123 protein-coding genes, 1 tRNA gene, 1 pseudogene and 1 other annotated feature (2 of these 126 running past the window's edge) are annotated in these 115343 nt (G+C 48.6%); of the genes and pseudogenes, 114 read left to right on the forward strand and 11 right to left on the reverse strand.

Going from position 1 to position 115343, the window contains the following annotated elements; genetic code table 11:
- The 13 genes from JZI27_RS02405 to JZI27_RS02465 all read left to right on the forward strand — a co-directional run.
- Positions 1-75, forward strand: partial view of a site-2 protease family protein gene (locus JZI27_RS02405; protein ID WP_251242883.1) — the end only. Its footprint begins 594 nt before the window's first position; only the last 75 of its 669 coding nucleotides appear in the window; its start codon lies off the left edge, out of view; the stop codon is at positions 73-75.
- Positions 76-94: 19 nt separating this feature from the next.
- Entirely contained in the window at positions 95-865 is a 771-nt protein-coding gene (locus JZI27_RS02410; protein ID WP_251242882.1) for a segregation and condensation protein A, read from the forward strand.
- Positions 855-1439 carry an SMC-Scp complex subunit ScpB gene (gene scpB, locus JZI27_RS02415; protein WP_122908364.1) on the forward strand — a complete coding sequence of 195 codons (585 nt, stop codon included), beginning with the start codon at positions 855-857 and terminating at the stop codon, positions 1437-1439. The genes JZI27_RS02410 and scpB overlap by 11 nt, the downstream gene beginning before the upstream one ends.
- Positions 1440-1535: 96 nt before the next feature.
- Entirely contained in the window at positions 1536-2711 is a 1176-nt protein-coding gene (locus JZI27_RS02420) for a D-alanyl-D-alanine carboxypeptidase family protein (protein ID WP_251242881.1), read from the forward strand.
- A complete protein-coding gene (locus JZI27_RS02425; RefSeq protein ID WP_122908362.1) occupies positions 2704-3294 on the forward strand; it encodes a nucleoside recognition domain-containing protein in 591 nt (196 codons plus the stop codon). The genes JZI27_RS02420 and JZI27_RS02425 overlap by 8 nt, the downstream gene beginning before the upstream one ends.
- 12 nt (positions 3295-3306) lie before the next feature.
- Complete coding sequence (locus JZI27_RS02430) at positions 3307-3840, forward strand: spore maturation protein (RefSeq protein ID WP_251242880.1); 534 nt, start codon at positions 3307-3309, stop codon at positions 3838-3840.
- Between the two features lie 107 nt (positions 3841-3947).
- Positions 3948-4691 (forward strand): pseudouridine synthase, encoded by a 744-nt coding sequence (locus tag JZI27_RS02435; RefSeq protein WP_251242879.1) that lies wholly within the window; start codon positions 3948-3950, stop codon positions 4689-4691.
- Between the two features lie 113 nt (positions 4692-4804).
- Entirely contained in the window at positions 4805-5329 is a 525-nt protein-coding gene (gene resA / locus JZI27_RS02440) for a thiol-disulfide oxidoreductase ResA (RefSeq protein ID WP_251242878.1), read from the forward strand.
- Positions 5330-5341: 12 nt separating this feature from the next.
- Positions 5342-6970 carry a cytochrome c biogenesis protein ResB gene (gene resB, locus JZI27_RS02445; protein ID WP_251242877.1) on the forward strand — a complete coding sequence of 543 codons (1629 nt, stop codon included), beginning with the start codon at positions 5342-5344 and terminating at the stop codon, positions 6968-6970.
- Between the two features lie 23 nt (positions 6971-6993).
- Positions 6994-8223 (forward strand): cytochrome c biogenesis protein CcsA, encoded by a 1230-nt coding sequence (gene ccsA, locus JZI27_RS02450; protein ID WP_280206642.1) that lies wholly within the window; start codon positions 6994-6996, stop codon positions 8221-8223.
- Positions 8224-8310: 87 nt separating this feature from the next.
- Entirely contained in the window at positions 8311-9027 is a 717-nt protein-coding gene (locus JZI27_RS02455; RefSeq protein WP_122908356.1) for a response regulator transcription factor, read from the forward strand.
- Between the two features lies 1 nt (position 9028).
- The gene (locus JZI27_RS02460; RefSeq protein WP_280206645.1) at positions 9029-10828 is read left to right on the forward strand and encodes an ATP-binding protein; all 1800 of its coding nucleotides are present in this window, start codon (positions 9029-9031) and stop codon (positions 10826-10828) included.
- Positions 10829-10843: 15 nt separating this feature from the next.
- Entirely contained in the window at positions 10844-11977 is a 1134-nt protein-coding gene (locus JZI27_RS02465) for an HAD family hydrolase (RefSeq protein WP_280206647.1), read from the forward strand.
- Here JZI27_RS02465 and JZI27_RS02470 read toward each other — a convergent pair.
- From JZI27_RS02470 to JZI27_RS02495, 6 genes are all read right to left on the reverse strand, one after another.
- Positions 11963-12298: a DUF3626 domain-containing protein gene (locus JZI27_RS02470; protein WP_122908353.1), complete on the reverse strand. Its 336-nt coding sequence runs from the start codon at positions 12296-12298 to the stop codon at positions 11963-11965. The two genes, JZI27_RS02465 and JZI27_RS02470, sit on opposite strands and share 15 nt — an antisense overlap.
- A gap of 34 nt (positions 12299-12332) precedes the next feature.
- The gene (locus JZI27_RS02475) at positions 12333-12749 is read right to left on the reverse strand and encodes a hypothetical protein (protein WP_280206649.1); all 417 of its coding nucleotides are present in this window, start codon (positions 12747-12749) and stop codon (positions 12333-12335) included.
- 30 nt (positions 12750-12779) lie between these two features.
- On the reverse strand, positions 12780-13115 hold the full coding sequence (locus tag JZI27_RS02480) for a GNAT family N-acetyltransferase (RefSeq protein ID WP_280206651.1): 336 nt from the start codon (positions 13113-13115) through the stop codon (positions 12780-12782).
- Positions 13116-13350: 235 nt separating this feature from the next.
- Complete coding sequence (gene serA, locus JZI27_RS02485; protein WP_122908351.1) at positions 13351-14934, reverse strand: phosphoglycerate dehydrogenase; 1584 nt, start codon at positions 14932-14934, stop codon at positions 13351-13353.
- Positions 14935-15267: 333 nt separating this feature from the next.
- Positions 15268-15511, reverse strand: a binding site (T-box leader).
- Positions 15512-15831: 320 nt separating this feature from the next.
- Positions 15832-16038 (reverse strand): ferredoxin, encoded by a 207-nt coding sequence (locus tag JZI27_RS02490; RefSeq protein ID WP_031305339.1) that lies wholly within the window; start codon positions 16036-16038, stop codon positions 15832-15834.
- A gap of 99 nt (positions 16039-16137) precedes the next feature.
- Positions 16138-17055, reverse strand: coding sequence for a hypothetical protein (locus JZI27_RS02495; protein WP_251242870.1), 918 nt, complete (start codon positions 17053-17055; stop codon positions 16138-16140).
- A 113-nt stretch (positions 17056-17168) separates the two neighbouring features.
- Here JZI27_RS02495 and JZI27_RS02500 point away from each other — a divergent pair, with 113 nt between their 5' ends.
- From JZI27_RS02500 to JZI27_RS02525, 6 genes are all read left to right on the forward strand, one after another.
- The gene (locus JZI27_RS02500) at positions 17169-18293 is read left to right on the forward strand and encodes a YpbB family protein (protein WP_280206660.1); all 1125 of its coding nucleotides are present in this window, start codon (positions 17169-17171) and stop codon (positions 18291-18293) included.
- Positions 18290-19813: a RecQ family ATP-dependent DNA helicase gene (locus JZI27_RS02505; RefSeq protein WP_280206662.1), complete on the forward strand. Its 1524-nt coding sequence runs from the start codon at positions 18290-18292 to the stop codon at positions 19811-19813. The genes JZI27_RS02500 and JZI27_RS02505 overlap by 4 nt, the downstream gene beginning before the upstream one ends.
- A 16-nt stretch (positions 19814-19829) precedes the next feature.
- Complete coding sequence (locus tag JZI27_RS02510; RefSeq protein ID WP_251242868.1) at positions 19830-20411, forward strand: CPBP family intramembrane glutamic endopeptidase; 582 nt, start codon at positions 19830-19832, stop codon at positions 20409-20411.
- Complete coding sequence (locus tag JZI27_RS02515) at positions 20408-21031, forward strand: LysM peptidoglycan-binding domain-containing protein (protein WP_183184889.1); 624 nt, start codon at positions 20408-20410, stop codon at positions 21029-21031. Before JZI27_RS02510 ends, JZI27_RS02515 begins: the two co-directional genes overlap by 4 nt.
- A 109-nt stretch (positions 21032-21140) precedes the next feature.
- Positions 21141-21464 (forward strand): FAD-dependent oxidoreductase, encoded by a 324-nt coding sequence (locus tag JZI27_RS02520; protein ID WP_280206780.1) that lies wholly within the window; start codon positions 21141-21143, stop codon positions 21462-21464.
- Between the two features lie 280 nt (positions 21465-21744).
- Positions 21745-22347: a genetic competence negative regulator gene (locus tag JZI27_RS02525; RefSeq protein ID WP_280206667.1), complete on the forward strand. Its 603-nt coding sequence runs from the start codon at positions 21745-21747 to the stop codon at positions 22345-22347.
- A 68-nt stretch (positions 22348-22415) separates the two neighbouring features.
- On the opposite strand, the gene JZI27_RS02530 is transcribed toward JZI27_RS02525, so the two are convergent.
- Positions 22416-23168, reverse strand: coding sequence for a PIG-L deacetylase family protein (locus JZI27_RS02530; protein ID WP_122908344.1), 753 nt, complete (start codon positions 23166-23168; stop codon positions 22416-22418).
- A 308-nt stretch (positions 23169-23476) separates the two neighbouring features.
- Between JZI27_RS02530 and JZI27_RS02535 the strand changes: the two genes are divergently transcribed.
- Positions 23477-24763 carry a Glu/Leu/Phe/Val family dehydrogenase gene (locus tag JZI27_RS02535; RefSeq protein ID WP_122908343.1) on the forward strand — a complete coding sequence of 429 codons (1287 nt, stop codon included), beginning with the start codon at positions 23477-23479 and terminating at the stop codon, positions 24761-24763.
- A 51-nt stretch (positions 24764-24814) separates the two neighbouring features.
- On the opposite strand, the gene JZI27_RS02540 is transcribed toward JZI27_RS02535, so the two are convergent.
- Positions 24815-25786, reverse strand: a complete 972-nt coding sequence (locus JZI27_RS02540; protein ID WP_122908342.1) for an asparaginase — start codon at positions 25784-25786, stop codon at positions 24815-24817.
- 83 nt (positions 25787-25869) lie between these two features.
- On the opposite strand from JZI27_RS02540, the gene prsW reads away from it, so the two are divergent.
- The 17 genes and pseudogenes from prsW (at position 25870) to JZI27_RS02625 (ending at position 39095) form a co-directional block, all read left to right on the forward strand.
- On the forward strand, positions 25870-26544 hold the full coding sequence (gene prsW / locus JZI27_RS02545) for a glutamic-type intramembrane protease PrsW (RefSeq protein ID WP_280206670.1): 675 nt from the start codon (positions 25870-25872) through the stop codon (positions 26542-26544).
- A gap of 20 nt (positions 26545-26564) precedes the next feature.
- Positions 26565-26723, forward strand: coding sequence for a hypothetical protein (locus tag JZI27_RS02550; protein ID WP_183184887.1), 159 nt, complete (start codon positions 26565-26567; stop codon positions 26721-26723).
- 84 nt (positions 26724-26807) lie between these two features.
- A pseudogene (locus tag JZI27_RS24905) lies at positions 26808-27401 on the forward strand (cell wall hydrolase).
- A 33-nt stretch (positions 27402-27434) separates the two neighbouring features.
- Positions 27435-28805 carry a germination protein YpeB gene (gene ypeB / locus JZI27_RS02560; protein WP_122908339.1) on the forward strand — a complete coding sequence of 457 codons (1371 nt, stop codon included), beginning with the start codon at positions 27435-27437 and terminating at the stop codon, positions 28803-28805.
- Between the two features lie 115 nt (positions 28806-28920).
- The gene (locus tag JZI27_RS02565; RefSeq protein ID WP_122908338.1) at positions 28921-29601 is read left to right on the forward strand and encodes a flagellar brake protein; all 681 of its coding nucleotides are present in this window, start codon (positions 28921-28923) and stop codon (positions 29599-29601) included.
- 21 nt (positions 29602-29622) lie between these two features.
- Entirely contained in the window at positions 29623-29805 is a 183-nt protein-coding gene (locus JZI27_RS02570) for a hypothetical protein (protein ID WP_122908337.1), read from the forward strand.
- A 240-nt stretch (positions 29806-30045) separates the two neighbouring features.
- A complete protein-coding gene (gene cmk, locus JZI27_RS02575; protein WP_122908336.1) occupies positions 30046-30717 on the forward strand; it encodes a (d)CMP kinase in 672 nt (223 codons plus the stop codon).
- On the forward strand, positions 30714-31319 hold the full coding sequence (locus JZI27_RS02580; RefSeq protein ID WP_122908335.1) for a lysophospholipid acyltransferase family protein: 606 nt from the start codon (positions 30714-30716) through the stop codon (positions 31317-31319). Before cmk ends, JZI27_RS02580 begins: the two co-directional genes overlap by 4 nt.
- A gap of 179 nt (positions 31320-31498) precedes the next feature.
- Positions 31499-32668: a 30S ribosomal protein S1 gene (gene rpsA / locus JZI27_RS02585; RefSeq protein WP_251242864.1), complete on the forward strand. Its 1170-nt coding sequence runs from the start codon at positions 31499-31501 to the stop codon at positions 32666-32668.
- A 132-nt stretch (positions 32669-32800) separates the two neighbouring features.
- Positions 32801-33850, forward strand: coding sequence for a type 2 isopentenyl-diphosphate Delta-isomerase (gene fni, locus JZI27_RS02590; protein ID WP_280206679.1), 1050 nt, complete (start codon positions 32801-32803; stop codon positions 33848-33850).
- 87 nt (positions 33851-33937) lie between these two features.
- Complete coding sequence (locus JZI27_RS02595) at positions 33938-34573, forward strand: YphA family membrane protein (RefSeq protein WP_122908332.1); 636 nt, start codon at positions 33938-33940, stop codon at positions 34571-34573.
- A gap of 8 nt (positions 34574-34581) precedes the next feature.
- Positions 34582-35487, forward strand: a complete 906-nt coding sequence (locus JZI27_RS02600) for a YIEGIA family protein (protein ID WP_280206781.1) — start codon at positions 34582-34584, stop codon at positions 35485-35487.
- A gap of 3 nt (positions 35488-35490) precedes the next feature.
- Positions 35491-35673 (forward strand): capping complex subunit for YIEGIA, encoded by a 183-nt coding sequence (locus JZI27_RS02605; protein WP_122908331.1) that lies wholly within the window; start codon positions 35491-35493, stop codon positions 35671-35673.
- A 54-nt stretch (positions 35674-35727) separates the two neighbouring features.
- Positions 35728-37041: a ribosome biogenesis GTPase Der gene (gene der / locus JZI27_RS02610; protein WP_280206683.1), complete on the forward strand. Its 1314-nt coding sequence runs from the start codon at positions 35728-35730 to the stop codon at positions 37039-37041.
- Between the two features lie 16 nt (positions 37042-37057).
- A complete protein-coding gene (gene plsY, locus JZI27_RS02615) occupies positions 37058-37663 on the forward strand; it encodes a glycerol-3-phosphate 1-O-acyltransferase PlsY (RefSeq protein WP_280206686.1) in 606 nt (201 codons plus the stop codon).
- A 35-nt stretch (positions 37664-37698) separates the two neighbouring features.
- Positions 37699-38754, forward strand: coding sequence for an NAD(P)H-dependent glycerol-3-phosphate dehydrogenase (locus JZI27_RS02620; RefSeq protein ID WP_481752785.1), 1056 nt, complete (start codon positions 37699-37701; stop codon positions 38752-38754).
- 71 nt (positions 38755-38825) lie between these two features.
- A complete protein-coding gene (locus tag JZI27_RS02625; RefSeq protein WP_122908327.1) occupies positions 38826-39095 on the forward strand; it encodes a stage VI sporulation protein F in 270 nt (89 codons plus the stop codon).
- 119 nt (positions 39096-39214) lie between these two features.
- Here the strand turns inward: JZI27_RS02625 and JZI27_RS02630 are convergent, their stop codons facing one another.
- Complete coding sequence (locus JZI27_RS02630) at positions 39215-39703, reverse strand: hypothetical protein (RefSeq protein ID WP_122908326.1); 489 nt, start codon at positions 39701-39703, stop codon at positions 39215-39217.
- A 158-nt stretch (positions 39704-39861) separates the two neighbouring features.
- Between JZI27_RS02630 and JZI27_RS02635 the strand changes: the two genes are divergently transcribed.
- The 44 genes from JZI27_RS02635 (at position 39862) to JZI27_RS02850 (ending at position 76730) form a co-directional block, all read left to right on the forward strand.
- The gene (locus JZI27_RS02635; RefSeq protein WP_276330094.1) at positions 39862-40026 is read left to right on the forward strand and encodes a DUF2768 family protein; all 165 of its coding nucleotides are present in this window, start codon (positions 39862-39864) and stop codon (positions 40024-40026) included.
- Between the two features lie 12 nt (positions 40027-40038).
- Positions 40039-40335 carry a 2Fe-2S iron-sulfur cluster-binding protein gene (locus JZI27_RS02640; protein WP_122908324.1) on the forward strand — a complete coding sequence of 99 codons (297 nt, stop codon included), beginning with the start codon at positions 40039-40041 and terminating at the stop codon, positions 40333-40335.
- 15 nt (positions 40336-40350) lie between these two features.
- Positions 40351-40692 carry a 2Fe-2S iron-sulfur cluster-binding protein gene (locus JZI27_RS02645; RefSeq protein ID WP_122908546.1) on the forward strand — a complete coding sequence of 114 codons (342 nt, stop codon included), beginning with the start codon at positions 40351-40353 and terminating at the stop codon, positions 40690-40692.
- 21 nt (positions 40693-40713) lie between these two features.
- The gene (locus tag JZI27_RS02650) at positions 40714-41445 is read left to right on the forward strand and encodes a hypothetical protein (protein WP_280206691.1); all 732 of its coding nucleotides are present in this window, start codon (positions 40714-40716) and stop codon (positions 41443-41445) included.
- A 178-nt stretch (positions 41446-41623) separates the two neighbouring features.
- The gene (gene spoIVA / locus JZI27_RS02655; protein WP_122908545.1) at positions 41624-43102 is read left to right on the forward strand and encodes a stage IV sporulation protein A; all 1479 of its coding nucleotides are present in this window, start codon (positions 41624-41626) and stop codon (positions 43100-43102) included.
- A 240-nt stretch (positions 43103-43342) separates the two neighbouring features.
- Positions 43343-43615 (forward strand): HU family DNA-binding protein, encoded by a 273-nt coding sequence (locus JZI27_RS02660; protein WP_005831316.1) that lies wholly within the window; start codon positions 43343-43345, stop codon positions 43613-43615.
- Between the two features lie 268 nt (positions 43616-43883).
- On the forward strand, positions 43884-44447 hold the full coding sequence (gene folE, locus JZI27_RS02665) for a GTP cyclohydrolase I FolE (RefSeq protein ID WP_122908322.1): 564 nt from the start codon (positions 43884-43886) through the stop codon (positions 44445-44447).
- Between the two features lie 147 nt (positions 44448-44594).
- Positions 44595-46115, forward strand: coding sequence for a hypothetical protein (locus tag JZI27_RS02670; RefSeq protein WP_280206694.1), 1521 nt, complete (start codon positions 44595-44597; stop codon positions 46113-46115).
- 146 nt (positions 46116-46261) lie between these two features.
- Positions 46262-46338: transfer RNA gene (locus JZI27_RS02675), tRNA-Pro, on the forward strand.
- 149 nt (positions 46339-46487) lie between these two features.
- On the forward strand, positions 46488-47159 hold the full coding sequence (locus JZI27_RS02680) for a lytic transglycosylase domain-containing protein (RefSeq protein WP_280206782.1): 672 nt from the start codon (positions 46488-46490) through the stop codon (positions 47157-47159).
- A 49-nt stretch (positions 47160-47208) separates the two neighbouring features.
- Positions 47209-47439, forward strand: a complete 231-nt coding sequence (gene mtrB / locus JZI27_RS02685; RefSeq protein WP_122908319.1) for a trp RNA-binding attenuation protein MtrB — start codon at positions 47209-47211, stop codon at positions 47437-47439.
- A 69-nt stretch (positions 47440-47508) separates the two neighbouring features.
- Positions 47509-48024, forward strand: coding sequence for a hypothetical protein (locus tag JZI27_RS02690; RefSeq protein WP_122908318.1), 516 nt, complete (start codon positions 47509-47511; stop codon positions 48022-48024).
- A 118-nt stretch (positions 48025-48142) separates the two neighbouring features.
- Entirely contained in the window at positions 48143-48979 is an 837-nt protein-coding gene (locus tag JZI27_RS02695; protein ID WP_280206697.1) for a heptaprenyl diphosphate synthase component 1, read from the forward strand.
- A gap of 5 nt (positions 48980-48984) precedes the next feature.
- Positions 48985-49707 carry a demethylmenaquinone methyltransferase gene (locus tag JZI27_RS02700; protein ID WP_122908316.1) on the forward strand — a complete coding sequence of 241 codons (723 nt, stop codon included), beginning with the start codon at positions 48985-48987 and terminating at the stop codon, positions 49705-49707.
- 45 nt (positions 49708-49752) lie between these two features.
- Positions 49753-50622, forward strand: coding sequence for a UbiA-like polyprenyltransferase (locus tag JZI27_RS02705; RefSeq protein WP_122908315.1), 870 nt, complete (start codon positions 49753-49755; stop codon positions 50620-50622).
- A complete protein-coding gene (locus JZI27_RS02710) occupies positions 50619-51227 on the forward strand; it encodes a UbiX family flavin prenyltransferase (protein WP_122908314.1) in 609 nt (202 codons plus the stop codon). The genes JZI27_RS02705 and JZI27_RS02710 overlap by 4 nt, the downstream gene beginning before the upstream one ends.
- A gap of 118 nt (positions 51228-51345) precedes the next feature.
- Positions 51346-52311: a heptaprenyl diphosphate synthase component II gene (gene hepT, locus JZI27_RS02715; RefSeq protein WP_280206703.1), complete on the forward strand. Its 966-nt coding sequence runs from the start codon at positions 51346-51348 to the stop codon at positions 52309-52311.
- Positions 52312-52417: 106 nt separating this feature from the next.
- Positions 52418-52861 carry a nucleoside-diphosphate kinase gene (ndk, locus tag JZI27_RS02720; protein ID WP_122908312.1) on the forward strand — a complete coding sequence of 148 codons (444 nt, stop codon included), beginning with the start codon at positions 52418-52420 and terminating at the stop codon, positions 52859-52861.
- A gap of 135 nt (positions 52862-52996) precedes the next feature.
- Positions 52997-53770: a CheR family methyltransferase gene (locus JZI27_RS02725; RefSeq protein WP_251242860.1), complete on the forward strand. Its 774-nt coding sequence runs from the start codon at positions 52997-52999 to the stop codon at positions 53768-53770.
- A 74-nt stretch (positions 53771-53844) separates the two neighbouring features.
- Entirely contained in the window at positions 53845-54012 is a 168-nt protein-coding gene (locus tag JZI27_RS02730) for a hypothetical protein (protein ID WP_183184885.1), read from the forward strand.
- Between the two features lie 194 nt (positions 54013-54206).
- On the forward strand, positions 54207-55367 hold the full coding sequence (aroC, locus tag JZI27_RS02735; RefSeq protein ID WP_122908310.1) for a chorismate synthase: 1161 nt from the start codon (positions 54207-54209) through the stop codon (positions 55365-55367).
- Positions 55367-56467 (forward strand): 3-dehydroquinate synthase, encoded by a 1101-nt coding sequence (gene aroB, locus JZI27_RS02740; RefSeq protein ID WP_280206707.1) that lies wholly within the window; start codon positions 55367-55369, stop codon positions 56465-56467. The genes aroC and aroB overlap by 1 nt, the downstream gene beginning before the upstream one ends.
- A 3-nt stretch (positions 56468-56470) precedes the next feature.
- A complete protein-coding gene (gene aroH, locus JZI27_RS02745) occupies positions 56471-56848 on the forward strand; it encodes a chorismate mutase (protein ID WP_251242857.1) in 378 nt (125 codons plus the stop codon).
- Positions 56849-57189: 341 nt separating this feature from the next.
- Positions 57190-58704 carry an anthranilate synthase component I gene (gene trpE, locus JZI27_RS02750; protein WP_280206710.1) on the forward strand — a complete coding sequence of 505 codons (1515 nt, stop codon included), beginning with the start codon at positions 57190-57192 and terminating at the stop codon, positions 58702-58704.
- Positions 58698-59723, forward strand: a complete 1026-nt coding sequence (gene trpD, locus JZI27_RS02755; protein WP_122908306.1) for an anthranilate phosphoribosyltransferase — start codon at positions 58698-58700, stop codon at positions 59721-59723. Before trpE ends, trpD begins: the two co-directional genes overlap by 7 nt.
- Entirely contained in the window at positions 59713-60522 is an 810-nt protein-coding gene (gene trpC, locus JZI27_RS02760) for an indole-3-glycerol phosphate synthase TrpC (protein WP_122908305.1), read from the forward strand. Before trpD ends, trpC begins: the two co-directional genes overlap by 11 nt.
- Entirely contained in the window at positions 60519-61157 is a 639-nt protein-coding gene (locus JZI27_RS02765) for a phosphoribosylanthranilate isomerase (protein ID WP_122908304.1), read from the forward strand. Before trpC ends, JZI27_RS02765 begins: the two co-directional genes overlap by 4 nt.
- A complete protein-coding gene (gene trpB / locus JZI27_RS02770) occupies positions 61150-62382 on the forward strand; it encodes a tryptophan synthase subunit beta (protein ID WP_251242855.1) in 1233 nt (410 codons plus the stop codon). The genes JZI27_RS02765 and trpB overlap by 8 nt, the downstream gene beginning before the upstream one ends.
- Positions 62379-63200 carry a tryptophan synthase subunit alpha gene (gene trpA / locus JZI27_RS02775; RefSeq protein ID WP_122908302.1) on the forward strand — a complete coding sequence of 274 codons (822 nt, stop codon included), beginning with the start codon at positions 62379-62381 and terminating at the stop codon, positions 63198-63200. Before trpB ends, trpA begins: the two co-directional genes overlap by 4 nt.
- 30 nt (positions 63201-63230) lie before the next feature.
- Positions 63231-64325 (forward strand): histidinol-phosphate transaminase, encoded by a 1095-nt coding sequence (gene hisC, locus JZI27_RS02780; protein WP_280206715.1) that lies wholly within the window; start codon positions 63231-63233, stop codon positions 64323-64325.
- Positions 64326-64391: 66 nt separating this feature from the next.
- Positions 64392-65495 (forward strand): prephenate dehydrogenase, encoded by a 1104-nt coding sequence (locus JZI27_RS02785; protein ID WP_280206716.1) that lies wholly within the window; start codon positions 64392-64394, stop codon positions 65493-65495.
- A gap of 168 nt (positions 65496-65663) precedes the next feature.
- Positions 65664-66944 (forward strand): 3-phosphoshikimate 1-carboxyvinyltransferase, encoded by a 1281-nt coding sequence (gene aroA / locus JZI27_RS02790; RefSeq protein ID WP_280206718.1) that lies wholly within the window; start codon positions 65664-65666, stop codon positions 66942-66944.
- Between the two features lie 374 nt (positions 66945-67318).
- Positions 67319-68440, forward strand: a complete 1122-nt coding sequence (locus JZI27_RS02795; protein WP_280206719.1) for an amidohydrolase family protein — start codon at positions 67319-67321, stop codon at positions 68438-68440.
- Positions 68441-68586: 146 nt separating this feature from the next.
- A complete protein-coding gene (locus tag JZI27_RS02800; protein ID WP_122908297.1) occupies positions 68587-69177 on the forward strand; it encodes an RNA polymerase sigma factor in 591 nt (196 codons plus the stop codon).
- Positions 69174-69824, forward strand: a complete 651-nt coding sequence (locus tag JZI27_RS02805; RefSeq protein ID WP_280206722.1) for a zf-HC2 domain-containing protein — start codon at positions 69174-69176, stop codon at positions 69822-69824. Before JZI27_RS02800 ends, JZI27_RS02805 begins: the two co-directional genes overlap by 4 nt.
- A 115-nt stretch (positions 69825-69939) precedes the next feature.
- Positions 69940-70884, forward strand: coding sequence for a tetratricopeptide repeat protein (locus JZI27_RS02810; protein WP_122908295.1), 945 nt, complete (start codon positions 69940-69942; stop codon positions 70882-70884).
- Positions 70885-70993: 109 nt separating this feature from the next.
- A complete protein-coding gene (locus JZI27_RS02815) occupies positions 70994-72127 on the forward strand; it encodes a hypothetical protein (protein WP_122908294.1) in 1134 nt (377 codons plus the stop codon).
- 114 nt (positions 72128-72241) lie between these two features.
- Positions 72242-72457 carry an IDEAL domain-containing protein gene (locus JZI27_RS02820; protein ID WP_122908293.1) on the forward strand — a complete coding sequence of 72 codons (216 nt, stop codon included), beginning with the start codon at positions 72242-72244 and terminating at the stop codon, positions 72455-72457.
- 93 nt (positions 72458-72550) lie between these two features.
- Entirely contained in the window at positions 72551-72973 is a 423-nt protein-coding gene (locus JZI27_RS02825) for a DUF2487 family protein (protein WP_122908292.1), read from the forward strand.
- 218 nt (positions 72974-73191) lie between these two features.
- A complete protein-coding gene (locus JZI27_RS02830) occupies positions 73192-73710 on the forward strand; it encodes a Rieske (2Fe-2S) protein (protein WP_122908291.1) in 519 nt (172 codons plus the stop codon).
- A 1-nt stretch (position 73711) separates the two neighbouring features.
- The gene (gene qcrB, locus JZI27_RS02835; protein WP_122908290.1) at positions 73712-74383 is read left to right on the forward strand and encodes a menaquinol-cytochrome c reductase cytochrome b subunit; all 672 of its coding nucleotides are present in this window, start codon (positions 73712-73714) and stop codon (positions 74381-74383) included.
- Between the two features lie 13 nt (positions 74384-74396).
- Positions 74397-75191, forward strand: a complete 795-nt coding sequence (locus JZI27_RS02840) for a menaquinol-cytochrome c reductase cytochrome b/c subunit (RefSeq protein WP_122908289.1) — start codon at positions 74397-74399, stop codon at positions 75189-75191.
- 74 nt (positions 75192-75265) lie between these two features.
- Entirely contained in the window at positions 75266-75865 is a 600-nt protein-coding gene (locus JZI27_RS02845) for a DUF1405 domain-containing protein (RefSeq protein ID WP_122908288.1), read from the forward strand.
- 49 nt (positions 75866-75914) lie between these two features.
- Positions 75915-76730 carry a sporulation protein YpjB gene (locus JZI27_RS02850; protein ID WP_122908287.1) on the forward strand — a complete coding sequence of 272 codons (816 nt, stop codon included), beginning with the start codon at positions 75915-75917 and terminating at the stop codon, positions 76728-76730.
- A gap of 60 nt (positions 76731-76790) precedes the next feature.
- Here JZI27_RS02850 and JZI27_RS02855 read toward each other — a convergent pair whose 3' ends face one another.
- On the reverse strand, positions 76791-77648 hold the full coding sequence (locus JZI27_RS02855; RefSeq protein WP_122908286.1) for a YitT family protein: 858 nt from the start codon (positions 77646-77648) through the stop codon (positions 76791-76793).
- Positions 77649-77712: 64 nt separating this feature from the next.
- On the opposite strand from JZI27_RS02855, the gene JZI27_RS02860 reads away from it, so the two are divergent.
- The 16 genes from JZI27_RS02860 (at position 77713) to JZI27_RS02935 (ending at position 93670) form a co-directional block, all read left to right on the forward strand.
- Positions 77713-77874: a hypothetical protein gene (locus JZI27_RS02860; protein ID WP_183184883.1), complete on the forward strand. Its 162-nt coding sequence runs from the start codon at positions 77713-77715 to the stop codon at positions 77872-77874.
- Between the two features lie 58 nt (positions 77875-77932).
- Positions 77933-78253, forward strand: a complete 321-nt coding sequence (locus JZI27_RS02865; protein WP_057134062.1) for a nucleotide pyrophosphohydrolase — start codon at positions 77933-77935, stop codon at positions 78251-78253.
- A complete protein-coding gene (gene dapB, locus JZI27_RS02870; RefSeq protein WP_251242850.1) occupies positions 78253-79005 on the forward strand; it encodes a 4-hydroxy-tetrahydrodipicolinate reductase in 753 nt (250 codons plus the stop codon). The genes JZI27_RS02865 and dapB overlap by 1 nt, the downstream gene beginning before the upstream one ends.
- A 182-nt stretch (positions 79006-79187) precedes the next feature.
- Positions 79188-79598 (forward strand): methylglyoxal synthase, encoded by a 411-nt coding sequence (locus JZI27_RS02875; protein ID WP_057134022.1) that lies wholly within the window; start codon positions 79188-79190, stop codon positions 79596-79598.
- Complete coding sequence (gene bshB1, locus JZI27_RS02880) at positions 79595-80290, forward strand: bacillithiol biosynthesis deacetylase BshB1 (protein WP_122908284.1); 696 nt, start codon at positions 79595-79597, stop codon at positions 80288-80290. Before JZI27_RS02875 ends, bshB1 begins: the two co-directional genes overlap by 4 nt.
- A gap of 19 nt (positions 80291-80309) precedes the next feature.
- The gene (gene bshA, locus JZI27_RS02885; RefSeq protein WP_057134028.1) at positions 80310-81443 is read left to right on the forward strand and encodes an N-acetyl-alpha-D-glucosaminyl L-malate synthase BshA; all 1134 of its coding nucleotides are present in this window, start codon (positions 80310-80312) and stop codon (positions 81441-81443) included.
- A gap of 129 nt (positions 81444-81572) precedes the next feature.
- Complete coding sequence (locus tag JZI27_RS02890) at positions 81573-82796, forward strand: CCA tRNA nucleotidyltransferase (protein WP_280206729.1); 1224 nt, start codon at positions 81573-81575, stop codon at positions 82794-82796.
- Complete coding sequence (locus tag JZI27_RS02895) at positions 82786-83769, forward strand: biotin--[acetyl-CoA-carboxylase] ligase (RefSeq protein WP_057134033.1); 984 nt, start codon at positions 82786-82788, stop codon at positions 83767-83769. Before JZI27_RS02890 ends, JZI27_RS02895 begins: the two co-directional genes overlap by 11 nt.
- A gap of 265 nt (positions 83770-84034) precedes the next feature.
- On the forward strand, positions 84035-84898 hold the full coding sequence (gene panB / locus JZI27_RS02900) for a 3-methyl-2-oxobutanoate hydroxymethyltransferase (protein ID WP_280206731.1): 864 nt from the start codon (positions 84035-84037) through the stop codon (positions 84896-84898).
- Entirely contained in the window at positions 84895-85755 is an 861-nt protein-coding gene (gene panC, locus JZI27_RS02905; protein ID WP_057134037.1) for a pantoate--beta-alanine ligase, read from the forward strand. Before panB ends, panC begins: the two co-directional genes overlap by 4 nt.
- Before the next feature lie 39 nt (positions 85756-85794).
- On the forward strand, positions 85795-86178 hold the full coding sequence (gene panD, locus JZI27_RS02910; RefSeq protein WP_057134039.1) for an aspartate 1-decarboxylase: 384 nt from the start codon (positions 85795-85797) through the stop codon (positions 86176-86178).
- A gap of 75 nt (positions 86179-86253) precedes the next feature.
- The gene (locus JZI27_RS02915) at positions 86254-87711 is read left to right on the forward strand and encodes a tetratricopeptide repeat protein (RefSeq protein ID WP_280206734.1); all 1458 of its coding nucleotides are present in this window, start codon (positions 86254-86256) and stop codon (positions 87709-87711) included.
- 91 nt (positions 87712-87802) lie between these two features.
- On the forward strand, positions 87803-90709 hold the full coding sequence (gene dinG / locus JZI27_RS02920; RefSeq protein WP_280206735.1) for an ATP-dependent DNA helicase DinG: 2907 nt from the start codon (positions 87803-87805) through the stop codon (positions 90707-90709).
- 93 nt (positions 90710-90802) lie between these two features.
- Positions 90803-91708, forward strand: a complete 906-nt coding sequence (locus JZI27_RS02925) for a ComEC/Rec2 family competence protein (RefSeq protein ID WP_251242848.1) — start codon at positions 90803-90805, stop codon at positions 91706-91708.
- 20 nt (positions 91709-91728) lie between these two features.
- Complete coding sequence (locus JZI27_RS02930) at positions 91729-92352, forward strand: redox-sensing transcriptional repressor Rex (protein WP_057134046.1); 624 nt, start codon at positions 91729-91731, stop codon at positions 92350-92352.
- 19 nt (positions 92353-92371) lie between these two features.
- Positions 92372-93670: an amidohydrolase gene (locus tag JZI27_RS02935; protein ID WP_280206739.1), complete on the forward strand. Its 1299-nt coding sequence runs from the start codon at positions 92372-92374 to the stop codon at positions 93668-93670.
- Between the two features lie 85 nt (positions 93671-93755).
- On the opposite strand, the gene JZI27_RS02940 is transcribed toward JZI27_RS02935, so the two are convergent.
- Positions 93756-93917 carry a hypothetical protein gene (locus JZI27_RS02940; RefSeq protein WP_183184881.1) on the reverse strand — a complete coding sequence of 54 codons (162 nt, stop codon included), beginning with the start codon at positions 93915-93917 and terminating at the stop codon, positions 93756-93758.
- Positions 93918-94052: 135 nt separating this feature from the next.
- On the opposite strand from JZI27_RS02940, the gene JZI27_RS02945 reads away from it, so the two are divergent.
- From JZI27_RS02945 to JZI27_RS03025, 17 genes are all read left to right on the forward strand, one after another.
- Positions 94053-94754: a hypothetical protein gene (locus tag JZI27_RS02945; protein WP_280206742.1), complete on the forward strand. Its 702-nt coding sequence runs from the start codon at positions 94053-94055 to the stop codon at positions 94752-94754.
- A gap of 34 nt (positions 94755-94788) precedes the next feature.
- Complete coding sequence (locus JZI27_RS02950; RefSeq protein ID WP_122908544.1) at positions 94789-95268, forward strand: cell wall elongation regulator TseB-like domain-containing protein; 480 nt, start codon at positions 94789-94791, stop codon at positions 95266-95268.
- A 142-nt stretch (positions 95269-95410) separates the two neighbouring features.
- Entirely contained in the window at positions 95411-95938 is a 528-nt protein-coding gene (locus tag JZI27_RS02955; RefSeq protein ID WP_057134052.1) for a hypothetical protein, read from the forward strand.
- Positions 95931-97457: an AAA family ATPase gene (locus tag JZI27_RS02960; RefSeq protein ID WP_280206744.1), complete on the forward strand. Its 1527-nt coding sequence runs from the start codon at positions 95931-95933 to the stop codon at positions 97455-97457. Before JZI27_RS02955 ends, JZI27_RS02960 begins: the two co-directional genes overlap by 8 nt.
- A 160-nt stretch (positions 97458-97617) precedes the next feature.
- Complete coding sequence (locus tag JZI27_RS02965; protein WP_280206746.1) at positions 97618-99858, forward strand: WIAG-tail domain; 2241 nt, start codon at positions 97618-97620, stop codon at positions 99856-99858.
- A 195-nt stretch (positions 99859-100053) separates the two neighbouring features.
- Positions 100054-101343 carry an asparagine--tRNA ligase gene (gene asnS, locus JZI27_RS02970; protein ID WP_251242843.1) on the forward strand — a complete coding sequence of 430 codons (1290 nt, stop codon included), beginning with the start codon at positions 100054-100056 and terminating at the stop codon, positions 101341-101343.
- A gap of 121 nt (positions 101344-101464) precedes the next feature.
- Positions 101465-102148 carry a DnaD domain-containing protein gene (locus JZI27_RS02975; RefSeq protein WP_057134088.1) on the forward strand — a complete coding sequence of 228 codons (684 nt, stop codon included), beginning with the start codon at positions 101465-101467 and terminating at the stop codon, positions 102146-102148.
- Positions 102149-102431: 283 nt separating this feature from the next.
- On the forward strand, positions 102432-102779 hold the full coding sequence (locus JZI27_RS02980) for a hypothetical protein (protein WP_251242842.1): 348 nt from the start codon (positions 102432-102434) through the stop codon (positions 102777-102779).
- A complete protein-coding gene (locus JZI27_RS02985) occupies positions 102760-103938 on the forward strand; it encodes a glycosyltransferase family 4 protein (RefSeq protein WP_122908269.1) in 1179 nt (392 codons plus the stop codon). The genes JZI27_RS02980 and JZI27_RS02985 overlap by 20 nt, the downstream gene beginning before the upstream one ends.
- Before the next feature lie 122 nt (positions 103939-104060).
- A complete protein-coding gene (locus JZI27_RS02990) occupies positions 104061-105107 on the forward strand; it encodes a glucose-1-phosphate thymidylyltransferase (RefSeq protein WP_280206748.1) in 1047 nt (348 codons plus the stop codon).
- Positions 105104-105913: a glycosyltransferase family 2 protein gene (locus JZI27_RS02995; protein ID WP_280206749.1), complete on the forward strand. Its 810-nt coding sequence runs from the start codon at positions 105104-105106 to the stop codon at positions 105911-105913. The genes JZI27_RS02990 and JZI27_RS02995 overlap by 4 nt, the downstream gene beginning before the upstream one ends.
- The gene (locus JZI27_RS03000; RefSeq protein ID WP_122908266.1) at positions 105910-106860 is read left to right on the forward strand and encodes an NAD-dependent epimerase/dehydratase family protein; all 951 of its coding nucleotides are present in this window, start codon (positions 105910-105912) and stop codon (positions 106858-106860) included. Before JZI27_RS02995 ends, JZI27_RS03000 begins: the two co-directional genes overlap by 4 nt.
- Positions 106861-106884: 24 nt before the next feature.
- Complete coding sequence (locus JZI27_RS03005) at positions 106885-107958, forward strand: glycosyltransferase (RefSeq protein ID WP_057134084.1); 1074 nt, start codon at positions 106885-106887, stop codon at positions 107956-107958.
- 12 nt (positions 107959-107970) lie between these two features.
- Positions 107971-109257, forward strand: a complete 1287-nt coding sequence (locus JZI27_RS03010) for a UDP-glucose dehydrogenase family protein (protein ID WP_280206750.1) — start codon at positions 107971-107973, stop codon at positions 109255-109257.
- Positions 109258-109383: 126 nt separating this feature from the next.
- Complete coding sequence (pepF, locus tag JZI27_RS03015; protein WP_280206751.1) at positions 109384-111195, forward strand: oligoendopeptidase F; 1812 nt, start codon at positions 109384-109386, stop codon at positions 111193-111195.
- 182 nt (positions 111196-111377) lie between these two features.
- Entirely contained in the window at positions 111378-112607 is a 1230-nt protein-coding gene (locus JZI27_RS03020; RefSeq protein ID WP_057133998.1) for an efflux RND transporter periplasmic adaptor subunit, read from the forward strand.
- A gap of 2 nt (positions 112608-112609) precedes the next feature.
- Positions 112610-115343 carry the 5' portion of an efflux RND transporter permease subunit gene (locus tag JZI27_RS03025; protein ID WP_057133997.1) on the forward strand. The gene runs 326 nt beyond the window's last position, so 2734 of the gene's 3060 nt are visible here — the first part of the coding sequence; it begins with the start codon at positions 112610-112612; its stop codon lies off the right edge, out of view.

The raw sequence follows: 115343 nt of genomic DNA on the forward strand, positions 1-115343 counted from the left end.
TTCGGAATTCCGATGTCACTCGTGATCAACTGGGTGCAAGAGATCGCGATTTCCATTCTCAGACCTTTCTTATAGCAGAAACGAGGGAGTAATCTTGGCATACAGTATCAAACTGGACTCCTTTGAGGGGCCGCTCGACCTGCTGCTCCATCTGATCGACAAGGCAGAAGTAGACATCTATGACATCCCCATTGCTGAAATCACGGAGCAATATCTGGCTACGATTGACACGATGCACCAGATGCAACTGGATGTAGCCAGCGAATTTGTAGTCATGGCGGCAACGCTATTGGCTATCAAAAGCAAGATGCTCCTGCCCAAAAAAGAGGAGCAGGTCTTTCAGCCTTACCTCGATATGGACGTGGAAGAGATCGATCCACGAGAAGAATTGGTCCAGCGTCTTCTGGAGTACAAGCGCTACAAAATGCTTGCTGAACAGCTAAGAGAGATGGAGAGTGGGCGTAGTCAGGTGTTTACACGTCCCGCAGAGAATCTGACGCCTTATATCCGCGAAGAGGAAAACACGATCAAGGATGTAACGCTCTACGATCTGATTCAAGCCTTGGAAAAGCTGGTAAAAAAGGTGAAGGATAAAGAACAGCCGCTCACAAAGGTATCCAGGGACGAGGTTTCGATCAAGGATCGAATGAAGGAAATTCGTCAGCTTGTACAGGTTGGTGGCGGTATGGTTCGCTTTTCTCAGCTGTTCTCCAAGGGAGTGACACGCTCAGAGATCGTTACGACCTTTCTCGCTTTGCTGGAGCTGATGAAGTCCAAGCAGGTCCAATGCATCCAAAATCAACTGTTTCAAGATATCATGATTTGTGAAAACGATACGAAAGGGGTCCCCACTGATGGACTATGACAAGCTGAAAGGCGTCATTGAGGGCTTGTTGTTCATCTCGGGCGACGAAGGCATCGATGCCAGGGAGATAAGTGATATCACCCAAGTATCTGAAGATGAAATCGTCGACCTGATCGAGGACATGAAAGCAGATTTTCGCCGAGCTGGCAGAGGGATTCAAATCGTGGAAGTGGCTAGAGCCTATCAGTTGACGACCCTCCCTGAACACGCCGAATACTTTGAGCGGCTTGCCAGTTCTCCCAGTCAATCCACCTTGTCCCAAGCAGCACTGGAAACACTCGCAATCATTGCCTACAAGCAGCCACTCACTCGCTCGGAGATTGAGGAAATTCGCGGTGTGAAATGCGAAAAGGCGCTCAACACCCTGTTGTCCAAGCAACTAATCAAGGAAGCGGGCAGAGCAGAGGGGATTGGACGCCCTATCCTCTATGCGACGACGAAGGACTTTCTCGAACATTTCGGCTTGCGGGAACTCACGGATTTGCCGCCACCGCCTGTCAATCTGGATATTGAAGAAGCGCGCCTGGAAGCATCCGCCTTGTTCGGAAAAGCAGAAGAAACCAAGAACGACTAGACGCTCGTGCACAGTTTTTCGTACTATCACACGACTCGTCCCCATATACATGGTACAAACCTTTGTTACCTGTACTTTTGGAATGGGAGGGTGTGGATGAGAGTGCGGAAAAGTTGGTGCGGCGTACTCGTCGTTTTTCTTTTTATACAGCTTGTTTGGATGCCGGTGCAGGACGCTGCAGCAAGTGCAGGGCCACCGGGCTTGTCAGCTGAAGGAGCTGCATTGATTGACGTCGCCAGTGGACGAATCCTCTACTCCAAGAACGGCTCCAAAAAAATGCGGATTGCCAGCTTGACCAAAACCATGACGGCGATTGTAGCGATTGAAAATGGACAACTCAAGGATCAAGTAACGGTTCCTCCTGAAGCCGTAGGTGTGGAAGGATCCTCAATCTATCTGAAAAAGAATGAGAAGCTTACCTTGGAGGAATTATTGTACGGCTTGATGCTTCGCTCTGGTAATGACGCTGCAGTGACGGTCGCCACTCATGTGGGAGGCTCGGTACCGGGCTTTGTCTATATGATGAACGAAAAAGCGGCCTTGATTGGAATGACACACACCAATTTTAACAACCCCCACGGATTGGATGACAGCAACATGCATTACTCTACAGCGGAAGACATGGCTAAGCTGTCTGCCTACGCATTGCGCAATCCGACATTTCGTCAGATCGTTTCCACCAAGGTAAAAGACATCTCCTGGGAGGGCGAGGAGTACGATAGACGCCTTCTCAACAAAAACAAAATGCTTCATCTGTACAATGGCGCAGATGGCGTAAAAACCGGGTACACAAAGCTGGCAAAGCGATGTCTGGCTGCTTCTGCTACTCGTGATGGCAGACAGTTGGCAACGATTACCTTAAATGCATCTGATGACTGGAATGACTCGGCAAAAATGCTGGATTGGGGCTTTCAGCATTTCTCCACGAAACAGCTCGTCAGCCTGGGACAAAGCATACAGCCTGAATCCTTCGTGAAGGTCGAAGAAGGTACCCATCTCGTCACCACCAATGCATTCACCTATCCCTTGCAGGCAGACGAGGAAGATGATGTGCAAAAACGAGTGGTGATGAGTGAGTCGGTCATCACGGATAAAATGAATGGTCAGCTGATCGGCTTTTTACAATTTCATTTGAAGGATCAAATGATTGGGCAAGTCCCGTTGAAAGTGCAAGTAGACACACCGACTTGGGTACATCAGCAAATGGCTGTAGCTCCGACCTTTTGGCAGCAGTTCTGGAATCTGGTAGCGGGGGGGCTGTTCCGTGCTTAACATTATCTGGCTTGCGCTCATTGTCAGCAGTATAGTCGTCGCAGCCATTACAGGACGGATGGAGGTCGTAAACCAGGCAGCGTTTGCTGGAGCAAAGACCGGAGTCACCGTATGCTTTGGACTTCTTAGTGTGCTGGCCTTTTGGATGGGGATCATGCGGATCGCGGAGAAAGCGGGGTTGATGGAGCTAGTTGCCCGCGCGCTGTCACCCGTGATCTCGCTTCTTTTTCCCGATATTCCGAAAGGGCACCCGGCTATGGCATACATTCTGTCCAACATGAGTGCGAATCTGCTGGGGCTAGGAAATGCAGCGACACCGATGGGACTGAAGGCAATGGAAGAGCTGCAAAAGCTCAATCCCAACAAACAGCAAGCCTCGCCCGCGATGTGCACGCTGCTCGCGATCAACACCGCAAGCATTACCCTGATTCCTACTACTATGATTGCAATCCGCATGCAGTACGGATCAGTCAATCCCGTTGACATCGTGGGAACGACACTGCTCTCATCCTTCGCTGCGACGATTGTGGCTATTCTGATCGACCGCTGGTATCGATATCGTGCGATCAGAAGCATCAGATAAGGAGGGAACCAGATGTATCAATGGGTATCCCTGCTCTCACTATGGGCCATTCCGGTGATGATTGCGTTTGTCCTGCTCTACGGGTGGAGAAAAAAGGTGCCTGTCTATGAAACCTTTGTAGAGGGGGCGAAAGGCGGCCTCGGTACGACGATACGCATCTTGCCTCATCTAATCGCGATGATGGTGGCAGTGTCGATGTTTCGCGAGTCGGGAGCACTGGATTTACTGCTGGGCTTGATCAAGCCAGCGTTGGACTTTTTGCATTTTCCAGAGGAGCTGGTGCCATTAGCACTCCTGCGACCATTGACTGGGACTGGCTCGTTAGCCATAGCGACAGACTTGATCGCCCAATACGGTCCAGATTCCTTTATAGGTAGGTTGGCAGCTACCATGCAAGGCAGTACGGATACGACCTTGTACGTGCTGACTGTCTACTTCGGAGCTGTCGGAATTCGCAATTCCTCGTATGCGCTAAAGGTAGGGCTGTGGTCGGATCTGGCCGGGGTCATTTTCTCACTGCTCGTCGTCTATCTGGTCTTCTCGTGAAGGGGAATGGAATACTCAGGGAAAAACTTCCGTGGAAGGGGAAGTTTTTCCCTTTTTGTTGTCCACACTGGTAAGAATGGGTATGATGTTGTAGAGGTGAACCAAGAATGGAACGTTTACAAAAAGTATTGGCACATGCCGGAGTCGCCTCTCGACGCCATTGTGAAGAATTAATCGTGCAAGGCAAAGTGCAGGTGAATGGCCAGGTGGTTCGTGAGCTGGGAACTCGGGTTGATCCCGGTCAAGACCGCATTGTTGTGAGTGGCCGACCTATTCGCTTGGAGCAGCATGTTTATCTGATGCTCAATAAGCCCACCGGGGTCATTACCAGTGTCTCGGATCCTCGTGGAAGACGTGTCGTGACAGACCTGCTGAAGGGACTAAAAGAGCGCGTGTACCCGGTTGGCAGGCTTGATTTCAATACTTCAGGCTTGCTGCTGCTCACAAATGATGGTGAGCTCGCGAACAAGCTAGCACATCCCAGCTATGAAATAGACAAGGTCTATCGGGCTTGGGTAAAAGGAGTTCCTGCCCCGGACAAGCTGGCCAAGCTGGCAAATGGGATCATGCTGGAAGATGGCATGACCGCCCCTGGAGAAGCGAGAATGGTGAAAAAATCGACAGGAAATGAAAAGGCGCTGCTCGAGATCATGATTCACGAAGGGCGAAACAGACAGGTAAGACGCATGTGCGCCGCGATCGGACATCCCGTTCTCGCATTAGAGCGGATACGATTGGGCTTTCTTACGTTGGAGGGCTTGTCCCAGGGCCAATTCCGTCCCTTGACGAGTGACGAGGTAGAGAGGCTGAAGAAGGGCTTGGTGCAAAATCGGAGGCCAAGGTCGCGTTAAGGTGGATTCGTTCAAAATCTGTTCATAAGTTATGCGCAGTACAAATACAAGCAACGCTATAATAGATAGGAAAGCGTTTTAATATTAAGATGTCGGAGATGGGAGTACGGGTAATGAACAAAAAAAATCGCATTTACGTCCGAGTTGCCATTTTGGGACTTTTACTGGTGGCGCTTGTTTTTGCGCTTTACTCCAGTTTTGTCAAGGACCCGAATGCCGTGAAAGTAGGAAGTACTGCTCCCAACTTTAGTCTGGAGCAGTTGCACGGATCGGAACTCGCTCTCGATGACTTGAAGGGCAAAGGCGTCGTGTTGAACTTCTGGGGCACCTGGTGTGAGCCCTGTAAAGCAGAAATGCCTGCTTTGCAAAAGAAATACGAAACGTACAAAGACAAAGGATTGGTTGTAGTTGGTGTAAATATCGGTGAATCACCCATTACAATCGAACCGTTCATCAATCAATTTGGGATCGACTTTCCCATCCTTTTGGACCGCAAATCGCAAATCACCAAGCTTTATCGCATCGGACCCATTCCAACGACCTTTTTCATCTCTCCAGAGGGAAAAGTAGAGGAAATTTTCATCGGTCAATTGAATGAAGCCATGATTGCATCCAAAGTAGAGAAAATCTTACCGTAAGTGAGGATCGATATGGATCAGCGAAAATGTGAATGTGGACATACCAATCCAGTAGGAACGCTGCTCTGCGAATCTTGCGGTAAACCGTTGGACATTGAATTGGTAGAGCAAAAAGAGTTCCCGGATATGCGCTACGAAGGAATGGCACGTCGTTCCCAGACGTACACGACCCGGATCGTAGACCGAGTATGGAACACTTTTTCTTCCGTAAAGATTGCGATTTGGATCATTGTCGTCATTCTGGTCGCATCAGGACTCGGAACGATTTTTCCGCAGCAACAATTCATACCTGTACCTGTGCCAACAGAGTTGGACGTAGAGCGGTTCTACACGGATACATACGGGGTTTTGGGAACCATCTACTACCAGCTGGGCATGCACAACATGTATTCCTCCTGGTGGTTCGTCACCCTGCTGGTGATGCTGGGAACATCTTTGATTATCTGTAGCTTGGACAGGGTCATTCCTTTGTACAAGGCACTGAATAAGCCGAGGCTGAACCAGCACAAATCCTTCCTGAAAGGTCAAAAGCTCTACGCTGAGGCACCAAAGCCTGCGGACCGGAGTGAACAGGAGCTTCTGGAACAAACGGCTCAAGCCTTGAAGAAAAAAGGCTACTATCTTTTCCAGACAGATCGCGCCTTGCTTGCCGAAAAAGGTCGATTCAGTCGCTGGGGACCATACATTAACCACATCGGGTTGATTCTCTTCCTGATCGGGGTGTTGATGCGCAGCCTGCCCGGCTTCCATTTGGACGAGTATGTATGGGTGCGCGAAGGAGAGACTGTACCGATTCCGGAAACCCCGTACTACGTGAAGAACGTTGCCTATAAGACGGAGTATTACACGGAAGAGGAAATGCCGCAGAAGCTGGATTTGAATGGCGGGGCGATTGCGAAAAGCTACCAGACAGATGCTATTCTGTACCTGAATCGCAACGCAGATATTCCGGGCGCAAAGCCTGACCTGGTCGAAGTAAAAAGCGGCCCGATCATCGTCAATCATCCGATGAAGCACGAGAGTATCTATCTCTACCAGTCTGGTTTTCAAGAAATGCAGCTGGGAGCACTCAACTTTACGTTGCTTGATGTGAAAAACGGCAACAAAGAGATCGGGCCAATCAAGCTGGATCTCTACAACCCGGAAAGAGACATACAAGTAGCGGAAGGCTATAAGGTTCGTGTTCTCGATTATTTCCCGGACTTTGCGATGGGAAAAGACGGGAAGCCGATTACGCAGACCAATTTGCCAAAGAACCCGATGTTTGCGATGGAAATTGTCTCTGAGCGGGATGCGATCAATGAGAAGGTCGTTTACCTCGAGGGATCGATCCTCACACAAAAGAACGATGCGCAATTTGGTCTGAAGATTAGCATGCCTGATCTGATTGATATTACGGGCTTGAATGTGCGCACAGACAAAGCTTTACCTTTGGTCTGGGTTGGGTCGTTTATCTTCATGATCGGAGTTGTGATGGGCTTCTTCTGGCAGCACCGCCGGATCTGGATTCAGTTCCAGGATGGCAATATGCTCATCGCTGGACATACCAATAAAAACTGGTTTGGACTGCGAAAAGAAGTAGAAGGAATGGTACAACAGACGAACCTGTCGGTGACTCTGGAAGATAAATCGAAGGTATAACGCTTCAAGGAGGGAGACCCAACGTGCCGCTTTACCAGGTTAGTGATTGGTTGTTAGACATTGCGTTTATTCTGTACGTGCTCTCGTCCGTAGTATTTATCGTCGCGATGACGGGAAAGAACTGGGCGGGGCGCGACCCCAAGCAACATGAAATGAAGTTTGGTCGAATTGCCTATTGGATGGCCGTTATTGGCTTTATCGCACAAACCGGTTATGTGATTACACGCTGGATCGCGGGGGGCCATAGTCCGACCAGCAACATGTTTGAGTTCATGGCATTCCTGGACTACTGTATTATCTTAGCGTATCTGATTATTTACCGGATTTACAAACTTACCGTGATCGGGGCGTTCGTGCTGCCGCTCGGTGTCATCATGCTAGCCTACTCCTATGTTTTTCCCAAAGAGATTACACCGCTAATTCCATCGCTCCAGAGCTATTGGTTGCATATCCATGTGACCACAGCGGCTTTGGGAGAAGGGATCTTGGCAGTAGGTTTTGCAGCTGGACTGATGTATCTGATATTGACGATTCCCCAAAAAGTAGCTACTAAAAGCACCAGATGGCTGGAAATCGTACTCGCTGTCGTCCTGATGCTCGTTGGATTTATCGCGATGGAATCGACGTTTGCAAGAATGGATCAAAAAACGGTTTTCGAAATGACTCAGCCAAGCACCACACCAACCGGACAGGCGAGTCCGCAAAAGGTCGAGTACACGTTGCCAGCGATTGTGGCACCGGCCAACTCTACCATCATGAAAGAGGGTCCGATGTCTCCTTGGTTTACAGCACCTGAGTGGATGGAAGGAAAAGATGCCGCCAGGAAGCTGAATACGATGATTTGGTCTGTCATTTCTGGTGTCGTCTTGTATGGAGGACTTCGTCTCATTTTCCGCAAGAGACTGGCGGCTGCGATCCAGCCATCACTCGATGGAATTGATCCGGATCTGGTAGATGAGATCAGCTACCGTGCCATCAGTATCGGGTATCCAGTCTTTACGCTGGGGGCGCTAATCTTCGCCATGATTTGGGCGCACGAGGCATGGGGCCGCTTCTGGGGCTGGGATCCGAAAGAAGTTTGGGCATTGATCGTCTGGCTCTTCTACAGTGCTTACCTGCACCTGCGTTTGTCACGGGGCTGGATCGGTGCAAAATCAGCATGGATGTCCGTGATCGGATTTGTTATCATTTTAATCACATTGGTTGTGGTTAACTTGGTCATCGCTGGTTTGCACTCTTATGCGGGAGTGTAATAGAAATGAAAAAAAGCTGGTCTTGCGCCAGCTTTTTGGGCTATTTATCGCCTTTCATAGAATGAAGAAAGACAAGAGGTGTTGATAATGGAAATGAAGGCACGTATTCTTGTTGTGGATGACGAGGAACGGATTCGTCGGTTGTTAAAGATGTATCTGGAAAGAGAAGATTTTCTGATCGATGAAGCCGACAATGGCGAACAAGCCGTTGAAATGGCAATCGGCAGCGACTATGACATCATTTTGCTTGACCTCATGCTTCCTGGCATGGATGGTATTGAAGTTTGCCAGCGCATTCGCGAATTTAAAGCTACACCAATCGTCATGCTGACAGCCAAGGGCGAGGAGACAAATCGCGTCCACGGTTTTGAAGCGGGAGTGGACGATTATGTCGTAAAACCATTCAGTCCACGAGAAGTGGTCTATCGCGTCAAAGCTATCTTACGCAGATCTTCTGCGACTGCATATCTGAAGACGGAAACCGTCAACAGCCATTCTATTCTCGTCTTTCCTGAACTGACGATTGACCACGATGCGCATAAGGTGATTGCCAGTGGTCAAGAGGTGAGTCTGACACCAAAGGAATACGAGCTTCTGCACTACCTCGCCCAATCGCCTGACAAGGTGTTTACGCGTGAGGAACTGTTGAAGGATGTATGGCACTATGAATTTTTCGGTGATTTGCGTACAGTGGATACACATATCAAACGCTTGCGTGAAAAATTAAATCGAGTCTCGCCGCAGGCAGCTGCCATGATTGCCACTGTTTGGGGTGTCGGTTATAAATTAGAGGTGCCGAAGTAAAGTGGACGTTATTTTTCGTAGTGTAGTCGGCAAATTGTGGATGACGATCATCGCCCTTTTTGCTTTGGTCTTAACGGTATTTAGTCTCTTGCTGGTCCAATCCTTTGATAATTTCTACCACAATCGGCAAACGGCAAACCTGCAAGAGCTGGCAGAAGGTTTGACTGAAGGATTGGCCCAAAGTGAGGACAAGCAGAGTGCATTGGAGCTAGCAGCCCGATTTGGATTAGTTCATCACACGGGGTTGGTTGTTGTGGATGAGAATCGGGCCGTAGTGGGTAAAAGTGAAGGCCGTTCCTTGCCGGAAATTCCGATCGATCAATTGCTGGCAGAAAAGAGTTTGAAGCTGACGGAAGCTCTGGAAGGAAAGCATCCGAAAGCGCAGCGCCTTCTTTTAAGCTTCGATGGTACGGAACAGGTGAATTCACCCTCGCGCAATGGATCTGTACCGATCCTGGCAATTGCAGTACCGCTGGAAATCTCGATTGGGCATAAAGGTGCCGTCGTGATGTATCAGACGATAGAAGATTTCGACGACACATTGACTGAGGTGAGACTCCTTATCTTGGTCGTGGGTGTAATCGCGTTTACGGCGACTACATTTTTTGCGTTCTTCTTATCATCGCGGATTACATCCCCACTTCGGCAAATGCAGGAGACAGCACATCGGATTGCGGAAGGGGATTTCCATGCCGAGATTCCGATTCGTACCACAGACGAGATTGGAGAATTGGCTGCTTCCTTGAACTCGATGGCCTCCAGACTCAATCAACTCGTTGACGCCTTGTCCAAGGAAAAAGAACAGCTGTCTAGTGTTCTGCGAAGCATGGTGGACGGGGTAGTCATGATTGATGCAGATGGAAAAATCGTAGTCACCAACCCACCTGCTGAACATTTCCTGCGCGATTGGAAATATGAGCATCCTGAAGAACCATTCCCGCTCAATGGCTACTTCCAGCAAGTGGTGCGTGGCGGATATGAGATGGCAGAAGATATCCCGGTGCAAGGGCGCATCTGGTCGCTCGTCATGGTTCCTTTGATGGATCGAGAACAGATTCGTGGAGCGGTTGTGGTCATTCGTGACATTACACACGAGAGAAAGCTGGACAAGATGCGCAACGATTTTGTAGCCAACGTCTCACACGAGCTGCGTACCCCTTTGTCCATGCTGCAGGGCTATAGCGAAGCGATCGTAGACGATATGGCGTCTACACCTGAAGAGCACAAAGAGCTTGCACAGATCATTTATGACGAATCGGTACGGATGACTAAGCTTGTTAACGAATTGCTCAGTCTGGCCCGCATGGAAGCAGGTCACGTAGAGCTGTTCAAGGAAAATGTGCAGCTCAAGCCGTATCTGGAGCGGATTCACCGCAAGTTTCTCAGCTTGGCCAGGGAGCAGGATATTCAACTCGATATGGATCTGTCTACCACAATCGAGCTGGCAGAAATAGATCCGGATCGGATGGAACAAGTATTGACCAACCTGATCGACAATGCTTTGCGCCATACACCGAGTCATGGCAGTGTATCCATCCGTGCGTATGGGGAGCATGCATTGTGCTTGGAAGTGAGCGACACAGGAAGCGGTATCCCGCAAGAGGACCTGCCATTCGTGTTTGAGCGCTTTTATAAAGCGGACAAAGCGCGTACACGTGGTCGTGCAGGGGGAACTGGCCTTGGACTCGCCATAGCGAAAAACATCATCGATGCGCATGGCGGTACGATCAGCGTGCAAAGCAGACTTGGAGAGGGAACGACGTTTACCATAACGATTCCGGTTGAGACGAAAAACGCCTAGGAGTGTAGAGAGAAAATGATCAAGACAATTCTTTTTGATGTGGATGGGGTAATGCTGAGCGAAGAGCGATATTTTGATGCTTCTGCATTGACGGTCTGGGAGTTGGTGCACAGTCCGCAATATCTGGGTCTGAAGGGGGATGCGTTCACGCCATCCCCGGGGGAGACACAGATCAGGGCGGTACGCGAGAGCGTTTTTGATCGCGATGTGGTGTTGGACCTGATCAAATCCCGTGGAATCAACTCCAACTGGGATATGGTATATCTCACCTTTTCCTACCAGATTATTCGCTTGGTTGAAGCATTGAAAGCAAAGCTGGGTGCTGAAGCGACTGATCTGTTGACCAACCAGATCAACCGCGTACAAGTAGATCAGTTGCGTGAGTGGGCTTGCGCAGAAGCTCCAGATTTTCAGGTAGACTATGCTGCATTCACAGCTGATTTCGCCAAAGGAACGGCGCAAAAAGCAGACATGCTCTTGTACCTGAACCAGATTGCATGGGAGCGCTGCGGTGTGAAGACCGAGATGTTTTCCCGAAGCAGCGAGCTGTGGGAGCTCTGCCAGGAAACATTCCAGGAGTGGTATTTGGGAGATGAACGCGTCCCGTCATCCATCGGCCGTAAGACCGCACAGACGGGGAAAAAAGGGTTCTTAACTGATGAAATTCCGATCGTCCCACCTGCAGAGATGATCGATCTCTTTAGGACCTTGAAGGAGAAGGGATACACCCTCGGTATCGGGACAGGACGGCCTTCCCTCGAAACTCGTGTGCCGCTCAGCGAACTCAATATTCTGGAATGGTTCGATCCTGACCGTATCGTGACAGCATCTCATGTGCTGGAGGTAGAAGAGGAGTTCCCGGAACTTGCGCCCATGTCGAAGCCACACCCCATCTCTTATGTAAAAGGATTGCTTGGCCTATCTACCCCGAATCGGGAAGCGGTCAACTTCTCCTTGCCTATTGCCAATGGCGACGAAGTCCTGATCGTCGGTGACTCGTTAGCAGATTTTCTGGCGGCAAAGTCGATTGGCTGCAAATTTGCTGCTACCTTGACGGGTTTGTCTGGCCAGGAGGCGCGCGCGAAATTTGAAGAAGTGAAGGCTGACTATATTTTTGATGATGTTCGCGGGATCTTAACGATTCTGTAATAAAAAACTCCGTCGTTCCGTGAAGGAAGGCGGAGTTTTTGGCATTCTTAACCTTTTACATCTCGAAGTGGTTTTCCATATCTCAAGGAGTGCTTCAGCGACGCATACCATATTTGGATCAGGTCGATCAGGGTGAAAATGCAGCGCGATTCTAGCATGCGACTTTACTTTGATTATTGCCACGTCATAGGTTTGGCGCGAAATATTCGACATTCCCAGGACATGACGAATAGTTTGCTGCGCCTCCTCTTTGTATTTTTTTGCGTAGTTTGTAATATGCTCCAATGCTAATAATTGAGACCTTGTTAATCTTGATGACATATGAAAGTCCTCCTTTTGTTTCAAAAGGGCATTTTCATTCAGTGTGAGTAAATATGGCATCAAGCGATGAAGGAATCTTGAACAAGACGAAGTCACGAGACCACATTTGCGAGGTGATCACGATTTTTTCTGAACCTTTCTGAAAGAAATAGCCTGCACCCTCCTGCTCGTGGAACGACCAGCCTGCATCCTTTAAAATGGATTTCAGCTGTTCCGCAGCGTTGCTTCCGGTCTTTGCGCCACCCCAGATATACTGCGAATTTTCATCTGGTCCTAGCATGATGAGCTGGTTATCTGCTTGTTTCAACTGAGAAACCACGACTTTCTTTTCTACTGTTTGAAATTGGAGGGGAGGGTACAAAAAGGCAGGACGGTCGTTGTACCACCATGCGCCAAGCAGGAATGCAAAACAGCAGAGGGTGATGAGTGCAAAGACAAGCTTTCGAAGCATGTGGTATTTTCCTCCTGCTTTTATGTAAGGCTACTTTTTCTCCAGTAAAGTGAGATACACGTCTGGTGCGATCTCGATGTCCTTTACTTCCTTAAATTCAAACTGCTTGTAGAGGCGTAATGCTGGCACATTCTTAGCGCCTGTACTAACCTGAATGTGCCTGTTTTGACCGACATGGTTCAGAAAATACTCAAGCAAGGCTTTGGCAATGCCTTTTCGAAAATGAATGGGGTGTACGACCAAGCGGCAAATCGAGTAAGTATGCTCCTCCAGCTCATAGGAGAGAAAGCCGGCTAATACTTCGTCGTGATAGTACCCCAAAAAAACCTCATTGGTCTGCTGTATGCTGTCTACCGTATCTTTCAAAGGCGGGATTCCATCAAAGTCAATCAAGGCTGCTTCGATTTGGTAAGCAGGGATTTGGATGCGGAGAATATCTTGAGAGCTGTTTCCGGGTTATGTGCGTCGATGATGCGTATCACATGAGTGACTTCCTTTTTTTCTCTTATTATATAAACACGCCATAGAGGAAGAATCAACCAATAAAAAAAGAGGACCCGGTAGAAGACCGGATCCTTGGAGTCATGCATGGCATTTATTTTTACAGTTCAATTTGCGTTACACTTTTTACTTCAGGCAATTCACCCATTGTATCCAAGAGCTCGGCGGTCAGAGGCTTATCTACAGACAGCATCATGATTGCGTCGCCCCCGATATCGCGTCGTCCTACCTGCATGGTCGCGATGTTGACATCGTTCGTTCCCAGGATAGAGCCTACACGGCCAATAACACCTGGACGATCGTTGTGGTGAACATAGAGGAGGTAGCCCTCTGGAGCCACGTCGATCGCGTAATCGTCAATCTTCACGATGCGAGCTCCATACCCATTCAAACGAGTTCCAGCGACCGTACGAGTTTCCTGGGAGGTTTTCAGCGACACGGTCAAGAGGTTGGTGAACCCGCGGTTTTGTGTAGCCTTGCGCTCGGTTACGGTGATGTCACGAGCTTTTGCCAGGATTGGTGCATTGACGTAGTTTACTTCTTCACCCAGACGGAAGGAGAGTACGCCTTTTAATACCGTACGAGTCAAAGGCGATGTATCGACATCAGTGAGCTCGCCGCTGTATTTGATCTCGATCTCGGAAATGGAACCAACCGTTACTTGAGCCAGGAAATGCCCAAGTTTTTCTCCTAGTGTGAAGTAAGGCTGTACTTTTTCCATCACGTCAGCCGGAATGGAAGGCAGGTTCACAGCATTTTTGAATGGTTGTCCACGCAGCACCTTCAGGATTTCTTCCGATACGTCAACAGCTACGTTTTCTTGCGCTTCTACAGTAGATGCACCCAGGTGAGGAGTGCTGATGACTTGTGGAAGGCCGATCAGCGGGTTGTCCACTGGTGGTTCTTCTTCATACACGTCAAGGGCCACACCTGCAACTTTGCCCGTCATGATCGCTTCATACAGGGCTTTCTCATCGATGATTCCGCCGCGCGCGCAGTTGATCAGGCGAACGCCATCTTTCATTTTGGCAAATTCACGAGAGCTGATGATATGGCGAGTTTCTTTGGTCAGCGGTGTATGAACGGTGATGAAGTCAGCTTGACGGCAAATATCATCTACGGATGCATTGGTAACACCCAGCTTTTGTGCGCGTTCTTCGGTCAGGAAAGGATCGTAGCCGAGTACGGTCATGCCGAAAGCTTTCGCACGTTTGGCTACTTCAGTACCGATACGGCCCATTCCGATAACACCCAATACTTTTTTGTTCAACTCAACACCTTGGAAGCTTTTGCGATCCCAATTGCCGTCTGTCAGTTTTTTGTGTGCTTGAGGAATGTTACGTGCCACAGCCATCAGCATCGCGAAGGAATGCTCAGCAGTGGAGATGGTGTTACCGTCCGGAGCATTGATGACAGGAACCCCAGCCTGGGTAGCAGCGTTAATGTCGATGTTGTCTACGCCAACTCCGGCGCGTCCAACGGCCTTCAGGTTTTTTCCAGCTGCGAATACGTCCGCTGTTACCTGAGTCTGGCTGCGAACCAGCAAGGCATCATAATCCCCGATAATGTCGAGAAGATCAGAAGGGGAGAGATTCGCTTTGCGTACGACTTCAACGTCAGAAGCATCTAGCAGCTGTTGGATACCAAATTCGCTAAGTGGATCAGTAATAAGAACTTTATACATGTGCGATGTGCACCTCCTGGTAATCTTGAACGCCTTTCCCTGATAGAGAGGAAAGACAGTGTACTTGATAAAGTTTAAAAGAATTTCGGGTGATTCTGGGATACCCATAAGACCGTTGCCGTTTGGAATCCATCAAATCGATGAGGCTTACAAAAGGCATTTGTGCGACCGTAAATGAGGACGACAGCTATTAGCGGCTGGGTAGATCATGCCCAGTTTTGGTGTTTGATAATCGGATGGTCTGATAACTGACTGTCTCTCCTTTCAGGTCATGGTCAAAGAGTATAAATATAAAAAAACCTCCCGTTCTCACACTGCTCCTATTACAGAACAGTGAGGGACGAGAGGCTTGCTTCGCGGTGCCACCCTCATTCGCCCTTCTTTTCTCAAAGAAGAGCCTTGCCAGGTACGTGACCTGTAGAGATAACGGATCTACCGTTCGCGCCTACTGGATTGAAAAATCGGTTCAGCGCAACAACTCTAAAGTGCTTATCTGTGTGTGGAACCGCCGATTCGCAGCTACCATCGGCTCTCTGAGGGTTTCCAAGACACAGCGTATCTTCGTCATCGTTGTTTGTTTATGGATGTTTCGTTTGATGTGACCTTACGATAACACGAGCCATCCAAGGACGTCAAGCATAAAAAAGCGAAAAAATGAACATTGTCAAAAAAAAGTAATCTATCGTTCGTGAATAGAGGGGTATTTTATATAGAGAGAATCCGAAAAAGCACTAAAACACGAACATTAAGAGATTGATCAACTAAAAAACGAAAAAAACGAAATAGAATGTTCGGTTTTTGCTTATTATACCTCTTTGAATTCGAATTGCAAGCAGGGGAGGGCAAAGGAAAACCTCTCAGGCGCAAAGGCTTGAGAGGCGTTGGGTAAGTTGACAACTATTCAACTTTGATGGAGTCAGTTGGGCATCCTTCAGCCGCGTCACGTACATCGTCTTGAAGAATATCCGGGATTTCAACGGAGTTCGCATTGTCATCCAGTTTGTTGAATGCCAGGCCCTCATCGTCGTAATCGAATACGTCAGGAGCCGTCGCGCCACAAGCGCCGCATGCAATACAAGTATCTTTATCAACCCATGTTGTCATCGTGGTTTCACCTCCCATACCAGTGGTACGTCCACTATCATTCACATTGTATGCTCTTGTTGGAAAGATTTCAAGATTGAATCAATCTAAAAATGTACTCTACTTAAAAAGAGGTACTTCAGGAGTTTTCAATTCCGTGTACATACGGGCTTGCAATTGTTTAAAATCCCCTGGATGGGTCGCATCGGTTGCGTACAACAACCGGACGGCACCGTTTACATCTTGAATTCCCAAGGAGGTGGTATCACCTGAAGAAAGCAAGCTATCGAGGCGAGCAGTCAAATCTTCAGGGTTGAACGCCTTCCATTGGTGTTCCTTGGACATCGTTACGGCTGTCACATAAGTCCTATAGTGAAAAGGATATGACTTCCACTGTTCTACCGTGATTTTTTCTGGTAAGGCCTGTGGCAGCGGCTGACGCAGGACGTAAGCAGACTCCCATGTAGCAAACGATTGGTAAACCAATTCCTGAGCCTTCAACCAGCTGTTGTGGAAAGGTGTCATACGAGCGGAAATATCTCCAGGCGTTAAGGCATTACTATTCTGATCAGATCTGACTTGCTCCATACTATCCAAATAAGCCCGCACACTGTCCTTGAACTGGCTTTGTGCTTCAAGCAGCAGAGGAGATCCAGGAATAGGCAAGCCTTTTTCTACGGCTTTTAATGTACCCTCTGCCGTCTTGCTCAACTGCTTGAGAGCTTGTTCTTGCGCTTTCTTCTCCAGCTGATCCCATTGCTCCATCGAGTCGAAATGCGCTTTTTTCAAATCCAGTACGGGAGCGTAAACGGCGTAGTAAAAACGGATGAAGTCCTGCTCGCTGTAAAGTTTTTGCTCCCGCAACAGACGTTCCTTTTCTGCCTCTTGTGCTTTAGCCTCCAGCTCGGCTACTTGTGCAGCTTCCATTTTTGACTTCATATAGTGGGCACCGAAAAAAAATCCACCAATGGTACATGCAAGTGTTATGATGATCATATACGCCATCATAAATTCTGTTTTTTTTAATCGTTTTGTCATAGAAATCCTCCAGCCACATTACAGCGAATAATTGTCGATCTTTGTCCATGCATGCTATCAAGAGTATAGCTAAGTAGGCGCTGATCGCATAGAGAAAAAATAAAGGAGTAACAATGAATAGTCGGAACAATGGAGCACAGGAACAGGATTTTCTTCTTGCTGTTGCGTTGAACGCCATGATTCCTCTCGCCAACGAGCGTACGCTGCAGGCAGCCTATTACATCCTGCGCGGTCGAAAAGCAAATCAAACCCTTCAGGATGTCCATTTGTACAGCCTTTATCCGTATTATCGGATGTTTCCGCAACTTTCAAAAGAGAATTGGGATAAAATTGTTTCGAATTTGTTGCAACGCAAGCTGATCGTGGAAATAGAGGGGGCAGGAGGGGGCAGGAAGCCTACCTTTGCGGTTACTGCTACTGGACTGCACTTTGCCCGTGAGCAGTTTGGCATGTATCAGATGCACCTCTGGTTAGCGCCGTTCAATCAGTCGTCTCTCACGTACAATACAGAGCTATTCTGGCAACGCCTTCATCTATTGGTACAGACGATTTCGCAAATGGCTGCTGCGAGTATGAATTTCATACCAGTTGTGTCGGACAGACGGATTCAGCAATGGGTCAAAATGCAGGTAGGGGATTCGCGTGTCAGATCAGGCTGGAAGAATCATTTAGCTGACGAGCTGTACGCTTTGTGGGCCCCTTTCCCTGCCCAGGTGCAAAGACTGATGGTCGCCCAGTTGTCCGGTGCTGCACAAACTGGTAAAACACTCGGACAGCTTGCCATGCAGCAAGGAGAGTCAAAGTTTTATCTACACGTGCTTTTCCGCTTTGGTTTGGTTTCCTCGATTCAGCGATTGCATCAAGAAAAGGAACAGTTTCCCTATCTACATGCATTGGTTCAGATCCATGACCCGGAAAATGGAGATCCAAGGTTGAGTGAAAGTGCCTCCAGGACCTATGCGCTGATTAAACGAGGGTATCAAAAAGACAAGATCGCCAAGTTGAGGGGAATCAAAGTGAGCACCGTTGAAGACCATCTCGTGGAAATGGCCCTTCGCTGCCGTGAATGGGATTGCTCCGATTACCTGCATGCTAATCAGGCAGCCGAGATCGTCAGTGCGAGCGAAAAGCTGGGGACAAGCAGACTGCGCATGATAAAGGATCATCTGGGAAAAGACGTTTCTTACTTACAAATCCGTCTGGCTTTGGCCCAAAGACAGGGGGAAAGTGCGCCGTGAAAGAAGGATTAGAAGAACAACTGCACAAGCATTTTGGCTACCCGTCATTTCGTCCAGGGCAGCTGGAAGTGATCCAATACGTGATGAGGGGCGAGAGTGTGCTAGGCATGCTTGCTACAGGGGGCGGGAAATCGATCACCTACCAATTGCCAGCCATGTTGTTGCCGGGCATTACAGTGGTGATTTCCCCGTTGATCTCTTTGATGATGGATCAGGTGCAGCAACTACGCGCCATACGACGGATACCGGCTACTTACTTGAACAGTACGCTGGACCAGCGTGATGCACGCGAAATTCTAAGAGAAATAGAACGTGGAACATACAAGCTGCTCTATATATCACCTGAGAAGCTGCAACAGCCTTATATCCAGACGGTCCTAAGACGTGTGGGTGTCGCGCTGATTGCCGTGGATGAAGCCCATTGCATCTCACAGTGGGGACATGACTTCCGAACCGATTACTTGAGGCTGCCTGAGGTGATTGAGAAGCTTGGGAAGCCACCTGTACTTGCGGTGACTGCCACCGCCACCTCGGCCGTACAGAAAGAAATATGCGAACTCCTTGGCATTAAGCCTGAACACATCGTTCAACAGCCTTTAAATCGGGACAATATTGCTATTGAACGCATAGCCGTCCCAGGAGAATCAGAACGGCGCCTACAGGTCCTGCAGCTGATGGATCGACTAACAGGCCCTGGAATCGTTTATTGCAGTACTAGACAAGCTGTAGACGTCCTGGTAGCCTCCTATCAGCTGGAGGGAAAACGTAGCGTTCACGGATACCACGGTGGAATGAACAGTATGGAACGTATGATGATTCAGGCGCAGTTTTTAGCAGGTGAACTGGAGATCATCGTCGCGACCAATGCATTCGGGATGGGGATCGACAAATCGGATATCCGCTTTGTGATTCACTACCAGATGCCCGCGAGTTTGGAAGCGTATGCCCAGGAAATTGGCCGGGTAGGCCGTGACGGAAAACCGGGATATGCGGCCCTTTTTTACGTTTGGGACGATGTCCAGATTCATCAGCACATGATGGAGAGGGAGTATCCGAACCGACAGCAGCTACAGCAGTTTACTGAACTGCTTTTGAAGGGGGAACCCTTTACGACTGAGATGCTTGCTTCCATTGACATGACCCAAGATATGGCGGAGCTTCTGCTTTTTTACGCGGAAAGAGTGGGCATCCCGTCAAGAAGTGAAGCAGCAGCTTCGATGGAACCTGATGCGCTCCGAGATTGTGGGGATGCCATAATGCGGGAGCTGGAGGTACGAAAACGCTTGAAACAGCAAAAGCTGGCAGAGATGCTTGACTACGTCCAGGAGCGGGAAGTGTGTTTGCGCAAACGCATCAATCACTATTTTGGGGACTCGGCGGCTGGCTTTACCCTGCAATGCTGCAGCAGTTGCGGATTGAATCGAAGGGTTTATGAGGCAGAAGAGGTCGCCTGGACGAAAGAATCCCAGGAAAAGAACTGGGATTTGTTGCAGGCGTTGTCCGTGCTTTTGCCGAAGTGAGTAAGGAGGTTTCACTTTGAAGGATCTCAGGCAAGAGATGGATTTAGCCACATTGCTGCTGAATCTCTGGCTGACACAAGGAGTCATCTTGGGGATTGCAGCGACATGCAGCCTTTTTTTACATGGCTGGGAATCCACCCTTGCAATGTTTTCATTGCCGAGTAAGTCAGGATTGGGATGGGCAGCGATTGTGGCAGCCCTTGTGATCGCCTTAAGTATCTTTATGGAACACTGTTTACCTAAGCGCTGGCAAGATGATGGAAACATCAATGAACAGCTGTTTGGTCAACTCTCATTCGTGATGACTGTACTTGTCTGTTTCGTGGTAGGCTTCAGCGAGGAATGGCTGTTTCGAGGTGTCATTCAGCCGTTTGCAGGAAATCTTTGGACGAGTGTCATATTTACAATGGTACACATCCGATATTTGCGTAAGCCACTATTGATAGCCAGTGTGTTTGCAACTAGCTGGCTTTTGGGTGAGCTATTCGATGCGGAAGGCACTCTTTGGCTACCGATTGCGGCACACATCATCATCGATATGACACTTGCCTTCTATCTACAATACATGTTGAGATGCGGAAAGGGGGAGGAAGAGTGAGAGAAGGACAGGATGGATTGCCACCGCGCCGCTCCCGAGCCATTCAGCGAAAAAAGCAGAAGGTTTCGTTGAAGCGGATCATTCAAGGCGGATTAATATTGTTTGGAACTCTTTTTTTCGGATTGATCGGATTGGAATTGTATCAAGCGAAGAATGCGAATCCAATACAATCGGTAGCCTCGAGCATACCGGACAGCTCAAGCGCGGAAACAACCCCAGGAAATCAAGGCCAGACACCCACGACATCTCCGCAACCATCTAATGAAGCACCTCCACCAACGAATGCGGAAAGTACGGAACCAAAGGCAGAAGCAAAACCTGCTGTACCCGTTGTAGCTCCTGCCCCGCAGCCATCTACGCCCGTACTAGCGGTACCAACACCACAGACAGCTACACAGGAGCCGGCAGCTCCGGCTCCGGTTGCATCAGAGACACAAACATCCAGTGAACAACCCAAAACAGTCAGACATGTGGTCGAAAAGGGGGACACGCTGTTCAAGCTGTCTCGGAAATACTACGGCAACAACTCTGGTGTATCCCGTATCGCCCGATATAATGGATTAGCCGCCGATGCCCAGCTTACAACGGGGAACGTCGTCATCATTCCACTGTCGAAGTAATGGATGTCGCCTGTCTCGGAGAAGCTATGGAGAAACCATGGCGACAGGGTGGCGATAAGGGCTCGAACCTGACACCTGCTCAGGTGGCTGAGCTCCCAATATTGCCTATCTGGATGACAGCGTCGAGCAGATGATTCATCAGAATGGCGAGCTGCAAGAGATCCTTCTCGCTTCTCATCGACGTATGCAAGTGAACAGAGCGTTTTTGGCTTTTCCGGGTGCGCAAGTCCAATCACAGCTGCTGCAAGGAACGCGCGTCCGTTTCACTGAAAAAGGTCATGTGCTGGTCAATCCCCGCACCAAAGAAACGGATCATCCACATATCTGGGCGGTGGGAGATCTGGTCAATCATTCGCAGCAAGTGAGCATTGCGATGGGAGATGGCGCACAGGCAGCGATCTGGATTCACAAGCGATTGAAAGAGATGAACTAAGAACTTTTCCTGGGAAAGCGCATAATTTGACAGTGAATAACATTCCTCTCCTTTTCTGTTCGGGAAATCGACAGGCTATGCGAATATGCACGAAGTGGCACGGAAGGTGTCGCTTGGCTATTTTCCGACTACCAAATGTGATATGATAGGACTACCTCTCCATTTTCTAAGCGGTAAAAAATGGGTACATGCCAGCAGGTACTCGTCGGAAAATGCGGAGAACTCTTACAGGCTTACCATCATATTTTGTAGTACGACTGGATGGCGAGGAGGGACAGTCATGCGTGTTGAACGCCTTGGTCAAGATAAGATACGGATCTTTTTAACATTTGACGATCTGTCAGAGCGCGGAATAGAGAAAGAAGACATGTGGCGTGACATTCCTAAAGTACATGAACTGTTCAACGACATGATGGAGCAGGCTTACCATGAATTAGGTTTTGAAGTGTCCGGACCTGTCGCCGTTGAAGTGTTCGCCTTGCCAGCTCAGGGAATGGTCGTAATCGTAACTAGAGGTAAAACAGGCTCAAAAGATGGAAAAGAAGAGGAAGATTTCGAGGATGAAGAAGTATACGAACTTGAGGTTACGCTGGAGGAGAGCGATCTCATCATCTACGCCTTCCGCGACTTTGAGCATCTTGTTGAAGCCTCTCATCGAATAAACGCTCTACTGACCAATGGGGGCACGGCCTACTTCTACAAGGAGAAATATCACCTTGTTTTGGAGGAAATCGATTTGGATCAGGAGCGGTATCATAAGTTGATTGCGATCCTTTCTGAGTACGGAGAAGCGACGCCAACCACGATTTATGTACTTGAGGAATACGGAAAGGTAGTCGTGGCTGACGACGCCGTCAAGGAGATATGCAGGCACTTTACCTAAAGAAGTCCATATCAGGAATGATAAAACAAGCACCTAGTAGACAAACTAGGTGCTTTTACTGTCCATGTTTAAGCTTGCGGGATGCCAGAAAAGAAATCGTGTTCTTTGCCTTCAAGCACATAACCAGTCAAGTTGTTCCATGCAAGAATATAATGATTTTGTACGGGAACTCTGGAAGTGTCGCCAAAAATAGCGCCGGGAAACACTCGATCTACAGACAGGTGCTGGGTACGATGTGCAGCCAAGGCATTAGCCACATTTGAAGCATATGACGGTCCTTCAATCACGGTTGTAATCGACTCGATTGGGTCGGAGTAAACAGGCTTAACAGCGCCAAGAGTGGTATGGGTGGCGCGAGTCGCGTAGTAGAGCTTCCGTACACTGCTGTCCTCGGGAAGCATATGAATTGCTTGCGTAGTGGCTTTGGAAATAGCAATATGATCAGGGTGACCGGAAATTCCATGTGGAGCAAATGTGATGATGATTTCAGGCTGATAGTGGGCGATGGCCTCAAGGATCTTGTCTACTAACTCTTGCAACGGGACTTCATTCAAATGCTTGTCTTCGTAATCCCAGAACTCTACCTGATGTAATCCGAGGATTTCGGCAGCCCTTCTCAGCTCCTTTTCGCGGAAAGAAGCAAGTTCATCGATGGCACAGAGTGGAGGGTCGCCGGCTTTTCCTGCCTGGCCCCTTGTCGCACAGATTAAAGTAAGCTGGTGCGTCGTTTCTGCGGAGTATTTAGATATCGCAATTCCGGAGGTAAAGCTTTCATCGTCCGGATGAGCAAAAATAAAAAGTGCGCTGTGGTTTTTTTTCATAAAAAAACCTCCTAGGATTAACTTCCATTCTACCGTACCATTATGACATAGATCCGAAGAATTGGTAATGAAACAAACAGCATAGGGAACGCTATTTGTATTATCCCCTAGAAGGATTCATGTACCACGGTGGAAGGTAACTGGAATAAAGGTCACAGGTTGTTTGACAAAAAATGGGTGATGGTGGTAGAAAAGGAAGTCTGTGTGTTAAAAAGTTCCCAAATGGAATTTTTGCATCTTCTCATACCTGATACAAGCGTGTATACTTAACGATGGATTTACCGACAACATTTCTGAGGTGGTAAGTAATGGGTAATCAAGAAGTGGTAACCGAAAGCACCCAAGGGAAAAAACCTGAAAGTACAAGTTTGCTCCAATCAACCCAAACGGTGATCAAAGAAGCACTGGAGAAACTAGGTTACCAAGATTCGATGTTCGAACTCTTGAAGGAGCCGCTACGCGTTTTGACTGTACGCATTCCGGTTCGCATGGATAATGGCGAGGTCAAGGTGTTTACAGGGTATCGTGCGCAGCATAACGATGCAGTTGGACCGACCAAGGGGGGCATTCGTTTCCACCCGGCAGTGACAGAGGATGAAGTGAAAGCGCTTTCTGTTTGGATGACGTTGAAGGCTGGTATCGTGGATTTGCCTTACGGTGGTGGTAAAGGCGGTATTATCTGCGATCCGCGTGAAATGTCTTTCCCTGAATTGGAGCGTCTCAGCCGTGGCTATGTGCGTGCGGTGAGCCAGCTCGTGGGACCTACAAAGGATATTCCGGCACCAGACGTATTTACGAACTCTCAAATTATGGCTTGGATGATGGATGAATACAGCATTATCCGCGAGTTCGATTCTCCTGGCTTCATTACAGGAAAACCGATTGCATTGGGTGGATCGCATGGTCGTGAAACAGCTACTGCAAAAGGTGTAACGATTTGCATTCGTGAAGCTGCAAAGCGTCGTGGGATTGACGTTAAAGGCGCTCGCGTTGTGGTACAAGGCTTTGGTAACGCGGGAAGCTACCTTGCGAAGTTCATGCATGACATGGGTGCCAAAGTAGTGGGCATTTCTGATGCATATGGAGCTTTGCACGATCCAGATGGTCTGGATATTGACTATTTGCTGGATCGCCGCGATTCTTTTGGTACTGTGACCAAATTGTTTAAGAACACCATTACCAACAAGGAACTGTTGGAGCTGGATTGCGATATACTTGTACCTGCTGCGATCGAAAATCAGATCACAGGAGAAAACGCAAACAATATCAAAGCGAAGATCGTGGTTGAAGCCGCTAATGGCCCGACGACGTTGGAAGCGACTAAAATTTTGACCGAGCGTGGTATCTTGCTGGTACCTGATGTGCTGGCAAGCGCTGGTGGCGTGACGGTTTCCTACTTTGAGTGGGTTCAAAACAACCAAGGCTACTACTGGACATTGGAAGAAGTGGAAGAGAAGCTGGAACAAGTCATGGTTCGCGCTTTTGAAAACATCTACTCCTTGTCACAATCCAGACGTGTCAACATGCGACTGGCTGCTTACATGGTCGGCGTACGCAAAACGGCAGAAGCATCCCGCTTCCGTGGGTGGGTCTAAGCTGAACAAAAAACCTCCTTAATGGAGGTTTTTTGTTTTTAAGGAATGTCTCTACTTATCAAACCATTTTTGCAGGGTTTTCGCATCGCGTGATTGCTGTAACGCTACGATCAGCTTGAGTCGTGCCTTTTGCCCATTCAGGCCATTGGAGAATACAATTCCCATTTCCTTCAGCTGACGACCGCCGCCTTCGTAATCATAGACATCCTGTACCTGACCGTTGTAGCAGCGGGAGACGAGCACGATGGGGATACCCTTGTTCAAAACCTGTTTGAGCGTCGGAATGATGGCAGGAGGGAGATTTCCCAAGCCAAAAGCTTCTACAACCAATCCATCGATCGGCTGTTCGATTAAAAAGCGAATCCAACTGGGATCCATACCCGCAACCGCCTTAATCAATGGAACATTAGCATCGGCATGCGAGATGGAATAGTGTTCCCGAACTAGTGGTGCGTGGTGATACTGAACATGTTTTTTCGAAACCGTTCCGATTGGGCCGTATTGTGGTGATTGAAACGTAGCGACATTGCTCGTATGTGTTTTGGTAACGTGACATGCTGCGTGAATCTCGTCATTGAAGACGACCAGAACGCCTTTATCTACACTTCCAGGATCGGCAGCTGTTCGGACAGAGGAGATCAAGTTGACTGGACCGTCAGCCCCTAGCTCATTGCTGCTTCGCATAGCTCCGGTCACTACGATAGGCACGGTGTGAGATAACGTCAGATCGAGGAAGTAAGCTGTCTCTTCCAGCGTGTCCGTTCCGTGCGTAATGACAACTCCGTCGCAGGAGTCATGAGCCAGCTCCGCTTCGATTTGCTGCCGCAAGAAATTCATCAACTCAGGAGTCATGTGCGGACTTGGTAAATGCAGGACGTTTTTCATGGTCACATCTGCATAGCGAGTCAGAAAGGGAAGGATCTTTCCCACAGCTTGATCATCAAGTGGCTTGACACCTTCCGAGTCATCCACGGACATCGCGATGGTACCGCCAGTATTTAACACCAGAATTTTTTTAGACATGATCTCTCTCCTGTAGCGGGTTTTCATTAACCATTATTCATGGTACGATGAATAACAGCCTTGTGTAAAGGAGTAATACACGGATGATCGCTTTGATCGGAGCTGCCATAGCCCCCGGTATTGCCATCTTGAGCTATTTTTATCTGCGTGACAGCTTTGAACCGGAACCGATTTCGATGGTGATTCGCTCCTTCATCTTCGGGGTGTTGTTAGTGATACCCATCATGGTGCTCCAATTCATCATGCAAACTGAATGGAACTGGCGGGATGGTATTGTTGCAGAGGTTATACAGTCGGCGGTAGTAGAAGAGTTTTTCAAATGGATGGTTATTTTTTTTACGGCATACAAGCATGTGGAATTCGACGAGCCCTATGACGGGATCGTATACGCGATGGCGGTTTCTCTCGGTTTTGCAACCTTAGAGAACCTGTTCTATCTGATCATTAACGGAACGAATGTTGCATTTTGGCGTGCTCTTTTGCCTGTTTCCAGCCATGCGCTGTTTGCTGTCTGGATGGGATACTATTTGGGTAAAGCAAAGTTTAGTAATCATCGGCAAAAAAAGCGCATTTTTCTATGGGCATCGATCCTTTTGCCAATCACCTTGCACGCTTTGTACAATGCCATTTTTCTGGCCATTCAGAATTGGCTTTTGGTCATTATCCCATTCATGGTCATTTTGTGGTGGCAAGGGATGAAAAAGGTACAGCGAGCACATGATTTTAGTTCTAAAAATCTTTCTTCCCGTCCACAATAGGGTGGAGGAGGAGACGATACGTGCTGAAAAATCAACGAGCAAAAGTGATTATTCGCTGCAATGTATGTGGAGAAACATTCACACTGCGAGGTCGTCGCGAACCTGGCGGGGAGGTCGAAACAGGCTTCAAGCAATGCTTGTGTGACAACGAACAGTTTTTTCTCATTCAGGAATTCTAAATGCGTTTATGACGCAGCAATGAAAAGGACCTGTACACGGACAAACGTGTATGGGTCCTTTTTCTTCGTTCAAGAAGGACATACATGCATAAACCCTCCATCCTCCACCAACACTATGCAAAGATTTCATTACGTGCCAAGGAGGGTACAACCATGCGAAATATTTGGTTCGCTGGTATTGCGTTGGTCTTAGCTATTGCAGGATTTTCAGGATACACCCTTCTGTCGTCTATAGAGAGCGCTGCTGCTACTCAGTAAGTGGAGCAAGCTGTGTCAGGAAACGCTAAGAACAACAGCAAAAAAACATTTCATGCTTCCAGTGTATCTGCAAATGACATCAAGCTGATGGCCAACGCTGTTTATGGAGAAGCCAGAGGCGAGCCTTATGAGGGACAGGTTGCAGTAGCTGCTGTCATCCTAAACCGAGTGAAGAGCTCCTCATTTCCTGATACTCCTTCGGCCGTCATATTTGAGCCACGTGCTTTTACCGCAGTAGCAGATGGACAAATCTGGTTGGAGCCAAACGAAAATGCTCGGAAGGCCGTGAAAAACGCATTGAGCGGGTGGGATCCTACTGGCGGGTGCACCTATTACTTCAATCCAGCAACGGCTACATCCCAATGGATATGGAGTCGACCACAGGTAAAAAAAATTGGAAAGCACATCTTCTGCCGTTAAATACCAGCAAGTGAAAAGGAGGAGTTGCAAGACATGGTGTACGGAGCTCTATCACGCGTTCTTTTTCCCGTCGCAGTAGTCGCACTCGTTGGTGCGGGTGTGTGGGGTTATCAGGAGCACAATGAAAAAAACTCAGTTTTAATCAAGGCAGAGAACTCCTATCAGCGAGCTTTTCACGATCTCACCTATCATGTGGACAAGCTCCATGACGAGCTGGGCAAGTCCTTGGTCGTGAATTCACGCAAGCAGATGACACCAACACTCACGAATGTGTGGCGCTTGGCGTACGCTGCTCAGTCGGATGTAGGACAATTGCCGCTTACGTTGATGCCGTTCAACAACACAGAGGAAATGCTAGCCCGTGTAGCGGACTTTTCCTATCGAGTGGCGGTTCGCGATCTGGACAAGCAGCCACTGACCGAAAAGGAATACCAGACCCTAAAAAGCCTGCACAAGCATGCAGCTGACATCCAAGATCAACTGCGGAATGTACAGAGCAATGTCATTGACAAGCAATTGCGCTGGATGGATGTAGAGACAGCACTCGCCTCAGATGACAAGAAATCAGATAATACGATCGTAGACGGGTTTAAGACGATCGAGAAAAAAGTACAGGAATACCCAGACTTAGACTGGGGCGTAGGCATTCAGAGCTTGGATAAAAAGAAGCAGCAGCGGATCAAAGGAATCGATGGAAAAAAGGTTAGCAAGGAAGATGCAAAACGAATCGCGCTTGATTTTGTAGGTATGAAGGAAGGCAATGTGAAGGTCGATGTAGACGAGAACGGGAAGGGGGAAACCTATTCGGCTTACAGTGTTAGAATTACTTCCCCAAAAGATGCTACAGCGATCAACATGGACGTTACCAAGCGAGGCGGCAAGGTCGTTTGGCTGATGGATGAAAGAAAGGTTGGCAAAGAGAAAATTTCAATTGAAAAAGCGCAAGAAAGCGGTCATAAATTCTTGCGTGCTCACGGTTATGACAATATGAAGGTAGCGGAAATCGATAGCTACGACGGTATGGCCGTATTCACCTTTGTTCCAGAGGTCGACGGAGTACGTTTCTATCCGGATGCTGTGGTATGTGAAGTGGCTCTGGATTCGGGACGCGTAACCGCCTTCAACTCGACAGAGTACCTGTTCAACAACAAGAAGCGGATGGTGCCAAAGCCGAAAGTAAGTAAAGAAGAAGCTAGAGGAAAAGTGAATCCAAGTGTAAAAGTGACAGACCAAAGACTCGCCATGATCGAAGGGAAAAATGATGGCAAAGAGGTTTTAGCCTGGGAGCTGACCGGTAGCTTTGAAGGGAATACCTATATGATCTACATCAATGCACAGACAGGAGAAGAAGAAGAAATCGTTCGGATGGAGACAGGTGGCAATCAACAACCGGGAGTGCAATAGCCTGAGCTTGATTTTCAGAGGGAAAGCCTGATTACAGGGGCTTTCCCTATTTGCTGATTTCAAACAATAGGGTATATAATGGAAGAATGAGAGGGAAAAGGAGGAACGTTGAAAGATGCTGCCGCGAATTGGCCAAACATTAAGACTGAACGTGAATAGTTCCTCTGAAGAAGCACGTGCTCACTCGTTTAAGAGCCGTGTGACAGATAGTAAGGACGGCATAGCCGTAATTGAATTGCCAACGAGTGAAAATACAGGCAGAACCGGCTTGCTAGATGTCGGTACACCCTGTTCCGTCTGGTATGTAGGGGAAGATGGATCACGCTATGAATTTCAATCTTCTATTGTAGGCAGACAGAGTGAACCATTGCCTGTCTTGTTTTTACAGCTGCCTGCCAAAGAGGAAATCGTGCGTACACAGCGCCGCAATTACTTGCGCATTGATTCCTCCTTGGATATTGCCGTAAAACTAATCGATCCGATTCGGAACTACCATTTTCTTACACGAACAGTAGATCTGAGCGGTGGAGGATTATCCTTTACCTGCAAGGATACGTATCACCTGCAGGAAAATGATACTGTGCAAGTGTGGATTGCGTTTCCGAGCAAAACCGGACAAATGCAGCATGCAAGCGCAGAGCTTCAGATCGTTAGAGTAAAACCAGCGGAAGAAAAAGGACTAAATCAGTGGGTTTCAGGGAAATTTATACAAATCAGCGAAGCAGATCGCGTTAAAGTAGTGAGAGCCTGCTATGAACGGCAATTGGATCTGCGTAGAAAAGGCGTTATCGAGTAGCGCCAGACAGGATGGGACCTCATGCGAAGCCATTACAACGAGAGATACCGCCGTTTTTCCATGCGAATAGAAAAAGCAATCATGATCGGAATCGCAGTGTGCATGATCGTGCTTGCGGCAGGTGAATTGTTGATTCAATACGACCCAGTGCGCTCTGTTTTGATCGAGACGGAGAGGCTGGAAGGGGTTTCGGGAGCTCCCTAAGGTTTGCGCATGTTTCCATCCTATGGTACTATGAAAAAGATATATCCGTGAGAGAAGGCTTCGAACGAAGCTTTTTTCCTGTATCAGAATGACGAGGCAACGGGGAACACTTCCTGATGCAGAGAAAAAGGTCTTCGGTTCATCCGAGGTCGTCGCTGCTCTCATTCTGAATGACCCTCGATGGAGGTTTTCTTATTTCTGTTCCCTTTTTGGACTACAGTACATAGCAGGTGAGAGATCATGAATATTGCGATTGATGGCCCAGCGGGAGCGGGAAAGAGCACGGTAGCTAAAAAGGTTGCCGGAGCGCTGGAGTACGTTTACATTGACACGGGCTCAATGTACCGGGCCTTGGCCTGGGCAGTACATCACCATGCTCTACCTATTGAGAATGAAGCAGCCGTATCCCAATTGTTGCAGGATAATGTGATACACCTGCGCCGCGTTCAAGGTGAGCAGCACGTGTATTGGAACGACACCGATGTGACAGCATGGATTCGCACGTCAGAAGTCAGTCAATTTGCGTCCATTGTGGCCAGTTATGGAGCTGTACGGGAGCAGATGCTGGTTCTGCAGCGGAATCTGGCAACACAAGGCAATGTCGTTATGGATGGTCGCGACATTGGCACCCATGTACTTCCTGATGCTGATGTGAAAATCTTCTTGACGGCATCCATCCGTGAACGCGCGGAAAGAAGATGGAAGGAATTGCGTGAAAAAGGTCTTGATCCTGATCTGTCTGAGATGGAAAAGGACATTGCCGAACGTGATCAACGGGATATGAATCGAGAAGTTGCTCCCTTACGTCAGGCAGAGGATGCCGTGCTGGTTGACACCACAGGGATGACGATCGATCAGGTTGTTGATCGAATTCTGGAAATTTGCGAGCGAACGGGAGAATCGAGACAGTGAGTTATTATCGTATATTCCGAGGCTTTTTCCGCACGATTTTTTCGCTTGTCTTTCGTTGGCAAGTGATCGGGCGAGATCATATACCTAAGGAAGGCCCAGTGATCCTTTGTGCCAATCACATTTCACTGTGGGACCCTCCGTTATTGGGCTCAGGGATTGAGCGTCAGGTTTTTTTCATGGCGAAGGAAGAATTATTTCGTATTCCCGTCATATCCTTTTTGATCACCAAGTTTGGTGCTTTTCCTGTCAAACGAGGAGCCGGCGACCGTGCCGCGATCCGTTCTACGCTAAAACTGCTGGAAGATGGGAAAATCTTTGGAATTTTTCCAGAAGGCACGAGAAGCAAGACAGGAGAAATTGGGGAGGGAATGACAGGCGTCGCCATGTTTGCGCTCAAATCACAAGCCGAAGTGATTCCGGTTGCGATTATTGGACCTTATCGTCCTTTTCGCCCGGTCACAATCGTTTACGGCAAGCCGATTGATCTCACGGCATTACGTCAGGCCAAATCCAGCTCCGACACTTTAAAGGAAGCAACGGATCTGATCATGGCCGAGATCAAAAAGCTTTATGATGAGCATCGCTCCAAGCAATCGGTATAGAAACCGTAAAGCGAAGAATACTAACTTTAACTGGAACTAAATGGCTTCGTCAGTTAACTGAATGTCTTTTTGGCATCAGTTAAAAATATACATGCTCCCGCTTCTAGCAAACTGGTTGGAGGAATCCACCACTTTACAGATAGGTTGGGACTGGATGGCATGAAGGAGGTCTTTTGAAGATGGAAGAAACAAACGTAAGCTTAACGGATGCAACTGTCATTTCCGTAGGGGATGTGGTAAAAGCGACCGTTACCAAAGTTGAAGACAAACAAGCACTCGTAGATGTAGGTTACAAATATGACGGATTGATCCCGATCAGCGAACTGTCCCCGCTTCACGTGGAAAAAGTTTCTGATGAAGTAGCTGTAGGCGACAGCTTTGATGTTCGCGTGATCAAGCTCAACGATGAAAAGGAAGAACTGGTCGTATCCAAAAAAGCGGTCGCGATGGAATCCGCATGGTCTGACCTGGAGCAAAAAATGGAGAGCGGCGAAATCATCACGGCAACCGTGAAAGAGATCGTTAAAGGCGGTCTTGTCGTTGACGTGGGCGTTCGTGGATTTATCCCTGCTTCCATGGTGGAGCGCCACTTCGTAGAAGACTTTGCTGACTACAAAGGCAAAGAGCTGACGCTGAAAGTGGTAGAGATGGATAAGGAAAAGAACAAAGTCATCCTCTCTCATAAAGCCGTTTTGGAAGATGAAGTGAAAGTGAAAAAACAATCGATCCTCGATACCATCAAACCTGGTCAGGTACTGGAAGGTACCGTTCAACGTATGACAGATTTTGGTGTATTCGTGGACATCGGTGGCGTGGATGGATTGGTTCACGTGTCCGAATTGGCTTGGAACCGTGTAGAGAAGCCTTCTGATGTTGTAAAGGAAGGCGACAAGGTACAAGTGAAGGTATTGAAAGTCGACAAAGAAAACGAGCGCATCGGCTTGAGCATCAAGGAAACGCAAGCCGGTCCTTGGGCGAATGTGGCAGAAGACTTCAAAGCTGGCTCCATCGTGAATGGTACCGTAAAACGTCTGGTTACCTTCGGTGCATTCGTAGAAGTGGCTCCAGGAATTGAAGGTCTGGTACACATCTCCCAAATCGCTAACCGCCGCGTCAATACACCAGGTGAAGTACTCAAGGAAGGCCAGGAAGTTCAAGTGAAGGTACTGGATGTTGTTCCACAAGAACAACGCATTAGCTTGAGCATTCGCGCTGTTGATGAAGATCGTGTGGAGCAGGCAGAGCGTGCAAGCAAAAAGGAACAACAACAGTTCCAACAAGAAAACAATCAGCCAATGGGCGTTACTTTGGGCGAGCTGTTCGGTGATCTGAAAGACAAGTTCAAGTAAGGTACAGGTGATGAGGGGATACGCTAAAGGCGTGTCCCTTTTTTCATTCAGAAGGTCTACCTTGTCAGAGCGAATCAGGTGCTAGATCAGTTTGCTCTGGCAAAGAGGTTACACAGAGAGGAATGTGAGCGGATGGATCGATCCCAGCGAAAAATGGATCACATTCAACATGCTTTGTCCACGAACGATTTGCAGAGAAACGGATTTGACGATGTACGATTTATCCCTAATAGTTTACCTAATATACATTATGGTAACACTTTGCTTGTTACAGATCTTGGTCCATTCCGATTAACTTCACCGATCTTCATAAATGCGATGACAGGTGGAGCTGCAGCTACCACTGAGATTAATCAAAAGCTCGCGATTATTGCCAAAGAACGAGGGCTGGCAATGGCAGTCGGATCACAAATGGCAGCCCTACGTGATCCAACCGCCCGAGAGAGCTACACGATTGTTCGCAAGGAGAACCCGCATGGAATTCTCTTTGCCAATATTGGAGCGGAAGCAACCGTCGAACAAGCGCAAGCAGCAGTAGAAATGATCGAAGCAAATGCGCTGCAAATTCATCTGAACGTGATGCAAGAGCTGTTGATGCCGGAAGGGGATCGGGATTTTTCCGGTTATCTGGAAAAAATTCAAAGGATCAAGAATAAGTTATCAGTCCCTGTGCTAGTGAAGGAAGTGGGCTTCGGGATGTCCGCTGATACCATACAAAAATTGGTAGACATTGGCATTCAGATGATTGATGTCGGGGGGCGAGGAGGCACTAATTTTGCGAAGGTGGAAAATCTGCGTCGCAGTCAGCCTTTGCCGATGTTTGATGATTGGGGGCTTTCTACGGTGGAAAGCTTGCTGGAGGCCAGTATTCTAGCAAATCGCCATTTGTCGGTGATGGCAACAGGTGGTGTTCGTCATGGATTGGATGTGGCAAAGGCCCTCTCCTTAGGGGCAGAGGCGGTAGGGATAGCAGGGGCTTTGCTGCGTCTAGTCAAAACAGGAACAATCGACGAATGCCTTCAGGCTGTGGATGCGTGGCACCATGAAATTCGCATCGCAATGACCTCGCTTGGAATAGCGAAAACCGATCGATTTCGCGGTCTTCCGTTGGTGATTATGGGACAAACTGCGGATTATGCCCGATTGCGCGGTATCGATCTGGTTGGATTGGCTCAGAGATAGTAGCCATCCCTTCCATCCTATTTGCTCATGAAAGGATGACAGTTGAGGCATACTTTGGGGAGACAACCACATCTTGAGGAGCTGAACATGAACGAAGGGACACTTGCCATTCTCATCCAATGGAGCCTGTTGTGCCTCGTCTGGATGGGAAGTCTGGATCTTCTCTTGCGTGAACTCAAAGTAACCAGAAAGCACTTGTTGGCTGCTCTTACTGTTTTTCTTATCTGTTCATTTGCTTTTTGGCCGCTGTCCTTTGCACCTGTGCAGGTAAGCCTGGCAGGGACGTTATTGCCATTGATCTTGTGTGGATGGTTGTATCGAAAAATGCCGAAGGATCGTCGCCGCATTCACTTGCTTGCCTCCGTGATGATTGCCTGGCTGCTCTTTTGGCTGCGTTGGATGTTCTTTACAGATCCCGTCCTCTTGTTTTGGGAGGAGCAATTGATTTTACCAGTCATTGGTCTGGTGGCTGTAGCGATTGTCAACAGAAAGGGCGTGGCCCAACTTTTTTCACTCCTTTTTTCCTTCATTCTGGCTGACGTCATTCACGCGCTCTATTTCTGGAGGCTGTCCGGAACTTGCTTGCTGGGCGATGAGTATGCCCAGGATCTCATGTGGAGCAGTCTTTCCCTTTGGTGTATTCTTCGTGTCATCTGGTTGTGGGTATGTCGCTTGATAGGTTGGAATCAAATAGAGCCTTCCAATTCCGATGCACGTAGGTGATGACGAGACTGATGAAAGAACTGCTTGCAAATGAATTTGTATTGCCGCTGACTATGGGGTTTGTTTTTGGGATTCTGTGCAGGATCCATCTTTTACGTACAGATTATCGCCAGTACCCGACATATCCGCACGGGAAAATCATTCAGGTTTCGCTTGGCGTGATCGCCGCAGCACTTGGTTCCGTAGCCATACCTGCTTTATTGAAGGAAAACTACACAGCGGTCACTTTTTTGACTGTCGCAGCTCAGCAATTTCGCGATGTACGCAACATGGAACGAACCACCTTGAGCGAGATTGACAAACAAGAGCTGGTACCCAGAGGTGGTCCTTACATCGAGGGCATTGCGATGGTGTTTGAAGGCAGGAATTACCTGGTCATTTTCTGTTCTCTGGTTACGACTTCTGCGGCCATTTTTTTCCACTGGTGGGGAGGGCTTATTGCGGGAATCATCACCTTGCTCCTTGCGCGAAAATGGATGTCCGGAAAGACACTCGCCTTGATTGTCGACATTAAGGAAGCGAGTGTTCGTGTAGAGGGAAAAGATTTGTACGTGGACGATATTTACATCATGAACGTCGGGCTAGAAGATTCCCAAACGCTGATACGTGAGCAAGGGATGGGCTACATTCTCACACCTAAGGATGCCAATGCCACGGTGACGATTGCGCATCCCGGGCAAAGGCAGGCGATTTTGCACGATGTCGCTACACAGCTTGGGGTCTATACGGACACAGGTGAACCGTCCTTGACCCCTTTGGTAAAGCGAGATCTGTCTACCGGGCGATTGGGGGTTTTTCTGCTTCCACAGGTCAAGGATGTCGAGCAGGCAATAGCAGTGATCGGAGCAGTCCCCATTCTGGAAAGCGTTTTTCGCATGCCGCAAAAATCAAAAGCTCCCAAGCAGGAGGTGTAGGGCATGCCTAGTGAAATTCTAGCTGTCATCACAATGGACAGAGAGCGAATAGCGGGTGGTGCCCCTATCTTTTTTTGTGCGGATCACCAAGAAATGCAGCAAATTGCGTTTACCCTGGAAAAGATATTAGATGGTATGGTGCATGAAGTGACGGCTGATTCCCTAATCATTGTTCGGCATAAGTAGTGTATGGTATGATTAGCTAGTCAAAAACAGAAATGAGAGAGAGTGTTGTAAACTATGGGATTGCCAGTGGTAGCCATTGTGGGGAGACCCAACGTGGGCAAGTCCACGATATTTAACAGATTGATTGGCGAGCGAATCGCGATCGTGGAAGATCAGCCGGGAGTAACCCGTGATCGTCTATATGGAAAAGGCGAATGGCTGACGCATAATTTCCACGTCATTGACACCGGCGGTATTGAATTTGGTGAGACCGACGAAATCCTCACGCAAATGCGTTACCAGGCTGAACTGGCTATCGACGAAGCGACTGTCATCGTAATGATTACGGATGGACGAACAGGCGTGACCGATGCGGATTTGGAGCTGGCACGCATGCTGAATCGGACTGGGAAACCAATCGTCCTTGCCGTTAACAAAGTAGATAATCCAGAAATGCGGGCAGATATTTACGATTTCTACACGCTAGGTTTGGGCGAGCCGTTTCCGATATCTGGTAGTCACGGTCTGGGACTCGGTGATATGCTGGAGGAGGTTGTCAAGAGCTTTCCGGCGCCAGACGAAGAGGACACAAGAGATGATATCATTCGCGTATCGATTATCGGTCGTCCCAATGTCGGCAAATCATCCTTGACCAACGCCATTCTGGGTGAAGAGCGTGTCATTGTCAGTGATGTAGCCGGAACAACTCGAGACGCGATTGATACACCTTTTGAACGCGACGGGCAAAATTACATACTGGTGGATACTGCAGGTATGCGCAAGCGTGGAAAGGTGTATGAGAACACCGAGAAGTACAGCGTGATGCGCGCCATGCGGGCCATCGAGGATTCAGATGTTGTGCTCGTTTTGATCAACGGAGAAGAAGGAATTATTGAGCAGGACAAGAAGATTGCCGGTTACGCCCATGAAGCAGGACGAGGTGTCATTATTATCGTCAACAAATGGGATACGGTAGAAAAAGACGATAAAACGATGCAACGTTTTACGGAACTGATCCGGGAAGAATTCAAGTACCTGGATTACGCACCGATCATGTACGTGTCGGCCAAATCCAAGCAGCGTGTACATACCATCCTGCCAAAAGTAAACGAGGTAGCGGAAGCGCACTCCATGCGAGTTCCAACCTCTGTTCTGAACGATCTGGTCACGGATGCCACGATTCGGACTCCACCACCATCTGATCGAGGAAAGCGTTTGAAAATCAACTATGCGACACAAGCAACAGTCAAGCCACCGACATTCATCTTGTTTGTGAATGATCCGGAGCTAATGCATTTCTCCTATGAGCGTTACATAGAGAATAAAATACGTGAGGCGTTTGTTTTCGAGGGGACGCCTGTGCGTATCTGGACGCGGAAAAAAACATAGGGAGAGGGAAAGGGTCATGGTCCTATTAGCCTGGGTGATCAGCTACTTCATTGGATCAATCAGTTTTAGCTATCTCATTACAAAAAAAATAGCGGGAATTGACATTCGTTCGCAGGGGAGTGGCAACATGGGGGCCACGAACACGCTACGCGTACTGGGCAAAGGACCTGGGATCGCCGTCCTGGTGCTGGACGCGACGAAAGGCCTGCTAGCGATGGGAACCACCCACCTGCTTACAGGGGGAGATCCGCTTGCATATGCAGTGTCAGGCTTGTTTGCAATTGCTGGTCACAATTGGCCCATCTTTTTTGGATTTCGCGGGGGAAAAGGTATTGCAACCACCTTGGGTGTGGCGCTTGGCTTTTCACCCCTCGCTTTTTTGATTGGTGGTATTGCCGCTGTGATCACAATCATGATCACCCGCTATGTATCGCTAGGTTCACTTATTCTGGTAACCATTCTTCCCATCGTGATATTTGTGCTGGACAAGCCGATTGCTTTTTGGTGGACCAGCCTGGTTCTCACGGTCTTTGCTTACATTCGCCATCATAACAATATCCGCAATCTTCTTGCAGGGACTGAGCGAAAACTGGGGGATAAAACCAATCGAAAACTAGGATAAACCGGCTAGCACAAGCAAGGTACAAATAAAATGAAATGTTGGAGGGAGCGCTCTTGATTCAAAAGGTAGCCGTTATCGGCGCTGGGAGTTGGGGTACAGCACTTGCTTCTGTTTTGGCGATGAACGGTCATCAGGTGACTTTATGGGTGCGTAACCCCCAAACAGCTGAGGAAATCAACAATACGCATCGGAATGAAAAATACCTTCCTGAAATCACGCTTCCCGAAAATATTGTCGCTACATCGGATATACAGGAAGCTGTTGCGGGGATGCGCATCGTGCTTCTAGCTGTTCCTTCACATTCGATGAGAGACATGTGCAAAAAGCTGGCAGCGCATCTTGAGCCTGATGTCCTGCTGCTGCATGCGACAAAAGGGTTCGAATTGGAGAGCTTAAAACGGATGTCAGAGGTGATTTCCGAGGAGGTTTCGCCGGGGATTGCCGCTCGATTGGCTGTTCTTACAGGTCCGAGTCATGCCGAGGAAGTCGTTCTTCAACAACCAACGACTGTAGTCGTCGCATCTGCCTCTGAAGAAAGCATGCTGAGGGCACAAGATTTGCTGATGAATCCCAATTTTCGCGTCTATACCAACCCCGATCTGGTCGGTGCCGAAATCGCTGGTGCACTCAAGAACATTATTGCACTCGGCGCAGGAATGTCAGATGGTTTAGGTTATGGCGATAATGCGAAGGCAGCACTTATGACGCGAGGGCTTGCTGAAATCAGCCGCTTGGGAAGCAAGCTGGGCGCGATGCCCCTGACTTTCTTGGGACTGGCAGGCGTTGGGGACATGATCGCCACCTGCACCAGCAAGCACAGTCGAAATTGGCGCGCTGGCTACATGCTCGGACAGGGGAACAAGCTGGAGGACGTGCTGGAGCAGATGGGAATGGTTGTCGAAGGAGTTCGGACCACGCACGCTACCCACGCTCTGGCTCAAAGAGAGCAGGTAGAGATGCCGATTACATCAGTCCTATACGGGATTCTGTTTGAAGGCAAAACAGCCAAACAAGGCGTCGAAGAGCTGATGGGTCGCGGAAAAACGTATGAGATGGGGCTGTTAAACCCGGATGCAGATCGTCCAGAGTGAGATCGCCTCACACATTTAGGCTCCTGCACATAAGATAGCGTGAAAGCCTAGATGGCAGGAGGAGGTTTCGCATGAACAGCAATTTCTCACGTCGTTTCATGGATAGTCTGAAGAGCAAAGCCGTAGAGCATGTGGATGAAAGCAAGCTTCGATCACTGGCTAGCACGGTTAAGAAAAGTGATTTTGAAGACGAAACCAAGCTGCGTCAAATGATCCAGTCGCTGGCCGCGATGAGTGGCAAGACGCTTACGCCAGAAAAAGAAGACAAGATCATTCAGATGTTCCGGGATAAAGAAATCAACCTGTCAGATCTCTCATCCTTAGGCAAGCTGCTCAAGTAAGAGAAATGGGCGATTATGACCGTTACATGCTGAGAAAACCGTCATACAGTAAGACTAGGAACAATCATGGCTCTACAGGGACATGGCTGACCTACAGAAACAAGAAAAAAAGAGGGAGATCATCCCTCTTTTTTTCTTTGTTTTCCGCTGTTTGTGACCGTCTGGGTCAGAAGATTTTGAACTAGAGGAGACTGTAACAACCCAAGCAACTGACCGATGTCGATATTGGCCAGTGGATTGCTGCTTGCACCGCCACTGCCAGCTTCCTGCTCGGAGGATTCACTGACTTTTTGGGCAGTCTCTGGTGCCGCCTTGCGCTTGTTGCTTGGTTTTTCGGCTGTCTCTGGCTTGTCGGCATTACGCTTGCCCAGGTTCTCAAAGATCTCCATCGCACCGTACAGGGTGTCCATCGTCTCTTCCACTTGTCGAATCGTTGTGCTTATGCCTTTAATATTATTGCGCATCTTGGACACGGAAGTGCGCAGGTCAGCTGTGGCGGGCACGACTTTTTTGGGTGTGACGGCAAGGGACACCTCGGTTGCCTGGTCGTTTAGTTTCTTGCTAGGAATGGGTGCATATGGATTTCGCCATTTACGATTGCTGCTCATCTGCCATCCCTCCAATGGGCGAATTCATCACGATAGTCTATGCGAACGTCTAGAAGGTGGTTCGCATCCGTCAGGTGCAGGATGGTGAAGTATGGTATAATAAAACCAAAAAAGCAAAGGATGCTGTAGTCTAGATGTATATTGATCCTATTACGAAGATGAACATCTCATTTGTCGCTATCGCATTGATGTTCGTCTGCAATTTCATGATGCTTTTTTCCAGGAAGACCCAAAATGCCTGGCTTCGTTTCGTACTCAGAACGGTGGGCTTTTTGATGTTGCTTGTCATTTTTGTGTTAATCTTAGTGGTTATGTTTGTATAAGGAGAGGGAGTTATGGCGCAGCTAACCTTGCAAAGCCGATCGGGTAGCCATACGTTGCCTGTAGAGACCAACAAGTCGATCGTTGAATTGGCCAAAAAGCATAAAGTCGTCTGGGGATATGCTTGCCAACGAGGCGTATGTGCACAATGTCGCACTTTGGTAATCGAAGGAGCAGAAGCACTGAATGAAGTGACGAAGGAAGAAAAGCTGCGTCTGCGCAAAGCAGAACGAGCTGAAGGATACAGGCTGGGGTGCCAGGTTCAGATCGTCAAGGATGGCGATGTGACGCTCGCTCATCGGCCATATTGATTGGGGCATTGGTTCATGAGTAAAGTAACGTTTTTACCATCAGGCAAAACCGTAAAGGCGAGACAGGGACAGACTCTTGTCAGCGTAGCTGGATCTGCTCGCGTGGTGATACCTCAACGATGCGGTGGACACGCTTCCTGTCTGATGTGCAAGGTCGTGCTGGAGCAGGGAGAATTATCCCCTCCAACCGCTCTGGAGGTACGTAAGCTGGCAGAGAACGATCTGGAACAGGGTATACGTCTAGGGTGTCAAGCCAAGGTCACACAAAAAGACTGTACGGTACGTATACCGGAGAGCCGTTTGAAGTCCGTCGTGCAAGCTGCTTTGCTGCGGCAGCAAGAAGAAAATGAAGATTGAAGCAAGAGGTGTATAGGGAAGATGGAGTATTCGTTGCGTAAATGGCATCCGTTGCTTGTTTGCTTGACGCTTTTGTCTGTGATGCTTTCAGGATGTTTGTATCCGGATGAAAGGCGAGCAGAGAACCAGATGCCGAGCGCATTTTTTCTGGAAGCAACGCAAAAAGCAATTGATCAATTCAGGCAGGATACATCGGTTCTGCCTATTGTCACAAAAGATTTAGACACACCGATCTTCGAAAAGTACGAGATCGATTTTCGCAAACTGATTCCGAAGTACATGCCGGATGTCCCTGGAAACTCCTTTGAAAAAGGCGGCGTATTCAAGTATGTGCTGATTGACGTAGAGACCAACCCGACTGTGAGATTAATTCAATTGAGCTCTATCAGTACGGTAGCCGATGTCCAACGAGCGGTTCATTCGTATCAATACAACAACGACAATGAGCTGCCGATCAAAGAAGACATCGGGGATGGATATTTCTCTATTGATTTTGGAAAAATTGGCATGAAAGAAACACAAGTACCAGGTACAGCAGGTACATACCTTTTACCACTCGTGATGAATGGAAAAGGAGATGTAGGAATTGATTACGCCATCGACATTGCTACCGTTCTGAGAGAGAGCAAGGCGACCGTGCAAGAAAGAACGGATCCGCGATATGTCATGGCGAGGGAATCCAACTTCGTTCCGGCTAAATCGTTCCCATATACGATGGTAGGCGATCAGCCAAAACTCCTGAAATTACATTGATCCGATCAAAACGACTCTAAAAAAGAGTCGTTTTTTTGTTCTAGTTCTCCCATACTCACATATATTTGTACTGTCCACGAAACTAGTACGAGGTTCCCGGGAAAATACTGGCGGTCAGGGATAATTCGGAAAAACGGTCATAGTGTAAAAATAGACAAATAGAAGGAGGTCATCGATGGTGGAACGAGTTGACATCTTTAAAGACATAGCCGAACGGACAGGCGGAGATATCTACCTAGGTGTTGTAGGGCCTGTGCGTACAGGGAAATCCACATTTATCAAGCGATTTATGGAGCAGGTCGTCATCCCCAATATTCAATCAGAGGCCGAACGGATTCGCGCTACGGACGAATTGCCGCAAAGTGCGTCCGGCCGAACAATCATGACGACAGAGCCGAAATTTGTTCCAAACCAGGCTGTCAATGTACACGTAACCGAAGGGCTCAGCATCAACGTCCGCCTCGTTGACTGCGTGGGATATACGGTTCAGGGTGCAAAAGGATTTGAGGATGACAACGGGCCGAGAATGGTGAACACACCTTGGTACGAAGAGCCTGTTCCATTCGAAGAAGCAGCAGAAGTAGGTACCCGCAAAGTCATCCAGGAACACTCCACGATTGGAATTGTGGTTACAACGGATGGCAGCATCGCGGAAATTCCCCGTGTAGGTTACATTGATGCGGAAGAGCGGGTTGTCAACGAGCTCAAGGAAGTTGGGAAGCCTTTTGTGATTGTCGTCAACTCGACGCGTCCACGATCTGATGAAGCCCAAAATCTGCGTGCTCAGCTGCAGGAAAAATACGATGTTCCGGTCGTCGCACTGTCAGTTGATCACATGACCGAACAAGAAATCCTGCTTCTCATGAGGGAAGTTCTGTTTGAATTCCCTGTACATGAAGTAAACGTCAATCTGCCCAGCTGGGTCATGGTGCTTGAGAATGGGCACTGGCTCCGTCAAAACTACGAAGAAGCCGTACGAGAGACTGTGCAGGATATACGCCGGTTACGCGATGTGGACCGTGTCGTCGGTTTCTTCAACGAGTATGACTTCGTGGAGCGAGCGTCCCTTGCAGGCATGCATATGGGCCAAGGGATAGCTGAAATCGATCTTTACGCACCGGATGAGCTCTATGATCGCATCTTGGTGGAGATCGTGGGTGTCGAGATCAGCGGCAAGGATCATTTGCTGAAAATCATGCAGGAATTCTCCCATGCCAAGCGGGAATACGATCAGGTAGCGGAAGCGCTGCATATGGTCCGGAGCACAGGCTATGGCATTGCGGCTCCGTCGTTGCATGAGATGACCTTGGACGAACCTGAACTCATCCGTCAAGGCCCTCGCTTTGGTGTCAGGCTGAAGGCAACCGCTCCATCCATTCATATGATCAGAGTAGATGTGGAATCGGAGTTTGCGCCAATCATCGGTACAGAAAAGCAAAGCGAAGAACTGGTTCGGTACCTGATGCAAGATTTCGACAAAGATCCGTTGTCGATTTGGAATTCCGATATTTTCGGCAGATCCCTGCACTCGATCGTCCGAGAAGGAATTCAAGGAAAAATCACCATGATGCCGGACAATGCGAGATACAAACTGCAGGAAACCTTGGGGCGTATCATCAATGAAGGCTCTGGCGGACTGATCGCGATCATACTGTAAAACGTAGGAAAATGGAACTAGATAACGCAGGAAAGAATGGGGCTCCCGTACTGATGGGGAGCCTTTTTTTCTTGTATTTCGTTCAATTTCGACAGGAGGTACTTGAATTTCAGAAATCTGTGTATTACTATAAGCTTGTCAGATCGGTAAAAACAACCAATCGTGTATAAAACAACGCATTTCGGTTAAGAAAAATAATAGCTAGGACTTGTGGAGTTCTTTGAGGGGAGGTGAACAAGAATGAACAAAACAGAACTGATTGCAAAAGTGGCTGAAACCACTGAACTCACCAAAAAAGATGCGACAAAAGCAGTTGATGCTGTACTGGATGCAATTGCTGACGCACTGAAAACGGGTGACAAAGTCCAACTGATCGGCTTCGGTAACTTCGAAGTTCGTGAGCGTGCGGCTCGTAAAGGTCGTAACCCACAAACAGGAGAAGAGATCGAAATCGCTTCCAGCAAAGTACCTGCGTTCAAACCAGGTAAACAACTCAAAGACTCCATCAAGTAATCGTTATGTATAATAACGAACCACTTACATAAAAAAACCCACATTCTTGTAATGTGGGTTTTTTTCTTATCCATGCAGTTATTTTCAGAATGTCGCTGAAAGTGCGACTTCCTGTACAAGTTGCACACGAGCATTTTGTTTTTTGCAGCGTATTATGGTAAGATTGGCTTGTTTGCTTTTGACAGATCCAACCACTCACACGAATGAAAATAGGGCTAGTGCCGGAACATAGATCGAGTAACTAGGGCCAGTAGGTAGGAGGTTTAATATGAACGTCGATTTGGAAAAAATTCAACAGGCTGTCCGTATGATTTTGGAGGCTGTAGGTGATAACCCGGATCGGGAAGGATTGCTGGATACGCCAAAACGGGTTGCGAAAATGTATGCAGAAGTATTTGAAGGAATGCACATTAACGAAGAGGTATACTTTGAGACTGTTTTTAGCGAGGACCATGAAGAGATGGTTCTCGTCAAGGATATTCCTTTTTATTCGATGTGTGAACATCACCTGGTGCCCTTCTTTGGAAAGGCACATGTGGCCTACATCCCGCGCGGTGGACGTGTCGTTGGCTTGAGTAAACTGGCACGCGCCGTGGATACGGTGGCCAAACGTCCCCAGCTCCAGGAGCGCATCACCGCGACTGTAGCAGACGCCATGATGCGCAAGCTTGACCCTCACGGCGTGGTTGTCGTCGTAGAGGCAGAGCATATGTGCATGACGATGCGAGGGATCAAGAAGCCCGGCTCCAAGACCATAACGTCCGCTGTACGGGGAATCTTTGAAAAAGACGCTGCTGCGAGGGCAGAAGTGTTCAGCCTTATTCGCGTGTAATTGCATAAAACACCAGACTGACATGCAAAAAAACACTTCTCAGGGACATTCGAGCCGTAATGAGAAGTGTTTTTTTGCAGATAAATTATGGTAAAATAAGGAATCTACAAAAGTATCTATTAAACCATTTTCAAAAGGGGGATAACGATGAGGTCATTTTCTACTTCTTGGGTGAAATGGGTCTGTGCCGGCATGCTTCTGGCAGCGCCTTTCACCACATTTTCCGTAGTGCAAGCTGAAAGCCCGCTTGCACCCAAACAGACTGTGATGGAGCAGATCAGCCAATTACCTCCAAAGGCGAAACAACTTGTAGAAGATGCAGTGGAATTTTTCTCGATGGAGGACATTCCGGTGAATGTACAGATCATGAGCGAAGGTGGTGACACCTGGCAGATCCATATTGATCTGAAGTCGGATGAATATTCGCGCAAGACGACCCCACAGACTATCTACCTGAATCTCTCAAAAGGAGGAAAGCTGGAGCAGCTTGACCTCGCATGGAAGGATGAGGGGAAGGACAGCACACCAGATAAAAATCAGGTACTCCGAGTTGCGGCTGATTTTGCCGAAGAAGTACTCGGAGGTACGATGGCTGCAGGAAAGGCCACAACTTCACATACAAGTCGTGTGGTTACAGTTCCCCTCTATTCCATCGTGAATGGAATCACTGTGGAAGACGAAGTAGGCTATGTCATGATCAATTCTTCAGGACAAATTCGCTCATTCCGCTGGGTGGATCACGCTATCAAAATTGACCGTCTGCCGTCCGCTTCAGGGATAATTGCTCTTGAGCAAGCCAAGCGAGCGTTTGCTGACCAGCTCGCATTGGAGCTGGTGCTAGATGACGAAAACGGCGTACTTCAGTATGCTGCATCTCCCTATCGTGGAATTGATGCGAAAACAGGAGAAGCCATAGCGTTGACGTATCACTATAGCGACGAATTGCTGACACTAAAAGAGGACAAAGAACCTAGCTCCTTGACTGTCGAGAAAGTGAAGAAGCTGTCCAGCACTTATGCTGGTCTTCAAGAGGCTGGTTTGAAAGTATCCACTTCACGGACTGTCCATCCGGATGAGGCAGCGAAAACATCTTATACGGCTACGGATGGAGCCAGCACAATCACTCTCTTTTTGGATGAAAAAACGGGCGAACTGCTATCCATTCAGACGGATGAGCGTGAAGAGCCTACCCTTCCGCGATTTACTACTACACGTACCGAGGCCAAAAAGCGAGCACTCCAGTTCCTGGAGGATTTTGTTCACATGAAGAAAGGGGAGTATTTGCTTCGCGAGCGCTATCTCAATGAGGACAACCGAAGATCAGATGACGCTGTAGGGTATCAACTGGATGTGTTTCCAATCCACAACGGGGTGCGCGCAGCAAAGCCAATCTTGAGCATGGAGTTCGAACGAGAAGACAATGTGCTCTCAAAGTTTACTACGCGTTCGTTTGAATGGCATCTCCCAGCTACAGCTGCTGTGGTCGCCAAGGAAGCGGCAAAAGAAAAGTGGCTGGAAGCGATGCCGATCGAATTGCACTATATTTTCCCGGAAGTCGATTCACCAAAAGCTGAGCAGGCAAAACTCGTCTTCGTCCCTGCTTTTCATGCGGAAAGCCGCTCTATGAATGCTGCATCGGGGGAATGGCTGGAAACCTCAGATTGGTAAACAATATCACGATCGTCCTGGTAGCTCATGGGTGATCGTGATTTCAATATGGTGAAAAAATACGCCATAATTTCACTCTTTGTCTTGCAGGGTGTGCTGCTCTACGGTATAATAATCCATGTAAGCTAAGTGATAGTAAGCAACTTCGGGATGTGGCGCAGCCCGGTAGCGCGCACCCTTGGGGTGGGTGAGGTCCAGGGTTCGAATCCCTGCATTCCGACCATAAGCATGAAGATCGAGAAGCCTGCTGTATTGCAGGCTTCTTTTCTTGCCACGACGGATCACAGTCATAAAAAAATACACTATTGGCTTCCTGAAATTTCTTTTTTATAATAGAAGGATGATACAAGTAGGAAGGGATTGTTTGTAGTGATGAAGATGCCGGTATCGTTGCAGCCATATTTGTACCAGCTACAAAATTTTGATTCTACCGCGTCCCAAGCCGACGCATCTACTTCCGATGATGTTTTGTTTGCCGATATCTTGCAAGCAGAAGTGGCAGCTGGACAGCGAGTGATTTCCGCCCAAGAAATCGAATTCAGGCTTGATGGTACGAATCAATGGTCCTTTTTGCAGGGTGATTCCGAATATGATACATATACTTCGTACCCGACATCTGCGGGGAAGGATCATGATATTCCCGTACAGACAATCCTTGAGAAAATCAGACGTATGGCAAGCTCTCATGGCGTGGATGAAGATTTGATTCGTGAAGTGGTTAGAGCGGAGTCGAATTTTAATCCCAATGCTGTTTCTGGTGCGGGAGCCAAAGGTTTGATGCAGCTCATGGACAGAACAGCACAAGCTATGCACGTCCGCAATGTATACGATCCTGATGAAAACCTTGCGGGCGGAACCAAGTATCTGAAATCACTCCTGGAGCGTTTTGATGGAAATGTTGGTGTCGCATTGGCAGCCTATAATGCTGGACCGACACGCGTGAGCAAATTGGGTATTACCAACGACGAAGAGTTGAGAGAGCATTATTCCCAGCTTCCACAGGAGACACAACGTTACGTAGACAAAATCTTGAACCGTCTATAGGTTTTCAGGACATCATAGAGACACATGGTATAAACAAGGAGGACAGGATATGTCGCAAACACCCAATCCTCATCAAGATTACGTCATCGTAAAGGCGAAAGAGAATGGCGTACATGTGATTGGCCTGACACGGGGTTCTGATACACGGTTCCATCACACTGAAAAGCTGGACAAAGGTGAAGTGATGATCTTTCAATTTACCGAGCATACCTCCGCGATCAAAGTGCGTGGTAAAGCAGTCATCTATTCAGAGCATGGTACGATTGACACAGCAGAATAACGGAAGAGTTGGGAAAGCAGGCATAGCCTGCTTTTTTTGTTTGTACAATGATGAAGAGGAGGGATGTCTATGCCACGCAGACTCTTGTTGGCTATCGCGGTATCTTCATTATTGGCCTTGTTGCTTTCGCTCGTCCCGGTTGATCGATGGAAACAGACCGACCTGGCTACATTCCAGCCTTCCCAACCGTTTCAAATGACAGAGCGAAATATGCTTGATTTATTTACAACGGTATCGACACATTATAATATTAAGCGTATCAAATGGGATCATGCCTCGATTTATGTAGATTTGGCCGTAAAGCCGGGACAAAATGTCCAGCTTCCTTTTGTTTATCAGGACTTTTACAATCTGGCACATGACTTGTTTTCCCTTACTTACAATGTAAATCAAGTCTACTTCCGCTTGTTAGAGGAAAGCGATTTATTGAACGGCAACCGGCTGCTGGTAGCAATCCAGACAGATCGACAGTCGCATGCAAAGCAAACGGAGGTATTGACTGAGGTGGATGAGATAGAAGGGTTTGTGAAAAATTCGTTTCCGATACGGATTGATCCTTATTTTTACGAGAGAATTAGTCCCTAAGGAACGAAGTGTGTTATGATGGTAAAGACGGCCTTTTTGACCGGGCAGCACGAAAAAACAGAAGTGTACGAAACAGGCGAAAGACATCAGGTTGTGTACAGCTAGTGGAGGAGGACGCATGAGCAAAGAACATACTCCAACTGTAGATGTAGTTCGTTCCATCATCGAACAGATCTACAAGCGAACCACCCAATCCTATGTAGAAAAATACGTTGACGTTCCCTCCATTTCGGAGAGTCGACTTGCCCTCTTGTATCTTTTCCTATTGGAGCAAGGGATGACCAAGGAACGCGCTTCGGTACTCTGCACAGCGACTGGGCTCGTCCAACTGGGATTGGACATGCATGAACAAGTAAAAAACACCTATGAACAAACAGAAGTGGCAGAACGGAATCGACAATTGACTGTACTCGCAGGGGATTATTACAGTGCTCGTTACTATCAATTGTTGGCGGAGTCAGGTGAGATCAAAGCCGTTGAGGTTTTGTCAGGAGCGGTTCAGCGAGTAAATGAAGCCAAGATGAAGCTTTATGTTGCTGGTCGAGATGGCAAGCTTTCATCAGATGAAGAGTATTGGGAACTGCGCAATACCATTGATACTGGCCTTTATGTGGCGATCGTGGAAGAGTACGCAGAGCGAGAAGAGATTCGTCGCTTTTGGATACATCTGTTGAAGGATACCGCTACGGTGGAGAGTGTCATTGGCGAGTGGGAGCACTTGAAATGGCAGGAACAAATTCCATTGGGGTTTTCGAAGTTTCTTCTGCAAAAGCCGGGGGCAACATTTGCCCAGGTGCTAAGCGGAGTCGAAACCAAAGCCATGGAAATGATCGGATTGTGTGAACAGATGGCTCGTAATCTGCATCCTGCTGAAGCGCAAAACATGCTTGCGGCCATTACCGCTCGTTATAGCCATCGGGTCAGCCGACTGAAACGAGTTATTGAGGAGATGTAGACCTAGTGAACCAGACCCAGATGAACGAGAAGGCGCAGTACGTTCACTCCGTGTTTGAAAGCATTGCGGAAGAATACGACAAGATGAACAACATCATTAGTTTCGGCAGCCATGTAGCTTGGCGAAACTATACGATGAAGCAAATGAATATTCAGCCTGGTCAATCAGCTTTGGATGTCGCTTGTGGAACTGCTGATTGGACGATTGCTTTGGCTCAAGCAGTGGGACCTACGGGAAGAGTAGAGGGCTTGGACTTCAGCCAGAACATGCTGGATGTGGGGGCTTATAAGGTCTCCAAATCGAATGTGGACAGCATGGTTAAGCTTGTAAACGGGGATGCCATGAATTTGCCCTACGAGGACAACACGTTTGACTATGCCACGATCGGCTTTGCATTGCGAAATGTACCTGATATCCAGACGGTATTGAATGAGATGACACGTGTGGTCAAGCCAGGCGGGAAAATTGTATCGCTGGAAGTGTCCAAGCCCCCCTTTATTCCGTATCGCAAGCTTTTTTATCTTTACTTTTACAACATTTTGCCGGTGATTGCGAAAATGGCGATCAATAAGTACGAGCAGTATGCATGGCTGCCTCAGTCATTGACCAACTTTCCTGACAGCAAAGAGCTGGCCGGAATGTTTCAGAAAGCTGGATTGGATCCAGTACAAGTCAAATTGTTTATGGGCGGAGTAGCTGCTTTGCATATGGGAACAAAGCCAAGCTAGTCTTCGTCATAAGGTATTTCTTTTTGGGGATAGGAAGTGTACGTCATGGGTTTTCGTAAATTGAAAATAATTATGGAAATGATAAAATTTGAGCACTCTATTTTTGCGCTGCCCTTTGCGTTTATGGGAGCTGTTTTGGGTAGTATTGTAGTAGAGGGCACTTGGCCTACCTGGATGGAGATTTTTTGGGTCACCGTAGCGATGGTAGGGGCAAGGAGCGCTGCCATGTCGCTCAATCGTCTGATTGACCGCTTCGTGGACGCCAAGAATCCCCGCACAGCCACGCGTGCGATACCGGCTGGATTGATTTCCGTACTCGAGGTACTGTTATTCATTGTTGTTTCTTTCATCGTCCTTTTTATTGCAGCCTTCCAATTGAATGATCTGGCAGTTAAACTTTTGCCATTGGCTGTTTTTGTACTCGTCTTGTATTCGTATACCAAGCGCTTTACCTGGCTCTGTCACTTTGTCTTGGGTGTGGCGATCGGCTTTGGTCCGCTGGGTGGCTGGGTCGCAACTACTGGACAAGTAGATGTAACCGGACTATTGCTGTTTGCTTCCGTTTTGTTCTGGACAGCGGGCTTTGACATTATCTATGCTTGTCAGGATGCAGATTTCGACCGCAAAGAAGGCTTGTTCTCCATGCCGAGCCGCTTTGGAATTGCCAATGCTTTGCTGGTAGCGAGAATTTGCCACGTCATTACGTTTGTTGGTTTGCTATCGCTCTACGCTTTAGCCGATTTGTCAATCTGGTTCTTGATCGGGGTACTGATTTCCGGCGCCATCCTCATTTATGAGCATAGTTTGGTGAAACCGACTGACCTCTCCAAGCTGGATGTGGCATTCTTCAATATGAACGGAGTGCTGAGTGTAGTAATGTTTACTTTTACTATGATTGATTTGGTGATCGCATGACGCAGCAAAAATGGGCTGTCGGGATAACAGGGGCGAGTGGCGCTATTTATGGCATTCGCCTGGTACAGGAATTGCTTCGAGCCGGCCATGTGGTTCATCTGATGATTACCGAGGCTGGCTGGCAAGTGTTTCGTGATGAATTGGACTTCGAGACGAGTGACCGGGAAGCCCTGCTGCGGGAACAACTGCAGCAGGATTTTCCGGGTGAGCTTCATTATTGGGGGATGCGGGATTTCAATTGTCCAGCTGCCAGCGGATCGTATCGCTGTGATGGAATGATTGTGGTGCCTTGCTCGATGGGCACGCTCTCCGGTATCGCGCACGGCGCTTCCGGCAACCTGCTGGAACGTGTGGCAGACGTGATGTTGAAGGAGGGGCGGCGACTCGTCCTGGTACCGCGTGAGACTCCGTTGAACGCCATACAGCTGGAAAACATGCTGAAATTGAGTCGTCTCGGAGTAAAGATTCTGCCCGCCATGCCAGGCTTTTACCAGAAGCCGCAGACGATGGATGACCTCATCCATTTTGTAGTAGGCAAGGCACTGGACGCTCTTGATGTTCCACATGCTCTGTTCAGACGGTGGGGGGAGCCGGAATCCCTGTAATCTTTCAGGTATTACGAGCATGAGATTTCCTTCGTTACACGAGAGCTTGATCAGAAAATTGCTGCAAGAAGCTGCTGCGACACCAATCAATACTACGTTGATGAAATAGGTGGGACGGATGAACCTTGTCGATATTTACTTCAAGATGAAAAAGGACGTCCAGTACATAGAAGATGAGCTGGAAAAGTCCATTGATACCGAAGTGCGTGAGTTGTACCAGTCGTCTACGCATTTGCTGAAGGCGGGAGGAAAAAGGATTCGTCCTGTTTTTGTCCTGCTTGGAGGGAAATGGGGAGACTACGACGTAAAACGTCTCAAGCACGTAGCGGTACCTTTAGAGTTGATCCACATGGCGACATTGGTTCACGATGATGTGATTGACGATGCCGACAAACGGCGTGGCAGAGAAACAGTACGTACCAAATGGGACAACAAGATTGCCATGTACGCAGGGGACTATATTTTTGCGCGCGCATTAGCAATCGTCGCTCAGCTGCCGATTCCTCAGCTTCACCGGATACTCGCCCATGCCATGGTAGAAGTGTGCAAGGGCGAAATTGAGCAAGTGAAGGATCTGAATAATTGGGAACAAAATTTCCGTACCTACCTGCGCCGAATCAAACGCAAAACGGCCTTGCTGATCGCCATCAGCTGCCAAATGGGAGCCGTCGCGAGTGGTGCTCCTCAAAATATTGTGCGCAAAATGTACTGGTACGGTTATAATGTCGGGATGGCTTTTCAAATAACCGATGACATTTTGGATTTTACGGGTACAGAAAAGCAGCTGGGCAAGCCGGCTGGGAGTGATCTGTTGAACGGTAACATTACCTTGCCTGCGTTGTACACGGCGCACCACGGTCGCTTTCGTGATCGCTTTCAAAGCTGGATCGCCGATAATACCTTCTGGGATCACGTAGATGAAGCCATTCAGTTGGTTCGTAAGGATGATGGAATCGCATATTCGCAAGCGCTCGCGGAGCGTTATATCGCACGTGCACGCTCTGTTTTGGCTGATCTGCCAGACAATCAAGCCAAAACCTCCTTGCTAGGGATTGCGGACTTTATCATCGAACGTAAATTTTAAACGAATTTCTTGGATAAGCTGTTGCTTGGGAACCTGTGTTTTGATAAAATTTTCGTTGGTGTGAAAGACTGCACCAATACATAGCTCTGATGGAGGCATACATACAATGGAAAAAACATTCCTTATGGTAAAACCTGATGGCGTACAACGTAACCTGGTCGGGGAAATCGTTTCCCGCTTTGAGAACAAAGGATACCAACTGGTAGGTGCAAAGCTGATGACAGTAAGCCGCGAACTGGCTGAACAGCATTACGCTGAGCACAAAGAGCGCCCGTTCTTTGGCGAACTGGTAGACTTCATCACTTCCGGTCCTGTATTCGCTATGGTATGGCAAGGAAACAACGTAATTGCCAACGCTCGTTCCATGATGGGCAAAACTAACCCAGCAGATGCTGCTTCCGGTACCATCCGTGGAGACTTTGCAACCTCCGTTGGCATGAACATCATCCACGGCTCCGATTCTCCAGAGAGCGCTGAGCGTGAAATCGCGCTTTGGTTCTCCAACGACGAAGTTCTTGCTTACGATAAAACGATCCAAGCTTGGATCTAAGCTTGCTTTGGTGAAAAGACCTGATTTTCAGGTCTTTTTCTTTTTTTCGCCATAATTCGCTACAGGAATGATAGGATTTTGCCGATGTTTGGAGAATAGCAAGAAAGGGAACGGGTAAGAGGGAGGATAGCACATATGGAAGATAAGGATTTTATTCAATTTATACTAAGCGTGAAAAAAATGACTGGTATTGATCTTGCCCTCTATAAAGAAGCGCAAATGAAGCGACGCCTGACCTCCTTGCGGCAAAAAAGGGGATACTCCACATTCGCACAGTACTTTGATGCCATTTCAAAAGACAAGGATCTCTTTTACGAATTTCTGGACCGCATGACGATTAACGTGTCAGAGTTTTTCCGCAATCCGAGCAGATGGGATGTACTGGAAAATAAAATTCTGCCTCGGCTCGTCAAGCAATCGGGAAGACTCAAATGCTGGAGTGCCGCCTGCTCGACTGGAGAAGAGCCGTATACCCTTTCATTGATTCTTTTGCGCAAACGGCTGGAAGCCACTCTATTGGCGACAGATATTGATGAAGGAGCGTTGGCCAAGGCCAAGCAAGGCGTGTATACAGACCGGTCACTGCAGGATTGCCCGACGGAGTTGGTAACGAAGTATTTCACCAAAGATATGCTTAGCTATCGAATCTCCGATGAGGTGAAAAACAAGGTCACGTTCAAAAAACACAACCTGCTGGCAGACTCTTTCGAGACACAGTTTGACTTGATCATCTGCCGAAATGTCATGATCTACTTCACGGAAGAAGCGAAAAACGAGCTGTACCACAAGTTTAGTCGTGCACTAAAACCAGGTGGAGTTCTGTTTGTGGGCAGTACCGAACAGATTTTTCAACCTCAGCAGTATCAGCTGGAAGCAGAAGATACGTTTTTTTATCGAAAAATGGGATGATTCATTTCTGTTGGTAGTATAAGTCTGTTCTTTTTTCCCAAGACTAGGAATACCTACGAATAGGGAGGAAGCAGATGGATAAGCATAAAGTCATCGAAGCGTATCGTCGCGGACTGATTACGCTGCAAGAGTGTGGTCAAATACTTGGGACAGAACAGACACAATTGGATGATCTGATGCGAACGGATAACCTCCGACGACCGTTAAGTCAAAATCCCTACATGATGGTTGATCACTTCTAAGTGTGCGATAGACCGAAGCGCTTCTCCTTTTTCGGAGGGGCGTTTTTCCGTAAAACGAGACTCTTCCGGTATGGTTTGGCACTTTTATATTTTCACCGGATGGCAGGTATGATATTATAGCGCTTAAAAGTGATAAAGAAAAAGCGTCCCGAGAATGGGTAATGGGATCGCCAAAAGGATGGAGGAAGCAGATAATGCGCTATTTGACAGCAGGGGAATCCCACGGACCACAATTAACGGCAATTATTGAAGGGGTACCAAGCAACTTGCCGTTTTCTGTAGAAGCAATCAATGAGCAATTGGCACGCCGCCAAAAAGGTCATGGACGCGGCAGACGGATGCAGATTGAGAAGGATCAGGTAAAAGTAGTATCTGGTGTTCGTCACGGGTATACGACTGGTGCACCAATCACATTAGTCGTAGAAAATAAAGACTGGGCTCACTGGCAGGGAATCATGAGCGCTGAGCCTGTAGAGGGCGCAGAGGAAAAACGACGCGTATCACGTCCACGTCCCGGTCATGCAGACTTGAATGGGGCCATTAAATATCATCAGCGTGATATGCGAAATATTCTGGAACGTTCCAGTGCACGTGAAACCACGATTCGCGTGGCAGTTGGTGCTGTTGCCCGGCAATTGCTTGCTGCATTTGGTATTCGTGTAGGCGGACAGGTACTGCAGATTGGTGAAGTGGTAGCTGAGCGTCAGGATGTAAGTCTGGACGAACTGATTGCTCGTACAGAAGAATCCCCTGTTCGCTGCCTGGATAAAGAGGCAGAGCCAAAGATGATGGCCTTGATCGACAAAGCGAAAGAAGATGGAGACTCACTCGGTGGCATCGTTGAAGTCATTGTAGACGGTGTTCCAATCGGCTTGGGCAGCCATGTGCAATGGGATCGCAAGCTGGATGGCCGTCTGGCACAGGCGATCATGAGTATCCAAGCCTTCAAGGGTGTGGAAATCGGGATTGGATTTGAAGCGGCTGGCCGTCCGGGATCTCAGGTTCATGATGAGATCTTGTGGAACGAAGAGACCGGTTACAGCCGAAAATCGAATCGCGCAGGAGGATTGGAAGGCGGTATGACCACAGGTATGCCAGTCGTGGTTCGCGGGGTCATGAAGCCGATTCCTACCCTGTACAAGCCTCTGATGAGCGTAGATATCGATACGCGAGAGGCCTTTTCGGCAAGCATTGAGCGCTCTGACAGCTGTGCAGTACCAGCAGCAAGCGTCGTGGCTGAAGCAGTCGTGGCTTGGGAGATCGCTCAGGCGATGTGCGACAAGTTCCCGTCTGATTCCATGGACGATATGCTGGAAAATGTACGTCAATACCGCACATATACGGAGAAATTCTAATGGAAGAACAAACACTCACTGTAGAATTGGGAGAACGCTCGTATCCCATCATCATTGGGAAAGCTCTCTTGCAGCAAGCACCCGAGCTGCTAAAAGACGCAGGCGTTCTCAGCAAAAGCAAGCTGATGGTCATTACAGATCAGCACGTGGCTCCACAGTATTTGGAACCGCTGCTCAATGTTTTAACATCAGCTGGATACCCGGTCGAGTCGAGTGTCATCGAGCCAGGGGAGCAATCCAAAAGCCTGGCAGTCTATGAAAAAATCATGACGGAAGCAATCCGAGCTGGTCTGGATCGCAAATCGGCTATTCTCGCTCTGGGAGGGGGAGTAGTCGGTGATCTGGCTGGATTCGTCGCAGCCACGTACATGCGTGGCATCGACTTCGTCCAGATGCCCACCACCTTACTGGCTCACGACAGCTCTGTAGGTGGAAAGGTAGCGATCAATCATTCGTTGGGTAAAAATTTGATTGGTGCCTTTCATCAACCAAAAGCCGTCATCTACGATACTTCCACTCTTCGCACATTGCCCAAACGAGAAGTGGCCGCCGGATTTGCCGAAGTAGTCAAGCACGGCTTGATTGCAGATGAATCCTTCGTGAACTGGCTGGAACGTGAATCGGAAGCGCTATGGTCACTGGAACCCGAAGTGTTGGCAAAAGCCATTTATCAGGGGTGCAGGGTGAAGGCTGAGATCGTATCCGCAGACGAGACGGAGCAGGGGCAACGCGCCTTGTTGAATCTCGGACATACCTTTGGGCATGCCTTTGAAGCTCTGTCCTCGTATTCGACACTGAATCACGGGGAAGCCATTTCCATAGGCATGTGTATAGCGGCGAAATTAGCAGAGCGAATCGGTTTTGCTCAACCCGGTACGTACGAGCGTACTCGGCATGTCCTGAGTCTGTACCGACTCCCTACGGCATGGCCAGCTGGCTTGACACCTGAGGCGGTGCTGGAGGCGATGAAACGGGATAAAAAGACAGTGAGTGGCAAGCTTGCACTGGTCTTGCCGAGATCAATCGGCAGTGTAGAAGTGGTAAAAGATGTGGATGAAGAAGTCATCATGAGAGTAATGAGAGAAGAAGTGGGGGCATAAAAAATGGGAGTGCGAGGAGTAAGAGGGGCCATTACTGTAGAAAACGATACAAAAGAAGAAGTGATTTCTGCAACCAAGCTGATGCTGAAAGAAATCATTTCACGGAATGGTCTCCAACCTGAAGACATCGCAAGCATGCTGTTTACAACCACGGAGGATGTCAGTTCCGTTTTTCCTGCACAAGCAGCACGTCTGCTGGACGGTGAAAACTGGGCGTATGTACCGCTGATGTGTATGCGCGAAATTCCTGTACCTGGCAGTTTGCCGATGTGTGTCCGTGTCATCATGCATGTCAATACAGACAAATCAGCGAAGGAAATCCAGCACGTATTTTTGCGGGATGCGGTCAAGCTGCGTCCAGATTTGACAAAACAGAGTTGACAATAGGGGCGCTCTCTTTTACTATATAGGGAAACGAGAGCGCCTCGTTTTTAGAGCTTAGATAAGTGCAGCCGTAGCCATTTTCGTAGAGAAGAAGGTACGGGAAAGTTGATTTATCCGGATATTCTATCGTTATACCGGCTGAGTTTAGAGAGTAGAGTAGAGCAGAGTTGAGATGAGTTAGGTCGAGGAGAGAAGAGCAGGCTGGGTAGCACATGACACCCAATCCAGGTCTCTGACTGGGTTTTTTTATATTTATTTCTCCCCCTACCTCTCGCTCTAGTAGCGGGTAAGGAAAGAGTCCCCCTTTTTCCGAGCCCCTGAAAAGGAGATGAGAGCACATGTATTTCCCCTCACTGGCCGAGGTGCAAAGCCTCTCGGCAACGTATTCTTTTATTCCCGTTAGCATGACTTTACTGGCTGATCAGGAGACACCGATCCGCCTCTATCAAAAAATTCGCACTCGCAATTCGTTTTTACTGGAAAGTGTGGAAGGCGGTGCACGCTGGGCACGGTTTTCCTTTATCGGAATGAACCCTTTTCAAATCGTTGAGGCAAAAGGAAACGAAATTAGCGTCAGCCATCGAGATGGAACTGCATTCATTCAATCCGGCAATCCGATTAACTACCTGCGTGCAGAAGTCGATCGCTACAAGAGTCCCAAATTGCCGGGATTTCCGCGCTTGAGCGGAGGAGCAGTAGGATTTTTCGGGTACAACACCCTTCATTATTTTGAAAACCTGCCTCCACACCGAAGCGAGACGTTACGTTTGCCTGACATGCGTTTTCTGTTTGTCGATGAAATGGTTGCCTTTGACCATCTGAAGCAAGAAATCCAATTGATTGTGAACCTTCACGTAGAAGCAGGGGATACCGCCTCTTCCATTGCCGAAAAATACGCACAAGTTTGCGAACGACTGGAGAAACTGGCAGGTAAAGTGACGACTCCTGCGCAGACGGAGCAGCGCATCTCGGTAGCCGTGGATCCGTTGCACAAGCTGGAAGTGGAAGCCAACATGAGCCGTGAAGAGTATGAAAGGATGGTTGTGCAGGCGAAAGAGTACATCGCCGCCGGAGATATCTTTCAGGTTGTTCTCTCTCAACGCTTTTCCGTAAAAACCGATGTGGATCCATTCGCAGTTTACCGTATCTTGCGCACGTTGAATCCATCTCCGTACATGTATTACCTGGAGTATGAAGGAGAGACGATCGTCGGAACCTCGCCTGAGCTGCTGGTTCGGGTAGAAGATCAAAAAGTGGAAATGCGTCCCATAGCCGGAACACGAAAAAGAGGCGCTACTCCGAGAGAAGATGAGTTGCTGGCAGCAGATCTTTTGGCAGATGAGAAGGAACGAGCCGAGCATTACATGCTGCTCGATCTGGGACGCAATGATGTCGGTCGCGTCAGTTCATACGGCAGCGTCAAAGTAGAGGAAGCGTTGGTGATCGAAAATTATTCCCACGTCATGCACATGGTTTCTCACGTAACCGGGAAGCTGCGTGAGGACTTGCATCCTTTCGACGCGCTGCTATCCGCTTTTCCGGCAGGCACCGTATCCGGGTCGCCAAAGCTGAGGGCCATGGAGATTATCGCCGAGCTTGAGCAGGATGCTCGCCACTTGTACGCTGGGGCGATTGGATACATTTCCTTTGATGGCTCTTTGGACAGCTGCATCACGATCCGCACCTTGTTCTTCCAGGATGGGCAAGCACATGTACAGGCCGGAGCAGGAATCGTCGCAGACTCCGTACCCGCAAGCGAATATCAAGAAACAAGAAATAAGGCAGCAGCTATGATTACGGCTCTGGAAAAAGCGGAGCAGCTGTTTGCGCGCAAGGAGGAATTGCCATGCTGACTCAGGCGCTGGAGCACATTCTGCAAGGAAATCATCTCAATCGCGACGTGGCAGAAGAAGCGATGGGGCAGATCATGGACGGAAAAGCTACACCTGCTCAGATCGGTGCTTTCCTCGCCACACTGCGTCTCAAAGGAGAGAGCGTGGAAGAAATCATCGGATTTGCCCGTGCCATGCGTGAAAGAGCGATACGCTTTCCGTTGGATATGCAGGGTTTGGTCGACACATGCGGGACTGGCGGAGACGGGAGCAACACCTTCAACATTTCAACGGCCAGCGCTATCTTGGCAGCCAGTGACGGCGTACAGATTGCCAAGCACGGGAATCGTGCGGTTTCCAGCAAAAGCGGAAGCGCTGACGTACTAGAAGCATTGGGGATTCCGGTGAACCTGACCCCTGCGGCTGCAGCAGACTGCTTGCGAGAGACGAATCTTTGCTTTCTGTTTGCCCCCACTTATCATCAGGCGATGAAGCATGCAGCTGCGACACGCAAGGAATTGGCTGTGCGCACCGTATTTAATTTGCTAGGTCCGCTTACCAATCCTGCGGGGGCTAGCCATCAGCTTATGGGTGTCTACGATGCCAAGCTGCTCCCGACGGTTGCCGCAGTTCTGCGTGAATTGAACGTGAAACGCGCCCTCGTGGTAGCAGGCTCAGATGGACTGGATGAATTGACTGTGACGGGCACGAGCTACATCACCGAGCTGCGTGATGGTGAAATCCGGAGCTACACAGTAGAACCGGAGCAATTCGGCCTTCATCGCCATGAAAAGAATGCGCTGCGCGGCGGTGATGCTGCCCAGAATGCAACCATCATTTCGAACGTGTTCTCGGGAGAGCGGGGAGCAGCGCGCGATGTCGTTTTATTGAATGCGGGAGCGATCCTGTATTTGTCAGAACGGGCTAGGACCATTGAAGAAGGAGTGATCCGTGCGGCAGAGCTGATCGATGAAGGTCACGTAGCACGTAAACTGGACCACATCCGTCATATCGCTGGAGGGATGATTCATGCTTCATAAAATTGTGGAGAAAAAGAAAGAAGAGGTTCAGCAATTGAAAGGAAAGACTTCGATTGCTTCTCTACTGACGGAAGCGAAGGATATGGAAAAGCCACGCGGTTTTCGTCAGGCACTTGAGCAAAGTACGCGTCCTGTCAGTGTGATTGCGGAAGTGAAGAAGGCTTCTCCGTCCAAAGGAATGATTCGCTCGGACTTTGATCCGTTGGAGATTGCCAGTGCGTATCAAGCTGCGCAAGCGGAGTGCATCTCGGTACTGACCGACGAATCCTTTTTTCAGGGGCATCTTTCCTACCTTCAAAACATCCATACCTCCGTCCAGTTACCATTGCTGCGCAAAGATTTTCTGATCGATGAAATCCAGGTCGTAGAGGCCCGGTCCGCAGGGGCAGATTGTATTCTTCTGATTGCAGCCATTTTGGAGGGGGAGCAGCTTCGCGCGCTCTATCAGGCAGCAGAAGATCTGGGAATGGATGTTCTCATAGAGGTGCATGACAGACATGAGAGCGACATGGTGTTTCGTTATACAGATCCCAAGCTCTTGGGAATCAACAACCGGAATCTTCGGACGTTTGAAACCGATCTGGCAGTGACGCGAGAGGTGATTGCAGACCTGCCATCGACACTTACTGTGGTGAGTGAGAGCGGAATCTCCTCTATTCATGATATTGAGAATGTCAAACAGAGCGGGGCGAGGGCAGTGCTCGTAGGCGAGCACTTCATGCGCCAGCAAAACGTAGAGCAGGCCGTCATTTCCTTGATGGGACAGCGTGGTAATCACACATCGGGGGTGAGCTTGTGACACAAGTCAAGATATGTGGCATCAAGCATAAAGAAACACTGAGCTTGTTGAAAGAGTGCGAGGTCGATTATGTGGGATTCGTTTTTGCACCAAGCAAGCGCAAAGTCGAGGCGACTGCTGCTAAAGAGATGTTGCGATCGGTGCCTGATCACCCGCCAGCAGTTGGTGTTTTTGTCAACCCGACCATTGAAGAATTGGAAGATATTTTGGCAGAAGTTTCGCTTGCTGTCGTACAACTGCACGGTCAAGAAACTCCAGCGTTTTGCCAAGAGGTAAAGGAGCGTTTTTCTTTGCCCGTGTGGAAGGCTCTCGCAGTAGGGAATGAAGCTGAGGCGGTAGAAGGCATGGCAGCCTACGCCACCCATGTCGACGCGTTCTTGTTTGATACGTATGATCCTGCTCAGGCAGGGGGAACAGGCAGACGATTTTCATGGGAACAGATCCCGGACCTGCAAGCAGCGAGTCAGGGGGTTACTGAAATCATTGCAGGCGGAATCAATGTGGACAATGTAGCGGAATTGATCGGGCGTTATCGTCCATCTGTCATCGATCTTTCCAGTGGAGTGGAAACGGACGGAGAAAAAGATCCAAATAAAATCAAAAGCTTGATGGAAAGGGTGAGGGAGTATGTCTGAAGCTCAAACTACAGCTCGGGTCGTTCCTGACGAGAAGGGACGCTTTGGGGAATTCGGGGGGAAATTTGTCCCGGAAACCCTGATGAATGCACTGACTGAATTGGAACAAGCGTTTGAAGAGGCAAGACGCGACCCTGAATTTCGAAAAGAGCTGAACAATCTCTTGACCGAGTACGCAGGCCGTCCAACCCCCCTTACTTACGCAGAACGGCTCACGGAGGCGCTTGGAGGTGCTCGCATCTACTTGAAGCGCGAAGATTTGAATCATACGGGTGCCCATAAATTGAACAATGCATTGGGGCAAGGCTTGCTCGCCAAGCGTATGGGGAAGAAATCGATTATCGCAGAGACGGGAGCGGGTCAGCATGGTGTGGCGAGTGCAACCGTAGCAGCAAAGCTCGGATTGTCGTGCCAGGTGTTTATGGGGGAGGAAGATATTCGCCGTCAGTCCCTGAACGTTTTCCGTATGAATCTGCTTGGCTCAGAAGTCATTCCAGCTGTATCCGGATCTCGCACGCTGAAGGATGCGACGAATGAGGCAATTCGCCACTGGGTTTCCCATGTGGACGAGACCTTTTACGTTATCGGCTCCGTCGTAGGGCCGCATCCATATCCGTACATGGTTCGTGAATTTCAGAAAATCATCGGGGAAGAAACGCGTAGCCAAATCCAGGAGATGCTGGGCAGACTCCCGGATGAAGTCATCGCTTGTGTTGGCGGAGGAAGCAATGCGATCGGAATGTTTTACCCGTTTTTACAGGATGAAAGCGTGGCACTGCGCGGCGTAGAAGCAGCAGGTCTAGGGATTGATACCGACAAGCATGCAGCGACGCTGAGCATGGGAAGACCAGGTGTCATTCACGGCTCCTTGACCTATTTGTTACAGGATGAGAACGGGCAGGTTCAGGAAGCGCATTCCATTTCGGCAGGTCTGGATTATCCCGGGATCGGACCCGAGCATTCTTACCTGAAAGATTCAGGAAGAGTCACCTATGCGGCGATTACGGACGCTGAAGCGTTGGAGGCGGTTCAGCTGCTGTGTAAAACCGAAGGAATTATTCCCGCGCTGGAAAGTGCTCATGCTGTAGCAGAAGCGATGAAGCGAGCTCCGCAAATGTCGCCAGATCAAGTGCTGGTGATCTGTTTGTCGGGACGAGGAGACAAAGACGTGCTGACCATTCAGGATGCTTTGTCTGACACTCAGGAAGGGGGCGTTCAGGCATGACGACTATCCACCAAAACCGAATTGATCATGTGTTTGCCGATCGGAGCCGCAAGCGTTTTATCCCCTTTATCACAGTGGGAGATCCCACTCTTGAGGTGACCTACAAAATCGCGCATGCCTTGGTCGAAGCAGGGGCAGATATCCTTGAGCTTGGGATTCCCTATTCGGACCCCCTGGCAGACGGTCCTACGATTCAACAAGCTTCTCAACGCGCCTTGAAGCACGGCGTCGCGATCAAAGACGCACTCCAACTGGTAGTCAAGCTTCGCGCATCGGGTATGGAAGCAGGACTTGTGCTGTTCTCCTATGTAAATCCAGTCTTTCAATATGGAATCGAACGTTTTTTTGCCGACCTTGCTGCAAGCGGTGCAGATGGCGTGGTCATTCCGGACTTGCCGGTTGAAGAAAGCGGCTCTGCAATCGCAGCGGCTAAAAAGCATGGTGTACACGTCATTTCACTCGTAGCTCCTACCTCCCAGACACGTATCAGGATGATCGGGGAACAGGCGACAGGTTTTCTGTATTGTGTCTCTTCTCTCGGGGTCACCGGCGCCAGGACTGAGCTACGCGGCGACCTGACGGATTTTCTGAAAAGAGTCAGGGAGAGCACAACCGCTCCTACAGCAGTCGGTTTTGGCATTTCTACACCAGAGCAGGTGCGAACCTTGGCTCCTCATGCGGACGCGGTGATCGTAGGCAGCGCGATCGTACGTGAAATCGAGCGCTATGGAGAGCAGCTGCAGGATCCCAATCAGTGTGACGACGCTGTCGAAAAAATAAAAAACTTTGTACATCAGTTGAGTAGTGCGCTACAATAAAGTGAAAAAGTATTCAGGAGTGAGACGCGGATGCAACCCAAGCAACGAATTCTCGAGGCCCCGGTCTATCAGCCAGGGAAACCCATTGACGATGTAAAACGCGAATATGGCTTGACAGAAGTGATCAAGCTTGCCTCCAATGAAAATCCTTTCGGCAGTTCGCCAAAGGCAAAAGAAGCGATTGTTGCTCAATTGGACAACCTGGCGATCTATCCAGACGGTGCTAGTCTGAAGCTCCGTTGGGATCTGGCTGAGTTCCTGGGTGTGAAGCCTGGACAACTGATCTTTGGCAACGGTTCGGACGAAATTCTTCTCATGATCTCTCGCGCTTATCTCAGCGAGGGTACAAATACAGTGATGGCAACCCCTACTTTTTCCCAATATCGCTCCAACGCGATTATTGAAGGCGCTGAGCTGATCGAGGTTCCGTTGAAAAACGGCGTTCACGATTTGGAAGCGATGGCAGCGGCAATCAATGATCAGACGCGTGTAGTCTGGGTGTGCAACCCGAACAACCCGTCTGGAACAATCGTCACCACAACTGAGCTGGAAGCATTCCTGAAAAAAGTACCGAAAAACGTCCTGGTCGTCCTGGACGAAGCTTATTACGAGTATGTTGTAGATCCGGATTATCCACAGACAGTGCCCATGCTGGCGGATTATCCGAATCTGATCATCCTGCGGACGTTTTCCAAAATTTACGGACTGGCGACGTTGCGTGTGGGCTACGGTATTGCTTCTGAGGAGCTCGTCTCTCAGCTGGAGCATGTACGCGAGCCATTTAATACGGGTGCCTTGGGTCAAGCAGCTGCCCGAGCAGCTTTGCATGATCAGGAATTCGTTGCATCTTGCCGCGAGCGGAATAGAGAAGGCATGAAGCAATTTACGGATCGATTTGACGAGTGGGGACTGGATTATTATCCTTCACAAACAAACTTCATTCTGGTCAACTTGAAACAAGATTCAGATGAGGTATTTAAAAAGCTGCTCAGTCATGGTATTATCGTTCGATCCGGTAAAGCACTGGGTCATCCGGGTTATCAACGGATTACGATCGGAACTACAGAGCAGAATGACAAAATCCTGCGTGTTCTCGAAGAAATCGTAACAGGTGCTTTAAAATAATGCAGATGATGCCGGGGATCTCCCGGCATTTTTCTCTACACGTAGATGGAAGGATAGAAGCAGGAGATGAAAAAGACAACCATTGCTGTGGTAGGTGTAGGACTTATCGGAGGCTCGATCGCTTTATCATTAAAAAATGATCCAAATAATCGCATCGTTGGTTTTGATGTCCGGCAGGATTCTTTGGATAAAGCGCTAACCAACGGGGTCATCCATGCAGGAACGACGGATTTGCAGACCGCAGTCAGAGAAGCCAACATCATTTTTTTGGCGGCACCCGTGGAGCAAATTTACGCGATTCTAGAAACACTTCGCCAGCTCGATTTACAACCGGATGTGATCGTAACGGATGCAGGAAGCACCAAATCCGGCATCGTACATCATGCGACGAAAGTGATTCCTGACCATGTTACCTTTATTGGTGGTCATCCAATGGCAGGCTCACATAAATCAGGTGTAGAAGCGGCATCTGACCGATTGTTCGAGAATGCTTATTACGTATTGACTCCGGCACCAGGGACGCCAGAGGAAAAAGTAGAGCGTCTATCTGAATTGCTCCAGCTGACGCGTGCCAAGGTTGTCAGAATGGATGCCGACACGCATGATCAGGTAGTTGGAGCTGTCAGCCACTTTCCGCATATTTTGGCATCGGCGCTCGTGAATCTGGTCGCCGACTATGATGACGAGAATGCGTGGCATGCACGACTGGCAGCTGGCGGTTTCCGCGACATTACGCGCATCGCATCCAGCAACCCGCGCATGTGGCGTGACATTTTGCTGCACAACCGAGATCACCTCTTGAAAATCGCACGTGATTGGTCAGCAGCTCTGCAGGATGTGATGCAGCTGGTTGAAAAGGCTGATCCAGATGGAATCGAACAGTTTTTTCAATCCGCTCGGGACTTTCGCGACGGATTGCCTGAACGCAAAACCGGCGCATTGCCACCGTTGTTTGATTTGTATATCGATATCCCTGACCATCCTGGTGAGATTGGAAGAATCACGACTCTGCTCGGTGCCAAGCAGATCAACATTACCAACCTGCAAATCAGAGAGACGCGCGAAGACATCTATGGTGCTTTGCGGATTACCTTTCAATCGCAGTACGAGATGGAAAAAGGGGAGGAACTTCTTCGTTTTTTCGACTACAATGTATACAGGCGTTTGTAGGATTTTTGCGCAGGGAGACTTTACAACGAAGACGCTTCACAGCATGACTGCCAAGATAAAAAACCTCAATCGAGGCTTATTCAAGATGAGCGACTGCGTTTTTATGCGCTCCTGATTCATAAGCTTGGCGCTTCTATATTCCTATACGTTAAGAAGGGGAGTGTACGTGTGCTTCGTGTTCAACCAACCAATCAAATCAAGGGAACAATCCGTGTTCCTGGTGACAAATCCATATCGCACAGAGCGGTCATGTTTGGAGCGCTTGCCAAGGGAACGACAACCATTGAAGGATTTTTGCCCGGTGCGGACTGCTTGAGTACCATCGGGTGCTTTCAGCAAATGGGCATTCAGATTGAACAAAAAGGCGATCGAGTAACAGTGCAGGGACAAGGCTGGTTTGGCTTGCAGGAACCAACAGCAAGACTAGATGTTGGCAATTCTGGTACCACGATCCGACTGATGGCAGGGATCATGGCAACCCAACCCTTTCATGTAGTCATGGAAGGGGATGAATCCATTGCCAAGCGCCCGATGCGACGTGTGATTGGACCGCTGCGACAAATGGGTGCAAAAATCGATGGACGCAAGGATGGCGAGTATACGCCACTTTCTATACGCGGAGGACAACTTCAGGGAATGTCGTACGAGTCCCCGGTTGCCAGCGCTCAAGTAAAGTCTGCGATCCTGCTGGCAGGTTTGCAGGCAGAAGGTGAGACTAGTGTAACGGAGCCACACTTGTCTCGCGATCATACCGAGAGAATGTTGCAGGCTTTCGGTGTGCACGTGGAGCGCGATGGTCTCACGGTTCGGGTCAAAGGTGGGCAGGAGCTTCAAGGGCGCGCGATTCACGTGCCTGGCGATATTTCATCCGCAGCATTTTTGATTGCTGCTGTCATGATGGTACCTGGCAGCTCGCTTTTGATTGAAAATGTAGGAATCAATCCAAGTCGTACAGGCATTATTGATGTCGTAAAAGCGATGGGGGGAAGCCTGGAGCTGCTCAACGAGCGCGTAGTGAACGAAGAGCCTGTCGCTGATCTGTTGGTAACCTACTCCCGCTTGCAAGGGATCGAGATCGCAGGTGATATCATTCCGCGTCTCATCGATGAGATCCCGGTGATTGCAGTCATGGCTACACAAGCGAATGGACAAACTGTCATTCGCGATGCGCAGGAGTTGAAGGTCAAAGAAACAGACCGGATCGCCACTGTCGTAAGTCAATTGTCCAAGTTTGGCGCGAAGATCGAACCGACTGATGACGGCATGATTATCGAGGGAAGCGCCAAATTAAGCGGTGCAGTGATCGACAGCATGGGAGATCACCGAATCGGAATGGCGATGGCCATTGCTGGACTCGTGGCAGAAGGAGAGACCGTCATCGAGAACGATGAGGCTATCAACGTCTCTTTCCCTGGATTTGCTGAACTTTTGCAGCGAATCAGTCAATAGAAGTTTCTTGGTAGAAAGCCCACGAAATGTAGTGGGCTTTTCTTTCTTAGGGACAGAAGTTCATCATTTTGATTGAAGTAGGCTTCTTTTTATGAAAAAATATTACTCAGTAAAAAAACTTTCAAAGTATACCGTTTTTTAGCAAAAATGATTTGACAAGCGCTTACATTCCGTTTATTATAAAAATACAGTATGGTTTCTCTCCACTCCTATCCAATATAAAGTGCACATATCGTGCTACCGTCGAATGAATGCGTTTTCATCGGCGGTCTTTTTTTGTTCCAAAACGTCGGAACGATCTTTTCATCTTTCCCCATTCCGGTTCATATGCTTGTACAAAAGCAGCTCGGGTTCTGAATGGGGAGGGACGAGCCATGCAAGAGCAGGAGATGGTCATTCGCGGAGGATCGGTCGTCACAGCGCTTGGACTGGTGGAAACGGATCTGTGGGTAGAGAATGGGAAGATCCAACGCTGGGGGAGAGATACCCTGAAGAAAAAAGGTAACGCAAAGATGCCGATAGAAATCGATGCGACAGGCATGTATTTGTTGCCCGGATTCGTCACGCTTGCACCCGGTTCCGGGCTGCAGAGAATAACAGGCGTCCACTACTTGCAGGCGATGCGCAAAATGGTGCAATCCGGTTGTACAAGCTTTGTTGACATTCTTGCACCAGAAGCATGGATGAACCGGTCGCAAGTAAATTACTTGCAATCCAGTCATTACAACAGCTTGATCGATTATGTCTGGCATATTGGTTTGGAAACCTCCCGTTTTACACCGAGTGAAGTCTTGGAGTGGTGCAGGCAAGGCTACACGGCCTTCCATCTGACGGTTCGTGACAAGGGAGATATTTCCACGATAGACTGGGAAACAATTTCACAGGTACTCACGTCATATAGAGCGATGATACATCTCCATCTGCCGAAGAAAGGCTTGAACGGCAAGAATGAACGGGAAGAATTCAGGAACAGGTGGCTGGAAACAACACGATATTGGAAGGTTCGTACAGTGGTGGAACACCATCTTCCGATTAGCGGATCGGATGAGGCAGATCTTTTCTATCACCTCTTTTTGCTGGGAGGAGATCAGACAGAGCGCGGACTTCGAACCTTGTATCAGCATTGGTACGGGAACTATCCGATCGCAGCTTCCATCCAGGACATTCATGTGGACAATCGCCGTCCATGGTGTAAAGGAGAGGAAATGCTGAGCTTGCTTGTACGGCTGGCATCCCGGAACGTAGCGAAGGCAGTAGGGCTTTACCCGCGTAAGGGGACTTTGGCTCCAGGGGCGGATGCAGATATCCTTTTCCTGAAAAAGGATATTTGGTTGACAAAGCACGATCTTTCCACTATTCTCAAATTTAGTGAAATCGATCTTCCAACTTCTGTTATGTCGAACGGTAAGTGGATATATCGAGATATGACTTTTATACCAAGCGTGGGCATGGGTAGGTGTCTATGTGGCACCAAGCCCTATTCTTATGTCATTTAGCCCCATATGAGGGGATTTTTTCGTAAAGGATTCTTGCTGCAGGTCTAGAAAAAGATCTTATGTTAGCGCAACTTTTTAGCTCCCCAGCGGTCTAATTAGGCAAAAGGTCGCTGAGGGATCGGAATCGCAAGGAGGTAATCCTGAACATGACCGATTCCCAGCTTATCCGAGAGATTAAAGAAGGTAATCTGGAATGCTATGCTGAACTGATTCGTCGATATGAAAAAAAGATCCTCTCCTTTGTCACACACTTATTACGTCAAGCCCATCTGGAGCACATCGCAGAGGATATCTGTCAGGAGACGTTTTACAAGGCGTATAAAAGCATTCATTCTTTCCGAGATGTAGAAGCAACTTTTTCCACCTGGCTTTATACGATTGCCCGCAACAGTGTCCTGAGTGAGCTGCGCAAAAGTCGCAACTCAGACGTTTATCTGGAGGACACGCTGCAGGTTCCAACGGCTTCTGCAGGTGGTCTGCCTGAACAGGTACTGCTGCGCAACGAGCGGGAAAGCATGGTACGACAGGCAATCAACAGTCTGCCTGAAAAGCAGCGCTCTGCCTTGATCCTGCGAGAGTACGAACAGATGGATTACAGCGAAATTGCTACGATTCTGGATCTGACCGTGAGCTCTGTCAAATCGTTGTTGTTCCGTGCCCGGCAAAGTATAAAAGGACAGTTGGAAAACTACATCCTGGACCCTCATTTGGATGAAGCTGAAGGGATGAATCGATGATGAGATGTGAAGAAGTTCAGGAAATCCTGCCTGAATACGCCGAGAACCTGCTGTCCGAAGTGACACAGAGGCGCGTTGACAACCATATGGCAACGTGCTATGCCTGTCGTTCGGATTACGAATTGTGGTCAGACAGCGGAGAGTGGATGAAAGCTGATATGGAAGAGTATCACGCTGTCACACCATCCCGCTCCATTGTCGACGCCGTGATGGCCAGAATTCTCTCGGAGGAGAAATGGGCGATTCCGATTGGTCGGAAAATCTTTACCGTAACGGCGAAAATGAGAAGAATGGGTGCAAGTGCTGCTGCCATTTTATTGATGCTATTCACGTTTACGCTTTACTTGAATACCAGTTCGACAGAGCACGCCAATTCGTTGATGATTGATGGCGAGCTAATGGCGATGGATTCTTCGAAAGCACAAGTGATTTCCTCTTCCATGCAAGATGATAACGGCACCTATGTCGTGGAGAATGCTCCATTTTCTAGTCAGGAAGAGTCATTGGAGTACGCGACTGCTTCCATCGTTCCTCTAGATGGAAAGCCAGTCAATCAAGATTATGCCAAACCGAATTACAGCATCGTCCTCAGTGTTTTTGGTATTTTAATTACTGTCTTAACAATGAGCTGGCTAACTCGGGTATAATGGTATATGATCAAAGTAATGAAAAGACCGTCCTCGGACGGTCTTTTGTATCGGGAGCCTCGTATTGAGGTTTGCTATATGGAACAACCCGACCATACATATGAGGTGAGATGGGATGCCGAAAAAATGGCTCTACGTCATAGACGAAGCAATCAAGCGCATTGAGAACGACGAAGTAGAGCTGGGCTTGACAGCTCTGCAAAAAGTGCAAGAACACGGCAAAGACATACCAGATGTCATGATGTACCTGGCTGAGGTCTGGTATCAGCTCGGTCACCTTGATGAAGCCTCCAGCTTGCTGTCTGATATCCTTCAGAAGAATCTGGATATGGAACCTGCGAAGCGCAGAGAGTGTCAAATGCTCTTGGCTGAGATAGCATTGGATTCGGGTGATTTTGAGACGGCCCAGCATTTACTGTACGAATGCAAGGAATCCGGAGTGGAAAGCATCCAACTGGATTTGCTTCTCGCGGATCTATACGCACTTCAGGACTTGGATGAGGTAGCCGTCAAATATTTGGAGCAGGCACGTCAAAAAGAGCCGGATAATCAGGACATTTTGGCAGCGTTGGGCAATTTGCATTTCCGAATCGGAAACGATGAGGAAGCCATGAGACTATTGGAGCAAGCCGGCGAGGAGAGCTTGGAGCTGCTCTTGACTAAAGGACGGTCAATGGCTCAAAATGGCCAGTTCGAACAGGCCTATCAAGTATTTCGACAAGCGCTGGTGCTGGATCGCTCGGCAGAGGTTCTCTATGGAAGCTCTTTAATGGCGTTCCATCTCGGACGTCTGGAGGAAGCGATGGAGCTGGTAAACAGCCTGCACGCATTGGACGAAGAGTACGTAGCCGCCTACCCGCTGGCAGCAGACATTTATCTGTCGCTGGGTAAAAGCGAAAAAGCCATCGAATCGTTACAAAAATACGTAGATTTGTCCGGATTTGATCTAGATCATATCAAGCGCTTGATCGCGCTGTTGACACAAGCTGGCCGCTACGATGAAGCCAAGGAATACCAGCATCTGCTCAAACAATGGGACGAAGAGACGAACGAAGAATAAGCGCTACACGTAAAAACAGGGAGTCACTCAGGTGGCTTCCTGTTTATTTTTCCGTAATCTGGCAAGAATGAGGGTTAAACGCAGACAATCGTAAAGAAGGGATGCACAGATGAACTTGGCTGAGATCTTGGTGTATACCGATATCCGGCAGCTCCATCAGATTGCCAACCATTACGGATGCGAATGCAACCCTCATTCTAAAAATGAACTCATTACGTCTCTGTTGTCCAGTTTGCGACATCGGTTGACAATCGCGCAGGAAGTTTCCCAATTGACCAAGGAAGAAACCCATTTCCTTTTACTGCTCTTTCTTGACAGACGAACAGTGATGTCCTTGGAAGACCTTCTCGCCAAGGCAGGATTGGCGCTGGATGGAATCAAGGAAAGAAAGCAAGAGGAAGCTCGGCGATACGTAGCAGCGTCGATGAAAAGGGGTTGGATTTATCCGATCAAAAGCAAAGCGGTGGGACAGTACCAGATACCTGTGGATATCAGGGAGCCTTACTTGCAGGCGTGGCTGGAAAACTGGCGAAAGGAATATCGCATGCTAGATCTTGTGGAGATCGACGCGTATCGGGATGAAGGAACGGCGCTCTGCGATGATATCATGCAATTTTTACAATTTCTCCAGCAGGAGCCAGTACCATTGACTGCTGAGGGCGGTATGTACAAACGTCATCAACAACAGCTTTTTCAATTCTTATACGTGAAGGAAGAGCCGTTATTGCCGCAAAAGTGGCGCTTCGGCTACGGACTGCACTTCGATCTGTACCCTGACCGTTTTTCCTTGCTGTACGACTTCTGCTACTACAAAGGGTGGATTGAGGAATCAGGAGGGAAGGTGGGGCTGACCGAGGCTGGCAGAGAGCGGTTGGTGCAGCAGTATGAAGACCAGCTGTACCATGATCTTATTCGTTTTTGGATCAGGCTGTACAAAAAGCCGATTCCGAATCTGCCCATGCTGGTTCAGCTGATCCCGATGATAGTGGCTGGCGGTTGGGTCAGCCAGCAGGCCCTGACACAGACGCTGCTGGACTGGGTCAAAGAATTTTACTATGACGATTCCTTTCAGGTGCTGACGAACCGCGTATGCAAGATGATGGTGCATCTGGGCTTGCTGCGAGTCGGACAAGACCAGGAGGGTAATTGGCTTTACTCCGCTACATATGCAAGCCAAACCTGGCTTCGTAAATACAACGGTTTCACCGAAACCACGATTTTATTGGGTGACAGGCATGGATAACAAGATTGCATGCTTGATCTTGTAGGCTCATTGTTCGCGTAAAGGTGCCCACAGGGTACGAAAACCCGCCGACATGGCAAGGCGGAACCAAGTTGAAAAAAGTGAGGGATGGGTATGGAGTGGCTGAATTTCTATTCCAACGCGTACGGAACAAACAATCAAATGGTATCCGGTCTGTTGTCCGAGATCGTCATAGACGAGCAGATGCGCATGTATCGCAAGCGTGAGCTGTATAAAGAAATCGACCAAGCGCTGGCTACCAAGAATAAAGAAGTTTTTTTGCAGCTTACAGGTGAACTGAAGGAAATCATGGCTTACGAGCAAAAATGACTCGGCTAATAGAGCGACTCCAGCAGATTGCCAGTCTTCGCAGATTCATGGTACGCTATTTTCCATAATCTACGAGCAGAGGAGTCTTTGGCCATGCAATGGAATACGAATGAACTGGAAAATTGGGAGGAGTTGCGGCAGTTTGTTGATACCGCACTACTCCCTCTTTATTTGTACCGGTCCCATTTTTCGGTGCAGGAGCATGTCCTGCGCATGAATTATTTATTGAATGTTGCGGCCGGAATTGAGCAAAAATTGAAGGGGAGAGTCCTTTTGTTCCCTATGAATTATCACTTCACGGACGAGCCCCTGGTGCAAAAGGTGCCAGAAGAATTTACGCATGCAGTGTTGCTCCATTTTAGCAGTGACTCTTTTCGCCCGGCAGACAGCCATGCAGATGTGCTGTTGCTTTCGGTAGGGGAGGAAGAATTGGATTCGGCACTCAGATTTGAAGTAACCGTCGATGTCCTGTACAAAGAGGTTATTCGATATTGGCAGAAAAATCGGGCTCAATAGAGAGGAGGAATTTGGGTCATACTAGAAAACAGGCAGAAGACAAGGTGCTATTTTTGACAAAATGGTAACAATCTCTTTTTTATCTGGGTAGACTTCGATCATGTCCTTTGGACAATCTTGACATCTGAATAGGCGTTAGCTATGATTGGGATTGACCTAGTGTATATGTATGAAAACGCCATCGTTGCGCTATTTTACAGGATAAGGAGGGAAAAGATATGGGCGATAAACGCGAAATTTCCAGACGTACATTTCTAAACTACGCACTGATGGGAACGGGCGGGTTTCTTGCTGCAGGAATGATTACCCCAATGCTTCGCTTTGCGGTAGATCCACTGCTCCAGGGACATACCGGTGGAGATAAAGTTGCTGTTGGCAGTCCGGACGAATTCGGAGCTGAACCAAAGCGCGTCGAGTTTAAGGTACATACCAAGGACGGTTGGTATGAATCAGAAACCACACTGTCTGCATGGGTTCGTAAAATGGATGACGGTTCGATTCTGGCTCTCTCCCCAATATGCAAGCATTTAGGCTGTACGGTTGACTGGAACACAGGCCCTGATTTTCCAAATGAGTACTTTTGTCCATGCCACATGGGCCGCTATGCAATTAACGGTGAACACATTCTGGGTACGCCGCCTACTGCATCCCTAGACGAGTACGAAACAGAAATTAAAGACGGAAAGCTTTATCTGGGCGCTGTTAAAGCAAATCCTCGTCCGGGGGTGAGTGGTTAAGATGTTGCAAAAAATGTATGATTGGGTCGATGAACGCCTGAATATCACTCCAATGTGGCGTGACCTGGCCGACCACGAAGTACCTGAGCACGTGAACCCTGCACATCATTTTTCTGCTTTCGTTTACTGCTTTGGTGGATTAACGTTCTTTATTACCGTTATTCAAATCCTGTCGGGTATGTTCTTGACGATGTACTACGTACCAGACATCATCAACGCTTACGAATCGGTAAAATACCTGCAAAACGAAGTAGCTTTCGGCTCCATCGTTCGTGCGATGCATCACTGGGGTGCCAGCTTGGTTATCGTCATGATGTTCCTGCACACACTGCGCGTATTCTTTACTGGTGCTTACAAAAAACCGCGTGAATTGAACTGGGTTGTTGGCGTACTGATTTTCTTCGTCATGCTTGGTCTTGGTTTCACCGGTTACCTGCTCCCTTGGGACAACACTGCATACTTCGCGACTAAGGTAGGTTTGCAGATTGCAGACTCCGTGCCGTTGATTGGTCCATATGCAAAAATGTTGCTCACAGGTGGAGAGATCGTAGGGGCGCAAACCCTCACACGATTCTTCGCGATTCACGTATTCTTCTTGCCGGCTGGCCTGTTCGGACTGTTGGCAGCTCACTTTGTGATGATTCGCTCTCAAGGTATCTCGGGTCCACTATAAAGGAGGAAATAGCATGGCAAAACAGGATAAAGATGCTACCTTCGTTGGAGACTCCCGAGTATCGGCGAAGCGCATCCCTAACATTTCTCCATCCTACTCCGACTTTCCGGGAAAAACAGAGCCATTCTGGCCGAATTTCCTGTTGAAAGAGTGGATGGTTGCAGCAGTTTGCTTGGTCGGTTTTTTGATCTTGACCGTATCTCATCCGTCGCCATTGACCGACAAAGCAAACCCGAACGACACCTCGTTCCTCCCATTGCCTGACTGGTACTTCTTGTTCTTGTACCAGTTGCTGAAATACAAATGGGCATCCGGGGACTGGGTCGTCATCGGTATTCTTGGAATTCCGGGTATCGCTTTTGGTGCCCTGATGTTGGCTCCTTGGTTGGATGCAGGTAAAGAACGTCGTCCATCCAAACGTCCGGTTGCGACTGGTCTCATGTTGACCGCTCTCGTGGGGATTTTTTATCTGACATGGGCTGCAAACGACGAAGCTCAACATCTGAAACACAAAAACTCTGCTGGTTCCGATCCTGGAACACCTCCTGCTGCTGAAGCACCTGCTCCTGCAGAATCCAGCTTTACGGCTGATGCTGTTTGGAAAGCGCAACAAAGCTGCATGGGTTGCCACGGTAAGGACTTGGAGGGCGGCATGGGGCCGAACCTGCAGACTATTGGTAGCAAATTGGATGCAGCTCAAATCGCTGACATCATCAAAAATGGCGTACCACCTGCGATGCCAGGCGGTATGATCAAGGATGATGCAGAAATCCAAAAACTTGCTGATTACCTGGCAAGCCTGAAATAAGCTATATAGAGAAAAAAGCTGGCTGAGGTTCGGTCAGCTTTTTCTTTCAGCGCATACAGCGGGAGACGATGATCATGGTCTGGATATGGGAGTGGTTTAGGCAATCCTTGGGGAAAAGATGGTTTCTTTGGACGCTGTTTGTCGTGAACCTACTGGGTACCATATACGGATTCATCTGGTATGGTAACCAACTGGCAGAAACCCCAGTGTACTTGCGCCCCTTCGTCCCAGATAGTCCGACCGGTAGTGGATTGTTTACGCTCGTCCTGCTTACTTATTTGTTGGGTCGCCACATTCCTGTTCTGGAAGCATTAGCGGGCATTACCAATTTTAAATATGGAGTTTGGGCAGTTTGTATCATCCTTGCTGGGTGGATAATGGGAAATGAAGTGAGATGGACAGATATCATGCTGATCGTCTCGCATGCAGGGATGGCTATTGAATCAGTCTTGTATGCACGTTTTTTCAAGCTGAGTATTTTGCCAGTTGGAATTGCAGCTCTGTGGACATTGAACAACGACTTTCTTGACTACGTCATGAACATTCATCCTTGGCTACCTGCTGTTCTTGACCCATATTCCGGAATCGTTGGCCTGTTCACCGTATTGCTGAGTTTGATTTCCATAGGGGTCATCTGGTTTACAAATCAGATGTTCACGAGAAACAAGGTCTAATCTTGTCCTCCTTTCCATAATCTTTACAAGGGAAAGGAGGTTTTTTGCGTTGAAGAAAAACATCCGCTATCTATCCATTTTCCTGTTGATTGGCATCTTTTTGTCGTGGCCCATCCACAGTCTGTACACGCGGCTGGCTCAACCGGTGGAAGAGAAGCAATTGGCTGATTTGGATCAGATTGCACAACAACTGCTTACGAATGTGAAAAAAGGGGATTTGGAGGGTGCTAGGGAACGTATCGACCTACTTGCGCTTCGGTTTCCTAATCAGCATTTGCCCATTCCCATACGAATCGATACCTTAAACGCAGTAACGCAGTCGATTCTCGCAGCCAAGCAAAGCATCCATTCCCCGAGTGAGAATGAACAGCAACTACTCTGGCATGCAACCCGGGTTCGCATCGCCATAGATGCATTGACCAATGATCAACAACCCATGTGGCGCAGCTATTACCCTTCATTCATAACGCAGGTACAAAACCTGCAGCAAGCTGCCGTGGAGCGGGACTTTGAGGCGTTTCGAGAGCAATTTGAAGAAAACTATCGATTGTTTTTGGCGATCAAGCCCGCGATGAGCATTCAACTCGAGGAAGCGAAAATGACCGGGATAACCTCAACCTATGAGATGATATCCAAAGAGATCCGAAAGGGCGACAAGGATTGGCAATTGGTCAGAGAAGCATTGCGCAATTTGAATAGTGATCTGGAAGATGCGTTTGTTGGGGAAGAAAAAAGCACCTTTACACGTCTCATGATGAGACCGGATTCACCTTTGCTGATCACAACCAGTATCTCTATAGCGGTGATTGTTGCTCTTTCCTATGTGGCCTATCGTAAGTATGAAGGAGAATTTCGCTCGACGTAATCAAAATGAAAAACCTTGCTCCTAATCGAGCAAGGTTTTTGTTTGTATACGGATCGTGGATCAATCGTGAATGGGTTTTTTGTTCTCGTCGAGAGTAAAGCCTTCTCCCAGCACCTCGTGTACGTCGTTGACGATCAGAAAGGCATGCGGATCGATCTCTTGCACGATATTTTTAAATCGCATGACCTCGTTACGGCTGATCACGACATACACGACTTGCTTTTCTGCTCCGGAAAAAGCGCCCTTCCCGGACAGAAGTGTAACTCCCCGGCCGAACTCCAGAATTTGTTTCGAAATCTCTTCCGCTTTATCGGAAATAATGGTCAAAGCTTTGCCCGCATACGCACCGTCTTGGAAAAAGTCGATGACACGTGCTGCGATAAAGACAACAACCAGGGTGTACATGGCGCTTTCGAGATTGAGGTATATCAGAGAGGCGCCAATAACGAGGATATCCCCTAAAAAAAGGGTTCGCCCCATACTTACTCCCCAATATTTTTGCAGCAATCGGGCGATAATGTCGACGCCACCGGTTGTGCCTCCGTAGCGAAAGATGATACCTAGCCCCACGCCTACAGCCACACCAGCGTAAAGCGAAGCGAGCAGCCTGTCTTCCATCGGAAGGGGGAGTGTATTTTCAAACAAGGAGAGAAACACGGAAAGAGACACCGTTCCTAAGATTGTGTAGATGAATGATGTACGGCCGAGAATCTTCCAACCAAGGAAGAACAGTGGGATGTTGAGTACAAAAAAGACAATCCCTTGATCAATTGCAGGAAAAAGCAGCTTGATCAAAATGCTGATCCCTGTAATACCGCCCTCAGCCAAATGATTAGGAATATTAAAGGAGTTGATGCCAAATCCCATAATTGCAGATCCTACAATAATGGCGATGATGCTGTCTAAACGTAATTTCATTTTGTCCTCCTGTTTGCCCGCAGCCAGAGCGTGAATATGTCTGAAAGAGGGGAGGGGCGGGCAAGTGATCGTCGAGAGTCATTATATGATAACAAAGCAGGAAAATAAAGTTAAAGTCAGCAGCAATGAGAAAACCGTGTTGAGCGATGAAGTTCGTGGAAGTGCAGCATCTGTCGAAAAAGCGATTTTTCAGATTTGGCAAACCAGGGCTTTTCAGTTACGATAAGTGAAAGGACGTAAAAGGTAAAAGAGGAGTGGCCCGAGTGGAACAGAAAAAGAAAACCATGCAGGAGATTCAACAGGAAGTGGACCAATACATATCGCAGTTTAAAGAAGGTTATTTTTCTCCACTGGCCATGATGGCCCGCATGACCGAAGAGGTAGGCGAATTGGCGAGGGAGATCAATCATTTCTACGGGGAAAAGCCCAAGAAAACAGACGAAGGCGAAAAGACGGTGGAAGAAGAGCTTGGTGACGTATTTTTTATTGTCCTGTGCTTCGCCAACTCCCTTGGTATCGATATGCAGGAAGCTTTTGATCGTATCATGCACAAATTCAACACGAGAGATAAAGATCGCTGGACGAGAATAGAGGAGACGGAGTAATGGACAAGCAGATTCGAGTAGCAGTAGCAGGTGCGAATGGTCGCATGGGACAAGAAGTAGTAAACATGCTCGGGCAAGATGAGCAATTAGTATATACAGGGGCAATGGATACAAGAGGCGATGACGCTGCTGTTCGTGCCAGAATGGAAGAGATGAGACCAGACGTGCTCGTCGACTTTACAACTCCGCACAGTGTATACCGACACCTGGAGATTTGTTTGCAAAACGGCGTTCGACCTGTCGTTGGAACAACGGGCTTAACACCCGAGCAGATTCAGGAAATGACCAAACGCTTTGAAGAAGCAGAGCTGGGCTGCATCGTAGCACCCAACTTTGCGATCGGGGCCATTTTATGCATGAAATTTGCTGCGATGGCGGCCAAGTACATGCCTCACGTGGAAATTATCGAACTGCATCACGATCGCAAGCTGGATGCTCCGAGTGGTACAGCGTTAAAAACGGCGGAAATGATCACTGCTGTGCGTGAGGAATACAAGCAAGGCCATCCGGAAGAAAAGGAGACGATTCCTGGAGCACGTGGCGCTGAATACCAAGGCTTCCGTATTCATAGTGTCCGCTTGCCAGGTATGGTAGCCCATCAGGAAGTATTGTTTGGGGCGACCGGTCAAACACTTTCGATTCGACACGACTCGATCAACCGGGAGTCTTTTATGCCAGGAGTGAACATGGCGATTAAAGCTGTCATGAATATGAATGGCTTTATTTATGGGTTGGAACATTTGATTGATTAAACATTTGTTTAACATGTAGGAATTTATAAGCTTCAAGCTTATGAATTCCGGAGCGCATGACAAGGTGCCTCAGCGTCCGCATCTGGCATTACCTCTGTAAAACTTTCCGCTAAAACGCGGTCGTAAGCCTCGATAGAGTTTTCTTAACAGCTTGTGCGAAGTAAAAAAAGGGAGAGGTTTGTGTGAAAATTGCTCTAATCGCCCACGACCGAATGAAAGAAGAGATTGTCCAACTTGCCCTTGCTTATGAAGCGATCCTTTCAGAGCATGAATTGTTTGCCACGGGTACGACAGGACAACGGATCATGGATGCAACCTCTTTAACACTGAAGCGGTGTTTGTCAGGTCCTTTGGGGGGAGATCAGCAAATCGGTGCGATGATTGCCCAAAATGAGATGGATCTCATTATCTTCCTGAGGGACCCGCTGACTGCACAGCCACACGAACCGGATATTATCGCATTGCTGCGCCTGTGTGATGTTCACAAAATTCCATTCGCGACCAATCTGGGTACAGCAGAGATTTTGCTCAGGGCGCTGGAGCGGGGAGAACTGGACTGGCGAGAAATCGTGCATGAGGAGAATGAGCGATGAATTCTCTCGATATTTTGGCAATCGGGGCACACCCTGATGACGTAGAAATAGGAGCATCAGGTAGTTTGCTCCTCGCAGCCAAGCAAGGACAACGAGTAGGGATTTTGGATCTTACCTATGCAGAGTTATCTTCCAATGGAAATGTAGAGCGCAGACAACAGGAGGCGGCCGAAGCTGATCGCCTGCTGGGCGTCTGTGCTAGATACAATTTTGGCCTCCCGGATCGTGGCTTGGAGTCTGTAAGGGAGGAAGCGATCAGACGAGTAGTAGAATTGATTCGTCAGACCCGTCCTCGGGTTGTCCTCGCTCCCTACTTCCAAGACCGGCATCCTGATCACGAGAGTGTCAGCCGTATCGTACGTGAGGCTGTCTTCTCGTCCGGCATTCGCAAGTATCAGCCGAGCGAGACACTTGTTGCCTATCGCCCCGCACAACTGCTTTATTACTTCATCAACTCGACTGTAACCCCACAGGTCGTCGTCGATGTGACTGCTGTCTACCCTGAGAAATTGGACGTTCTTCGTTGCTATCGCAGTCAGTTTGAACTGGAAGCGGAGAGCGTGGATACGCCTCTGACAAACGGTTATCTGGAGATGGTGGAGTACCGTGAGCGGCTGTTTGGTCAGCAGGCTGGTGTGCGCTATGCAGAAGGCTTTATGAGTGCAACGCCGTATGTATTGCCGAATCTGTAAGAAGGAGTGACCTCCTGGTATGAACATCGGGATTACCTGCTATCCGTCATTGGGTGGATCAGGCGTCGTAGCGACAGAATTAGGCAAGCTGTTGGCGGAACGCGGACACCGGGTGCATTTTATAACATCGGGAATGCCATTTCGCCTGGGTGCCTTTCATCCAAATATTTTTTATCATGAAGTAGAAGTCAATCATTACGATGTGTTCAAATATCCGCCTTACGATCTGACATTGGCCAACCGTATGGCTCAGGTGGCGAAGAACGAAAAGCTGGATTTGCTCCATGTTCACTACGCTGTCCCACATGCTCTGTGTGCATTCCTCGCCAAGCAGATGGTCGGGGATCATCTGAAGATCATGACAACGCTGCATGGAACGGATATTACCGTACTTGGCTATGACTCCAACCTGAGTGACATGATTCGCTTTGGAATTGAGCGAAGTGATATGGTGACAGCTGTATCGAGCGATCTGATCCGTCAGACTCGGGAGCTTTTGCATGTAGAAAATGAAATCATTCCCGTCTACAATTTTGTGGATAAGCGACGTTATTATCCAAAAGATGTTGGAGCGTTGAAAAAGAAATTTGCCAAAAACGGTGAGAAAATCCTCATGCACATCTCCAACTTCCGACCTGTAAAACGGGTGCCGGATGTGATTCGCATCTTTTCCGAGGTTCGTAAAGAAGTGCCATCCAAGCTGATTCTGATCGGAGAAGGACCTGAAATGGGACTCGTGCGCAAGATGATAGCGGAGCGGGACCTCACAAATGATGTTTGCTTCCTCGGCAAGCAGGAGGATGTAGCGGAAGTCTTATCTCTCGCTGATGTAATGCTGCTGCCCTCTGCAAAAGAAAGCTTTGGGCTTGTCGCCCTCGAAGCGATGGCATGCGGCGTACCTGCTGTGACCTCGGATGCTGGTGGTCTGCCTGAAGTTGTACTGGATGGTGTATGCGGGTATTTGCGCCCTATTGGTGACGTTGAGGGGATGGCACAAGCAACCATTCGCCTGCTGAAAGATGAAAAGCTGTACCAGGAATTGTCCAGAAACAGCATTGATCGTTCCAATCAAACGTTTTGCCATGAAAAGATTGCCTCGCAGTATGAAGCGCTGTACGAGCAGCTGCTGGGTATCGGACAAACAAGCAATTAGGGACGATGAAGAGCCTCTTTTGCGAGCTGATGAAGCTTGGATAAGAGGATAAAGAAACCATAGAGCATTCTCATGAATAAAGCCTCCTTATTGAGTAAGGTGGTTGCAACGGGAACAGGGGGAAGTTACGTGGGATATGATCAGGCGGTACGGATCCTGCAGAAACTGGAAGAGAACGGCTATGAAGCTTTTTTTGTCGGTGGATGCGTCCGCGATTGGCTGCTGGGTAGATCCGTACATGATATAGATATATGTACGAATGCCCATCCCGGCGACGTCATCTCTCTCTTTCCGGACCATGTACCTACTGGACTCAAGCACGGGACTGTTTCCGTCAAGCAGGGCGGTTTCCTATTTGAAGTGACTACATACCGTACAGAAGGAAAGTATGAGGATTATCGCCGCCCCAGCACTGTCCAATTCGTCTCAGATTTGCGACTGGATTTGGAACGGCGGGATTTCACGATCAATGCAATGGCGATGGATCGGCATCAAAACCTGCAAGACCCGTTTGCCGGGCGAGAAGATTTATCACGGAAGCTCATACGCGCGGTTGGAAATCCTGCAGAACGGTTTCAGGAGGATGCACTGCGCTTGCTGCGTGCAGTGAGGTTTGCAGCCCAGCTTGATTTTTCAATAGAGACCAGGACGATGGCAGCCATGAAACAGACAGCACCGCTGCTCGATCGTATCGCGGTAGAAAGAGTGCGCGAGGAACTGAACAAAATGCTGGAGAGCCAGTCACCAGAAAAGGGGTGCGAGTGGCTTTGTGAAGCAAAGCTATTTGCCTATTCCCCTTTGCTTGAGCAGCTCTTTGAACAGTCAAAAAAGCACACCTGGCGTCTGAGACATCTATCGAGTCTACCGCAAAAATGGACGCTGCTGTTGTTCGCTGCGCGTCTTTCAACAGATGCGGTCAAGGCAGTATGTAAAATTCTCCGGTTTTCCAAACGAGACAGTGAAAGGATCGAACTCCTGGTAGATTGGCTATACCGTGTTCAGCCTCAGTGGGATGCTCCTCATGAAGTAGAGTGGAAATCCATTTTGTTGGAGACAGGTAAAGAAATCGCACAAGAGTTGAATAGCTTGCTGCTCGCATGCTGGTGGAATCAAAAAGAACGATTTGCTCAGGATGCCGTTCACAGTGTGTATGAAGCATTGCCTGTGAAGACGACAAAGGAACTGGCCGTGACGGGACGCGATCTGTACGTTGTCTTGGGAAAAAAGCAAGGAGAATGGATCGGAAGGGTCTTGGTGAGCCTGTTAAAGCAAACGGCTTATGACGGATTACCAAACACACCAGAAGCCTTGATCGCTGCGGCAAAAAAAGAGGTGGCTTTAGATGAAGATTAAGCAAGTGATCCTGCAGGCGTTCCACGACCAGCCTGACCGTTTTATTTCGGGAGAGGAGCTGAGTCAAACCTGTGGCTGCTCCCGTACGGCGGTATGGAAGCATATCGAGGAACTGAGACGAGACGGCTATGAGGTGGAGGCTGTGCGCAAGCTGGGCTATCGTCTCCTGACGGCACCAGACCGATTATCTGCCGCGGAAATAACCGCTGGATTAGGGACGAAAAAAATTGGTCAGCACGTGTATGCCTATGATGAAGTGGTCTCGACCCAGCCACTAGCGCATGATGCGGCAGCAAAAGGTGCGGTAGAAGGAACGCTGGTACTAGCTGAACAGCAGACTGGCGGAAAAGGCAGGCTGGGAAGGCCGTGGCACTCTCCAAAAGGAACGGGAATTTGGATGAGTCTCATCGTCCGCCCTTCCATTCCGCTTCCCAAAACACCGCAAATGACACTTCTCACGGCTGTCTGTGTTGCGAGAACCATCCGTGAGGAAACGGGTTTGCCTGTCAAGATCAAATGGCCGAACGATATTTTCATCGGCGACAAAAAGGTCTGCGGAATCTTGACCGAATTGAATGCAGAATCTGATCGGGTGAATTATCTGGTGATTGGGATTGGACTGAATGTAAATAGTGTAGAAAGTGATTTTCCAGAAGAACTGGCACAGGTAGGGACTTCTCTGAGAATCGAATCGGGCCAAGCCATCTCGCGTGTTCGTTTCATCCAGCAATTTTGCCGCATTTTTGAAGAGACATACGAGCAATTCCTGCTCGAGGGCTTCCAGCCGATCAAGTCGGAGTGGGAAGCGTATTCCTACACAATTGGCCGCTTGGTCACGCTCCAGACGATTTCGCAAAAGCTTGAAGGGCGTGCAATCGGTCTCGACGAAGAGGGCGTGCTTCTGGTTGAGGACGAGGCTGGACTGGTACATAAAGTGTATTCTGCGGATGTCAATTATCGTGCAAATGAATAAATTTTCTGTTATACTCCAAAAGTGGAGGCTGTATCACAGTGAACGGCACTCCTGGAGTAAAAAGCAAGTCTGAAGTGAATAGCTATACCAATATGTGTTTGGACAAAAATCTGCTCAGAGCCTGTGTGGACCGAGACAGAAGGAATCCTTGAAGACGCAAGCAGTCTCTTATTGTATGGACAACCTTCTCCCGTATTCGGCGCGAGAAGGTTTTTTGCGTTCCTGATCTCCTCAGGCCTTTGCGCGTACGAAAGGTGATTGAAGAATGGCAGAACGTAACAAACCGGTAACAACCTCGTTCATCCGCAAGAAAAAAGAAGAGGGGAAACCGATCACGATGATCACTGCGTATGATTATCCGACCGCCAAACTGGTGGAGGAAGCAGGCGTGGATATGATTTTGGTCGGAGATTCACTGGGTATGGTAGTGCTCGGATACGATTCTACTGTGCCTGTGACGATGGAAGACATGATTCACCATACGAAAGCGGTTACCCGAGCAGCCAAAACCTCTTTTGTCGTCGCTGATTTGCCCTTCCTCAGCTACCACGGAACGGTCGAAGAAGCGGTGAAAAACGCTGGTAGACTCATGCAGGAAGGCCTGGCAAAAGCTGTGAAGATGGAAGGGGGCAGTGAGCTTGTCCCGATCGTTACACGCTGTGTACAGGCTGGTATTCCGGTAGTAGGTCACATTGGCTTGACTCCACAGGCTGTCCATCAGTTGGGCGGGTACAAAGTGCAAGGGCGCGACATAGAAGCAGCGAAGAAGCTCTTGGAAGACGCATACGCTCTTCAGGAAGCTGGTGCTTTCGCCATCGTGCTGGAGTGTGTCCCTGAAGAAGTAGCGGCTCATATCGCCAGCAAATTGGACATTCCTATCATTGGCATTGGTGCAGGAGTCAGGTGCGACGGCCAGGTTCTCGTATTCCATGATTTAGTCGGGTACGCTTCACAACTTGCACCCAAGTTTGTGAAACGTTATACAGACGTAGGGGAGCAGATTCATGCTGCAGTCCGATCCTACATGGAGGAAGTAGAAGGGCGTAGGTTCCCGGCTACGGAGCATGTGTTTCACGCGAATCAAGAGACGATTCAAGAGTTGTACGGTGAAGGAGTGTCGAAACGATGATCAAAACCTTGCAGCAAGTAAGCACGATCGCAGAAATGCGACAACATATATCGGAAGCAAAGAGAGCAGGACAACGCATCGGCATCGTGCCTACCATGGGATATTTGCATGAAGGGCATCTTAGCCTTGTAAAAGCAGCACGTGAAAAATGCGATCTGGTCGTCATGAGCATTTTTGTCAATCCGCTGCAATTTGGGCCCAATGAGGATTTTGAGCAATACCCGCGTAATATGGAGCGTGATCGTGAGCTTGCTAGCTCAGCTGGAGTAGATCTGCTTTTCACACCGACTGTAAGCGAGATGTATCCCCAGCCGATCCTGACCAACATTTCCGTGGCGAACGTAACGAATCCCTTATGTGGACGTTCGCGCCCCGGTCACTTCGACGGTGTTTCTACCGTGGTTATGAAACTTTTTCAAATTGTTCAGCCGGATTTTGCCTTTTTTGGCCAAAAGGATGCGCAGCAGGTAGCAGTCGTGACGCAAATGGCGTACGATCTGTCCGTCCCTGTACAAGTCATTCCTTGCCCGATCATACGTGAAGCGGATGGCTTGGCGATGAGCTCTCGCAATGTCTATCTTTCAGCGGAAGAAAGGACACAGGCACTGGTTTTGTCCCGTTCCTTGAGAGAAGCTGCAGCTTGGATTCGCGATGGAGCTTCTCCCGCTGAGGTCCGCACACGTATCATCAATATGATAAGCGAAATGCCTCTCGCCTCCATCGATTACGTAGAGATTTTGAGCTATCCGGAGCTCTCAACGCTGGAGCAATTCAAAAACGGTGAAGCCTTCATCGTAGCACTCGCTGTCCGCTTTGGAAAAACGAGATTGATTGATAATCTGATTGAGACCGTCTAAATCCACTATTTTTCGACCTACTCTGAGGAGGAAAACCGAATGTTTCGCACCATGATGAAAGCAAAAATCCACCGGGCTACCGTCACCGAGGCCAATCTGAACTACGTAGGCAGCATTACAATTGACAAGGACCTGTTGGACGCGTTGGACATTCTGCCCAATGAAAAAGTACAGATCGTCAATAACAATAATGGTGCTCGCCTGGAAACCTATGTAATCGAGGGTGCTGCAGGAAGCGGCGTGATTTGCCTGAACGGAGCTGCAGCACGTTTGGTACAGGAAGGGGACATCGTCATTATTATCGCTTATGCGATGATGACGGATGAAGAAGCACGTACGTACACACCGCGAGTCGCCATTATGGACGAAAACAATAAGATCAAGCAGCTGATTGCAGAGGAAGTTCATGCCACAATCCTTTAAGTAGATGCTTTGCATAGAGCCCACCTCCTTGTGAGACAATGAAAGTACTCACGCCTCATAGGGGGTGGCTTTTGCGTGAAAATAGAGGATTGGTTCCACGGCTTGCGAGGCAAGGCGGAAAAGATTGAAGAAAAATGGCCGCAAGCAACTGAGCAGGAACGCCTGGTCATGGCAGATCAACTGTTCTATCTGAGGCAGGTTAGCGATCGGGTTGTGGATTTGTGGCTGCAATTCGAGGAAAAATTGTCCCAGACGATTCGGCAAGTGAAACAAATGGAGGGGCAAGTGCCCGATACAGAGGACCAAAGTGATTCGGCAGCATCTGCTATTCATACGCTGAAAAAAGAAATGAAAAAAGACGAAGAAAAAAACGATGCACCTCTCGACATGAAGGAGCAGCCTCTAGATTTCGAGCATCTGTTTCGACGTGGTGAGGGATTTTATCATTTGCGCATGTTTACGGATGCCAAAGCTTGCTTTGCTGAACTTGTGGCAGCAGCTCCAGACTGGGAAACAGGTCGCTTATACTACGCATACAGCCTGTTGTTTTGCGAAGAACGTGAGTTTGCCTTGCGGGAGTTTCGTTTTCTATGCAAGGTTGCTAGCTCGCCAACCATTGTTGCTATCAGTTATAATGCAGTAGGCTGCATGCTGGCAGAAGAACAGCAATGGCTGGAAGCAGCACAGGCGTTCAAAGTGGCATTGGAAACGAAGCCAGATCATGAGGATGCACGCTTTAATTTGGCCCTATGCTATTACATGGACCAAGACGCACAAGAATCCGTTGAAGAAATAAGCAAGTACTTGCAGGAACATGAGCACGATTGGGAAGCTCAAATGCTATGGTTGCGAGCTGCACACCAGTTGCAAGGGATGGACGAAGCAGCTGAGCTGGAACCGCCCGGTTTACTGCAACTGCCTACACGAGAGTTGGAAAGTGAGACGCTCAAGGAAATGGCAGACCTCTACGAGGCGGTCGGCAATTATCATCGGGCTCAAATCTGCTATCGGTTTTTAACCGAGCGATTGCCCAAAGAAGGCTGGACTTGGCACGGGCTCGCGTGGAATACGTGGCTGATTGCTGGTACGCGACGAGCTGCAACGTTGATGAAAAAAGCGATTTCACTGGCGCCTGATCAAACAGATTTTTTGTTCAGCTACGGCTGGATGTGTCTGTTCGATGGGGAGATTGATAATTCGATGAATGCTTTTCGCAAGGTACTGGAAAAGGACAGCTCGAATCGGCTGGCGCAATCAGGCATGATTGCAGCCTATGAAAAATCAGGTGAAATTCAGGCTGCCAAGCAGCTTGCAAAAACATTCCTGGAGGACGAGGTGCCATTTCTTCATGCGTTAGGTTGTTTTCATCTGGGACGCCTCTCTATGATTGAGGAAAATTGGATCCTTGCCGAACAGTATTTTAGCCGTGCCGCTCCGTTTGGTGACCAGCTTCGGGAAATTCCTATCTATTTGCAGCTGTGTGCCAGCAAACAGGGGAAGACCATCGCCGTTGACGAGCTGTTGAAGACTTGAGAAGATTGGCAGCAGGAAGATTCCCCATCGTTGCCGAAAGTGAGGAGAGCCATTTTTCAGGCTCTGCCTAGGTTACGAGGTGACAACTGATTTGAATCGATTACTCGTTGTAGATTTTGAAACGACAGGAAGCAATCCACGCCAGGGAGACAAAATCATCCAGATTGGCGCCGTAGCGATTGACGACGGGCAGATCGTGGACAGCTTTTCTACATTGATCAATCCGGAGCAATCCATTCCGCCTTTCATTACCCAGCTTACAGGGATTACGGATGACATGGTAGAAGACGCTCCTACGATCGAAGATGCGTTTCCCCGCTTTTTACGGATGTTGGAGGGGCGTACGTTCGTTGCCCACAACGCTTATTTTGATCTCCAATTTTTACAAGAAGCCCTGCTGAGTCAGGGCTATTATACGTTTGACGGATATGTGCTGGATACCGTAGAGCTAGCCCGTCTGCTCCTGCCGATGCAGAACAGCTATCGACTGGGTGAGCTTGCTTCTGATCTGGATATCGAGCATGATCGTCCGCATCAAGCAGACAGTGACGCATTGGCGACTGCGGAACTGTACATGTATCTCTATGACGTGCTGCAGCGCTTGCCGTTAGTCACCATCCAAAGGCTGCAAATGCTCGTATCATCTTTTCGATCGGATATTCAAGTGCTGCTTCGACACGTCGAAATGGAAAAGCTGGTCGAGCTTCCTCAGCTGGAAGAAAATGAAGGAAAACCGGATTCACACATGTGGGATGTGTACCGTCAGCTGGCTTTGAATAAGGCGGAGGAAAAGCTAGAGGCATCTTTAAAGCGACCCCAATTTGATCAAATCGAATACAAGTCGTTTGATGAGCTATTGGAAGAGACGGTGGGGGAGCAGGGAAGTTTACAGCGCAATGTAGCCTCTTATCAGCGTCGTGATGCGCAGGAAGCGATGATGCGAGCTGTGTTTCAAGCGATGCATGACGGCGTTCACTTGCTCGTGGAGGCAGGTACAGGAACGGGAAAATCATTGGGCTACCTGCTGCCTGGGGTGATATGGGCAAAACAAAATCAACAACAGCTCGTGATCAGCACGAATACGATCCAGCTGCAGGAGCAGCTTTTCCACAAGGAAATGAGGGCCTTGCAGCAAGCGTTGCCGTTTTCTGTTACGACCGCGACTTTGAAGGGCAGGGGCAATTACCTCTGTCTGCGAAAATTCGAACAGGCTTTGGACGAGCCGGTCGAGGGAACCAGTCAGGAAATCAGGCTGGTAAAAGGGCAAATGCTGACCTGGTTGACGCAGACCCAAACAGGGGATGTGGAGGAGCTGAGCTTGCCCACTACGGGACAGCTCTTTTGGCAGCAGGTGAAAAGCGACACGGGCTCTTGCTTGAACCGTGCATGCCCTTGGTTTAGCCGCTGCTATTATTTTAAAGCCAAGGATCGCGCACGTGAAGCTGAAGTCATCATCGTCAATCACGCGCTTCTGATCAGCGATATGCAGGCAGAAAACAGAATTTTGCCGCCTTATGATGTGGCGATCATCGATGAGGCTCATCATCTGGAGGAAGCAGCCACCCAGCATTTGGGCAAACAACTCACCACCACACAGTTGTTGTTCCTGTTGGATCGGGCGTCGTTGGATAAAGGCGGAATGCTCCATCGCTTTGCCGAGGAATTGACTGCCTGGTTACCGGAAACGAAGGAACTGGCTAAGGAACTGATCGAAAAATGGGAAAAAGTAAGCATTCCATTGCGGGAAAAGGTGCAGAAGTGGTCTGTGCAGCTGTTCGATTGGGCTTCCAAACGTGCTGAGGAGACGACCGATGCTGGGCGCGAGACCGTTCGCTATCGGGTGGCCATGTTTACAGGCAAAAGTGAGCGAATCAAGAAATCCGCGCAAAAAATCATACAGGCAATCGGAGAGGTAGCCCAAATCGGTGACCAGCTGCTGCAGTTAGGTCGCACTGAGGAGAAGCCACCATTTTCGCTGCGCAGCTTACGCACGGATTTGCACGGCCTATTGCAAGAAATGCAAAAGGGAATGGAGCTCCTTCATTTTTTCTTACTGGAACAAGATCCTCAGTTTGTCTATTGGATGGAAGTAGAAACGAGGATGGCTAGGAAGCAGGTCCATCTCTATGCAGCGCTGCTCGAGGTCTCCAATGCGTTGGCCGAACCGTTTTTTGCCCAAAAGCAAAGTCTGATATTGACCTCGGCAACCTTGACTGTAAAAAACAGCTTTACCTACATGCTGAATCAATGTGGTCTGGATCAGCTTCCTGAGGAGCGAGTCCGTACCTTGTCGCTACCATCTCCCTTTGATTATCAAGGGCAAGGCCTGGTACTGATTCCTTCTGACTTTCCCTTGCCAGGAAAAGATACGGAACAGAACTATTTGGATGCAATCATTCAGGGCAGCTTGGATGTCGTGACAGCAGCGAAAGGACGTACCATGCTGCTTTTTACGTCCCACTCCATGCTGCGTCAGGTGTATCAGGCGATGAAAGAGCGGCTAGTGGATGAAGACGTTCCCTATACGCTGCTTGGGCAGGGAATTGACAGCAATAACCGCAGCAAGCTGATTCATCAGTTCCAAACGATGGAGCGAAGTGTCCTGTTTGGAACGAGCAGCTTTTGGGAGGGTGTCGATATTCCGGGTGAGGCGCTTAGTTGCCTGGTGATTGTTCGTTTGCCTTTTACACCGCCCAATCACCCGGTTTATCAGGGAAGGGCTGAACTCATGAAGGAGGCGGGCAAAAACGCCTTTATGTCCATGGCGTTGCCTCAAGCTGTGATTCAATTTAAGCAAGGGGTTGGCCGCCTGATACGCCATCACCTTGACCGTGGAGTTGTCGTGGTCTTTGACACGCGTGTGGTTGAATCCCGATACGGCCGGACATTCCTGCAATCTCTGCCGCCTTTTCAGATAGAAAGCGGAGCTTGGCCTACACTTCGTCAACAAATCCCTGAATTTTTGGGTATGCTACCCTTGGACGATAGAAATGAATAGAAATAAAGCCGTTGCGACATACACCGCACCGGGCTTTCTATTCAGACTCAGAAATGAATCCATAGTCTCCCAAGGATTTAGGTGATAAAATACATGTTAGGGAAAACGGGATGGATACGATTTTTTCTCGGACTGTGCGTCATTTTGCTCATCAGCTGCTCTTCGGTCGACAGCCGTTTTGTGCAAGAAGTCATCAAGGTGGATGACCCGTTTGCCAGTGAGAATGAACGTGATTTTACCGGACTGGTCATTACCTATTTTGCCTTGCCGCATGGGGAAAGCACTTTGATTCGCTTGCCGTACCCCAAAGCCAAAACGATTCTCATCGACACGGGCAGTGAAGAGGATTGGCCAGTCTTGCAGGAACGATTACTGGAGCGCCACGTGACACGATTGGATTATGTCGTGCTGACCAATGACCAGCCAGAGCATGCGGGAGGCTATCCCTTTCTTGCTGAGAAGCTGGTCATAGATAAACTGATCGTACCCAAGCTAATCGAACCAGTGATTCGTCATGCAGTATCCCTAAAACCGGACCAAAAGCGTTTGGACGTAACAGATAATCAGGTTCTCGAGCTGGATGATGAAGTCTCCATACGAGCGCTATCACCCAATGAGCCCTTGTTCTTGTCACCCCAGAACAATTCTCTTGTTTTTCAGTTGAGGCATCTCGAACTCAACTTTCTCTTCACGAGCGGCATCAACGAAAAGGCGGAAGAGCGCCTATTGGAACGCCACGCCAATGAATTGAAGTCAGTGGTGTTGAAAGTGGGGGATCAGGGGAGCAATCAAGCGTCCTCCCAACCCTTCCTGACCCAGGTTGATCCACAAGTCGCGATTATCCAGACGGGAAAAACCCGTGAAGAGATGAAGGATAATCAGACTGAAGTGTTGGAGAGACTGGGTGAATCGTGGGCAGAGACGTACTTGACCAGTCAGGATGGATCGATTACGATCTTGTCCAATGGCAAGGATTATCGGGTACTAAAACAGCAGTAAAGAAGGAGGAAAGACCGTACGTGGCCAAATATGAAAAGATTTCGGAGGCGGTCGTTCGCCGCTTGCCGATTTATCTTCGGTACCTATCTTATTTGCAGCAGGTCAACGTAACAACCGTGTCCTCCCAACAAATGGGCATGAATCTGGACGTGAATCCCGCGCAAATACGAAAAGACTTAGCCGCGTTCGGAGATTTCGGCAAAAAAGGGATCGGCTATGATGTGAATTACCTGGTGGAAAATATCCGCCAGATTTTGAAGCTAACCGATGAAGTACGGGTTGTTCTTGTCGGAGCGGGTCATTTGGGTCATGCGATCAGCAACTACAACGCGTACGTGAAAGACAACATTCGGATAGCTGCGATTTTTGATAATGATGCCAGCAAGCTAGGCAAAGAAGTTGCAGGTCTGCCTATTCAGTCCATGAGTGAAATGGCACATACCATAGCGGAAAAAAATATCAAGCTGGCTATCATGACCGTACCTGCTCCAGCTGCGCAAACCGTTTGTGACCAGCTGGTTAGCTTCGGGATCAAAGGCATTCTGAATTTCGCTCCGACGACCATCAAAGTCCCCAAGGATGTGCGTGTTCATTATGCCGATGTTACGTCTAATTTGCAAAGCCTGGCTTATTACATTACATAGGTGAGAACGGAGAATCGAGATGAAGAAGACGATTTTGACACATGCAACTGTCATTACAGTAAACGACAGCAATGAAGTGATCCACGACGGTGCTGTGGCATTCGAGGATGGCAAAATTACGTATGTAGGACCTACACCAGTAGATGTTTCAAGCTATGACGAAGTGATCGATCAAAAAGGGGATTACGTGCTTCCAGGTCTTATTAATACACATGGGCATGCCGGAATGTCCTTGCTTCGCGGCTATGCAGATGATTTGCCGCTTCAGCAGTGGCTGGAAGACAAAATGTGGCCATTGGAGGCTCAATTTACGGCTGATCATGTGAAATGGGGTACGCATCTTTCCCTGATTGAGATGATTCGCACGGGTACGACAACCTTTGTAGATATGTACGATCACATGGACGAAGTAGCAAAAGCGGTAGATGAATCCGGTATGCGCGCACGTCTTTGTCGCGGCATGATCGGCTTGTGCTCGGAGGAAGAGCGTCAAACGAAATTGAAGGATGCCACACAGTTTGCCAAAGAATGGCACTACCAAGCAAATGGACGCATCACTGTCATGATGGCACCACATGCTCCATACACGTGCTCGCCAGAATTCATTATGCAAATTATTGAAAAAGCGGATGAGCTTTCTCTACCTCTGCACATTCATATGTCGGAAACCCAATGGGAAGTTGGGCAAAATGAGAAGGATTACGGGCTTCGTCCAGTAGCACACCTGGAGAAGCTGGGCATGTTCTCCCGTCCAACCTTGCTCGCACACGCTGTTCACTTGACGGATGAAGAGATCGATATCTTGGCAAAATACCAAGTAAAAGTTTCTCACAATGTCGTGAGCAATCTGAAGCTGGCAAGCGGTGTGGCGCCTGTTCCAAAAATGCTGGAAAAAGGCATCAGTGTTTCGCTTGGAACAGACAGCTCAGCAAGCAACAACAATCTCAACCTGTTTGAAGAGCTGAAGCTTGCCGCGATTTTGCATAAAGGAGTCAATTACGATCCGGTTGCAGTGCCAGCTGACGCTGCTTTGCGCATGGCGACACGCTATGGTGCGGATGGTGTCTTCCAGGGAGATTCCCTGGGTTCTATTGAAGTGGGCAAACAGGCTGATCTGATTGTTCTCGACAGCCATCAAGCTCATTTCCATCCTGCTCATGAACCTGTCTCCCATGTGGTATATGCGGCCAATGGACGTGACGTGAAGGACACGATTGTAGCTGGTAGCTTCCTGATGCGGAATCGTGAGCTGTTGACGCTGGATGAAGAGAAGGCGATTTTTGAAGCAAACCGCATGTTCCAATTGTTGAATCGATAATGAAAAAGGCTCCTGCCCTTCTCAAGACAGGAGTAAACAAGTGTAGGTGTAGGTAGGGGAATTTGTTGAAACAATCAGGCCGTGCTCATTTTCGCCACAGTTCATTGAGGGTTCGGTGGCGAAAATGCAGTGTGGGTGTGTGAGACAAATTGCGCAGCGGAGAGGATAGCGCTGCCCAGGAGACGCGGTATTCCTGTAACAGAAACCCTAATACATCAGGAGATGTGGTTCGTTGTGACATGTTCACGCGCTCACCTCCTTCGGGTGTAACACTAGTATGACCGACCACCTCCATGCTATGATTAGCAACTTTTCCGTCCCGTTCTAAAACCTTCCCGTATAGCATAGGCTTACACAAAAAACGGGACAGGGGGGAAGGGACATGTATATCCGACCCAAACTGCTGTGGTGGGGCTTACCCGCTTTTTTGGTCCTTTTTCTGGTTGGGATCACAATGGGCATGGCTGGCAATCGGAATGCTGTGGAAGAGTCTTCACTTGTCAGCCATCAAACGGTTGATCGTCGCATAGAGGAACAAATCGCTTTGACCGCTCTCTTGGACCAATTGACGGAGCAAAAAGAGCGGTCGTTTATTGTGTACATGAAGGAAAGTGCGTTGAATGGCAGCTACGAACAGGATCGATTCCGTTTGGAGGGAGAGATTGGCGGTCACAAGCTCGAGATTAAGCGCGATGACCAGCAACAGGTGACTGTTCAGATAGACGGTCAAGCGCAGGATCATGCTGCATTGCCATACGCGCTTTACACGCCACATGAGCACGCTGAATTGCTCAAAGGAGTTATGCAATCTCTTGAGACAACACCGGTTCAGGACACAAGCGGCCAGGGCTGGAGGGGGTTTCATATTTCTGTACCCTCTCAGGAAGTGACAAGTCTCCTGGATATGTGGCTAGGGCCTTCTTTTCCAATCAAAGAGCTTTCACCTGAATTGGCAAAGCAGATTGCTGTGGACTATGAACTCTGGTACGACGAAAAGACAGGGCTCGTACGTCAGCTGGAAATTCAACTGCTTCTAAAGACGTCTGCAGGTGAAAAGAGGGATCAGCTGCGATTCCGATTATAAGATACGTGAATAAGGTAGAGAGGATTTGTGGATTGTGATTGTACGATTCATAACGGGCGTCATCGCGGTTCTTTTGTTGATTGCCGCTGGTTGGGCGTACCATTTGACTTCTTCGGTAATAGGCGGCAGGGAAGACTTTCAACTGCAAGTCCAAGGCTGGGTACAAGAACGCACAACGATCACCCAGATCGATTCGATTGACGAGTACCGCGGCAAAGAGAGCTACGCGGTCGTTTTTGGCAAAAATGAAGCAGGCACTCCAGTCATTGCTTGGCTAACTGAGGAAAAGACGGTGATGGACCGTCTGGATCTGGCAGTGCCCAAGGAAAATGTGGAGGAAGCAGTAAAACGGGATTACCCGCAGGCTGTCGTGACAGGTATGGTTCCAGGCTTGGACGGAGAGCAGCGTTTTTGGGAAGTAACCTTGCAGGACCATGATGGACGCTTTCATTACTTGCATTATGACCTGTATAACGGTCAGATCCTGACCAGCTATGTACTGTCTCCTGTATAAACGCCTTCGTTTTCAGACCTTTTCCGATTGTGGAAAAGGTCTGTTTGGCATGCTATCCAACATCTGCATAAAAATTGGATATACTCGTGTGATATACTGAAAATGTTGATAAGAGAGATGAATCGTTAAGGGGGAGTAAGCTTTGCAATTGAGAAAAACGACAATCGGCTTATCTTTGCTGGCGACATTAGCTCTCCTGTTCGGGGGTTGGTACTTGTATCAAAAATTAGAGGTAGAGGAACCTCTTCGTGCAGAAATCGGTCAGTTGCAGTCTGCAACCTTGAACGGAATGGAGATCGGCAGAGATAAAATCGAAATAGATTTGAATGTAACGCAACCTGAACTGTTCCCGCAAGAGTATCGGGAGTTGATGCGCAACACGGCCAAAGTGGTAGGGGATTTACCGGTCGAGATACGTGTCAGCAATCAGTCCGAAATGATGAATGAAATCTGGCAAAGCGGGCAGTTTGTTTTCAAGGAAGCCTTAGATCTTCATCAGTATAGCCGCATTCCGCAAATGGTCGATGCATGGAAAGCCGATCATGAGCTGGATGAAGCATCCGCTTTGATGGACGACGCCAATATTTATATCTATATGAAAAAAGGAACGGAGGACTTTTACGCAATCGTTCCACGTTCACAGGAAAAAGAGGTGACGGCAAATGCGTAAAGACTGGATCATTGGCGTTGTTGTCGGAATCTTGATCTTTCTCTTGTTTCTAGGTGTTAACATCACTCCATTTTTGCTCGTAGGACTTGTGGTCGGTGTGATCTTTTTCATGCTGCAACGCCAGCAAGGTGGACAAGGCGGCAATATCGCTCTGGCAGGTAAAGGAAAACAGAAAAGACACGTCATGCCCAGATCAAACGTACAGTTTGCTGATATTGGCGGCCAGGAAAGAGCCAAGAAGGAATTGAAGGAAGCGCTGGATTTCCTGGTTTACAAGGACAAGATCGAACAGTACGGTATTCGTCCGATCAAAGGTGTTCTGTTGACTGGTCCTCCAGGTACCGGGAAGACGCTGATGGCGAAAGCAGCAGCGAATTACACGAACTCCGCATTTGTTGCCGCATCAGGCTCGCAGTTCGTGGAGATGTACGTCGGTGTCGGGGCACAACGCGTTCGTGAGCTGTTTCGAGATGTGAAGGCGATGGCCGAGAAAAACGGCCAGGACAGTGCGATCATTTTTATTGACGAGATCGATGTCATTGGAGGGAAAAGGGATGGTCAACAGCAGCGTGAGTACGACCAGACCTTGAACCAGCTGCTGACAGAGATGGATGGCGTCGCGACTAGTGACAAGCCTCGTGTTCTCGTCATGGCAGCAACGAACCGTAAAGATATGCTGGATGCGGCCTTGCTGCGTCCAGGGCGCTTTGACCGCCACATCAGTGTAGATCTGCCGGACAAGCCTGCCCGGGAGCAAATCATGAAGATTCATACGGCGAACAAACCGCTTGCAGATGATGTTGTCTTGGAGAAAATCGCGCAGGAAACATTCGGTTTCTCTGGCGCACAGCTGGAGAGCGTCGCCAATGAAGCTGCGATCTACGCGATGCGCGATGGAAATGAGAAGATTGAAGCAAAGCATTTTGCTTATGCCGTAGACAAAGTGATGCTCGGTGAAAAAGTGGACCGCGAAGCATCGCTGGAAGAGAAGAAACGGGTTGCCTTGCATGAATTGGGTCACGCCATTGTGAGTGAAATCGTACGACCAGGCTCTGTCTCTCAGGTGACTTTGAGCCCGCGTGGTAAGGCATTGGGATACGTACGTCAAAATCCAATGGAAGACCGATATCTTTATACCAAGGACGCCCTGGAAAAACAAATCATGGTGTCGCTTGGAGGCGCTGTGGCCGAAGAAATTTATTACGGTGGAAGAAGTACCGGGTCCAAAAATGACTTTGAGCAAGCCTTGGGTATGGCACAAGAAATTGTGCAAAGCGGGATGTCCGACTTGGGAATTGTCCACCTGCAATATGTCGACAAAACCAGAGTGCACGATGAGGTAGAAAGGCTGTTGGAGGAATTGGTGAACAAGACCCGCGAGCTTTTGAGTCAGTATGATCCTGTCTTTACAAACAGTTTGCAGACATTGATGGATGCGGAAGTGCTCCAAGGAGACGAATTCCGTGATCTGTTGACCAAGTATGCGCCCGAGCCAGAAAAAAGCGACGTGGCTGTCTAATTCAAATTGAACATTGCACCTGCATTTCCTTTTCCTTGTCGAGAATGGAATGCGGGTTTTTTTGTGTAAACAAATTTCTGTGAAGCTGTGCCCACTGCATATGCGAGTGAATAGGTTACACAATAGCATAGTTGTGAATCATGGACGGGAGGAGAGCTGTATGGCAAACGTAAATCGGCGCAAATTAAACAAAAATCTCGGAAAGACCTATAGACAGGACTTGCATGACATTCCGCTAATGAAGACTAGCGCTGAACTTGATCAGGAATTGGAAATTTTGCTGGAAAGAGAATTGCAAGAAACCGAAGGGGGCTACAATCGACAGACAAAGGGCGGGACGACTACTCCTCATCAGATCTATCCCCCTTTGCAAAAGATGCCCAGGCAAGGCGCTTCCTCCAATCAGACAACCTACTCCAAATTAATCAAGGAAAGAAACGGGGAGCGTACGCAATCATTTGTTTACACGGATGATCTGACTGATCAGGCGGTAACAACAGAAAAAATCGCCAATCGTTCCATCGACGCCTCCAAGATCAAAACGGGCGTTATCGATAATGTGCTATTGAAGGATTACGCTGTCGACACCAGCAAGCTAGCCGAGCAGAGTGTAACCTCAAGCAAGATTGCTCCGAATGCTATAACCCGAGAGCACTTGAGCCATGGCATTATTTCGAGTGAGATGATACAAAACCGTTCCATTACTGGCGATAAGCTGATGAATCAAAGCATTTCTTCTGAAAAGCTGGCAGATAAAACGATCGACTCCATGAAGTTCGCGGATGGGTCGATACAGACCAAGCACATCGCGGATCAGGCCATCACGACGGAAACAATACAAGACCAGGCAGTTACAGCGGATAAGATCAAAATGGGCACGATCCAAAAAGGCAATCTGGCGAATGAGATCATCAACTCAGCGAAGCTGGAGGATGGCGCTGTTACGAGTAGCAAGCTGAGGGATGGTGCTGTAACATCAGCCAAGATCGACGAAGATGCGATCGAATCCCGCCACCTACGGGAGAGAAGTGTTCAGCATCACCATCTGGCAGAAATGGCTATCGACAGTGATAATCTTACTCCAGGAAGCGTAAATGATCAGCACATTGCCTTTCAGTCCATCTATACGGCACATCTTCGTGCGGACGCGGTAACCAGTGATAAAATCAGTCCGTATGCGATACTGACCGAGCATTTGGATCAAGCGAGTATTACTTCTGAAAAAGTAGCCAAAGAAGCGATCGGCAGCTATCATTTACAACCATCCAGTGTACAGACCGTCCATGTGCATGACCATGCGATAACGAGTCAAAAAATTGGCGATCAACAAATTACTGCCAATAAATTGGCTGACAAGGGAATCACATCGGAAAAATTGGCTGAGCGTAGCATCGGGAGTGAGCACCTTAAAAAGGATAGCGTTCTGCGGAATCATCTGGCCGACGCGTCTGTCTCCAAAGAAAAAATTGCTCCCCGTTCGATTGAAGAGCAGCATTTGACCAATCAATTGATTGCAGGGAATCATCTTCGGGAATACACCATACAGACGCAGCATCTGGGAGACCACGTGATAACAACCTCCAAGCTGGCAACGGAATCGGTCTCTACAGACAAAATTACAGATCAAAGCATTACTTCTGCAAAGATGGCGGACTATGCGGTCATTTCATCCAAACTGTCAACAGATGCGGTGAAGACCCGTCATGTGGCAAAAGCAGCGATCACCAGCGAAAAAATTGCCGATCAAGCAGTGAACACGCAGCACATCAGTCCGCGGTCTGTTCAGCATGAGCATCTGAATCAAAATGCTATTGGTCACGAGCATTTGCGCAAAGAAAGCATCACGACTGACAAATTGGCACACGGTGCTGTCACAAAAGAGAAGCTATCCTTTTACCCTGTAGAAACCCATAGCCAGCAAGGAGACATTCTGCAGCAGTTTGGGTTTGTTCCTTTCCGGTTCCCAGCCAATCGGAAAACAGTAGAAGTGACGATCCGACTCCCGCTTCCTTATGCGAATACGCATTATTGTCTCGTGGCCATGACGAATCAATCCGGCTGCCATACATCCTTGAAATACAGCACGAAAACGACCTCAGTTATTACGGTTTTGAGGCATCGGGCAGGGCAGGAGTGCAACGGAGTGCTTCAGTGGATTTCATTGGGGGAAAAAGGATTGCCCGTTGAAAATGTTGATTCAGCGATTCACGATGTGTGGAGCGACGAGGATGAAGAGCACGAGGAGCTTGAGGAGCATGTTCTTGATTTGCTTCTCCAAGACGAAATGCAATCGATAGAAGAAGGGTCAGAATCTGCTGAGGTAGTGGATGGCTGGGATACAACGGACCGCCAAGAATGGGCAGAACCAAAAACAAATAATAGCGACGATCCAAAAGTATAGATATTTGCAAAGCCTTTCTGTTTAATCACACAGGAGGGCTTTGTTTTAAAAAAAGAAAACATAATATTATTACGGTAAACAAATGGAATGCCTTCAATCGGTTCTCGTTGTATTTAAAACATGCCGATAGTATAATTGTTAGGTATACCAAGCATCTCAATGTTAGGTAATGGTAAATGGAGGGAAAATGATCCGATGTTGACGACGATTGCCCAAGTAGGGCAGCATGTTGGACAAGAAGTACGAATAGGCTGCTGGCTGTATAACAAGCGAAGCAGCGGAAAAATACAGTTTTTGCAGCTACGCGATGGCTCTGGCTTTATTCAGGGTGTTGTCGTAAAAGCGGAAGTTGCAGAAGACGTATGGGAGAATGCCTCCAAACTGACGCAAGAAAGCTCCTTGTACATAACGGGTGTGGTTCGTGCAGACGATCGCGCTCCAAGTGGATACGAATTAACCGTAACCGGTGTTGAAATTATTCAGATTGCACAAGAATACCCAATCTCTTTGAAAGAACACGGGGTTGACTTCTTGATGGATCATCGCCATCTCTGGCTGCGTTCTCCTCGTCAACGGGCAGTTATGGCTGTTCGTTCAGAAGTCATCCGTGCGATGTACGAATTCTTCCAGGAGAATGGCTTCTTCAAGGTAGATCCGCCGATTTTGACGCCTACTTCAGCGGAAGGTACGACCAACCTGTTCCATACGAAGTATTTTGACGAAGACGCCTATCTGTCCCAATCCGGCCAGTTGTACATGGAAGCCGCCGCAATGGCTCTGGGGCGTGTCTATTCGTTTGGTCCTACTTTCCGTGCTGAAAAATCAAAAACGCGTCGCCATTTGATCGAGTTCTGGATGATCGAGCCGGAGATGGCTTTCGTCGATCACGAAGAAAATCTTCGAATCCAGGAAGCATTTGTCTCCCATGTCGTTCAATCCGTGCTGAAGAACTGTCAGCGTGAACTGAAAACACTGGAGCGTGACACCAGCAAGCTGGAAAACGTCATCGGCACCTTCCCGCGTATCACGTATGACGATGCCATCAAGCTGCTTCAGGATAAAGGCAGTGAGATCAAATGGGGCGACGACTTCGGTGCTCCCGATGAGACCATGATTGCCGAGCACTATGACAAGCCTGTCTTCATCACTCACTATCCGACGGAGATCAAGGCATTCTACATGAAGCCACATCCAGAAAGACCGGAAGTCGTATTGTGTGCCGACATGATCGCACCGGAAGGATACGGTGAAATTATCGGTGGCAGCCAACGTATCGACGATCCAGAGCTGCTGGAAAAGCGCTTTGCTGAGCACGAGCTGTCCGAGGAAGCGTATCGCTGGTATCTCGATCTGCGCAAGTACGGAACGGTTCCACATTCCGGTTTTGGACTGGGTCTGGAGCGGACCATCGCGTGGATTTGTGGACTTGATCACGTAAGAGAAACGATTCCGTTCCCACGTATGCTGAATCGTCTCTATCCATAAACGGGTTCCTTCCTTGTTTTTCGAATCACCCTGTTGCTGGAGGGCAGCAGGGTGATTCTTCTTCCTACTGGCAGGCGCCTTTTACATCCGAGTAAATCCAACCCAGAGGTGAATATGCTACATGGATTCCCATATATTGCAATTGTTGCAAGAGGGTGCAACTTCTGTATCCAATATGCTTTTAAAATTGTATAAACGCATGTCTTTGACAGATGAAGAAATGATGCTTCTCATCCATTTACTTTCCTTTCAGCAGGAGGGGAATCGTTTTCCCACATTGGCAGAGCTGGAGGAGAGAATGTCTCTTTCCAGTATGAAACTGATTCAATCCTTGCAAAAACTGTTGAAGGAAGACTGGATCTCCATTGATGAGTACCGTGACGAACAGACTGGTATGAGGCACGAGCAGTACAATCTGACGCCACTCTATCGGAAGCTCTACAACACGTGGCGCGAGCAGCAATCGTCGATTCCGGGCGGAGGAGTGTTTGGAGAAGTGGCAGCATCGATGGATACAGAGCCCGTCGCCATCTATACCCGTTTCGAGCAAGCTTTTGGCCGTCCTTTGTCCCCGATTGAGATCGAGAATATCCATATGTGGACGAATCAGGATGGCTATCAGGAAGAGCTGATTTTGACAGCGTTGCGTGAGGCTGCCACGGTAGGGAAGCTGCATATCCGTTACATCGATCGGATTTTGCTTGAATGGCAAAAGCAGCAAATCACGAGCGTAGAGCAAGCACGTCTATACAGTCTCAATTTCCGCAGACAACAAACAACCAAAGATCATCGGCAACCGCTTTGATTGGAAACAGTCAGAGCGGTTTTTTTATACTATCGGAAAGTTTAAGTGCGCTAAAGCGCTAAAAAGATTAGCGGAAGATAGTATAAGTGCAACTAAGGCTCCGCCAAAAGCTTGGCCGTAGCCAAGTTTTCTAATATATTTGCGACAAAGCAAGTTTTTCTTATACACGTACCCATCATCGGGCTGTGTCATAGCATATTACGTAGATGCTAGTTGCCATCCTGCCTAACCTAACATGCATTGTCGAGTGGAACAGGTGGCATCATGCTGGAGGTCATGGTATATGGAAAAAAAGAAAAAATGGGATTTGCCCCATTGGGTAACGCCAGGTGTCTTCTCTGGCCAATATGTCGTCGATGAGGCAGTAGAAAGAATCACATGCTTGAAACCGGTGGAAATGAACCTGCAAAAACCGCAGGTGGTTGAAAAGAAGGTAGAAGAGAACCTAAAGGAACAAATTCAGCGGCTGGAGCTGGAGCTGAAGGAAGTGAAGGAGCAGCTTGCTGGGTGGGAAAAGCGCAGCCTCGAAGCTGAAGAGGCGCAAACGAAGGAAAGACAGCATTTGTATCAGGTTGTGCTGTCTTTGAAAAAGGAGTGGGAAAACGAGCGACATGCACATCGCGATCATTAGTCCCGGACCATTCTCCGTTCCCCCTGTCAAAGGCAGCTCAGTCGAGCATGATATTGATGAAGCGACGAAGATGATGGATCCAGAACATCAAATCACGATCTATACCCGCAAATGCGAGACCTATCCAAAATCAGCGATGGAAGAAAACCGGCATTTTGTCAGATTTCACTACAACGGTCCGAAGCCCTATATGCAAAAAATCATCAAGCATCTTCGCAAGAATAAACCGGATGTCATCATGGTGGAGAATCGACCTGCGTATGTGCTGACCTTGAAGCGCCATTTCCCCAAAATCCCGGTCTTTGTTAATATGCATTCCCATGTCTACGCTTCCCCTTCGATCATAAGCAAAGAAAAAATGAGAAGGGTCGTGCGTCTCACGGAGGGTTTTCTGACCAACAGCGAGTATTTGCGGCGTCATTTTATGAAGGCTTTCAGGATTCCGGCGAAAAAAATACATGCTGTGCATCTCGGGGTAGATGTTTCTCCTTATCAGGTGGCAAAAATCCACTACACAGTAAAAAAACTGCGCAAACAGATCGGACTGAAGCCTGAGCACCGCGTTTTGTTCTACGCTGGCAGGTTGATGCGAGCCAAAGGTGTCCACGTCTTGCTGAAGGCTTTTCGAAAGGTAAGTGAGCAGGACCCTCTGGCTCGTCTCGTCATCGTAGGGGGTACGGGCTATGGCAGCAATCGATTGAACCCTTATGTACGAGAATTGCGGAAATTGGCCAAACCTCTCGGAGACAAGGTGAAGTTCGTGAATTTTGTTCCGAGTGCCCAAATGCCTCTTTATTATCAGATTGGTGATGTCGTGGCAACGCCGTCGGTATGGCAGGAAGCGTTTTGCCGTGTCAATCTGGAGGCGATGGCATCAGGCAAGCCTGTCATTTCTACACCGCGCGGAGGTATCGGTGAAGTAGTGACACATCAGGGAAGTGGGATATTGATTCCTCCCAAGGATTGGAGTAGTGAGCTTCCCGCAATCTGGGAGGTCATGTGGAAACATCCGCAAATTCGCGTGGAAATGGGAAAACAAGCCCTACAGAGAGCCAAGCAGTTTTCCTGGTATGCGACCGCACAAGGATATTTGCGTGTCTTTAAGCAAGCCCTAGAAAAACGACAAAACACGAGACAGCAGCTTCCCAAAGCGGGGTGACAATCGCGGGAAAACGCTAGGTTTACGCCCTTTCTTTCCCCAGTGTGGACGTTTGCCCTGTCCAGATACGCAGATGTGCATACGTTGTAAGTATCACAGAGCACAACTGGGGAGTGATAGATGTGAAAGGGTTAATCTTATGTGCTGGGCGTGGCACGCGACTGCACCCCTTTTCCTATTCGCAACCAAAGACCCTCCTCCCTGTGGCCAATCATCCAGTTTTACACTCTTGCATCCGCAAGCTGCGTGAAGTGGGTGTTGATGACATCGGGATCGTCATTCACCCTTCCCAAGTGCAAATTCCTCCTCTAGTTGGTGATGGTAGTCAATTCGGGGCTACCATTACCTTTATTGAGCAAAAGGTTCCCTTGGGAATCGCACATGCCGTCCAATTGGCACAGTCGTTTTTGCAAGACGAACCGTTTATCTTGTTGTTGGGCGATAACTTGCTGATGGATTCGCTGCACGGACTGACGCGTGCTTTTGAACGTACACAATCCGACGGTGTCGTGATGCTAAGTGAAGTGGAGAGACCACAGGATTATGGGATCGCCGAAGTGAAAGATGGGCGTCTCATTTGTGTTGAGGAAAAACCAAAACAGCCCAAGAGTAATTTGGCGGTGATTGGTGCTTATCTTTTCACCAAACCCATCTTTGAGTCGATTGCTACACTGCAGCCCTCGGCCCGTGGGGAGTATGAAATTACAGATGCCATCCAGTCGATGATTGATCGTGGCTACCATATGGCGCATGCCATTACGAGCGGCAAATATTCCGACGTGGGAACAATCGATCGCTGGCTGGAAGCAAATCGCTGGATGCTGGAAAAAGAGGTTGGATATTCACATCAGGTAGGAACGAGCAGCGTCCTGGAAAACTGTGAAATCGTTGGCCCCGTCCTGATTGGTGAGGGTTGTCACATCAAAAATTGCCGACTGGGACCGTTTGTATCCGTGCAAGATGGCGTGCAATTGGAAAATTGTGTTCATATCGAAAACAGCATTCTTTTAGAAAACAGTTCGTTGAAAAATGTCGACTGGAAACTGACGGACAGCGTATTTGGTCGGTCCTCACATTTGACAGGCCAATCAACGGACAGCATTGGCGTTATTATTCTGAGTGACAAATCATCGATTCGAATACCAGCTGTCAAGAGGGAGGAGCTATGAGTCCGACCTTTACTGTTGTGATCCCGACTTACAATCGGGCAAAGTTTATTCGCAAAGCGATCTCCAGTGTCATGAAGCAAACGTCAAAAGACTGGAACTTGTTGATCATGGATGATGCCTCTACCGACAATACGCGAAAAAAAGTAGAAAAATACTTGCACCTTCCAAACGTGATGTACTATCGGATGGAAAAAAACTCAGGTATCTCCAAAGTGATGAACCAGGCGCTTGCCCTAATCAATACCCCCTATCTGTTGCAATTGGATTCAGATGATTGGCTGCCAAAACGCACGCTTGCCGTAATGAAGAAATACATTCACAAAAGCAGAGCAAAAACAGCTCTATACTACGGGAATGTAAAGATTTGGCGTGTGAAGCGAGGTAAGTACTACAATCCATTTCTAGTGCGGCACAAACATTTTCGCAACAAGTATCAGTTTTTGAAATACAACCGCTGGATGGTGGCGCCACGCTGCTATCGTGTTTCTGCTTTGCATGAGGTCGGAGGCTGGGACACCTCTGATAAATACCAAGGACGGATCATGGAAGACCGCCGCATCATTCTGCGACTGATCGAAAAGTACCCTGTACGGTTTATTAACCGCAAATTATACAATCGAACCAAGCATAAAGGGCAGCTGACGGACGGGAAAATGAAAAGAAGAAGAAACCACCTGCGGAAGAAAACCTTTTCCTACTATTTGAAACGTTGGGGGAACAAATATAGAGCAGTCTACGGCTATAGGGAAGGCTACCTGGTCATCAGAAAGCTGAAGAAACGGAAAGGGAGGCGTCGTCGTCGATGACAAAAGCTCTTGTCACCGGATGTGCCGGATTTATCGGATCGCATTTGACGCAGCGCTTGCTTCGTGACGGCGCTACCGTGATAGGAATAGACGGTTTTCTCGACAATTATGATGTCGCTGCCAAACTGCGTAACCTGGCGGAAATCGGAACCCATCCGGCCTTCACCTTTCATTCAGCCATGATCCAGGCGAATCGATGGGAGGAGTGGTTGGAGGGAGTAGATGTCGTCTATCATCTGGCTGCCCTCCCAGGCGTACGGAGCAGTTGGGGCACAGCCTTTACTGACTATGTAAGTCACAATATTCTGGGCACACAATCCCTTCTGGAGGCGTGCCTGAAGCTCCCAAAGCCACCTGTCATCGTAGCGTCTTCTTCTTCGTCTGTGTACGGCACCATGGATGGCGATAAAACAGACGAACAGACGCCGTTGCGCCCAATCTCGCCCTATGGGGTGACCAAGGCGTCGATGGAGCAAATTTGTCAGGTGTATGTAAAAGCATTCGGGCTGCCGGTCACCATGCTCCGCTACTTTACCGTATATGGGCCCAGACAACGCACGGATATGGCTTTTCACCGATTTTTTCGCCATCTGATGAAGGGGGAGACCGTCTCCATCTACGGCGACGGACAGCAGAGTCGGGATTTTACTTTTGTCACGGATGCGGTGGAAGCCAACATCTTGGCGGCTCAGTACGCAGATCCGGGAGATATTTTCAATATTGGTGGCGATCGCGAATTCAAACTGATTGATGTCCTGAACCTCATGGGAAGCTTGCTGAATGTCTCTCCAAAGATTACCTACATGGCTGATTCAGCAGGAGATTCCAAACGCACCAGTGCAGACATTCGTTTTGCCACCGGGAAATTAGGTTACAAGCCACGGGTCGCTTTGGAGGAAGGGCTTCGATTGCAATTGGCAGACTTACAAGCGCAAGACAAGGGATAAGAACGAAAGGATAGGAGGCCGGTTATGCATCGCGTCCTCGTTTATCGAAGAAAGTTTCTTCCGAAAAGTGAAACCTTTATATACGAGCAGCTACTTGGCCACCGACAGGTCGAACCAATCGTCTTGACGCGACAAAGGCACATGAACAAAAAGCTTTTTCCCTACTCGCCGGTCTATGTGCGCAAGCATTTGACCGGCCTCTCCACATGGTTGCGAAGAAAAAAAGTGAAATGTCTGCACGCTCGGTTTGGTCCTGCTGGACTGGAGCTTCTCCCGTATGCGCGCAAAGCAAAAATCCCTTTGATCACCTCCTTTCACGGTTTTGACGCAACGAAGAGGGTACGGGAAAATCCGTCTTATCGGCGCGCGCTCAAACGCTTGTTTCGCAAAGGAATGGCCTTTACAGTTGTCAGTCAACACATGAAGCGAAGGCTGGTTCGCTTGGGTTGTCCTGCTAAGAAAATTACGTTGATCCGGTCCGGGATTGACTTGCGAAAATTTCCCATGCAGGCCCCCCAAGCTGTAGCCAATGACGAGTACCGTCTGCTGAGTGTTGGACGACTGACAGAGAAAAAGGGAATGGATACATTGATTAAAGCCTTCAAGCAAATACGGATCAAGTATCCCAAGGCCAAATTGATCATAGTCGGTGACGGAGAAGAAAAGCAGAAATTACGGCGGATGGTGAAGAAATACCAAATCGAAAAGCAAGTTGTGTTCAAAGGGGCGCTACCCCACCACGCGGTGCAGCGTGAACTAGCGCGCTGCCATCTTTTCGTGATCGCCTGTAAAACGGCTAGGAACGGAAATCAGGAAGGTATTCCCAATGTATTGATGGAGGCGATGGCGACAGGAAGACCGGTGATCTCGACCTATCATGCAGGCATACCAGAGTTGATTGAACATAAAGTGAGCGGTTATTTGGTCCCTGAGCGTTCCTCGACAAAGCTGGCAAGGATGATGGAGCATGTGATGGAGGCGAGGGGAGAGTGGCCGCAAGTAGTGGCGCGGGCGAGGGAAAAAGTGGAACGCAGTCACGACATTTCAAAGCAGCGAGCGATTTTGGAAGACCTCTACCTGCGTGTGATGAAAAAATGATGGGGTGAAAGAATGAAGGTTGCCGTGATCGGTACCGGTTACGTGGGATTGACAACGGCAGTTTCCCTGGCTGTAAAGGGGCATCAGGTGCTGGGGATCGACGTCGTTAAGCATAAGATCGATCGACTCATGCAGGGGCTATCACCGATTTACGAGCCAGGTCTTGATCAGGTGCTCAAACAAGTCCTGGAACAAGAAAATATTTTTTTTACGACCTGTCTTCATGAAGCAAAAGAAGCACAAGTCATCTTCGTTTGCGTAGGAACACCTGAGGCAGCAAATGGTGAGGCGGACTTGACTTATTTACATGCTGCACTTCAAGAAATTGAAGAGCTGCATTCCCTGGCGCCGGTGGAGCGAGTGGTGGTCATCAAAAGCACCGTGCCTGTCGGGACTGGAGACCATGCCGCAAGCAGGCTGTGTCACTGTGCCGACCTGCACGTTGTTTCCAATCCGGAGTTTCTACGTGAGGGGTGCGCATTGGAAGATGCCTTGCAGCCATCCCGAATCGTCGTGGGTGCGGATAGTCAAAAAGCGATGAATATCATGAAGGAAATGTACAAGGGCATCTCAGCGCCCTGGGTAGAGACGACACGTGCGAATGCCGAATTGATCAAGTATGCATCCAACGCTTTCTTGGCTACACGCATATCTTTCATGAACGAATTGGCCAGACTGAGCAGCGAAATCGGAACAGACGTATTGACCATTTCACAGGGGATGGGTCTCGACAGCAGGATCGGACCACAGTTCCTTCGCGCAGGTGTCGGCTATGGTGGCTCCTGTTTCCCGAAGGATACGATTGCTTTGCTGAATCTTGCCAAACGACACGGCGTAAACCTGTCGATATTGGAAAAAGTGAGGGAGGTCAATGCTACCCAGCCTCTCTGGTTCCTAGAGCAGCTCCACAAACAAATGCCTGATCTGTATGGGAAACGAATCGCGTTGCTGGGCCTCGCATTCAAACCGGATACCGACGATATCCGTGAAGCCCCCTCCCTGACTATTCTGGATGCCTTACAGAGGTCTGGGGCATTGATCGTCGCCTACGACCCTGTGGCTTCAAACCATGTAAAGGAGCTTTTCCCGGATGCAGAATACACTTCGACACCTGAGGCTGTCTTTCAAGGGGCGCATGCTGCTCTCTTGGTAACGGAGTGGAAGGAGTGTGTCGAGCTGGATTGGGCAAAGATCATGGAAATGATGGAAGTCCCCCTGCTTTTTGACGGAAGAAACGCTTGGCCCGCAAGAGCGTTAGAGGAAGCGGGATATTTTTATCAGGGGGTTGGAAGAAGCTGACTACTCCACTTCAGGAGAGTTGGCTTTTTCTTTTGGCAAGATAAGACCATGTCTATTTGAACAGGGAGAGAGAATACGATACGATACAGGTAGGATCATCCAGTGAAGTATGAAGGAGTGAGGAAGTTGAGTAAAAGTAAAACTCTGCCGAAACGTAGTGAAATTGCAGCAGAAGACAAGTGGCGTCTAGAGGATATTTATCCCACTGATGCAGCCTGGGAACAAGATGTACAGAAAGCAAAGAAGCTCTCAGATGAGCTGGCTGCCAAGAAGGGAACGCTGAGTCAGTCCGCGCAGCATTTGCTGGATGCTCTCACCCTGCAGGATGAATTGTTGAAAACGCTGGATCAGGTCTACGTGTATGCGCGCATGAGACGTGATGAGGACAATGCAAACAGCACCTACCAGGGCTTGACTGACCGTGCTACTGCATTGAGCACACAAGTGTATGGCTCCACTTCGTACATACAGCCAGAGATCCTGGACATTCCGACGGAGGAGCTGGAGTCGTGGATCAACCAGAATTCCGGCTTGGCCCATTACCGGATCTTGCTTAATGAAATCACCCGATTCAAGCCCCATACGTTATCGTCGGAGGAGGAAGAGCTCCTGGCCAACATGAGCGAACTGGCTTCAGCGCCCTCCAAAATCTACGGCATGCTGAACAATGCTGACATCAAGTTCCCCATGATCAAGGACGAAAATGGGGAAGAGGTAGAGCTGACAAAAGGTCGCTACACGCAGTTTATGGAAAGCAAGGATCGCAGGGTGCGCAAAGAAGCATTTGAGGCTCTGTACAGCACATATGGCAAATTCCGCAATACAATTGCCGCAGCATTGACTTCGTCAGTAAAAGCAGATGTCTTCTACGTACGTACACGGAAGTATCCTTCTGCTCTTTACTCTGCACTGTTCGCGGACAATGTGGACGTATCGGTATACGACAATCTGATTGCGACGATTCGTGAGCACTTGCCGCTCATGCATCGCTATATCGCCTTGCGTAAAAAAGCGCTCGGTGTCGACGAGCTGCACATGTATGATTTGTATGTGCCGATCGTTCCGGAAGTGGATATGAAAATTCCTTACGACGAGGCTGTTCAAACCATCAAGGAAGCACTGCACCCGCTAGGCGACGACTATGGTAAAGTGCTTGGGGAAGGCTTCACCAATGGCTGGATCGATGTGCATGAAAACGAGGGAAAAACAAGTGGCGCCTACTCATGGGGGGCCTATACGACTCATCCGTTTGTCTTGATGAACTACCAGGACAACGTCAACAACATGTTCACTCTCGCTCATGAAATGGGGCATGCCCTGCACAGCTATTATTCGAACAAAAATCAACCGTACACGTATGCCGATTATAAAATCTTTGTTGCGGAAGTGGCCTCTACCCTGAACGAAGCCCTTCTCATGGATCATCTGCTCAAAACCACGACTGACAAGCAAAAACGGATGTACCTCATCAACTACTACCTGGAGCAATTCCGGGGGACGGTTTTCCGGCAGACCATGTTTGCGGAGTTTGAGAAAATCATACATGCCAAGGAAGAGGAAGGTGAGCCGCTGACAGCTGACCGCCTCAATGAGCTGTATCGCGAGCTGAATGTGGCGTACCACGGACCAGAGATGGTTATAGACAAGGAAATTGATCTGGAGTGGGAACGAATTCCGCACTTCTACCGCCATTTCTACGTCTACAAATACGCGACAGGTTTTTCCGCAGCGACCTCTCTCTCCAAACAGATATTGGAGGAAGGAGAACCGGCTGTGAAGCGCTATCTGCAATTCCTCAAGGGGGGCAGCTCGGATTATCCGCTCAACCTCCTGAAGGGTGCAGGGGTAGATATGACTTCGCCAGAGCCGATTCGCGAAGCATTGGCCGTGTTCAAGGAATTGCTGGAAGAGATGGAGCAGCTCATCGCAGAATCGTAAAAGTCCTTAATACCAAGACTACAACCGCCTAGAGGGAAAACTCTGGCGGTTTTTTTTTTTCAGCAGGCATGCTCTCCGTCTTGAGGAGGAGGAAAAGTTCCACCCGTTGACTGTTTGGCGTAGAGGTAAAAACTGGCACAATAACGCAAGAGAATGATTGAGAGGTAAATGGAGGAATTATTGTGAACAGACGAACGACCATGATCCTTGCATCACTTTTGCTCGTAACAGCTGGCTGCAGTGGAGCGCCGGAGGAAGCCAACCAAGCCCAAGCAGAGACTGTGCAGGCAAAGGTGGTAGAAGTGGTTACTGTAAAAAAAGAATCAACACCGGTCTTTATGGAATTGACAGGCATCATGGAGGCCAAGCGCGAGGCCGTACTGCCATTTGGAACAGGAGGCACGATTTCGTCTATCGGTGCGGTCAAGGGAGCCAAAATCACGGAAGGTCAGCTACTGGCTACTCTGGATACCCGATATTATCAGAAGGAAGTAGAAGCAGCTTCCAGTCAGGTGGCCGAAGCGGCAGCCCGCAAGTCGAAGACATTAAAAGGAGCGACAGAAGAGGCGGTTGAACAACAAAGATTGCAGGTCACAAGCGCGCAAAATCAGCTGACGAAGGCGAAGCAAGAGGTTGAGACAGGAGAAAAGCTGCTCGCAGGCGGAGCGATATCGCAAAGTGAAATGGACCAGCGCAGAAGAGAGCTGACGAATGCTGAGATTTCGGTGAAAAATGCACAGCTTGCTTTAGACTCCTTGCTGCGTGCAGCTGAACCGGAGGATGTGGCAATGGCCAATGCATCAATCAAGCAAGCGGCAAGCCAGGTGGAAAGAGCCAAAAAAAGCATGGACGATGCAAGGATTACGGCTCCTTTTGCCGGGACCGTTGTTGATGTGTTTAAGCAGGTAGGCGAGCAGGTATCTCCAGGTGAACAAATGATCCATGTGGTGGATTTGTCTGAAGTAAAGGTAACGTTGGATGTTACGAATGACGCTATCGCCCTTTTTTCTAAAAACGGCAAGGTTCAAGTCGTTTCTCAGGATCAAGAAAGCAGGGAAGGAACCATTACGTTCGTCTCGCCTGTTATTGATAAACAGACTGGTCGGTATCGGGTAGAGGTCGCGGTCTCCAATCCGAATGGGACCCTGCGTGGAGGGATGTCTGCAACGATCAAGGTTCAACGTCCTATTAATGGCTTCCTCGTTCCGCTGGAGAGCGTGGGTGTGAGCAAGTCTTCCAACTACGTGATGGCGGTTGTAGATGGGGTCGTAGTGAAAAAAGAAGTGGCAATTGGACAATTGACAGGCGATCACATTGAAATCTTGTCAGGAATCAACGATGGGGACCAACTTTTGAAAAGTGGGATTACCTTCTACGTTGAGGGACAAAAAGTTGAGGCGAGAGGAGAATAAGCATGATTCGAATGATTCTCTTCCTGCTCAAACGAAGACTGATCGTCTATCTGATTACGTTTCTGATTGTGATCGCAGGCATCGGTTCGTTGTTCACTTTTAACATTGAATTAGTGCCCAAATCCAACTTTCCATGGCTTACAGTCAATGCAGCGGGAGGAGCCCTGCCGCCTGAAGAAATGGAAGAAAAGGTGACCAAAAAGATCGAGCAGGAGCTCAAATCGATTTCCGGAATCAAAGAGTACTCATCCAGTACAAGTACAGGTCGTAGCTCTATCCAAATCATTGCAGAGGAAGGTCAAGGGGAAAGGGTCAAGCAGGAAGTTCAAAACGCGGTAAACAGGGTCCGCAACGATTTTCCGAAAGCTGTCGATACAATCAACGTGAATCAAGCCAATCTCGGGGATGACGCGCTGATCGACTACGCACTCGTCGGAGCAGATCCTCAAGCAATGCTTGGCTTGGCCAAAACAACGATCAAGGATCGCATTGAAGCAGTACCTGGAGTCAAGGAAGTAGATATATCGGATCGCAGCTTTGAGAACAAAATCGCGATCACCTTGCTTCCAGAGCAATTGAATGCGTATCAGACAACACCTGCGCAAGTCATCGGGCAGCTCCAGCAGACGAACTGGAAACAGGCTGTAGGCACATTGGAAAACATCGGTTTTGATACCGTAGTCATGATTGATAATACGTATAATACTGTTCAGGAAATGAATCAGCTCACCATTGACACCCCGCGTGGCATGGTGGCTTTGAGTCAGCTCGCGCGGGTTGAAGATCTGCGTGGAAAAGTGAAGGACTCCGTCGCTTTGACCAACGGAGGAGTATTTATCTATCTTTCGGTGAAACGTTCAGATGGCAGTGATCTGATCACGACGCAAGGCGAAGTGGAAAAGGTCGTTCAGCAAATCAACGCAGAGGCCAGCGGGCAATATGAACTGAAAGTGATGGTAGAAGCCGTCTCCTACATTAAGCACGCTGTCAGCAATCTGAGTCGCGAGTTGATGATTGGTGGAGCACTGGCGATACTCATACTGTTTCTTTTCTTACGCAATTGGCGGGTGACGCTGGTTATTGCGACAACTTTGCCCCTATCAGCACTGATGACCTTTATTGCGATGAAGATCGGCGGCTACAACATCGATATGGTTACCTTGATTTCCCTCAGCTTGTCGGTCGGGCTGATCGTAGATGCCGCAATCGTGGTTCTGGAGAGCATCTATCACTTCCGCGAGAAGGGGGAGCCGCTCTCGCAAGCGATTGTAAAAGGAACGCGCGAGGTTCTGACACCTGTTTTTACGTCTCAATTAACCATCATCGTCGTCTTTTTGCCACTCGTCTTTGCTGATTTTGAAGACTGGTTAAAGCCGATTTTGGCGACGATTGCCTTCACGGTTTCATCTGCCATCATTGCATCTACCATTGCAGCATTCTTTTTTGTCCCTGTATTTTCAGACCGATTCTTGCAGAAAGACAAAAAAGTATCTCTGGAGGGTGAGTCTCGAGACCATGTCATCGTGAGAGCCTTTCAGCGCATTTTGAAATGGGCATTGCGCCATCGGGTCAAAACGGTGATTGCCTCCATTTTGTTGCTCGTGGGTGTAGGTTTCATGATGCCCATGATGAAAATGGGCCAAGGCATGGATGTGAATGAAAACCTCGTATTTGCCAACATCAATATGCCAAAAGGATCTACGCTGGAGGCGACACAGCAGGTTTCCATGCAGGCAGAACAAGCACTGCGCGATATGCCGGAAGTGAAAGATGTGTTTTTCTTTGCGAGCAAAAGCTCCTCCGAGATTTTCATTTCCTTGAAAGGAAAGAAAGAACGAAGTCGTGACAAGGAAGCGTTGACTTTCGATATCAATGAACGGCTGAAGGCGATCGAAGGTACGGAAAGCATAACGACAGCCTTCGGGGGTCAGGGTACGGAAGCTCCGATTCAACTGGATATCAAGGGTGACGATATGGAGCAGATGGCTAGCATCTCCAAAGAGGTTGAGGCCATGCTCGCCAGTATTCAAGGTGTCAATAACATTCGCAATGACTTTCAGGAAGGGAAAGAAAAAGTAACCCTGATTCCCAAGCAAGAGGCGTTGGCTCGTTTTGATGTCGATCATCGCTCCATGCTGCAGCAGATCAGCACACTGATTGGAACACAATCGGTTACTTCCATCTCCAAGGATGGACTGGACGTTGAGGTTGTCGCCCAAATGCCGGAAGATTGGCTGAAGCATCCAGAACAACTGCGTCAGATTATGATTACTACAAATTCTGGTGCGCAGGTTCCTCTCTCGGAGCTGGTCGAGGTGACCTATAGCAAATCACCGGTCGTGATCGTACGGGAGCAGGGAGAGCGCATTGTGACGGTATCAGCAGAGCTGCTAGGCACGGATCTCGGTACTGTAGGACGCGAAATCGGAGTAAAATTGCCCAATCTCGCTGTTCCAGCCGGCTATGAGGTAGAGATTGCAGGGAAGCTGAAAGAGCAAAGTGCAAATATGACACAAGGACTTCTCGTATTTGCAGGTGTTCTCGCTTTGATCTACGTGATTATGGTGGCTCAGTTTGGCCGTATTTCACAGCCTCTGATCATTTTGTTAACGATTCCGATGGCCTTAGTTGGTGTCGTGATTGGATTTGTTGTCACACAACGGATATTTGGGGAAATGGCGATGATCGGCATGATCATGCTGATCGGGATCGTCGTGTCCAATGCCATCCTGTTGA

The sequence above is a fragment of the Brevibacillus sp. AY1 genome (assembly GCF_029870785.1).
Classification (GTDB): Bacteria; Bacillota; Bacilli; order Brevibacillales; family Brevibacillaceae; genus Brevibacillus; species Brevibacillus invocatus.

Bases quoted from the DNA above. Each gene is read 5' to 3' on its own strand.
- JZI27_RS02935 (WP_280206739.1), top strand. From the start codon at position 92,372: ATGAAGAAGACGATTTTGACACATGCAACTGTCATTACAGTAAACGAC.
- JZI27_RS03010 (WP_280206750.1), top strand. From the start codon at position 107,971: ATGAAGGTTGCCGTGATCGGTACCGGTTACGTGGGATTGACAACGGCA.
- JZI27_RS03000 (WP_122908266.1), top strand. From the start codon at position 105,910: ATGACAAAAGCTCTTGTCACCGGATGTGCCGGATTTATCGGATCGCAT.
- ndk (WP_122908312.1), top strand. From the start codon at position 52,418: ATGGAAAAAACATTCCTTATGGTAAAACCTGATGGCGTACAACGTAAC.
- JZI27_RS02635 (WP_276330094.1), top strand. From the start codon at position 39,862: ATGAACATCTCATTTGTCGCTATCGCATTGATGTTCGTCTGCAATTTC.
- JZI27_RS02825 (WP_122908292.1), top strand. From the start codon at position 72,551: ATGCAATGGAATACGAATGAACTGGAAAATTGGGAGGAGTTGCGGCAG.
- JZI27_RS02845 (WP_122908288.1), top strand. From the start codon at position 75,266: ATGGTCTGGATATGGGAGTGGTTTAGGCAATCCTTGGGGAAAAGATGG.
- aroC (WP_122908310.1), top strand. From the start codon at position 54,207: ATGCGCTATTTGACAGCAGGGGAATCCCACGGACCACAATTAACGGCA.
- JZI27_RS02730 (WP_183184885.1), top strand. From the start codon at position 53,845: ATGGATAAGCATAAAGTCATCGAAGCGTATCGTCGCGGACTGATTACG.
- JZI27_RS02800 (WP_122908297.1), top strand. From the start codon at position 68,587: ATGACCGATTCCCAGCTTATCCGAGAGATTAAAGAAGGTAATCTGGAA.
- serA (WP_122908351.1), bottom strand. From the start codon at position 14,934: ATGTATAAAGTTCTTATTACTGATCCACTTAGCGAATTTGGTATCCAA.
- JZI27_RS02695 (WP_280206697.1), top strand. From the start codon at position 48,143: ATGAGCAAAGAACATACTCCAACTGTAGATGTAGTTCGTTCCATCATC.
- trpE (WP_280206710.1), top strand. From the start codon at position 57,190: ATGTATTTCCCCTCACTGGCCGAGGTGCAAAGCCTCTCGGCAACGTAT.
- JZI27_RS02960 (WP_280206744.1), top strand. From the start codon at position 95,931: ATGCGTAAAGACTGGATCATTGGCGTTGTTGTCGGAATCTTGATCTTT.
- panD (WP_057134039.1), top strand. From the start codon at position 85,795: ATGTTTCGCACCATGATGAAAGCAAAAATCCACCGGGCTACCGTCACC.
- folE (WP_122908322.1), top strand. From the start codon at position 43,884: ATGAACGTCGATTTGGAAAAAATTCAACAGGCTGTCCGTATGATTTTG.
- JZI27_RS02435 (WP_251242879.1), top strand. From the start codon at position 3,948: ATGGAACGTTTACAAAAAGTATTGGCACATGCCGGAGTCGCCTCTCGA.
- JZI27_RS02525 (WP_280206667.1), top strand. From the start codon at position 21,745: ATGCGTGTTGAACGCCTTGGTCAAGATAAGATACGGATCTTTTTAACA.
- trpC (WP_122908305.1), top strand. From the start codon at position 59,713: ATGCTTCATAAAATTGTGGAGAAAAAGAAAGAAGAGGTTCAGCAATTG.
- JZI27_RS02925 (WP_251242848.1), top strand. From the start codon at position 90,803: ATGTTAGGGAAAACGGGATGGATACGATTTTTTCTCGGACTGTGCGTC.
- JZI27_RS02830 (WP_122908291.1), top strand. From the start codon at position 73,192: ATGGGCGATAAACGCGAAATTTCCAGACGTACATTTCTAAACTACGCA.
- mtrB (WP_122908319.1), top strand. From the start codon at position 47,209: ATGTCGCAAACACCCAATCCTCATCAAGATTACGTCATCGTAAAGGCG.
- JZI27_RS02620 (WP_481752785.1), top strand. From the start codon at position 37,699: ATGTTGGAGGGAGCGCTCTTGATTCAAAAGGTAGCCGTTATCGGCGCT.
- dapB (WP_251242850.1), top strand. From the start codon at position 78,253: ATGGACAAGCAGATTCGAGTAGCAGTAGCAGGTGCGAATGGTCGCATG.
- JZI27_RS02660 (WP_005831316.1), top strand. From the start codon at position 43,343: ATGAACAAAACAGAACTGATTGCAAAAGTGGCTGAAACCACTGAACTC.
- JZI27_RS02475 (WP_280206649.1), bottom strand. From the start codon at position 12,749: ATGCTTCGAAAGCTTGTCTTTGCACTCATCACCCTCTGCTGTTTTGCA.
- plsY (WP_280206686.1), top strand. From the start codon at position 37,058: ATGGTCCTATTAGCCTGGGTGATCAGCTACTTCATTGGATCAATCAGT.
- JZI27_RS02980 (WP_251242842.1), top strand. From the start codon at position 102,432: ATGGAAAAAAAGAAAAAATGGGATTTGCCCCATTGGGTAACGCCAGGT.
- panC (WP_057134037.1), top strand. From the start codon at position 84,895: ATGATCAAAACCTTGCAGCAAGTAAGCACGATCGCAGAAATGCGACAA.
- fni (WP_280206679.1), top strand. From the start codon at position 32,801: ATGGATCGATCCCAGCGAAAAATGGATCACATTCAACATGCTTTGTCC.
- rpsA (WP_251242864.1), top strand. From the start codon at position 31,499: ATGGAAGAAACAAACGTAAGCTTAACGGATGCAACTGTCATTTCCGTA.
- cmk (WP_122908336.1), top strand. From the start codon at position 30,046: ATGAATATTGCGATTGATGGCCCAGCGGGAGCGGGAAAGAGCACGGTA.
- JZI27_RS02855 (WP_122908286.1), bottom strand. From the start codon at position 77,648: ATGAAATTACGTTTAGACAGCATCATCGCCATTATTGTAGGATCTGCA.
- JZI27_RS02570 (WP_122908337.1), top strand. From the start codon at position 29,623: ATGCGAAGCCATTACAACGAGAGATACCGCCGTTTTTCCATGCGAATA.
- JZI27_RS02500 (WP_280206660.1), top strand. From the start codon at position 17,169: ATGAATAGTCGGAACAATGGAGCACAGGAACAGGATTTTCTTCTTGCT.
- bshA (WP_057134028.1), top strand. From the start codon at position 80,310: ATGAACATCGGGATTACCTGCTATCCGTCATTGGGTGGATCAGGCGTC.
- JZI27_RS02530 (WP_122908344.1), bottom strand. From the start codon at position 23,168: ATGAAAAAAAACCACAGCGCACTTTTTATTTTTGCTCATCCGGACGAT.
- JZI27_RS02645 (WP_122908546.1), top strand. From the start codon at position 40,351: ATGAGTAAAGTAACGTTTTTACCATCAGGCAAAACCGTAAAGGCGAGA.
- JZI27_RS02650 (WP_280206691.1), top strand. From the start codon at position 40,714: ATGGAGTATTCGTTGCGTAAATGGCATCCGTTGCTTGTTTGCTTGACG.
- hisC (WP_280206715.1), top strand. From the start codon at position 63,231: ATGCAACCCAAGCAACGAATTCTCGAGGCCCCGGTCTATCAGCCAGGG.
- JZI27_RS02795 (WP_280206719.1), top strand. From the start codon at position 67,319: ATGCAAGAGCAGGAGATGGTCATTCGCGGAGGATCGGTCGTCACAGCG.
- JZI27_RS02420 (WP_251242881.1), top strand. From the start codon at position 1,536: ATGAGAGTGCGGAAAAGTTGGTGCGGCGTACTCGTCGTTTTTCTTTTT.
- asnS (WP_251242843.1), top strand. From the start codon at position 100,054: ATGTTGACGACGATTGCCCAAGTAGGGCAGCATGTTGGACAAGAAGTA.
- trpA (WP_122908302.1), top strand. From the start codon at position 62,379: ATGACGACTATCCACCAAAACCGAATTGATCATGTGTTTGCCGATCGG.
- aroB (WP_280206707.1), top strand. From the start codon at position 55,367: ATGGAAGAACAAACACTCACTGTAGAATTGGGAGAACGCTCGTATCCC.
- prsW (WP_280206670.1), top strand. From the start codon at position 25,870: ATGATCGCTTTGATCGGAGCTGCCATAGCCCCCGGTATTGCCATCTTG.
- scpB (WP_122908364.1), top strand. From the start codon at position 855: ATGGACTATGACAAGCTGAAAGGCGTCATTGAGGGCTTGTTGTTCATC.
- hepT (WP_280206703.1), top strand. From the start codon at position 51,346: ATGAACCTTGTCGATATTTACTTCAAGATGAAAAAGGACGTCCAGTAC.
- JZI27_RS02710 (WP_122908314.1), top strand. From the start codon at position 50,619: ATGACGCAGCAAAAATGGGCTGTCGGGATAACAGGGGCGAGTGGCGCT.
- JZI27_RS02895 (WP_057134033.1), top strand. From the start codon at position 82,786: ATGAAGATTAAGCAAGTGATCCTGCAGGCGTTCCACGACCAGCCTGAC.
- JZI27_RS02625 (WP_122908327.1), top strand. From the start codon at position 38,826: ATGAACAGCAATTTCTCACGTCGTTTCATGGATAGTCTGAAGAGCAAA.
- JZI27_RS02805 (WP_280206722.1), top strand. From the start codon at position 69,174: ATGATGAGATGTGAAGAAGTTCAGGAAATCCTGCCTGAATACGCCGAG.
- JZI27_RS02535 (WP_122908343.1), top strand. From the start codon at position 23,477: ATGGGTAATCAAGAAGTGGTAACCGAAAGCACCCAAGGGAAAAAACCT.
- JZI27_RS02490 (WP_031305339.1), bottom strand. From the start codon at position 16,038: ATGACAACATGGGTTGATAAAGATACTTGTATTGCATGCGGCGCTTGT.
- trpB (WP_251242855.1), top strand. From the start codon at position 61,150: ATGTCTGAAGCTCAAACTACAGCTCGGGTCGTTCCTGACGAGAAGGGA.
- JZI27_RS02465 (WP_280206647.1), top strand. From the start codon at position 10,844: ATGATCAAGACAATTCTTTTTGATGTGGATGGGGTAATGCTGAGCGAA.
- JZI27_RS02430 (WP_251242880.1), top strand. From the start codon at position 3,307: ATGTATCAATGGGTATCCCTGCTCTCACTATGGGCCATTCCGGTGATG.
- JZI27_RS02670 (WP_280206694.1), top strand. From the start codon at position 44,595: ATGAGGTCATTTTCTACTTCTTGGGTGAAATGGGTCTGTGCCGGCATG.
- JZI27_RS02605 (WP_122908331.1), top strand. From the start codon at position 35,491: ATGCCTAGTGAAATTCTAGCTGTCATCACAATGGACAGAGAGCGAATA.
- JZI27_RS02785 (WP_280206716.1), top strand. From the start codon at position 64,392: ATGAAAAAGACAACCATTGCTGTGGTAGGTGTAGGACTTATCGGAGGC.
- JZI27_RS02630 (WP_122908326.1), bottom strand. From the start codon at position 39,703: ATGAGCAGCAATCGTAAATGGCGAAATCCATATGCACCCATTCCTAGC.
- JZI27_RS02975 (WP_057134088.1), top strand. From the start codon at position 101,465: ATGGATTCCCATATATTGCAATTGTTGCAAGAGGGTGCAACTTCTGTA.
- resB (WP_251242877.1), top strand. From the start codon at position 5,342: ATGGATCAGCGAAAATGTGAATGTGGACATACCAATCCAGTAGGAACG.
- JZI27_RS02680 (WP_280206782.1), top strand. From the start codon at position 46,488: ATGAAGATGCCGGTATCGTTGCAGCCATATTTGTACCAGCTACAAAAT.
- qcrB (WP_122908290.1), top strand. From the start codon at position 73,712: ATGTTGCAAAAAATGTATGATTGGGTCGATGAACGCCTGAATATCACT.
- JZI27_RS02815 (WP_122908294.1), top strand. From the start codon at position 70,994: ATGAACTTGGCTGAGATCTTGGTGTATACCGATATCCGGCAGCTCCAT.
- JZI27_RS02840 (WP_122908289.1), top strand. From the start codon at position 74,397: ATGGCAAAACAGGATAAAGATGCTACCTTCGTTGGAGACTCCCGAGTA.
- JZI27_RS02540 (WP_122908342.1), bottom strand. From the start codon at position 25,786: ATGTCTAAAAAAATTCTGGTGTTAAATACTGGCGGTACCATCGCGATG.
- JZI27_RS02640 (WP_122908324.1), top strand. From the start codon at position 40,039: ATGGCGCAGCTAACCTTGCAAAGCCGATCGGGTAGCCATACGTTGCCT.
- der (WP_280206683.1), top strand. From the start codon at position 35,728: ATGGGATTGCCAGTGGTAGCCATTGTGGGGAGACCCAACGTGGGCAAG.
- JZI27_RS02565 (WP_122908338.1), top strand. From the start codon at position 28,921: ATGCTGCCGCGAATTGGCCAAACATTAAGACTGAACGTGAATAGTTCC.
- JZI27_RS02820 (WP_122908293.1), top strand. From the start codon at position 72,242: ATGGAGTGGCTGAATTTCTATTCCAACGCGTACGGAACAAACAATCAA.
- bshB1 (WP_122908284.1), top strand. From the start codon at position 79,595: ATGAATTCTCTCGATATTTTGGCAATCGGGGCACACCCTGATGACGTA.
- JZI27_RS02690 (WP_122908318.1), top strand. From the start codon at position 47,509: ATGCCACGCAGACTCTTGTTGGCTATCGCGGTATCTTCATTATTGGCC.
- JZI27_RS02945 (WP_280206742.1), top strand. From the start codon at position 94,053: ATGTATATCCGACCCAAACTGCTGTGGTGGGGCTTACCCGCTTTTTTG.
- ypeB (WP_122908339.1), top strand. From the start codon at position 27,435: ATGGTGTACGGAGCTCTATCACGCGTTCTTTTTCCCGTCGCAGTAGTC.
- JZI27_RS02455 (WP_122908356.1), top strand. From the start codon at position 8,311: ATGGAAATGAAGGCACGTATTCTTGTTGTGGATGACGAGGAACGGATT.
- JZI27_RS02810 (WP_122908295.1), top strand. From the start codon at position 69,940: ATGCCGAAAAAATGGCTCTACGTCATAGACGAAGCAATCAAGCGCATT.
- panB (WP_280206731.1), top strand. From the start codon at position 84,035: ATGGCAGAACGTAACAAACCGGTAACAACCTCGTTCATCCGCAAGAAA.
- JZI27_RS02495 (WP_251242870.1), bottom strand. From the start codon at position 17,055: ATGACAAAACGATTAAAAAAAACAGAATTTATGATGGCGTATATGATC.
- aroH (WP_251242857.1), top strand. From the start codon at position 56,471: ATGGGAGTGCGAGGAGTAAGAGGGGCCATTACTGTAGAAAACGATACA.
- JZI27_RS03005 (WP_057134084.1), top strand. From the start codon at position 106,885: ATGCATCGCGTCCTCGTTTATCGAAGAAAGTTTCTTCCGAAAAGTGAA.
- JZI27_RS02965 (WP_280206746.1), top strand. From the start codon at position 97,618: ATGGCAAACGTAAATCGGCGCAAATTAAACAAAAATCTCGGAAAGACC.
- JZI27_RS02705 (WP_122908315.1), top strand. From the start codon at position 49,753: ATGGGTTTTCGTAAATTGAAAATAATTATGGAAATGATAAAATTTGAG.
- resA (WP_251242878.1), top strand. From the start codon at position 4,805: ATGAACAAAAAAAATCGCATTTACGTCCGAGTTGCCATTTTGGGACTT.
- JZI27_RS02865 (WP_057134062.1), top strand. From the start codon at position 77,933: ATGCAGGAGATTCAACAGGAAGTGGACCAATACATATCGCAGTTTAAA.
- trpD (WP_122908306.1), top strand. From the start codon at position 58,698: ATGCTGACTCAGGCGCTGGAGCACATTCTGCAAGGAAATCATCTCAAT.
- JZI27_RS02995 (WP_280206749.1), top strand. From the start codon at position 105,104: ATGAGTCCGACCTTTACTGTTGTGATCCCGACTTACAATCGGGCAAAG.
- JZI27_RS02725 (WP_251242860.1), top strand. From the start codon at position 52,997: ATGGAAGATAAGGATTTTATTCAATTTATACTAAGCGTGAAAAAAATG.
- JZI27_RS02985 (WP_122908269.1), top strand. From the start codon at position 102,760: ATGCACATCGCGATCATTAGTCCCGGACCATTCTCCGTTCCCCCTGTC.
- JZI27_RS02470 (WP_122908353.1), bottom strand. From the start codon at position 12,298: ATGTCATCAAGATTAACAAGGTCTCAATTATTAGCATTGGAGCATATT.
- JZI27_RS02595 (WP_122908332.1), top strand. From the start codon at position 33,938: ATGAACGAAGGGACACTTGCCATTCTCATCCAATGGAGCCTGTTGTGC.